Source organism: Cystobacter fuscus, from assembly GCF_044360685.1.
Taxonomy (GTDB): domain Bacteria; phylum Myxococcota; class Myxococcia; order Myxococcales; family Myxococcaceae; genus Cystobacter; species Cystobacter fuscus_C.
In genome coordinates this window covers 114,141-227,756 of record NZ_CP043491.1, presented here as the reverse complement: position 1 = coordinate 227,756, position 113,616 = coordinate 114,141, and the positions used below count along the sequence as shown (strand labels likewise).

Genomic DNA, 113,616 nt, shown 5'->3' with positions numbered 1-113,616 from the left:
GCGAGATGGGGATCTCCTTGTTGATCTCCGTCCACAGCCGCTCGTAGCGCTGGCGGATGCTCGGCGCCGTCTCGTACACGTCGAGCGAGGCGGGCAGCTCCACCTCCTCCATGGCCGCCAGGTCCGCCAGGCCCCCGGTGACGTTCTCCTCCATGATCATCAGATCCAACTCGCGCTGGCCGTCGGACAGCTTCGCGTGCAGCTCGGACGTTTCGGCGTCCACCGCGTAGGCCTGCAGCTCGCCCGCGTCGCGGCGGAAGAGCACGTTGGACAGGGAGCAGTCACCCCAGAAGAAGCCGCCCAGGTGCAGGCGCACGAGCAGGCTGGCCATCGCGTCGAGGAGCCGCTCGCGGTAGCGCTCCAGGCCCTTGTTCATGAAGAGCACGCGGTAGGGCAGCGACGAGCTGAGGTACTGGGTGAAGAGGATGGCCACCTCGTTGCCGGGCTGATCCGGGGCGCGCACGCGCGCGTGGCCCACGGGGGTGACCGAGGGCAGCCGCCGCTCCTCCAGGCCGCGCAGCACGTCGTACTCGCGCTGGCCGATGGGCATGGGCAGTTCCTTGAGCGCGTAGATCTCCGCCCCGTAGCTCACGAAGACGACCGTGTGCCGCGACAGACCGCGCGGCACCTCGACCATCCGCGGACACACCTCGCGGTTCCAGGCCTCCAGCGGCAGGTGCCAGGGCAGGTCCAGGAAGTCCGGGTGGCCCTGGCGCAGGTGGATCGCGTTGAGAGCACGAGCGTGCGTCATGACCCCCATGTTAACGCGAGAACCCACGGGAATCAGACTCCGGGTGTCATGAGACACGTGCACTCCTCCCCCGCGCCGGTAGGATCGGCGGCCATGAATACGCTTCAAGGATGGACAGCCCTGGTGACCGGGGCCACTTCGGGCATTGGTGAAGCCTGCGCCCTCTTGCTCTCCCAGGAAGGCGCGCGCCTCATCCTAGTGGGACGCCGCGAGGAGCGGTTGCATTCCCTCGCCGCACGCCTCCCCACCCCATCCCACTGTCTCGTATTGGACGTCAGTTCGCGCGAAGGGGTCGAGTCCTCGCTCGCCTCCCTGCCGCCGGAGTTCGCCGACGTGGACGTGCTCGTCAACAACGCGGGGCTGGGGCTGGGGCTGTCGCCGGCGCACGAGGCGTCCTTGGACGACTGGGAGTCGATGATCGACACCAACTGCAAGGGGCTGGTGTACGTGACGCGCGCGCTCCTGCCGGGCATGGTGAAGCGCAACCGGGGGCACGTGGTGAACCTGGGCTCGGTGGCGGCCACGTACCCCTACCCGGGCGGCAACGTGTACGGGGCCACCAAGGCGTTCGTGCACCAGTTCTCCCAGAACCTGAAGGCGGACCTGGCGGGCACGCGCGTGCGGGTGACGGACGTGCAGCCCGGCATGGTCGATACGGAGTTCTCGCTGGTGCGCTTCAAGGGAGACGCCGAGCGCGCGGGCAAGGTGTACGAGGGCATGGAGCCGCTCACCGCCGCGGACATCGCCGACGTGGTGAGGTGGTGCGTCACCCGCCCCCCGCACGTGAACATCAACGTCATCGAGGTCATGCCCGCGGACCAGGGCTTCGGCCCCTTCAACGTGAAGCGGCACTGAGCACATGGCCTCGGACGAACAGCGAGCGGGGCGGGAGGCCCCCCAAGGCGAGCGCACGGTGTACTGCGCGGATGCGCTCGCGTGGCTGGAGGCTCAGGAGGTGCTCGCGGGGTGCTCGCTCATCACCTCCATGCCCGACGTGTCCGAGTTCCCCACTCTCACCCTCTCCGAGTGGAAGGACTGGTTCGTGCGCACCGCGGCGCTCGTGCTCTCGCGCTGCCCGGACGAGGGCGTCACCATCTTCTACCAGACGGACATCAAGAAGGACGGGGCGTGGGTGGACAAGGGCTACCTGGTGCAGAAGGCCGCCGAGCAACAGGGACACGCCCTGCTCTGGCACAAGGTGGTGTGCCGCGCCCCGGCGGGACAGACCACCTTCGGCCGCCCCGCGTACTCGCACCTGTTGTGCTTCTCGCGCGGTGTGCGCGCCGACCTCTCGCGCTCCACCCCCGACGTGCTCCCCCAGGCGGGCGAGGTGACCTGGACGCGCGGCATGGGCGTGGAGGCGTGCCTCGCCGCCTGCCGCTACGTGCTGGAGAACACCTCCACGCGCCGTATCGTGGACCCCTTCTGCGGCCATGGCACGGTGCTCGCCGTGGCCAATGATTTGGGGCTGGACGCGGTGGGCGTGGAACTCAGCCGCAAGCGCGCGAAGAAAGCCCGCGCCCTGCGCATGCCCCTGGGTGACTCCGAGCCCGCCGACTCGGGCCCGGACGAGGAGCCCTGAGATGCATTTCTTGGCAAGGCCGCACACCTTGCCATTGGCAGGCAGTACCTCGTGCAGCACCCCACCAACGTTGTCTTCCTCGACACCGTCAGTCTCTACAACATTGTGAGGAGGGCGAGGTTGGGGGACCCGGAGCGGCTCGTCTGGTTCGATCGCGAGTACACGCTGGAGGAGTTGGTGGAGGACATCTACGGCATGACGCTGGAGGCGTGGTGCCCTGGAGGCCCGGCCTCGGTGCGCGAACAGTTGGCACGGACAGTGGAGCGCATGTCTCGTGCGACCCGGGAGGATTGCATGGAGGCCGTGCTCCGGGTGATTCCTGCATTGGTCAAGGTGGACACCGAATTCAAGCACCGCGAGGAACTCAGCGACCTGGGCTTGCTTCGCGAGCGCCTCGGCGCACTCCGCCCAGAGGACTTTGAGGATATCTCCAGTGCTTGGAAATACACGGTGACCATGCAGTTGGCTGCCTGGGACAGAGCGTTGGGGCGGCACTAGAGCACCGATCAGGTTGAAAAGCCCGATGGAGTCCAGAAACGTGGACGAACCGGTGGTGTCCGTGCGGGGAGATGGCGTGAGAGGCCGGGAGACTCCCAGCCAGGAGTCCACGCTCGGAACACGTGAGGGAGATTGTCCGGCCCGACAGTTGCTGGGCGAGCGCCGTGGGGGAGATTGACGAGCGCGGCGGCCCACCTCACGCTGGAAGGCATGGGACGGCGCGCACAGGAGCGTGGAGAGGCCTTCCCCCGGGCGCCCACGCGGGAAGAGTGGGAGGCGATGGGGCCGGAGGAGCGGGCGCGGGTGGTGGAGTCACTTCCCGGAGAGGTGACCTGGGACGAGATGGCCATGCCGGAGGGGGACCGGCACTTCTGGGCCAAGGTGCGCACGTTGGACGTGCTCATGGGCTACTTCCGCCACCAGCGGCGCAAGGTGTACCTGGGAGCGGAGTTGCCCGTGTACTACCCCGGGGAGAGACGCTTCGCGCCAGATCTGCTGGCGGTGCTGGACGTCGAGTCGCACGAGCGCGACAAGTGGGTGGTGAGCCACGAGGGCAAGGGGGTCGACTGGATCCTCGAGGTACACGTGGGCGGCGACCGCAAGAAGGACGCCGAGTACAACGTGGAGCGCTACGCCCGGCTGGGCGTTCCCGAGTACTTCATCTATGACCGGGCGAGGCAGCGGCTGGAGGCGTACCGGCTGCCCACACCCGAGGCGAGGCAGTACACCTCCATGGTACCGGAGCGGGGCCGCTATCGCTCGGAGGTGCTGGGGCTCGAGCTGGAGGTGGCGGAGGGGAAGCTGCGGCTATGGGCGGGAAACGCGCTGCTGCTGGAGTCGGAGGAGCTGCTGGCGCGGATGAGCGAGAAGCTGGAGGAGTTGCGGCAGCGTGTCGAGGAGGAGGCACGGCTGCGTGAAGCCGCGGAGCGGCGTCTGGCCGAACTCCAGGCCGAGGTCGAGCGACTTCGCGGGGGCGCCAGGTGAGCCACAGTCCACGGCCGACACCTCACGGCCTTCCGCGGGCTAGGTTCGGCTCGCGCGGAGGGCCTCGCCCGCGCGCCTCACGAGGGCCTCCTCCGCCGCCGGATCGAAAACAATCTCCCCCGTCGTGAGCGAGGACATCCGGACCAGGGCCGCCTCGGGCGCCGTCTCCGGACGGCCCGCGTTGAACGGGGGCGAGGGGGCGTACTCGAGCAGGAGTTGGATGGCCTGGGCCACCTCCGAGCCCGCCAGCTCCGCCGCGAGCGTCAGCCCGAAGTCGATGCCCGCCGTGACGCCACCGCCCGTCAGGATGTGACCGTCGCGCACCACGCGCCCCGCGTCCGGAATGGCCCCGAGGTGCACCAGATGCTCTCGCATCGCCCAGTGGCTCGCCGCCCGCCGCCCCTTCAACAGCCCCGCCGCGCCCAGGATGAGCGAGCCCGTGCACACCGAGGTGACGAAGCGCGCCGTGGACGCCAGCCGGCGCACGCCCTCCATGAAGACCGGATCCTCCAACGCCCCCCCGAGCGGCCCGCCCGGCACGCACAGCACATCACACCGCTCCACGTCCTCCAGCCGGGTCAGGGGCTGGAGCGTCAGCGCCCCCTCGCGGATGGGCTGTCCGCCCACGGAGGCGAAGATCTGCCGCGCTCCCGGCAGCAGGCCGAACACCGCCTGCGGCCCCATGAAGTCCAGGAACGACACCCCCGGGTAGAGAAGAAAGACAATGTCGAGATTCGTGGCCATGGAATGACTCCCGTGTCTGGTTTGACGGGCCCACTCTCCCCCGTCAGGCGCGTGTCCGAAAGGACGTAATTCCCTCGTTTTCCGCCATGGTCCGAGACATGGGGACGGGTGGTCCACACGCTCACGCTAGACTTTCTTGATATTCATGACTTCACTCCCAGTCGCCCCTCACACCTGGAGCCGTTCCCGATGAAGAACAGTCCTCTGCTGTTGATGTTGGCGGTGCTCCACCTGAGCGGCACGGCCGCCCTGGCCCGGACCGGAATGGCCGACGCCGAATCAGGCCACCGCGAGGGTGCCGGGCTGGCCGCGGCGCAGTGCAGCCCACGCGTTCCGCTGAGCACCCGGGGCCGGTACATCGTCGACCGCTGTGGAGAGCGCTTCAAGCTGAAATCCTTCAACTGGTTCGGCGCGAGTGATCAGCTCGAGGTGGTGGGAGGCCTGGACAAGCAGAAGCTGTCGGACCTGGTCACGGGAATGAAGGCGCTGGGCTTCAACTCCGTCCGGCTGCCGTTCTCCAACAACATGCTGCACCCGGACGACAACAAGCCCGCGGCGCAGCGGTGTCTGGAGAAGCACGGCGTCACGTGTATCGACACCACGAAGAACCCGGAGCTGCAGAACAAGACGGCGCTCGAGGTCTACGACGCCGTCGTGGCGGAACTGACGCGGCAGGGCCTGGTGGTCATCCTGAACAACCACACGACGAAGTCGATGTGGTGCTGCGGCTGGGATGGCAATGGCTTCTGGGACAGCAGCCAGGCCCTGCAGCGATGGCAGGACGACTGGGTGATGCTGGCGACGCGCTACCAGGGCAACAAGTGGGTGGCCGGGGCCGACCTGCGCAACGAGGTGCGTCCGGACGGACTGGACAGCCCCAACTGGGGGATGCGCAACCAGCATGACTGGCACATGGCGGCCCAGACGATGGGCAACCTGCTGCTGCGCACGAACCCGGACTTGCTCATCGTCGTCGAGGCGGTCAACTGGTGGGGACTCCTGGACGGAGCGCGCCCGCAGCTCAAGCCCGTGAGGCAGCGGCCCGTCGCCCTGTTGCGCGGAGACAAGCTCGTCTACGCCGTGCACAACTATGGCTACACCGGGCCGAATCAGTCGGGAGGCTCGCTGGGCAGCGGCCCGAAGTACGGCGACATGGACAAGTCAACGCTCCACGGCACCCTGGATCAGGAGTGGGGCTTCGTGCTCGAGGCGAATCAGGCGTACACCGCGCCGATCTGGATGAGCGAGTTCGGCGTCGGCTACAACGAGCAGGCGGCCAACTCCCGGGCGTGGTTCAGCCACCTCGCGGACTACCTGATCGACAAGGACGTCGACTGGGCCTACTGGGCCATCAACGCGGCGAAGATCCAGAACTCGGTGCAGGGGGAGGAAGAGACCTACGGCCTGTGGAGCTATCCGGACTGGAGTGGCGTGCGCAGCGGGGATTGGCGGCTCGGGACGGGCCCCTTGGGCCGGCTGCTCGGGGCGGACGGGCGGACAGGCGCCGTGGAGGCGACGCGCTTCCTGCCGATGGCCGTCCTCACGAAGGATGGCGACTCCACCTACTACGTGGACAACAACTCGCTGGATTTCGACTGGCACTCGGGCAAGGCGAAGCTCAGCTGTCCGCGGGGCTATCGCGTGGTGGGGGTGAGCGAGAACTTCGCCATCCTCTGCACCAACGCGGGAGCCGTTCCCGCCCAGCAGGGAACGGGGAGCTACCACACGGTCACCCAGGAGGTCTCACCGCTGCGCTACCCGGGTGACTGGGCCAGCCAGAGCATCAAGTTCGAGTGCCCCACGGGCTCCTACGCGGTGGGCGTCTCCACGGCGAACCCGTTCACGATCGAGCTGGCGGGTCTGCTCTGCGAGCAGAACACCGGTGGAATCCCTCTCAACGGCAGGTCGGCGAAGGACTTCTGGGGAGGAGACCAGCGCGCGTCGCAATCGGGAGGCGACTGGAGCGTGGGCAAGCACAAGGGGCAGTGCGCCGACAACCAATACATCATCGGGGTGGCGCATCGCCGGAGCTGGCTCTCGGACTACGCGTCGGTGGTGCTCTGCTCCAACTGAGAGTACTCAGGGCCTGGCGTCCGCCCCATCCATCCCCTTGGGAGCACCATGAAACAGGAGTTGAGCGTCGAAGAGGTGGCCACCCAGCTTCGGACACTGGGCGTGCGCCGGGGGGGCGTGCTGCTCGTGCATACGTCGTTTCGAGCGGTACGCCCGATTCAAGACGGCCCCCTGGGGTTGCTCCGCGCGCTGCGGCTCGCGCTCGGAGCGGAGGGCACTCTGGTCATGCCGACCATGACCGATGGCGAGTCCCTCTTCGACCCCGCGTCGACACCGACGTGCGACATGGGCATCACCGCCGAGCTGTTCTGGAGACAGCCCGGCGTCCGGCGCAGCACGCATCCGGGCGGCTCGTTCGCCGCCGAGGGGCCACTGGCCGAGCGCATCTGCGCACCCCAGCCGCTGTCACCCCCGCACGGCCCAGACAGCCCGGTGGGCCACGTCCATGAGCTCGCCGGACAGGTGCTGCTTCTGGGCGTGAGCCACTCCGAGAACACCACGTTGCACCTGGCGGAGGCCCTCGCGGGCGTCCCCTACTCCGTCGAGCACTCCTGCGTGGTCGAGTTCGATGGCGCCGCACGAACCGTGATGATCGCCGAGACCGATCATTGCTGCCGGCGCTTCCAGCTCCTCGACACGCCCCTGCGCGCGCGGGCATTGCAACACGAAGGTCTCGTGGGCCATGCCCCGGCGCGACTGTGCGACTCGCGCGACGTCGTCTCCGTCGCGCTGGAACTGCTCGCCTCGGAGCCACTCCTGTTTCTCTGTCCTCTCGAGGAGCACTGCGAGGAGTGCGACGCGGCGCGGGCCAGCATCCGCGCCTCGTGAGGTCATGGAGTGTGAATCGCGCCTGTCAGGACTCCATCCTGTTCGAGCCAGATGCGAGTCATTGAATCGACGGCGCGGCGTCCCCCGCGGTCACTGGGGCAGGCGGAGCCCCACGAGCCCATCGATCGTCGCGCGCGAGACCTCGCTCGGAAGCGCGGGCAGGAGGGCGCGGGCCGCGCCGGGGAGGTTGCCCGGGTGGAGGATCATCACCTGCACGACCCGCGACTGCTCGTCGAGGAGGATGGCGAAGTAGCGGTCATCGAGCGGCCGGCGCCATACCGGTGCATAGGCACTCGCCCGGTTGTCCGCGTCGATCACCGCGCCCTGCGCCATGGCCTTGAGCGCCCGCGCGTCGAGGAGATCGGCACTGGCGTCGAACTGCCCGATGCCACAGCCCGCGATGCCGCACACGGACCCGCCGAGGCTGCCGACCTGGAAGGACCTGAGCCCCGTGCTGATGATGTCGCGGTTGCCCCACTGGCTGCCCGACGACTCCGCCACGACCTCGAACACGTTGATCTGTCCGCACCCGTCGCCCACGGCCCCGTTCGTGTTCGCGAAGCAGTGACACGGGTGATAGCCCGACCACCCGTCGCGGTTGAGCTCCGAGGGGCTGAAGCCGATCCACGGTGCGTCCTGCTGGCGCTCGTCCTCTCCGGGCTTGATGCAGCTCAGGGGCTTGAGCGTCGGGTCGTCGGCGTAGGGCATGGAGGCGAGCAGCACCACGAGCTTGGAACCCGGCCAGCCGTCGTAGTCCAGCGCCGAACCGGGGCAGTACGGGTTGCTCCCCGGACCACAGGGGAACTTCCGGTCCTGCATGGCGTAGAACGCGCAGTTGTTCCCGAGGTCACCCGTGAACGGCGTCTTGTCTCCAGGTCCGGAGATGTGGAGGTTCTGGAACGTGGTCGGAGACCGCCGGTCCCAGAACGACTTGATGGCCCACGGGCCCGTCGGATCCGCGACCGGCTGGTAGACGGCGAACTGCTTGACGCGCATCGGCCCCTCGAGGACCATCGTCATCTGCTCGTTGTACGGAGACAGACGGTTGGTTGTCACCTCGTGCCGGGTACGGCAGCAGTACTCCTTACCCCCCCAGGGATAGCTGATCCATCGCGCCTCGACGTTGCAGCGCGGGTCGCCCTCGCTCGCCTCGATCCGGCGGCCCCAATAGCCAGTCGCGCCGATATTTTTAAAGGTCATCGTGCCGCCCCGGGTCACGGGCCCCGTGTTTGACGGCGTGGGGGCCTCGTGCGTGGGCGCGGCGGATGGGCCGCCAGACTCGGAGGGGGCCGCGACGGGGCTGCACGCCGTGCCCACGCTCGCACCTGAAAGCCCCAGGGTGGCCGCGGTGATGAGGAATCGGAGCCGCTGGCCACTCCCACGACGCCTGCTACCTGTGATGACGCTCATGGGCGCCCACTACCATCACCAATCGACTGGCGTAAACGACAAAGCGCCATTCCCAGTATTTTACCACAATCTTGAAATAACAGAATAACCTTGATTTAAACTCTTCTTTCTTAAAGAATCTGCACCCATCCAACCAGACAATCACACGCGCGGAGGATCTCGCGGGGTGACGCTGACCAGGGAAAAGGTGCTCCGGTTGAGGAGCCACCCCCCAGCCGCGACACGATCCGGCTCACCCCCGACGAAGGCATCCATGAGGACAACACTCGTGTGATTCATGACGAGCCATCAACAGCGTGATGACTTTCATGCCGTTTATTTCATTGGGCGTGTCGTGCATCTTGCTGTAACCAGCCCGCGCAGTGAGAAGCCGCGCTTCGGCGGCAAGCCCTCCTACGAGCAGGAGGTCACGTCATGATCGCATCCGCCCCCCCGCCCACCCACCCGTTCATCAAGAACCACGTCACCGCGCCCGACGGCACACGCATCGCCTACCTCGCGGCCGGCGTGGGCCGCCCCATCGTCATGATGCACGGGGCCTTCACCGTCGCCGACGAGTGGCTCGCCGTCGCCGACCAGCTCGCGTGCTCGCGCCGCGTCGTGATCGTCGAGCGCCGGGAGCGCAGCGGCGACGCCCCCTCGCCCCCCCTCTCCGTCGAGGTGCAGGACCTCTCGGCGGTGATCGCCGGTGTGACTGGCGACGAGACCAGCCGTGCGCGCGGGGACGTGGACCTGTTCGGCCACTCCTACGGCGCGACGGTCGTCACGCAGTACGCCATCGACACGGGCTTTCGCGGCTCGCTCGTCCTCTATGACCCCGCCTCGTCGCTCGCCGGCCCGCTCGTCGGCAACCACGCGGTCGCCATGCGTGCCCTCTCCGGCGTGGGCCGAACGAGTGTCGTCCGCACGCCCAACCCGATGCACTCCCGGCTGCGCCAGCACGCGCCGCACTGGGCGCAGATGCTGGCCTCGCTGCCGAGCCCGCCACGCAAGGAGGAGGCCCTCGACGGCTTCGCGCCAACCCCGGAGGATTTCCAGCGGATCCAGGGGCCCACGACCCTTCTGCTCGGGGAGCACTCGGGCCCGATCTTGAGAAGTCTCACCGCGATCTGGGTGGTACGCCAGCCTGGGGTGACCGTACTCCCGCTCCGCGGGCAGGGGCATGTCGGGTATTGCGAGGCGCCAGGGCTCGTGGCGGACCGGATCGAAGCGGCGCTGAAGCTATAGACGACGGCCTGGGCTTGCTCCAGTTACGTGGATCAGGCCCACCACCAACTCAGCAGCCTATTGGCACACATCAGTCCAGGCTGGGTGTCCATCTGTCACTTCCTTGGACTCACTCACTGACGTGCCAAAAAGCTCGTTCAAAGCCTTCATGCTTTCCGTGATGCTCAGTCCAGACTCCCGAAGGGTCTTGACTGTGTCTTCGAGAGAGAGCCCTCCTTGCACTCGTTTCCCCGGATAAGGTGTCAGACGACTCGGAGGGGGCTCCTCACATCGCGGACCGAATCTGTCCGCGAGCCCTCCTACCTTCTCCTGGTCACCGGGGCGAGCCCGAAAGCGCCGCGCCCCCTTTCCAGGAGTCCCACCATGACGACCGCTCCCTCCCCTTCCACCGGTGTCCGGACGTACCGGGGCAGCTGCCAGTGTGGCGCCGTGCGCTTCGAGGCCGACTTCAACCCGAGCGCCGGGACGACCCGGTGCAATTGCACCATCTGCACCAAGACGGCCTGGTGGAGCGTGCACGTGAAGCCGGAGGCCTTCCGCCTCGTGGCCGGCCAGGAGGTGCTGCGTGACTTCTCGCGCCATGAGGCCATCCATGCCCGCTTCTGCGGGGTGTGCGGCATCCGCGTCTTCGGGCACGGGGATATCCCGGAGCTGGGCGGCGCGTTCTACGGGGTGAACCTCAACTGCCTGGATGGCGCGGAGCTCTCGGGCGCCCCGGTGCGCTACCTCGATGGGCTCCACGACACCTGGGCGGAACTCGCCGTGGCGCCCTACGTGAGCCCGTTCTCTCCCGCGGCGCACGCCCGCGCGTAGCTTCGTGACCGAAGGCACGCAGAGGACCACCGAAACGAATTCTTTGACACCTTCCGTGGGGGAAAATCCCCGCTGGCCCGTGTCTTCTTCAGGCGGAGTGGCTCGTTTGTTAGGGTGCCGCCTCCCGATGCCCGCTGGTCCTGACCTGTTCGCCGCTTCCGTCGATGTGAACCGCTTCGCGCCGCTGGCCGAGCGCATGCGTCCGCGCACCCCCGAGGAGTTCATCGGGCAGTCGCACCTGCTCGGCCCTGGCGCGCCCCTGCGCCAGCTCATCGAGCGCAAGGCCATCGTCTCCTGCCTCTTCGGAGGGCCACCGGGCGTGGGGAAGACCACGCTCGCGCGCATGCTGGCGGCCAGCGTCGACGCGGAGTTCGTCATCCTCTCGGCCGTCTCCGATGGCATCCCCCGCATCCGCGAGGTGGTGGCCGAGGCCGAGCGCCTGCGCAACCAGTACCACCGGCGCACCGTCGTCTTCGTGGATGAGATCCACCGCTGGGCCAAGAACGTCCAGGAGCAGGCCCTGCCCCATGTGGAGAGCGGTCTGCTCATCCTCCTGGGGGCGACGACGGAGAACATCAGCTTCGAGGTGAGGCCCGCGCTCGTCAGCCGGTGCCGCGTCTTCCTGCTGCGCGAGCTCACCCCCGCGGACCTGCGGACCGCGCTCCTGCGGGCGCTCTCCGATGAGAAGCGGGGGCTCGGTGCCCGCCGTCTGAGCGTGAGTGACGAGGCGCTCTCCGTCCTGGTGGAGGGGAGCGGAGGGGACGTGCGCAAGGCGCTGGGCGGGCTGGAGCTCGCGGCCCAGCTCACCGCCGACGGGGCGGAGATTTCACGCGAGACGGCCCTCCAGGCCACCGGGACCCGGCTGGCTCGGCACAACAAGGACGGGGACGAGCACTTCGATCTCCTGAGCGCCCTCCAGAAGTCGTGCCGGGGCTCCAATCCCCAGGGGGCCATCTTCTGGGCGGCGCGGCTGCTACAGACGGGCGACTACGTGGCGCTGTGGCGCCGGCTCAAGGTCATCGCCGTGGAGGACGTGGGTCTGGCCATGCCCGAGGCCATCGGCATCGTGCGCGCGTGCGAGGAGGGCTTCCACTCCGTGGGCATGCCCGAGGGGCGCATCTTCGTGGCCCAGGCGACGCTCCTGCTGGCCACGGCGAAGAAGAGCAACCGGGGCTATCAGGCGATGGACGCGGCGCTCGCGGCCGTGGAGGCCCACCCCAACGCGGCCCCGCCGCTCCACCTGCGCAACGCCCCCACCGAGCTCATGAAGGAGCTGGGCTACAAGAAGGGCTACGAAGCGCCTTGGAACCACAAGGACCACTACGTGCCCGGGCAGACGTACCTTCCCGAGCCCCTCGAGCGCTCCGTCTTCTACCGGCCGAGCAAGGAAGGCCACGAGGCGGAGATCCACGAGCGGATGAGCCACTGGTGGCGCGAGGACAAGGCGTCCCGGGGCGAGTGACGAGACACCTCATCATTCCTCCCCGTCCCGCGCCACCGGCGGACAAGCCGTGCAGCCCGCGTCAGGCAGCAACAGGGGCATGTGAGGCGCCGCCGCGTACCTCCGCGATGCGGTCCACCAGGTACTCGGCATCCCGCGCCACGCCGGAGAAGCGTCCGGAGCCCCAGGTGTACAGCCAGGGCAGGCCGAGGAAATACAGACCGGGCGTGGCGGTGACGCCGCGCACGTGGCTCGGCTGGCCACGGCCGTTGAAGACCGGCAGATCGACCCAGGTGAAGTCCGGGCGGAAACCAATGCACCAGATGACCGCGGCGAGGCCATCCACCGGCAAGGTGGTGCGCTCCTCGGACGGCCGCCAGACCGGCTGGTAGACCGAGCCCGGCGGTGCCGGGATGCCACGCTCCTGGATGTACTTGTCGATGCTGGCGTTGATGCGGTTGTAGACGGCGTCGGCGTTGTCCAGGTTGGTGGCCAGGTCCGGCGCGAAACGCAGTGTTCCGCCCTCCAGGTCATCCAGCCGCCCATGGAGCTGCATTCCCCGCAGGGCGAACGCGCGCAGGTCGATGTCGCGCCCGCCGTCCCGCCCGGTCACGTAGTGATTGGTGTTGTCGCGCACCCCCTCGCGCAAGGGGTGCTTGTCCACGCCGATGGCGTAGTAACCCATGTCTTCCAGCCAGGCGACCACGTCCCTGCCCCGGTAGAAGCGCGCACAGCGCGGTGCCTCCCCCACCGCCAGATGCACCTGACGGCCAGCCAGGTGCAGATCCTCGGCGATCTGCGCGCCGGATTGCCCGGAGCCCACCACCAGCACGGGCCCCTCTGGCAGGCTCTGGGGATTGCGGTACTGCGCGGAGTGCAGTTGGTGGATGGACGGCGGCAGCCGCTCGGCGAAGCGCGGGATGATGGGCGTGTGGTAGCCACCCGTGGCGACGATGACCTGATCCGCGCTGAACTCCCCGGCGTTGGTCATCACCTGATAGCCGCCTTCGGCGCGCGCGGAGAGCCGCTGCACCGTGACCCCTTCACGGACCGGTGGCCGCACCGTCGCGATGAAGCCCTCCAGGTAGGCGATGACCTCGTTCTTCTTCATGAAGCCATGCGGCTCGGCACCCCGATAGGGAGCACCGGGTAGCGCGCACTGCCAGTTGGGGGTGACCAGGGTGAAGCTGTCCCAGCGCTGCTCGCGCCAGGTATGGGTGAGGGTGCGGCTCTCCAGGACCAGGTGATGGATGCCTCGCTGCTGGAGGTAATAGCTGGCGGACAGACCGGCCTGCCCGCCACCGATGACGATGACGTTGTGATGGGACATGGGATGAACCTCTGGGCTAAAGCCTCGCGGACAAGTCAGTCCTGATCGGCACCGTGGGTGGACAGGTCGAGCACCTCGACACGGGCGTTCGGGGCTGGGTATTGGCGGGACAGCAAGCGGAGGCCGGCGAGACTGTCCATCGCCGAGCTGCAATAGAATCCGCGGACCTGCTTGACGCGCTCGGATGCCGCGTTGAACGCGGTTTCGGCGCGGGAGAGGAAGTCCGCCAGCGGGTAGCTGTGGCCCGCCTTGAAGTGCTCATGGACAATCGTGGAAGGAGAATAGGTGGTGCTGACCTTGCCATCGGGCCAGCGCAGCTTGATGTTCACGGCGGGCATTTCAGTGCTCCTCGGGTCGGGGCGGGCACGCGAAGCCGGTGAAGGGCCGCTCCCGCAGGTTCCAGAACTCAGCGCGTTGGCCGGCGTGCTCGACCCACAGCCGGGCGCTGGCATCGAGCCGGCCAATGACGGCGCAGGGCACGCCCTCGGCGGCGAAGGTGGCCTCCACGTCTGGCCAATCCGCGGCGTCCAGGGTCATCAGGAAGCCGTAGCTCGGGAAGACTTGCAGCCAGCGCTCCAACGGGGCTCCGGCTGGACATGGCAGGGCATCGAGATCGACCCGGGCACCGCAGCCGGTGGGCTCCAGCAGCATCAGCAAGGTACCGAGGATGCCGGCGTTGCTGATGTCCTTGGCGGCGCGCAGGCGGCCCGCCTCGGCGAGGGCCGGCAGCAGCTCCAGTCTGGCTCGCAGGCGCTCGCCCGGCACCCCTTCGAAAGCCTTCCAGTAGGGCGCGTCGCCATGCCAGCGGCCCTCGAGGTCGACGGCCATCGCCAGCCACTGGCCGGGCGCCGCGTGGAAGGTCGAGAGCAGTGTTCGCGCCCAGCCGGTGATCGCCACCGCGAGGCAGGCCGGATTGCCCGGGGCCTGGTGGGTGTGGCCGCCCGCGAGGCGCACGCCGTAGGCGGCACAGGCCGCTTCCATTCCGGCGAGCAGTTGATCCGCGGCAACCGCGTCGTGGTGCCAGTAGGCATTGACCACCGCCTGGGCACGCCCCCCCATGGCGGCGATGTCGCTGACGTTGGCCATGACCGCGGACCAGCCGGCGAACCAGGGGGCGTGCTCCACGAAGGCGGGCAGCATGCCTTCCATGGCGAGGAGCTGGTATCCATCGCCACAGCGGAACGCGGCGGTATCGTCCCCCGGTCGCGTGTAGCGGTCCTCCCCCTTCGCGGGCGGGCCGGCGAGGCGCCGGGCCGGATGCTGGATGGCCTGTTTGGCGCGCATCGCCGGCGTCTCACGCAGACGCGCCAGCAGCGTGGCGAGCTCAGCCATGACGGTGCTCCTCGCGGGACGGCGGGCCGCTCCACCGGGGCAGGAAGGGGTAGCGCTCCAGCTCCGCCTGCATCAGCACGTGGGGCTGGCCGAGCAGCTCCAGGCGTTCCAGGCTGCGCCAGTGCAAGCGCTGGAACCACGTCTCGTTGGCCGCCTGCACGGTGGCGAGAAAGGTGCGGCAGCCGAGCTCCTTGGCCCGTGCCACCGCTTCGTTCACCAGCGCCTGGCCAATCCGCGCGTGGTGGCGGTAGTCCCGCGCCACGCAGAGCCTGCCGCCGTACCAGAGGCCATCCTTGTCCTCGTAGATGCGCACCGCGCCGACCACCCGGTCCGCCATGCCGCAGGCGTGGGCCACGGCGACGATGGGGATGGCCTGGAAATCCCTCGTGTCACGGTCCTGTTCCAGCAATCGCTGCTCACCGACGAAGACCGCGCGGCGCAGGGCATAGTAATCGGCGCGTTCCCAGGGCTCGCTGACGGGCTTGACCCGCAGGTCGCCGGCGCGCCAGGGCTCGAAGGTGTCCGAGACCAGGGCGAAGGAAGCACGCATCACTCATACCCCTTGAGCGCCGAGCACGCCCCACATCGGGCGCAGCCGGCCTTGATGCTCTCCGAGTGCAACCCGTGACGGCGCAGGCTGACGCCCAGACGTGCGTAGAGCCGCTGCATGAACGCGCTGTCGGGCTTGGGGTGATGGGCGAGCGGTGTGCCATCGATGGGGACGAAGGGCACCACGAAAGGATACACCCCGAGCGCGGCCAGGCGCTCGCCCATGGCGGCGATGGCGTCTTCGCTGTCGCCCAGTCCTGCGAGGATATAGGTGCTCACCTGGCCGCGGCCAAAGACAGCGACGGCGGCGGCGAAGGCATCGAAGTAGCGAGTCAGCGGCACTCCGGCCTTGCCCGGCATGATCCGCTGGCGGACCACATCGGTGACCGCCTCCAGGTGCATGCCGAGCGACACCACGCCACTGTCCGCCAGACGTTGGAACCATGCATTGTCGTCCGGCGGCTCGCATTGGGCCTGGATCGGCAGGTTCACCGCGGCGGTCACCGCGGCGGCGGATTCACAGAGGATGGCGGCGCCGCGATCCGGCGTCTGGGGCGTGCCGGTGGTCATCACCATGTGCTGGACGCCGTCCAGCTCCACCGCCGCCCGGGCCACTTCAGCGAGCTGGGCCGGGCGCTTGCGGGCAATCGTCTTGCCGGCGGCCAGCGACTGGCCGATGGCGCAGAACTGACAGGCGCTGGCGGCCTCGTTCATGCGCACGCAGTGCTGGAGCACCGTGGTGGCCAGCACGTCGCGGCTGTGCAGGGTGGCGATCTTCCAATAGGGCGTGCCGTCCGCGGTGGTGAGTCCGTAGAAGCGCGGGACCCCTGGCAGTTGGACCTCGCCCACGGGAAGGCCCTCGCGGAAGATCCGCGCCCGCGTGCCGCTCTCGTCGGGCACCGCGGCGTAGGGCGAGTCCAGCGAGGCGCGGTTGAGCATCGGCACCATGGCCGTGCGCTCGCCCAGGCTGAGCGCCTTGTGATCCGAAGGCCCGGCGCCCCCCTTTCGAGACAGGCCATCCGCGCCCTGCCAGCGCACACCCTGGCATTGCAGCTCGACGAGCAGGTCATTGGCCGGCAAGGGCACGGCCGGAGGCGTCTCACTGACGGACATGGAGGGCCTCCTCGGGGGGCTCGCGCCGGTCATGGACGTGCGCGGTGGCGCGGCGGTCGATGAGCAGGCTGAGCAACTCCGGACGGCTGTAGTGGCCGACCGAGTCCATCATGCGTTTGCGCTTGTCGATGAGCGCGAGGTCGAGATCGGCGATCACCACCCCCTCACCGCCGCGCAGTGGTTCGCCGAGCAGCTTGCCTTCCGGCGAGACGATGGCGGTGAAGCAGCCACCGGAGATGGGCCCGATCGCGCAGCCGGTGTCCGCCATGAGCTGAGCCTGTTGTTCCGGGCTGAGCCAGGCGGTGGCGTTGACCACGAAGCAGCCGGATTCCAGGGCGTGGTGGCGGATGGTGACCGCGATCTGCTCGGCGAAGATCTCTCCCACCAGCGAGCCGGGGAACATCGCCGCGTGGATCTGCTCGCCATCGGCCATCAGCGCGTAGCGTGCCAGCGGGTTGTAGTGTTCCCAGCAGGCCAGCGAGCCGATCCGGCCGACGCGGCTGTCCACCGCGCACAGGCCCGAGCCATCGCCTTGGCCCCAGACCATGCGCTCATGGTAGGTCGGGGTGATCTTCCGGCGGCGCTGGATGAGCCGGCCATCGGCATCGAACAGCAATTGGGCGTTGTACAGGGTGCCACCGTCACGCTCGTTGACACCCAGTGACACCACCATGCCCGCCTCGCGACAGGCCTCGCCAATGCGCTCGGTGACGGCGGAAGGCACGATCACCGACTCGTTCATCAAGCGCAGGTGTTCCTTGCCCATGGCCACGGGGGCCTGGACGAAGGAGAAATAGGGGTAGTAAGGCACCACGGTTTCGGGAAAGACCGCGAACTGCACGCCGTCGCGGCCCAGTTCGAGGATCTGCGCGCAGATCTTCGCGACGGTGGCTTCGCGGTTGTAGAGCACCGGGCTGAGCTGCACGGCGGCGGCACGAATGCTGGGCATGGCGGGGGTCCTCGCGGGAAATGACGGCACCCCTCCCGCATCGCGAGAGGGGTGGAAGGCCGTTCAGGCCGTCCAGGTGTCGATGATCAGCGCGCCCTCGCGGCGCATCAGCAGGCGCAGGTCCATCACGTCCAGCGGGTTGATCGGACGAATGCCCTCGATCAACGCCTTCTCGGTCTGTCCGTAGAGCGCCTGCAGGGCGAAGCGGCACGCATACACCTCGCCGCCTTCCTTGATGAAAGCCTTGAGCTGGTTGTTCACCGCCATGTGGCCCGGGAAGGCCTCCGCGCCCAGCGTCGGAAAGCCCCGCTGCACGCCCAGTTGCACGCCGGGGCCGTACAGCAGCACCTTGGTCTCGAAGCCCTTGCGCAACAGGCGCTTGGCCTGGAGCATGTTGACCAGGCCGATGGAGCCTTCGAAGGCGATGGTGTGGAAGGTAATCAAGGCTTTCTCACCGGGCTTCGCCTTGACGTCCTCGAAGACCTTCTCCTCGTAGTTGACGAGGAAATCACCATCCTTATAGGCGGGAATATCTACGCTTGGCATTGCACTGTCTCCAGCAATCGCGGCGCGCCGGTCCGGCGCTCCAGGGGGTTCGGTGGAGGTGATTGCGAGGGACATGCCAGAATGACTGGCCGCCTTCCCGCCGGGGAGTATCCTCCTGAAATCACTGGGTTTGTACGTCCGGACGGCGGCTCACGTCCTCGAACCCGGTGCTACGAAAGGCCGTAGTTTCACGAAATTTCGTAGTGGTTCGTACGAACTCCCGTAGGTGTACGAATGGAAGACCCCGATTACATCTCTGGCGTGACCCTGCTCACGTATTCCGCCCGGCACATGGCCTTCGAACATTGCAGCGCGGCCATTGTGTTGCTCGATCCTCTCGCCGACCGCTTCGAGGACCTCAATGTCGCCGCCAGCCATCTGCTCGGCTATACACGCCAGGAATTGCTGACCCTGCCGGCGGCGGGAATCTTCGGTCCCCCATCATCAGACCTGATGGCTTTCACCCAATACGCCATGGAGCACGGCAGCGCCTGGAACGACCGCTTCACCTGCCGGCGGGGGGATGGCGAGGAGCTGCCGGTGGAGATCTCCGCGACCCACCTTCCCTTCAAGGGCCGGTCACACCTGGTGCTGACCCTGAGTGACCGCCGCCGCGAACGTGTCCCCGAGACCCGAACACAGACTGGACAGGCCACGCGCGGTGGACTCATCGAATGGCGCGATGTCCTCAAGCTGTTCCAGGAAAACGAGCGTGGCAATCAACTGCTGCTCAGCGCGGTGGGTGACGGAATCTACAGCATCGACACCCAGGGCCTGGCCACGTTCGTCAACCCGGCCGCGGCGCGCATGTTCGGCTGGAGCGTGGAGGAGATGATCGGCAAGAACGTCCACCGCATCCATCACCACAGCCACGCCGATGGCAGCCCCTATCCCGACGCGACTTGTCCTATCTACCAGGCGGTCCAGGACGGCCTGGTCCACGAGGGCCTCCAGGAGGTGTTCTGGCGCCGCGACGGCACGGCCTTTCCGGTGGAGTTCACCAGTACCCCGGTCATCGCGGACGACCGGATCATCGGCGCGGTGGTGGTGTTCCGCGACATCACCGAGCGGCGCAACACCGAACTGCAACTCCAGAAGGCCCTCGCCGAGCTGCGGACACTCAAGGAGCGGCTGGAGGAGCAGAACGCCTATCTGGAGGAGGAGCTCAGTACCGAGCACCAGTACCGCGACATCGTCGGCCGCAGCGCGCCGATCCTGAAGATCATCAGCCAGATCGACGTGGTGGGTCCCACCGATGCCAACGTCCTGATTCATGGCGAGTCCGGCACCGGCAAGGAGCTGATCGCCCGGGCCATCCATCAGGCCAGCCAGCGCCGCGACCATCCGTTGATCCGGGTGAACTGCGCGGCGATCCCCGCCGAGCTGTTCGAGAGCGAGTTCTTCGGACACCTGCGCGGCGCCTTCACCGGAGCGGTACGCGACCGCATTGGCCGCTTCGAGCTGGCCGACGGGGGCACCCTGTTCCTCGATGAGATCGGCGAGCTTCCCCTGGAGTCGCAGAGCAAGCTGCTGCGGGTGCTCCAGGAAGGTCAGTTCGAGCGGGTGGGCGAAGAACGGACCCGGAGCGTGAACGTGCGCATCATCGCCGCCACCAATCGCGACCTGCGCGCCGAAGTGGCGGCCAGACGTTTCCGCGAGGATTTGTTCTTCCGCCTCAACGTCTTCCCCATCCATTCACCTAGCCTGCGCGAGCGGTGCTCGGACATTCCCTTGCTGGCGGCGCATTTCATCGAGAGCATTGGCGCTCGGCTGAAACTGCCGGGGCGGAGGCTGAGCAAGGGCGACATCGCGCGGCTACAGGGTTACGACTGGCCCGGCAACATTCGCGAGTTGCAGAACGTCATCGAGCGGGCGTTGATCACCTCGCGGGGCAAGGAGCTGAACATCGACCTGCCGCCCGCGAGAGGTGCCCCGGTCCCCCCCCAGGAACCCGCGGAGCCCCGGAGGATCCTCACCGAGGCCCAGTTGCGTGAGCTCGAACGGGACAACCTGCGTGCGGCGCTGGAGGCCTGTGGGGGCAAGCAGTTCGGAAAGGGAGGCGCCGCAGAGCTGCTGGGCATCAAGCCCACCACCCTGGCGTCACGCTTGAAGAAATTGGGCATGCTCAGCTGAACGTTGGATGGAGGCGGCGGGTTCGATTCCCGCCGCTTGCAGTAGAGGTTGCCGGGCGCGGAGACACGACATGGTCGAGAGCCCCACAAGGGGTGCTCAGGCAGAAGGACTCGAAGGCGTCACTCATGCGCGGGCGTTTCTCCTTCGGGACGCTTTCATCCAAGCCCATGAAGACCTCGAGGAACATGTGCATCCGCCAGCGGGGATCGCCCGTGTCGAAGTCGGCCACCGAGTGCATCACCAGCACTTTGCCGGGTGACACCTCTGGGCTAGGTTTCGCACCGTGTGGCCATGGCGCGTGGAGCGCCCTGCCCATCCACAGGAGCTGTCTGGCATGTGTGAATCTCACGGAACTGCGGCGCTGCGGAGCTTGGGGCTCTGCGTTTTCATCGGGTTGCTGGGTGCATGTGCTACGGGGCGGCAGGCCTCGGCACCTCGGGTCAACCAGACTCCGTCGGTGGAGCGCCTCACGGAGGACTGTGCTGGCGGCAATGCAAAGACGTGCCTGGACCTCGGCAGGCGCTACCGGTGGGGCCTCGAAGGCCCCCTGGGCGCCAGTCGCGCCGCCGCGATGTTCCAGAAGGCCTGCGAGGGCCGGAATGCCGAGGGGTGCTACAACCTCGGCGTGAGCTACGAGAAAGGCAGCGGAGTCCCCCAGGACGCGAGTCGTGCCGCCGCGCTGTATCAAGAGTCCTGTGAGGGCGGGGCGTTCCTGGGTTGCAACGACCTGGGTTTGAGCTACGAGAAAGGCAGCGGAGTTCCCCAGGACGATGTCCGCGCTCGCGAGTTGTATACGAAGGCGTGCGATGGTGGAGAGGTTCAGGGTTGCACCAATCTTGGCTGGCTCTACGATCGCGGGAGAGGAGTCCCCGAGAACGAGCGCCTTGCCGCCGCGCTGTATGAGAAGGCCTGCGATGGCGGGAATGCCCAGGGGTGCTACAACCTTGGCTCGGCCTACGAGAACGGCAACGGTGTCCCCAAAGACAAGCGCCGCGCCCTCGCGTTGTATGATAGGGCCTGCGAGCGTGGGCTGGCCGAGAGCTGCTACGCCCTCGGCGCGAAATACGCTCTTGGCTACGAGTACGGAGCCGACGTCGCCAAGGACAAGCGCCGCGCCATCTCGCTGTTCGAGAAGGCTTGTGAGGGCAGGTATGCCAAGAGTTGCAACGGCCTTGCCATAGACTACCTGCTGGGCGATGGAGTTCCCAAGAGCGTGTACAGCGCCGTCTCGCTGTTCGAGAAGGCCTGTGAGTACGGGTATGCCGATAGTTGCAACAGACTCGGCGTATACTATGAGAAGGGCAACGAGGTCCCCCAGGACTTGAGCCGCGCCGCCGCGATGTATGCGAAGGCCTGCGAGGGCCAGCATGCCGAGGGGTGCTACAACCTCGGCATGAGCTACGAGAAAGGCAGCGGAGTCCCCCAGGATGCGGCTCGGGCCGCGGAGCTGAAGCAACAGGCCGCCGCACGTGGATTTCGAGCCAGGTAGTTCCAGCAGTGGCACCGGCGTGACGACGCCCTGATCGACCAGCTCGCCGCCAGGGGTACGGCCTACGTGCCGTACTTCCCACTGGGCGGGTACACGCCGCTGCAGTCGAGCGCGCTGAACGACGTGGCCGCGCGGCTGGGCGCGACACCCATACAGGTTGCGCTGGCCTGGCTCCTGCACCGGTCTCCCAACGTGCTTCTCATCCCAGGCACGTCGTCGGTCACACACCTCAGGGAGAACCTCGCGAGTGCCACGCTGCTGGACCAGGCCATCATCCAGGTGGTGTCTCCGATCGTCGCGAGGTAGTCGCGGCGGTTGGGATTGCACCGCACGGGACCTCCTCATCATGAAACGTCTCGTCATTGGCCTCGCCCTGCTCGTCGGCTGCACCACCACCACCCGCCAGGCCGAGCCGCCCGCGAGGGCGGAGGCGCCACGGGAGCAGGACCGCTGCTATGTGTTCGAGAGCAAGAAGCGGCTCAGTTTCACGCGCCTCGAGCACATAAAGTGCGGGAGAGCCACTAAACTGGGGCAGGCTCAAGGCTACGGCTGGCACACGGGTGAATAGTAGAGGTTGCCGTTGTGGGTGAAGGGGGTCGTGCCCGAGGGCGGCGTGCCCACATAACAGTTCGCGCCATCATACCCGCTCCCGCTCATCGGGCAGGTGGGCACGCGCACGGGAGAGTAGTAGAGGCTGCCGTTGTGGGCGAAGGGGGTCGTGCCCGAGGGCGGCGTGCCCGCGTAGCAATTCGCGCCGTCATACCAGCTCCCGCTCATCGGACACTGATTGCCGGCCACCGGCGAATAATAGAGGTTGCCGTTGTGGGTGAAGGGGGTCGTGCCCGAGGGCGGCGTGCCCACATAACAGTTCGCGCCATCATACCCGCTCCCGCTCATCGGGCAGGTGGGCACCCGCACGGGAGAATAGTAGAGGCTGCCGTTGTGGGCGAAGGGGGTCGTGCCCGAGGGCGGCGTACCCGCGTAGCAATTCGCGCCGTCATACCAGCTCCCACTCATCGGGCAGGGCACGCAGTTCATCTGGCTGTCGATCCACGACACGAAAGAGGAGACGCGCGAGAAAACCGTGTACGTGTTGCAAATGCCACCCCGGCCCCAGCTCACGACCCCCACCAACTGCACCGGGTTGCCCTGGGTGACGAGCGGGCCTCCGCTATCGCCGTGACAACCACCCCGAACGCCATTGAGGAAGCCAGCGCACAGCTCGCTTCCCAGCAGATCACGAGCCAATGGCGCCGCATTACAGCTCGCATTGCCCACGACGGGGAGGGTGGCGGTCATCAGCAGGTTGGACGCCTGATTGGCATTCGCGGAGGTCCAACCCCATCCGCTCACTGTGTGGGAGACATTGTTGGCCGTGGTGCTCTGTAGCGCGATTGTCTGGACGGCTCCATTGAGGGTTGCCGGAGTGTCCAGCTCGACCAGGGCCACGTCATTCACTGGCGCACCGCTCTCATAGTGAAAGCCAGGGTGGAGGATGAAGCGGCGCACGGTGTGAGACTGCTCGGTCGGCTCGGGCAGGTTGATACGACGATCTCCCAGGATGATCCTCGTGCTGCCTGGGGAGATGCCATCGACGCAGTGGCCCGCCGTCAGGACCCATTTGGGGTGGATGAGCGAGCCACCACAGTAGTGACTCCCATTCACGGTCATGCGCGTCTGCCAGGGAAACTGCCCCGCCGCGGCGGCCGTACCCCCAATGATGTCCTGCTCCTGCTGGCCAAGCTCCGGCTGGGGAATTGATTCCAGGTCTTGAGGACTACAGCCCCAGCACAGCACCGAGGCCAACACGGCGGAATACAGACGCTCTCTCATGCTTGTCTCCCAGATGAACGGGCGTGACTTGGATCCATGCGGTGAAAACACACACGTGGACGACGCGTGTTGGATCCGGGGCGTACCTGTGCACCCAACGTGCCAGAACTCGCGGAATGCAACTTTCCCTCGGCAGCCGTCGGGAGGGCGCAGTGGAATGGCTATCGCTGTTGCTCACGAGACCACACCCGAATTGCTCCGTGTTGCGTTGACGGCATCAATCTCCCTTCGGCGTATAGGCGGGCCAGAGGAGGAGAGCCCGTCCTTTGCCGCGAAGGAGGAGGAGCCGAAGACCTTCAATCCTTCCTATGCCCTGGCGCAGCAGCCCGGCCCAATTCCAGGCCGGTGTGAATTTTCTTGATAAGGCGTCAGGTTTGGACCGAGAGCTTCTGCAATCCCCCTCATTTTCCTAATCAACTCTGGGAAGCCTCCAGTAAAAGCATGGACGCCTCATCTTTGATGGATGAGCCCATGCTGACGGTTGTCCAGAGAGAAATTGGAGTGACCATGAAGACGCTTCTATTCGTGATCCCGGTTCTGATGGTTTCGGTGGCCTGTGGAGTGCCTGAGGAGCAAGGCTCCGGCCAGGAGGCCGCAATGAGCGCGGACCTGGCGACGCAGGAGCAGGAGCTCGGCGCTTTGTACACCTGCGGTAGCCAGTGCCCTTCGGGTTACTATGCCGCGAATAGCAACAGCAATCCTGCCTGTTCCGCCTATGGCAATGTGCAGACTTACTGTCTGTCGCTCGCGGGCGGCTCTTATTACCAGTGCGGAACTGTCTGTAGCCCGGGCTACTACGCGACGAACACCACCACCTCCTCGGCGTGCAGTGCGGGCTTTGGTGGAGTGCGGACCTACTGCCTCTCGCTCCCGAGTAGCTCCTACCCCTATGAACAGTGCGGAACCAACTGTGCTCCGGGCTACTATCCGCAGCACACCTATTACAACCCGGCGTGCAGTGCGGGCTTTGGCGGCGACCGGGTCGAATGCCAGCCGCTCCCGAGTGGCACCTCCCCCTATTACCAGTGCGGCACGACTTGCGCCTCGGGCTACTACGCTACGAGCACCACCTATAACCCGTCGTGCAGTACAGGCTTTGGCGGAGTGTGGACCTACTGCTTGCACCTGTAGAGTTAGTACTATAGTCGGACTTCCTGAATAGGCAGGGGGCGAGCAGACGGTTGAGAATCCCAGGCTCCTGGGCGAGGTGCCCCAGGCCCGGCGGCACGGTGTGCGGCGGGCCGGGGGCGGACTCGGGCTACTGGATGGTGACGCCGCAGCGGTACGAGTCGGTAGACAGATCGCCCCAGTCCGTGGCGGTGACGAGGTTGAAGGCCTCACCGAAATAGCCGCGCGAATAGACCGGAACGCCGATGGGTCGATCAGGTTGCCGAGGGCACAGGTGGTGCAGCCACCACTGGTGATGTCGTCCTCGTTGGGCGAGAACCGCGTTGTGATGGCGTTTCAGCCAATCCACCGCACCATCCACGGCTGAATGCTCCTGGGGACGGCGTCCCTGCAACTCCTCGCAATCGAGTCAACTCCTCCATCCAGAGGCTCCACCGAAGGGTCATTCAACATCGCGCGCGGCACGGGCACGTATACACGAAACGTGGTGGACGGGTAGCCCGTGACGAACCGGGAGTTCATCCCGAAGGAGCTGGCGGCAGGCGTGTGGTTGAAGCTCTCAGGCCGGGTGGTGTTGCCGCGGCACCAGGACTCGGGCAGGCCGCGAGCGCCCGGAGGGACGAACATCGTCACCCACCCGCGCGAGTCCCGGGCTTGTCACCCCATTGTGTCATTGTGGATGAAGCAACCCGTCAGGAAGATGGGGCCGCGCGGTTGCCTACCGCGTCGAGGCACGACTCCACCCCCATCAGGAACGTCCCAATGACACAACATCCCCAATGGCTCCCCCGAGCCGTCCAGCACCTGCTCCGGTGCGCGACCACGGCGCTCGCGTTGGCCCTCCTGGCCCTCCCTCCCGGGAGCGCGCACGCGCAGACGGCCTTCTCCCTCTTCGCCCCCAACAGCACGCCCGCCGTGCCCTCGGTGACGAATGACTCCACCCCGGTGGAGCTGGGCGTGAAGTTCAAGTCCGACGTGGCGGGCGACATCGTCGGCCTCCGCTTCTACAAGGGCGGCGGCAACACCGGCACCCACCTGGGCCACCTGTGGAGCGCCACCGGGCAGCTGCTCGCCTCGGCCACCTTCGTCAACGAGACGGCCACCGGCTGGCAACAGGTGACGTTCTCCACCCCGGTGTCCATCGCCGCCGACACGACGTACGTGGCCTCCTACCACGCGCCCAACGGGGCCTATGCCTTCACGGACTCGGGCCTCATCGCGGGTGTGGACAGCCCTCCCCTGCACGCGCTGCCGGGCAGCACCACCAGCGGCGGCAATGGCGTCTTCAAGTACGGCCCCTCCGGCACCTTCCCCACCGACAGCTTCCGCAACTCCAACTACTGGGTGGACGTGGTCTTCCGGCCCGCGGCGCCGGTGAGCATCTGGCCGTCCACCGCCACACCGGTCACCGCCTCGGTGAGCAATGACTCCCGCCCCGTCGAAGTGGGCGTGAAGTTCCGGACCTCCGTGACGGGCAACGTGGTGGGCGTGCGCTTCTACAAGGGCGGGAGCAACACCGGCACCCACGTGGGCCACCTGTGGAGCGCCACCGGGCAGTTGCTCGCCTCGGCCACCTTCGTCAACGAGACGGCCACCGGCTGGCAGCAGGTGACGTTCTCCACCCCGGTGCCCATCGCCGCCGACACGACGTACGTGGCCTCCTACCACGCACCCAACGGAGCCTATGCCTTCGACGACGCGGGCCTCGTCAACGGCGTGAATGCTCCGCCCGTGTCCGCGCTTGCCGGCCCCACCAGCGGCGGCAACGGCGTCTACGCGTATGGGCCCTCGGGCACCTTCCCCACGGGCAGCTACCGCGACTCCAACTACTGGGTGGACGTCCTGTTCCAGGCCACGGGCGCGCCGCCGCCGGAGCCCCCTCCGCCGGGCAACACCTTCAGCCTCTTCCCCTTGAGCGCGACGCCCGGCACCCCCACCGCCCAGGACACGTCCTCCACCGAGGTGGGTGTGAAGTTCCGCTCGGACGTGGACGGCCGGGTGAAGGGCATCCGCTTCTACAAGGGCGGGGGCAACACCGGCACCCACGTGGGCAACTTGTGGAGCGCCTCCGGCCAGCTCCTCGCCAGCGCCACCTTCACGAGCGAGACGGCCACGGGCTGGCAGCAGGTGACGTTCGCCTCGCCGGTGTCCATCACCGCCGGCACCACGTACGTGGCCTCGTACTTCGCGCCGGCTGGCGGCTATTCCGCCGACCTGGGCGGGCTGGCCAACGGCGTGGACGCGCCGCCCCTGCACGCGCTGCCGGGCAGCACCACCAGCGGCGGCAACGGCGTGTATGCCTATGGCGCGGCGTCCAGCTTCCCCACCAGCAGCTACCAGAACGCCAACTACTGGGTGGACGTCCTCTTCGAGTCGAACGGCCCGCCGCCGCGCCCGGGTGTCACCGGCTCCGGCCCGGTGCTGCTGGCCACCGACCCGGCCAACCACTTCACCGACTATCTGAAGGAGATCCTCGAGGCCGAGGGCATCGCCTCGTTCGCCTCCACCGACGCGGGCAACATCGGCACGTCGGTGTCGCTCGAGGACTACCGGGTGCTCATCCTCGGCGAGACGACGCTGAGCGCCGCCCAGGTGACGCTCGTCACCCAGTGGGTGAACGCGGGTGGCAGCCTCATCGCCATGCGGCCCTCCGCCAACCTCGACGCGCTGCTCGGCCTCAACCCGTCCACGGGCACGCTGTCGGAGGGCTACCTCCTGCTCGACACGACCCAGGCGCCGGGCGCGGGCCTCACCGCGGAGACGATGCAGTACCACGGCACCGCGGACCTGCACACGCTGGCCGCCGGCACGCGCGCCATCGCCACGCTCTACTCGAGCGCCACCACGCCCACGTCCTCCGCCGCGGTCAGCCTGCGTCCAGTGGGCAGCGGCACGGCCATCGCCTTCGCGTACGACCTGGCGAAGTCCGTCATCCTCACGCGCCAGGGCAACCCGGCGTGGCAGGGGCAGAACCGTGACGGCTCCAACATCGGCCCGGGAGCGCGCTCCAACGACATGTTCTACGGCAACGCGTCCTTCGACCCGAAGCCGGACTGGGTGGACATGAGCAAGGTGCAGATTCCCCAGGCGGACGAGCAGCAGCGCCTGCTGGCGAACCTGCTCCACCTGACCAGCGCCGTCCCGCTGCCGCGTCTCTGGTACTTCCCCAGCGCGAAGAAGGCCGTGGTGGTGATGACGGGTGACGGGCACCCGGGTGGCGCCACCGTGCAGCGCTGGCAGCAGTACCTCAACGCCAGCCCCGCGAGCTGCAACGTGAATGACTGGGAGTGCGTGCGCGGCACCGTCTATGACTTCATCGGCGGGCTGACGGCGACGCAGGCCGCGGCATACGAAGCGCAGGGCTTCGAGTACGCCCTCCACGTCAACACCGGCTGCGCGGACTACACGGCCGCCACGCTGGACCCGAACTTCTTCACGCCGCAGCTGGCGAACTTCGCCGCGTCGTACCCGGGCATCTCCGCGCCCACCACCAACCGCACGCACTGCATCGCCTTCAGCGACTGGGCCACGCAGCCGAAGGTGTCGCTGCGCCACGGCATCCGGCTGGACACGAACTACTACTACTGGCCGGACTACTGGGTGCAGGACCGCCCGGGCCTGTTCACCGGCTCGGGAATGGCCATGCGCTTCGCGGACGTGGACGGCACGCCCATCGACGTCTACCAACTGGCCACGCAGATGACGGACGAGTCCGGCCAGTCGTACCCGCTGCACATCGACACGCTGCTGGCCAACGCGCTCGGCTCCAAGGGGTACTACGGCGCGTTCAACGCCAACATGCACGTGGACACGGATCCGTCGGCGGGCTCCTCGGGCTCGGCGGCCATCATCGCCTCGGCCCGGCGAGAGGGTGTGTCCGTCATCACCGCGAAGCAGTTGCTCGCCTGGCTCGACGCGCGCGAGGCCACCCGGGTGTCCTCCGTGGCCTTCACCGGCACGGCGCTCTCCTTCACCGTGGCCACCCCGGCGCGCAACCTGTCGCTCATGGTTCCCACGCGGACGGCGACGGGCCGCACGCTCGTGTCCGTGAGCGTCAACGGCACGCCGGTGACGACGGTGCCGCAGACCATCAAGGGCGTGGGCTTCGCGTTCATCAACGGCGCGCAGGCGGGCACGTACACGGCCACGTACAACTGAGTCGCGGTCCGCTCCGTTCTTCGGGGGGGGAACGCGGCGGGGGCTACGGGGTCACTTGGGAAAAGCGCACCTTCTGCACCCCCTCGCTCATCCGCAGGGCGAGGGGCGCGCACGTGTACCCGGAGCGGCGCTGGACGTTCCGCGGCTTCAGGAAGGCTTGCGCGCCATCGTCCGTTTGCCTGTCGCCTTGTTCAGGGCCACCGCCAGGTCCTTGGGGGTGTAGGGCTTCAGCAGCACCACGGCGTCCGACAGGCCCGATTCCGCCCGCCCCGCGTCGTCGCCGCTGGCGAAGATCACCTTCAGCTGCGGCCAGCGGGCGACGGCCTCGCGCGCCAGCTCCGCGCCCGAGCGCCCCGGCAGCCCCACGTCGGTCAGGAGCACGTCCGCCTGGCAGGTGGGCAGCACGGTGAGCGCTCTCTCGGCATCCTGGGCCTCCACCACCACGTGACCCTGATCCACCAGGTGCTCGGCCGTGTTCGAACGGATGAGTTCGTCGTCCTCGACCAGCACGACCGTGAGGCGGCGTGGCACGTCCTCCGCCGCCGGGCTCGGGGCGGAGGCCTCCGTCCGCTGTTGCTTGACCAGCCGATGCTGCGCTTCGTTGCCCAGCACGTGCCGCACCTTCCGGGCCAGGGCCTCGCGCGTGTAGGGCTTGGAGAGCAGCTCCACCCCCGGGTCCAGCCGCCCGTGGTGGACGATGGCGTTCTCGGTGTAGCCCGAGGTGAACAGCACCCCGAGGTGCGGCAGGCGCTCCTTGGCCTTGCGGGCGAGTTCCGGGCTGCGCAGCGGGCCGGGCATCACCACGTCCGTGAACAGGAGATCGATCGGGATTCCGCTCTCGATGACGCTCAGGGCGCTGGCCGCATCGCGGGCCTTGAGCACCCGGTAGCCAAGTTCGGAGAGCAGGCCGACCGCGGTCTCCCGCACGTCGTCGTCGTCCTCGACCACCAGGAGGGTCTCGGTCCCGCCGCGCACCGGCGCCTTGCTGATGTCGGTGAGGACGTCCTCGCTCTGGGCGACGCGCGGCAGGTACAGCTTGATGGTCGTGCCCTCGCCGACCTCGCTGTAGATCTTGATATGGCCGCCGGACTGCTTGACCAGTCCGTGCACCATCGAGAGCCCCAGACCGGTCCCCTTCCCTTCCGGCTTGGTGCTGAAGAAAGGCTCGAACACGCGCTCCAGGATGTCCGGCGGGATCCCGGTGCCGGTGTCGGTGACGGCGATCATCACGTATTGACCGGGCTTCACCTCCTCGTGCTGGCGCGCGTACTCGTCGTCCAGCAGGGCGTTACCCGCCTCGATCGTCAGCCGGCCGCCGTCCCGCATGGCGTCCCGGGCGTTGATCGCCAGGTTGAGGATGGCGTTCTCGATCTGGTTCGGGTCGACCAGGGTGTTCCACAGCCCGCCCGACACCACGGCCTCGATCTCGATGTCCTCGCCCAGCGCCCGCCGCAGCAGATCGTCCATGTTCTTCAGCAGGCGGCCCAGGTTCACCACCTTGGGCTCCAGCGGCTGACGACGGCCGAAGGCCAGCAGCTGCGAGGCCAGCTTCGAGCCTCGCGCCACCCCGGCCATGGCGTTCTGCACGCGGGTCTCGGCCCGGGCGTTGCCGGCGATGTCCTTGGCCAGCAGTTGCAGGTTTCCGCTGATCACCTGCAGGAGGTTGTTGAAGTCGTGGGCGACGCCCCCCGTGAGCTTGCCGAGGGCCTCGATCTTCTGGGCCTGGCGGAGCGCCGCCTCCATCTTCTGCCGCTCGGCCGTCTCCCGCCGCAGGCGCTCGAGCGCGTCCGCCAGCTCGTCCGTGCGAGCCGCGACCCGCTGCTCGAGCGTCTCGTTCAGGTGCTGCAGTTGCTCCTCGGCGCGCTTCTGGTGCGTGACGTCGTAGCCGTCGACGAAGATGCCGGACACCTCGCCGTCCGGCGCCATGATCGGCTGATAGACGAGGTGGACGAAACGCTCCTCCAGCGCACCGCCGCGCGCGCGCTGGATCATCACCGGCATGTTGCGGCCCACGAAGGCCTCGCCCTGGGTATAGACCCCGTCCAGCAGCTCGAAGAAGCCCTGGCCATTGATCTCCGGCAGGGCCTCGCGCACCGGAAGGCCGATCAGGTCCCGGTGGCCGACCAGCTGCAGGTAGGCGTCGTTGACCAGCTCGAACACGTGGTTCGGGCCGGACAGGATGCACATGAAGCTGGGAGCCTGCTGGAACAGCGTGCGGAAACGGTCGCGCTCCTGGGTGCGCAGCTCGACCTCGGAGGACAGCTGCTCATTGGCCTGGCGCAGGACCTCGGCCGCCTTCTGGCGCAGCTCCACGGCCTCCGCCAGCGCCGCGGCCCTCTGGTGCGCGGCTTCGTGCGCCTCGGCGCTGGCCAGGCTGGACGCCACCTGCCCCACCAGGAGCTTCAGGAACGGCACATAGCTCTCGTCCACCGGGCGGTAGGGGTTCAGCCCGACGATCATCGCGCCTCGCGGACGCTCCCCGCCCTGGCCGATCAGCGCAACCACCGCGGCGGTGGTCGGCGGCCTGTCCCAGGCGCCCTTCGGCAGGGCCTCACGGCCGCGGAGGTCCACCGTCACGTTGGCCTCGCCGGCCCAGATGGGACCCAGGTCCCAGATGTCGCCGCTCGGGGCCAGGGCCGCGGGCGCGCAGCCATGGTCGGGCCCCATCCCGATCGCGCAGGCCAGCTGCCCCCGGCCCTCCTCGTCGAACAGATAGGTCAGGCTGAAGGGCAGATCGTGCAGATTGCCGCCGAGCCCCTCCCGGACGGCGTCGATCACCTCGGCCCGGCTCGAGGCCGGAGCGAGCCGGGAGGCCAGCTCGCGCAGCGACGCCAGGCGCCGCTCGCTGATCACCCGGTCCGTCTCTTCCGAGACAGCGCAGAACACCCCTTCCACCTTGCCGCTGTCGCCGATCAACGGGCTATAGGAGAAGGTGTGGTAGGTCTCCTCGGGATAGCCGTTGCGGTGCAGGAGCAGCAGCAGGGCCCGGTCCCAGGTCGACTCTCCCCGCTCGTAGACGGTCCGCAGGCGCTCCTTGATGTCGTCCCAGATCTCGGCCCACAGGATCCGGGTCGGCACCCCGAGCGACTTCGGGTGCTTGACCCCCAGCGTCGGCCGGTAGGCGTCGTTGTAGAAGAAGTGGATGTCGGGGCCCCAGCCCAGCCACATCTCGAACCGCGAGGTGAGCAGCAGCCGGAGGGCCACCTTCAGCGCGTTCGGCCAGCTCTCCGGCGCGCCCAGGGAAGTGGAGGCCCAGTCGTGAGCCCGCATCAGCCTGGCCATCTCGCCGTCACCGACGAAGATGTCGCCGGAGGGTTCCTGCTGCTGCTCCTTCGACGTCACGGGATGCGATCTCAACATGGAGGGAGCACCACTAGCCGCGGAAACGGGCTCCCACCACCCTGAAATGCAAGTTGAACAAGGGCCTTTCGCCGCTTGGTTGGCTGCTGAAAAAGAGGCCGGCCCGGGGCACCCGCCGCGCTGGAACGAATCCACGGCGCGATGGACGGCATCTCCTCAAGGAGAGGGGATTCACCGCGCGCAGCCGGGCGCGGGACCCGGACCCGTGCCCACGAGCCGTGTCGACCACTCCTGGGCCACGGCGAACCATTGGGGCGCGTCCAGGAGGGTGTTGAGCATATGGCCCGCGCCGGGCAGCACCCAGGCCTCGGCACACGGCACCCGCGGGCCGAGCCGGGGCGCCTCGAGGGCGAGCAGCGTCTGGGCGTCCGCGCAGAGGTTGCCGCCGGGGGTGAGGGTGGGGCCGCAGAAGAGCGTGTCCCTGGAGCCGTTGGCGAGCAGCACCGGGACCTGGATGTCCAGCGGACGCGCGAGGACGAGGGGAAAGAGGGAGAACTCGGTGAGCGTCAGCGTGCTCTTGGTCCGCTCGTCGAGGGCGATCACCGCGGGGTCCGCCTTGCCCGGCGCATAGAAGGTGATCTGGCGCGAGGAGGGCACGGTGGTCAGGTACGTCGGGTCATAGCCCTGGCCGAAGAAGGCCGGATCCAGGAAGGCGGGCCTCAGGGGCAGCAGGACATTCAACGGGGCGGTGGGCTGGAAGGTATGGCTCACGCCGCTGAGGATGACGCCATCGACATCCTGGTAGTCGGTCGCCTCGTACCAGGCGGTGAAGGAGCCGTAGGAGTGGCCGACGAGCACCACCTTCTCGAAGCCGATGGCGCCCGTGGGGCCCCGCACCGCGCCCGCGCGCAGCGCCTGGATCACCTGGTGGACGACGTAGGCGTTGGACTCGATGGTGACGAGGGCGCCCAGGGGACGGGAGCTCGCCCCGCCGCCGATGCGATCCATGGCCAGGGTGGCGAAGCCCGCCTCCAGCGCCGCGTTCACGTACGAGTAGCGCGCGGTGCCGCCCGTGGGGTCCGGGAAGTCCCAGTACAGGTGGGTGTAGGTGATGCCGTGCACGAGCACTTGCACCGTGGCGGGCGGCGGGCCCTCGGGCAGACACAGGCGCGTGAACACCTGTTGGTCCTTGTGCAGGCCGGGCGCGAGCGCCACCGCGATGAGATTGTCCTGGCAGTTCCGCCCAGCCGCGAGCACCGGAGTCCCCGGCCCGAGGAGTGCGCCCAGCACGCTCAAACCCAGTGCCAGGTTGGCGAGCCTCCGCCACGTCCACGTCGTCATGTCCATCCCTTCAGGCAGTCAGGTGGATACCCTACCGCCAGCGAGTGGTGTTTCACGAGGCCCCCTCCCCGCAGGGCCACCAGGGTTGTCCGCGAAGACACCTTGACCCCGCGCGTCACCAAGGAGGTGACGGCGAACCCGAGCGAGAACACAAGCTCATGAAGCGCCGTTGAAGGTCCGGTCGATGGGCGCTCCGCCCATCCGTGGAAATCGCTTGTAGCCGCGCAGGAGCGCGTCGATGTGGGTGGGATTACCCAGGTCGAGCGGCATCTCCGTGAGCCGCACCAGCCACCCGCCTGTCGCGGTGCGCCTGGCCCGCGAGAGCAGGTCCGCGTCACGAGAGGGATCCGGAAAACCGAGGGACCGCGCGGCGGCGGCCGACCAGTAGTTCAGCCACCCCAGGTGCCAGGGAATGCCAGGGGAGCGGGTGTCCTCCGAGCGCTCGGGCATGGACCGCCCCGGAGGAGGGACTCGCGGCTCCATCCCCGCCACCATGTCGTTCGGCGTCGCATGCCCCCAGTACGCACGGACCCCCTCCGCCACCCGCTCCAACAACTCCTCCGCCGCCGCGCTGTCGACCGCGCCCAAGGGCCACTTCGCATGGACTTCGAATTGGGCCCGCCCTCCCGGAGAAAGCGCCGCCGGCCGTTCCCACCCAATGAGTGTCACGAGATGGCCCGCGCCTGCGTCGCGCGCGTGCACGGCCTCCTCGCGGAGCCAGGCCTCGCGCTGAGGCGATGGGATGAACCGCCCCTCGTGGGAGACCGACCAGGCCAGACGCAAGCCCGCGGGCGCGTGTCCCGGCCCCGACGCAACGGAGAGAATACGCTCGTCATTGCTCTCGAGCTCTGGGGCGTAGACGCCGAAGATGATGGATTTGCGAGAGGCCGTCATCCTGGAACCAGACCATGGCGATGACACCCAGGCGTAGGGGAATCGACGAAAAGTCCTCGGGTTGGGTGACGAGTCGCTCCGTCCCCTAGAACGCATAGCGCAGGTGACGGATCAGGTGCCGATAGAACGGCAGCCGGCCCATGACTGCGTGCATCGCCCCGGAGAACCTGTTCCTGGACAGCCGTTCGACCAGCCCGGGCATCGTCAGGAACGAGACGTCCTCGGCGAGGTGGAGCTTCGGGACCTGCTTCTCGAGTTCGTGCGGATCGTCGACTCCCCAGACGAGCTCGACCTTCGCGCCGCGCACCGTCGCGAGGCGGGAGACCAGGCGCACCATCGCTCCGCTGTAGCCGTCGAACGCGAGCTGCCCGCTCGGAAACCGCTCGGTGATCCGCCGGAACAACGCCGTCCCGTCCTTCTCGTGCAGGTACATCACCAGTCCCTCGGCGACGACGAGCACGGGCGTGTCTCCGGGGATCGCGTCGAGCCAGGAGGGCTCGGTCACCGAGGCGCCAATCCGCCGGTAGCCCTCGCGCTCCGGATACAACTGCTCGCGCAGGGCGATGACGTCGGGAAGGTCGACGTCGAACCAGCGGACCTTCGGCCCCGGGTCGATCCGGTACACGCGGGTGTCCAGGCCGCAGCCAAGGTGCAGGACCGTCGACTCGGGGTTCGCGGAGAGGAACGCTCGCGTCCACTGGTCGAAGTGCCAGGCCCGCATCGGCAGGGTGATCTCGCCCCCCTTCGGGAGCTTCAACGCCTTGAAGTCGTAGTCGATGCGCGCCGTGGCGTCCGCCGCGAATCGATCGCCGAGGATGGGATTGTCGACCGCGGCATCCATCGCCTTGCCGTACAGCGTGGCGAGGTACGTTTCCTTTTCCCTGCTCAGACGAATCTTCTTCGCTTCCATCGTTGCCTCGAGGACGGAGTGACCCGATTCGTCACCGTCCGCCGAAAAATGTCACTCCCCGCCCCCAGGCCCACCGAAGTGGCCCCTCATTCCGAGGGCCTGGCCGCCCGCCTGCACTGGCATGGCTCGTGCTGAGAGGCCTGGAGCACGAACTCCACCCGCGAAGCGACGCCCTCCTCATTGCCCCCAGAAGGAAACCCATGCACCGTCTCACCGTTCGCAAGCACCGAGGCTTCACGTTCATCGAACTCATGCTCGTGCTGGTCATCATCGGCATCCTCGCCGCCATCGCCCTGCCGAACTTCCTCAAGCGCCAGAGCCTCTCCAAACAGGCGGAGGCCAAGGCCAACCTGAAGACCTGGTTCTCCGCTCAGCGCGCCCACTACCAGGAGTACGGCAAGTACTCGGCGCTCGTGCATGACGTGGGCTTCTCGCCCGAGCGTGGCAACCGCTACGCCTACTACTTCTCACACGTCAATAGCTGCATCATCCGCCAAGCATCGGGCGTCATCGACCCCTGGTACGCGAGCTGCGTCACCGTCGACGGGGCGGAGTTCCCGAACAGCGCCCCGATGCCCGTTCCCATTACACCGACCAGCATCCAGTACGACGGCGAGGGCGCGAACCCGGGCATGCCCGGCCTCGGCGGCTGCACCACGGGCATCGGCTGCAACATCTCCGGACTGGCCGCTGGCGACATCGACGACGGCGACCCCACGGGCACCGACACCTGGTGGATCTCGACCAAGAACGCCGTCTCGATCCAGGCAGTCTGCGGCAACGCGGAGACCGAGAGCGTCGCCGGCGAGCCGTACCTCGCCTACAACGACGTCGACTGCGATACCTGACGCGCAAGGACCCTCGTCACCGCTCGCGGCCCCCCCATGCGCGAGCGCACCAGCTTCTCCAGCGAGGCCGACATGCTGAAGATGAGTCCTGGGAGAGGAAGGCACCCCTACTCCTGATACAAGCGGTATAGATTGTCTAAATCCCTGGGCTTCCAGGGAGCACCCTCGAAGATGGCGCCATCCGCGAAGAATTGAATGTGAACTTCCTGGATTTTGGTGTCGGGGGCGAGATCGGCATAGGCGATCCGGTTCCCGCTCCCATCCACGACATCCGTCTTGAACGAAATGCGTCCATGCGTGATGTGCTTTTTGAGCTTCGAGACCGCGCTCTCCTCTTCGCTAGCGGTTGGACTGGTGATGACCTGCTGCCACAAGGGTTCAATTTTCTTCATGTCGGACATTGAGCTGCAGGAAAGAATGAGCGCGCAAATGGAGAAGAGCACCGTCCAGTTGCGCAGGCCCCACCGGAGAGGCCTGGGCTCAGGTGATTTTCTTGGCCAGAAGCGTCTCATTCAACCATCCCATGTAAACAGCATCGTGACGCGGCATGATGACCTCGCCGCTGTTCATGACCGAGGCATAATCCTTGTTGTGCGGGCTCGAACTCTCGTACTCGTCATCGAGCCCCAGCATATGACCAAACTCGTGAACGACACCCCGCTGCTTGTAGATGGCACCCGTGAGTTTGTCTCGTTGCTTGACAGCAAACGTCAAATCTTCGGAGTCCAGGGAAGTATTACCGCCAACGGAGTTGACGGAGCTGACGTCGAACGAGCCTTTCGGAACCTTCTTGACGGTGAGTTCCCAGTGGTCAAGCATCCAACCTCCGATCTTGGTTTGGAACCGGAAATCAACTCCGACTGACTTTCCAGACTTCAGCGTCTTGATTGTGCGGCCCCCACCCCAGGTCTGCTGTATCGCGGCCCGCCACTGATTGACAAAATCTACTTTTTCAAAAGCCGTCCAGCTCAGCTTCCCGTCATCCTTGAAGAAAAACTGAATCTTCATGAAGGCAACCAGGATGTAATTCCCGGAACGCTGCTGGGCCAGATACAGATCGTAGGCATCATTGACTCCCAACAGGCCTATCGTTCCCGAACGATAGTCCGTCACGTAATCAATCAGCTTCTCATCTGGATTCAGCACGCCCATGGGTCCCCCCCTCTCCGACATGGAGAGATGCACTGGGATGACAATCTACAGTAACTAGCCCCCCAGCGGCTTCGATTCCCGCCGCTCACCGCTCGCGGCCGCCCCCCATGCGCGAGCGCACCAGCTTCTCCAGCAGGCGCCCTCCCTGGGCGATCCGCTCGGGAGACAGCCGCTTGAGCCGCCACAGCCACCGGCCCACCCGCATCGGCACCACGTAGAACTCGTCCTCCTCCACCCCCCGCACACACGCCCGGGCGATCTCGTCCGGCCCCACCGGGGACTTGTCCACCAGGGTCGCCGCCAGCTCCTGCAGCCGCTGGCCCGCCTCGTCCGGCCCCACGAGCCAGGCGGCCGCGATGTTGGTGCGGAAGAACGTGGGACACACCACCGACACGCCAATGCCCACCGGCTTGAGCTCCGCCAGCAGCGTCTCCGACAGCGACACCACCGCCGCCTTGGACACGTTGTAGGGCGCCAGGAAGGGCGCCGACAACAGCCCCGCCGCCGAGGCCACGTTCAGCACGTGCCCCGAGCCCTGCCGGCGCAACAGCGGCACGAAGCTGTGGCAGCCATGGATGACCCCCCACAGGTTCACGTCCAGCACCCGCTTCCACTCCGCCAGCGGCAACTGGCCCACCTCGCCCGCCGCCGCCACCCCCGCGTTGTTCACCACCAGGTCCACCCCGCCCAGCACGCGCTCGCACTCGCGCGCGAGCGCGTCCACCTGCTCGGGCTTCGTCACGTCGCAGGCCACCGCCCACGCCTCCCCCCCCGCCTGCCCCACGCGCCGCGCCGTCTCCCGCGCCTCGGCCTCGTTCACGTCCGACACCAGCACCCGGCCCTGGCGCTGCGCCAACGCGAGGCACAGCGCCCGGCCCAGTCCACTGCCCGCTCCGGTGATGACCGCTCGGGGTCGTTCGGGAAGGCGCATCTCGTCGATTCCTCACAGCGCGGGCCCCTCGCCCGTGCAGACGCAGTATGCCCCGAGCCGCCCGTTCTCCGATGCGCTCCCCCTCCGCCCGCGTTCGCCCGGCGCTGCCTCGTTCCAGCCACCGCCGTCAACCCACCACCCGTCACGAAAAACGTCGTGAAATCAGTATTTTCCGCACCAGGTGTGCTCCTGTACCACCTGGTCGTTCGTGTCGCGAGGAGACGGGCGGCTTCCCTGGATTACTCACTTCCACGTCACCGCCGCATGGTGCATTCTGATCCACCGCGCCGCCCGGCACGAGACTCCCCATCCAGGACCGCTCCATGATTCGTCTTTCCACCCTGGTGACTGTGGTGACCCTGCTGCTGGCCCCCGCGCCCTTGTGGGCGATGGAGGCCCCCCTGGTGCCCAGGGACGCCGAGGCCCTGGCGCGGCGCCTGGGAGAGACGACGTGGGGGATGGAGGAGCTGCTCGCCGGCAAGGTGGAGCAGGTGGTGGTCACCCTGCGCATGGAGGAGCTGAACGGGGAGGGCCAGGTGAAGCACGTCCAGGAGCGGGTGGACCGCTTCCGGCTGAAGGATGGCCAGCAGCACCGGGAAATCCTCCAGGCGAGCAAGGACGGCGAGGACGCCACCGAGGCGCTGCGCAAGGACCTGGAGGAGCGCCAGCGCAAGGGACAGGGGCGCGCGGAGTTCAGCTCGGTGAACCTGCCCTTCGCCTCCGCGTCGCTGGCGCTGCACCGCTTCTCGCTCGCGGGGCCGGATCCGAAGGATCCCCAGCGGGTGCGCCTGCGCTTCGAGCCGCGCAACGACAAGGCGCCCTGGGTGCACAAGGGCGAGGCGCTGGTGAACCCGAGCACCGGCCAGCTCCTGCGGCTGGACTACAGCCCGTCCATCCTCCCGGACATGGCCGAGCGCGTGGACGTGCGCATGGAGTTCCGTCCGCAGCCGGGCGTGGGCCAGGTGCTCGACACGCTGCATGTGGAGGCCGAGGGCGGCTTCCTCTTCTACAAGAAGCGCCTGCGCATCACCGCGCGCTACACCCAGCTGGTGCTGCCCAGTGGGACGACGGCGCTCGTGTCCACCTCGAATTGAGTGAGTCCTCGCGGGTCGTCCCCAGGTACAGGTCTCCGGGTCCGCCCCCACCGTTCCCCTTGGAGACAGTGACGCGGCCGGACAGCCGGTGGGGTGCTCACGGGTTGATACAAACCCTCGAGGGAGGAGACACCCCGCGACACTTCCCGTGGCGGCCACGCTGAATCTCCCCCGAGCGGGCACGGCCTCCCGGCACGGCGGGAGCAGCTGCATTAAGCTGTCCTGCCGCGGGGGGGGAGCGGTTCAGCAGAGCGCCCGCGAGGAGTGACATACATGCCGTCGAGCCTCTGGACTCACGACTTCCTGGACGCGATGCGCACGAGGACGGATCCGCTCGCCGACGGAGTCATCGAGACGCTGTTCGCGGATGGAAAGGTCGGCGCGGTCAATCACTTGATGAGCACCCTGGTGAGCAACGGCGATCTGCCCTCGAACCAGTTGCCTGTGTATGTGATGGAATACCTGCTGCGCACGAAGGCGTGCGTGCCACGGCTGGACACCGGCAAGCTGCGCCAGGGCCAGGAAGTCTTCGAGTGCTACGGCCCCGAGGTGATGATGATCCTCGGCTTCTACTCCCTGCCGGCGGCGTACGCGGCGCGCAAGGGCGTACAGGTGCTCCACCGCACGGGCTCGCTGCGCCACCAGCCCGTGCGCCGCGTCTTCGAGACCGCGCAGATGGTGGTGGATGTGATGAGCCAGGGAGGCCTGGAGCCCGACGGCCGCGGGGTGCGCACCACGCAGAAGGTGCGGCTGGTGCACGCGGCCATCCGCCACATGATCCGCCATGACCGGCGCCAGCCCTGGGACGCGCGGGAGCTGGGCGAGCCCATCAACCAGGAGGACATGGCCGGCACGTTGATGACGTTCGCCCATGTGGTGCTCGAGGGCCTGCGCGCGTTGCGCATCGAACTGGACCCCGCCCAGCAGGAGGCGTGGATCTACGCCTGGAGCGCCGTGGGGCGCATCCTCGGTGTGGACGAGCGGCTGCTGCCCGAGGACGGGGACGAGGCACGCCAGCTCACCCGGCTCGTGCGCGAGCGGCAGATCCAACCCTCCCCCGAGGGCATCACCATGACGGCCGCCCTCATCGAGGGCATGAAGGAGCTGGTGCCCGACTTCCTCGAGGGACTGCCCGCGAGCATGATCCACTTCTTCCTGGATCAGGACCAATGGGGAGGCCTCAACGTGGCGGACATGCTGCACGTGCCCCGGCCCGACTGGACGGCCAGCATCGCCCAGGCCATCCCCTCCATGGAGGGGCTCACGGAGGGGCTGACCGACTGGGTGGGCGATCACACCTTCCTGCCGGCCCGGCTGCTGCGGCTGCTCAGCAAGGACATCGTCGAGGCGATGCTGCGGGCGGAAGCCCGGGGCCAGCGCACCCACTTCCACATTCCGCAGCAACTGCAGGACCGCTGGAACCTCAAGCCGGTGGGCCGGGTGCCGCCCCCGCCTCCGGGGCAGCAGACCCCGACGGACTCCACCCGCCGGGTCGCCTGAGCCCTGGCCCCCCTCGGCTCAGGCCGCGAACGGCAGGCGCCAGGGACGTTCGCGGCGGGAGGGACGCGCCGCGGACATGACGGGCCGCGCCACCGGGCGAGCCGGTCCGGCGAACAGCTCCCAGGACGGACGGATGGGCAGGTAGTCGCACAGGATGCGCCGCGTGTTGTCTTCCCACCCGGAGCCCGGCACGTCCCCCTCCCAGAGCACGAGGAAGGGGTGCTGCGCGTGCACCTGCCGCACCACCGGGTGGGTGCGCCAGGCACGGCACAAGTCCCGGCGCGCCCGGGCCGACAGGCCGCGGAAGGAGCCGTCCTCGTGGAGCGAGTCCCCCAGCAGGAGGATGAAGTCGAGATCCTCCTCGTGCCGCGGCAGGCGCCGGCCGGTGTCATCGCCAGAGCCCAGCAGATCCCGATAGCTGGCCACCACGAAGTGCAAGGGTCTGTCCGAGGCGAGGGCCGGGCCCGTGCGGGTGCGGCCGTGGGGAGAGCCCAGGTAGCGGCCGTTCTTCTCCAGGACGAAGCGGTAGTGGTAGCGCGTGCTCGGCGCCAGGTTCGTCACCCGCACCTTCAGGGTGTGGTCGCGCACGGGCGTGGTGCACAGCCCCGGCACCTCCAGCACCCGGTGCTCGAAGTGCTCGTCCCGGGCCACCTGGAGGGTGAGCACGAGCGGGGTGCCCGGGTGGGAGGGGTCCACCGCGCGCGTCCACAACACCACGCCATCCGCGCCGGGCTCTCCCGACGCCACCGACTGGGGAAAGTACGCGCTCCCGTCCTCCACGGCGCTCGGCGCCCCAGGCGCCCGGAGGCGGCCTTGCGCTGGAGCGACGAGGGTCAGGACATTCGGGTGGGGCGGAAACACGGGCACGGCGACCTCCGCTTCTCGGCCGGGCCTGGAAGACCCGGGGAGCAGAACGACGGTACGCACCGCATCCACATGTCCCTCTACGACCGCGGGGCAGCTTGTCCACCACCCGCCAGCCGCCCACCGCGAAGCATCCACTTCCCGGCAGGAGCCACCGGGCTCACTCCCCGTCCGGCGGCTCCAGCTCGCGCGTCATCTCCACCATGGTGGGGCGCCAGCCGAGCCGCTCGAAGAGCCGCCGCGCGGACTCGTTGCCCACCGCGGCCATCAGCATCACCCGCGGCACGCCCAGGGCGCGCAGCCGCCGCACCACCTCCTCGGCCAGCCGCGCCCCCACCCCGGCGCCCCGCGCGGACTCCTCCACCCACAAGTCATGCAGCTCGCCATGGGCGTCGCGCAGGGCGTTCCAATCCCGAGACTCCGCGGTGCCATAGGCGTAGCCCACCAGCTCGCCCTCCCGCTCGGCCACGAGCACCACGGCGCGTCCGTGCGCGAGCTCCCGGCCGAGCCACCACTGGTAGCCGGACTCCACGTCCCCTCCCGGCAACATGAAGCGCCGGGTGTCCAGGGCGTGGTGCATCCGCACGAGCCGGCCCCCCATGCGGCCGAGGGCCGGGGCGTCCTCGACCCGGGCGGGACGGATGAGCACTTCGGACCCCGCGGCCGCCATCGCGCTACACCGAGGCCGAGGATGACTCGGCGGGAGCCCGGGGCAGCTTCACCCGGAAGGTGGAGCCCTTGCCCGGCGCGCTGTCCACCTCGATGGCGCCCCCCAGCCCCGAGATGATGCCGTAGCAGATGGACAGGCCCAGGCCCGTGCCCGTGCCCGGCGGCTTCGTCGTGAAGAAGGGATCGAAGATGCGGCCCAGGTGCTCGGGCGGAATCCCCACCCCGTTGTCGCGCACCTCCACCAGCACCCAGTCCTCGCGCTGGTGCGCGCTGATGCTCACCTGGGGCTCGGCGCCCTCCTTGATGGCGTAGCCGGCGTTGTTGAGCAGCCCGAGGAAGACCTGCTCCAGGCCCTGCTCGCTGCCCCACACCGGGGGGACGTCCTGGAAGTCGCGGATCACCCGCGCCCGGGGCCCCAGGTTGTAGCTCGCCCCGCTGAGCGCGTGGTCGAGCACGTCGCGCAGGTCCACCTGCTTCTGCGGCTCACCGTCCAGCCGGGAGAAGAGCCGGAAGTCATTGACGATGCGCAGGATGCGCTCGGCGCCGATGAGCGCGTCGGCGCACACGTCGCTCAGCTCGCTCGCGTCCACCGGCCGTCCCCCCTTGGTGGACTCGTCCAGCTCCGAGCGCAAGAAGCCCACGCTCGCCATGATGACGCTCAAGGGGTTGTTGATTTCATGCGCCAGTCCCGCCGTCAGCCGCCCGAGCGCCTCCAGGCGCTGGGCCTGCACCAGCCGGGCCTCGAGCTTGGCGCGATCCTCCATCTCCTTGCGCAGCCGATCATTGGCCACCGCCAGCTCGCGCGTCCACTCCTGCACCTCCTGCTTGAGGTCCTCCATGCGCTTGTGGCTCTGGCGCAGGAGGCTCCACTTCTCGCTGAGGGCGTGCGCGAGCTGACGCACCTCGATGTTGTCGAAGGGCTTGCGCAGGATGAGCAGGCGCTGGCTGATGCCCAGCCGCTGCGTCATCTCCTCCCAGGAGTAGTCGGAGTAGGCCGAGCAGAGCACCACCTGCAGGTCCTCGTCTTCCTTCCACAGACGCAGCGCCGTCTCCACGCCGTCGATGCCCGGGGGCATGCGGATGTCCACGAAGGCCAGCGCGTACGGCTTGCCCTGGGACAGGGCGGCCTTCACCAGCCCCACGCCCTCCTCGCCCTGGTAGGCCGAGTCCACCACGAAGCCCGCGTCCACGGGCGCCGCCGCCACGTCCCCGAAGAGCGCGGCCTCCATGGCGTCCAGCGCGGCGGTGGCCGGCGGAGGGCAGAGAATCTTACGGAAGTCCTGGTGGATGGCCTGGTTGTCGTCCACCACGAGGATACGGCGGTTGGGTGTGATGGTGGGGGCAGTCATGCCCTGCTCTCCTCTCCCGACATGGGCAGATCAATGGTGAAGGTGGCGCCGTGACCCCGGCCCTCGCTCGCGCAGGAGAGGAACGCGTCCATCTCCCGTGCCGCCAGCGCGCTGATGTGGAGGCCGAACCCGTGGCCATCCTTCTTCGTCGTGAACCCCTGGGTGAACAAGCGCGGCGCATCCTCCGGCGCGATGCCTATCCCATTATCCTCCACCGCGATACGGACCCGCTCGGGGGGCACCCGCTCCACCCGGATGGTGAGCAGCTTGTCCGGCCGCCCGCTCTCCATCAGGGCATGGCCCGCGTTGGTCAGCAGGTTGAGGAGGATTTGCAACAGCTTGTGTCGATCCAACCGGACCATCATCGCCTCGGTGTACTCGCGCCGCACCCCGATGCCCTGGCGCTCCAGGGACACGGCGTGCAGCCGCAGCGCGTCATCCAGCAACTCCGTCACGTCCAGGCGCTCCACCACGCCCGAGAAGTGGGCGTGCTCCTGTTGCATGCTCACCACCGACTTGATGTGCTCCACGCTCTTCTGCAGGGTGCATACCTCGTCCAGGAACTCCTCGCGTTCCTCGGCGAGCTGACCAGCGAGCGCCCCAAGATAGCCGGGCAGCTGCCGCCCGCGCGCGTCCTGGGAGAAAAAGGCGCATAAGTCCCCCTCGTGCTCGCGCAAGAGGCCCGTGGCGCGTTGGAGGCCGCCGGGCACGCGCGACTGGTGGAGCCGCTCGGCCAGCAGGTTCACCGACACGTTGACGCTGTTGAGCGCGTTGCCCACGTTGTGCAGCACCCCGGTGGCGATCTCCGCCATGCCCGCCCGCCGGGACACGTCCAGCAGGTTGCGGTGCATCTCCCCCAGGCGCGCCTCGGCCTCCTTGCGGTCGGAGATGTCGCGGCCGAACAAGGTCATTCCCACCACCCGGCCCGCGGCGTCGAGCACCGGGGTGAGCGACAGGTCCAACACGCGCGGGTGTTTGAGCGTGGAGGGCGAGGCCTCGAAGCGCACGCGCCTGCCGGAGAAGACCTTCGCGCAGCACGCCTCCCAGCGCTTGCGCAGCGACTCGGGCGCGCCGGGGGGCAGCAAGGGCTTGCCCGGCTCCGGCTCCTCCCCGAGCAGCTCCCGGTACACCTCCACGAGCGCCGTGTTGGCCGCGATGAGCCGCCCCTGGGCATCCACCGAGCACACGACGTCCTCGGTGTTCTCCAGCAGGCTCGTCAGCTTGCGCTCATGCTCGCGCTGCGCCCGCAGGGCCTGCTCGAGCGCGCGGTTGGCGTGGTCGCGCGCCACGATGAGCAGGCAGCACAGCGCCCACGCCCCGAGCATGAAGAAGGCGGTGAAGAAGTTGCGCACCCCGAGCCCCGGCATCCGCGCGTGCACCAGCGGCACCACCACGGCCGCGTTCAGCCCCCCCACCAGCGTGAAGAACAGGCCCGGACGCGGTCCCAGCAGGTAGACGGACAGCAGGGGGATGAGCATGCAGATGGGATGCGCTCCCTCGGGCGTGTCCTTCACGTTCAGCGCGGCGACCATGACGCCGCCGGTGAGCATCGTGCACACCACCAGCGCCGCGGGACGCGTGGTGGCGCCCCAGCGCAGCGTCAGCAGCGAGAGCCCATACCCCAGGCCGCACACCATCCCCATGGGCACCATGCCCGGGGCTGGCAGCACGGGCACGTAGAAGAGCAGGAACAACACGTCGCACAGCAGCATCACGCTGGTGGTCGCCACCAGCAGCCGACCCCGGTCCAGCTCCTGGCTCGAAGCACAGCGCAGCCGCTCGGACAGCATCGCGTCCAGCACGGCCAGCAGCCGGATCGCGAAGCCCACGCGCGCCCCCTCCCGCGGCCGCGACGTTCCGGCTCCTTGTGCTCCCAACATCCTCGTGGACATGCTCGGCATGGATTCGGGCTGCCCCGGCGCCCGCCGCCGGAGTATGCCCCAAACCCGTCAGGCCTCGCAGACCGGATCAACCGGACTCCATCGCCGAAGCCGGGACCCGCTGAGTCCCCGATTACCCATGTGGGTGGACATCACCTCGTCTCGGGGGCCTCCCACTCCACGAGGAAGCGCGCACCCGGGCCCTCGGAGGACAGGAAGCGGGCGCGCACGTCGCGGCCACCGGCGAGCGCGACGAGGGCCTCGAGCAGGCCCTGGTGGTAGGCCGGCTGCTCCATCACCTCGTTGATCCACACCTCGCACGAGGTGGGGCCGAGCTCCTCGACGCGAGACTCCACGTAGTTGTCCGCGTTGCGCAGGGTGGGATTGAGCCGGCGCAGGAAGCGCAGCGGCCCGAGCAGCGTGGCCACGTTCACCATGGCGTTGCCCACGAGCGTGTGTACCAGGCCGTGGATGACTTCCTGGCCAAGCCGGCGCCAGGACGCCTCGGGCGGCTGGCCCGGGAACAGATCCGCGGCGGCGATGCGCAGGGCGTGCACCCATGTCTCACTGGAGTAGGCGGGCAGCAGCGGCCTGGACAGGTCGATGCCCACCTGGTTCAGCGCCTCGAGCGCCGGGGCCGACAACCGGCTCCCCAACGCGCTCCGGAAGAGTCCCTGCACCGTGTGCTCGAACACCCACCGCTCCCGTGCCACCGGGAGACTCCCCCCGTCCCACGTCCTCTCGAGCCCCTGCATACCCCCACACTCCCCTCAGCTGGATTCCCAGGGAAGCTAGGAACCCTCTTCCGGGGCTCCAGGGCAGCACCCCACCGGGGGACGAGGGGCTGATGACTGGTCAACAGGGAGCAGCACCCCGCGTCCAGGCCCACGTTCACTCGCGGATGGCGAGGGGCCGCGCGGGCTCAGGGCTCCGGCTGGGGTTGGGGCTGAGGCTGGGGCTTGGGCTCCGGCGAGGCGCCATGCTGGTGGGCCCGGCGGTACTCCTCATAGCCCTTGGAGTAGGTGCCACCGAAGAGCTTGTCCAGGTAGGCGAAGAAGCCGGCGTAGTTGCCGAAGAACCGCCGGTGATGGAAGTCGTGGTAGGCCGCGCCCTTGTAGAAGGGCACGAGCAGCCCCGGGTTCCACGGCACGTCGTAGCCGCAGTGGCCATCGGCCGCCTCGAACTGCCGGAAGATGATCCACGCCCACAGCGTCACCACGTGCGCGCCCACGAGCGAGGGCCCGATGAGCACCAGCGTCGAGGTCGCCACGAACTCGACGGCGTGCATGTAATTGCCGGTGAGCGCGAAGGGGATGGTGATGCGGTGGTGTACCGAGTGGACGTGCTTGTACAGCCACGGGGTGTGGAGCGTCCGGTGCATCCAGTAATAGAGGAAGTCGTCCAGGACGATGAAGAAGGCGATCTGCGCCACCATCACGTACCAGGGGGGCAGCGCCCCCATGTGGATGCCCGACAGGTGGCGCATGAGGGGCCAGGCGAGCACCAGCCCGAGGAACGACAGCAGGCTGTTGATGGCCAGGCGGCCCAGCGAGGGCCAGAACCAGTGCTTGATGGGGAAGTCGCGCCCCTGCACCCGGTAGCGTCGCAGGGACTCGGGGTCCTTGTAGGCCACCCACGTCCAGGGCAGCGCGAAGGCGAGGAAAGCACCCACACTCAAGAGCGTCGAACAGACGCCAACGAGGAAGAAGCGCTCGTCTTGGTACATCGCCAAGAAGCTCTTGAGAAAACCCATGGCGCCTTCCATGTCCGCCCTCCCGCGGTGAAGCGTGTATGGAAGGCGTGAATCCACCGCCCCGCCATCTCGCCCCCCGGTTAATTGACCCAGCTTAACCGGGGAATCGGCGGCGAGCGAGCCGGTGACGAGCACGCCCATCCGATGACACGCGGAGCCACGAAGCCCCTGGTTGCCCGGTTGCTGGGCGGCTTCCCGGGAGTCAGAGGTATTCGCCGAAGAGGATCGTCACCCGCTCGGACAAGCGTTTGAAGAGGCCACGGCGGCGCCAGGAATCCCAGCGGACCTCGACGGAATGCTTCAAGTCCTCCTCGAACGCCTGGGCGAGCTGCCCGGCCATCCGCGCGTCATCCACCACCAGTGAGCCCTCCTCGGCGCTCAGCGCGAGCGGATCCAGGTTCGTCGAGCCCACCATGGACAGCTCGTCGTCCACGAGCAGTGTCTTGGAATGCATCATCGACACCTGGTACTCGAAGATGCGCACCCCGTGCTCGAGCAGCCGGTCATAGATGGCGAGCTGCCCCGCGAGCACCGGGCCCACGTCGTGGTGGCGGCCTCCGGGGGTGAGCACCCGCACGTCCACCCCCGCCTTCACCTTGGCGATGAGCATGTCCTGCATGGGGCCGGTGGGGATGAAGTAGGAGTTGGAGATCCACAGCCGCCGCTTCGCCGAGGCGATGGCGAGCAGCGTCATGCGCTCGGCGTTGGTGAGCACGGGAGCACCGGTGTGGGTGACGAAGCCCGCGCGCGCCTGCCCGGCGGAGGGGATGGAGTCGGGAAAGGCCTCGGCGGGCAGCATGCCGCCACCGGCCTCCTGCCAGTTCTGCGCGAAGGCCAGCTGCATGCCGCGCACCGCGGGGCCCTTCACCCAGAGGCTCGCGTCGCGCCACTGCTCGGGCTCGAGCCCCTCGCCGAGCCACGCCTTCCAGATGCCCCAGCCGCCCGTGACGCCGCTCTCTCCGTCGAAGACGGCCACCTTGCGGTGCAGCCGCGACTGGAAGCGCTTGAGGTCCAACGCCGACAGGGTGCCCTGCAGGGGCCGGAAGATGCGCACCTCGCACCCGGCCGCCACCAGGTGCGGCCCCACGGTGTTCTCGAAGCGCATGCTGCCCAGGGGATCCACCAGGATGCGGCACGCCACCCCGGGCCGGCGCTCGCGCAGCGCCTGGATGATGCGATCCGACGGGTCTCCCGCGCGCCAGATGTAGACGAGGATGTGGATGCTCGAGCGCGCCGCGCGGATCTCCCGCTCGAGCACGTCGAACACGTGGCCGTTGTTGACGAGCTCCACCTCATTGCCGGGCTCCAGCTCCACGCCCACCGTCTGGTACCACGCCAGGGAGCGGCCCTCGGGGGTGACGGGGATGTCGTCGCGGATGCGCAGCGCGTGCCGGTGATTGGGCAGCGGACAGCCCGCGAGAAGTACGGCGAGGACGAGCAGCGGCCAACAGGTTTTCACCCGCGAAAGCTAGTCACGGCCCTGGGCCCTGGACCCCGGGACCCCCCGGTGCGTCCACCCGGCGACACATGGGCCCCCGCTTTGTCCGCTGACGGGCGCCGCGCCGCGGGCTCCGGGTGGACGGTGCGCCCACCCGGTCCCATCCCTGCCCCAGGGCCGGAAAGAACATTCACCCAGCGCCTTCACAAAGCATTCACGCCCTCGTCCAGACACCATGAGCCGCCCTGTCTTCACACCTCTCGCCTCGCTGCTCCTGCTGCTGTGCCCGCTCGTCTCGCCGGCGGCGCAGGAGCCCACCCCCGGCACCGGGGACGAGCCCACGCGGCTGGCGCTGATGCCGGAGGGCGGGGACGCCCCGCTGAACATCGAGCCGCCACTGCCCGCCCAGCGGCCCCTCGGGCGCAGGCCGGTGAACGCCTCGCCGCAGATGGCCCTGGATGCCCCGGTGCCCGCGGGCGCCTGGGCGGTGTACGGCGCCTTCACGCTGGTGCCGCTCGGGGGTCTCTATGGAGCGAGCCGGCTGGACGGCGAGCGCCTCTGGGTGACAGCGGCCCAGACGGCGGCGGGCAGCGCGGTGGGGGCACTGCCCGGCTCGCTGCTCTTCCTCCAGCCCCCGGAGGCCGGCGGCCGGTGGGCGGAAGCGGACGTGGCGGCGTTCGGCGCGGGGCTGGTGCTCACCCCTCCCCTGGCGGCCCTGGGTACCTGGGGCGTGGGCGAGCTCGCCGGTGGGGGCGGTCAGGGCCAGGCCTTCCTCGGCGCCCTGGGCGGCGCGGCCGTGGGCATGCTGCTCGGCGTGGCCCTCCATGGCGTGATGGAGGAGGTGGTGGGCAACCGCGACGCGCTCGAGTCCTTCCGAAAGGCCATCGCGCTGGGCTTCATCGGCTCGGGCTCCACCGTGGGCTACCAATGGGCCGCGGGTGGCTCGCGCGCCCGGCGCCGCTGATAGGGTGCGCCCGCTTCTGCTCCACACAGGAAGGTCCCCGTCCATGACGCGTCCGTCCCCCCTGCTCTCCCTCTGTCTCCTGCTCTCCGTGGCCGCGTGCGATACGGGCTCGGGAGACCCCACCAAGGTCACCTACGCACCCGCGCTGGGCGTGGACCTGACCGCCATGAACCGCAGCGAGTCCGGCCTCTACACGCAGGATCAGGAGGTGGGCACCGGCCTCGAGGCCACCAACGGCCGCCGCCTGGAGGTGAACTACTCCGGCTGGCTGCCCGACGGCACGCTCTTCGACACCAGCCAGGATCGCGCCCCCTTCGTCTTCATCCTCGGCCAGGGCCGGGTCATCCGGGGGTGGGACGAGGGCCTGGTAGGCATGAAGGTGGGCGGCAAGCGCCGGCTCGTCATCCCTTCCGACCTGGGCTATGGCGAGCAGGGCAACTACGCCATCCCGCCCAACTCCGTGCTCATCTTCGACGTGGAGCTGCTCTCGGCGCGCTGAGCACTCCCGCCCGACTCAAGCGGGAGGGCCGCCCACGTGGGCCCGGGCGGCGGCCCCCTTCTGCGCCCACGAGGCCCGGAACGTCACGCCCCGGGCGTCGGTGTGAAGGATGCCCACCCGGGGCAGCTCGGCGCCGCCCATGCGCATGCCCGCCATCACCAGGCCCGCGGTGAAGTGGCGCAGCACCTCATCGGTCTCGTTGAACCACAGGTCCATCTCCGTCTCGGAGACGTCGGTGAACTGGACCTCGGTGTAGTTGTTGCCCGAGCGGAAGCTGCGCTTGGCACGCTGCAACATGCGCCGGGGCCCGAGCAGCCGCAGCGAGGCGAACATCGCGCGGCCGATCATCGTCTCCTGATAGCCGTCGATCATCCGCTCGCCCAGCTTGTGCCACGCCACCGACGGCAGCTCGTTCGGGAAGGCCACCGGAGCGCTGAGCGCGACGCACTGGCTCCACGTCTTGATGGGGTAGGCGGGCAACAGAGGCTTGTCCAGGTCCACCCCCGCCGCGCGCAGCTTCTCCTTGAGCGACGCGGGCACACCCTGGGGAAAGGCACGGGAGAACAGTCCCTGAACGGTGTGGTTGAAGACGAAGGAGGTATCCGACATGAGACATCGCTATATCGCGCCCACCTAAGTGGTGGGAAGTCGCTCTTGTCTGCTTGAACGGGGAGCACCCGGCTCCCGTCCACACGGCGGACGGACGGGGCAGCCCATGCTCCAAGCCCGGGTGCGCACCTCCCCCGACATGCCTTGAGCCCCCTAGCCCGAGTGGGGAGAAGGCTCACCAGCGCCCTCCTCCGACAGGCCCGGCAGCTCCAACTGGCTCCGGGGTGGACTCCGGGAGGCCCGCGCCCGGCGGGCGCCGGAGGAGCGCGAGAAGCGGCGGGGCGGCGCATCGGTGGGCAGCAGCTCTCCGGCATCCGCCCACCCCGCCTGGACGAGCTCGTCGAAGGAGGGGCCGGTGGCCACGGCCTCGAGGCGGCGCGCCTGCCGGTCCAGCTCGCGGATGGCCTGGAGCCGCTCGTCATTGCCGAGCCGGGCCGCGTCCACCGCCGCGCGCATCACCCGCAGCGTCTCGTCATAGATGTCCAGCCGCACCGGGAAGGGGTGCCGATCCTTTCCTCCCTGGGCGAGCGAGAAGCGCGCGGGATCCGTGAAGCGCGAGGGCGTGCCGTGGAGGACTTCCGCGACGCTGGCGAGCGCCGCCACCGTGCGGGGGCCCACGCCGGGGGTGAGCAGCAGCTCGGCGAAGTCGCGAGGGCCCTGCTCGGCCGCGGCGGCGAGCGTGCCATGCAGCCGGCGCAGGAGCACATCCTCGTGCGTCACCTCCTCGTGGGCGGGCAGTTGCAGGTGGGGCAGCACCGGCGTCACGGGCCGGGGCGCGGGCTGGGGGAGTTGCCGCCGCAAGGCCCCCGTCACCACGTCCGGCCCCTGGGACACCAGCTCCACCAGCGCGGCGCGCGTGCGCGAGGCGCGCTTGTCCGTGAGGTTGACGATGACGCCCTGGGACGGCCCGTCGATGGCGGCATGGGGCTCTTCCACGAAGCTGGACAGGCCCTCGGACAGCCAGTGGTAGCGCCGGGCCTGCCGCGCCTCCGGGTTCATCCCCTGCTGCACCACCGCCCACGCGTTGTCGTCCGCGAGGATGAGGCTGTGGGAGTACAGCTCGAAGCCATCCTGCACCGCGGCGCTGTCCACGCGGGCGGTGAGGCGGCTGGCGCGCAGGAGCGTGGGGGCGTCGATGCCCACCCGGTCGCCGATGAAGCTCAGCTCGTCGGGCACGCGGCGCGCCTGCACGCCCTTGCCCCCCACGACATACAGCCCGAGCTGGCGCCCGCCCGGGGTGAGCCCCCGCTTGAGCGCGCCGAGCACCGTGGTGGTGACGCCCGAGGAGTGCCAGTCCATGCCCATGACGGCCCCGAGCGACTGGAACCAGAAGGGGTGCGCGAGCCGGCGCAGCACCTCGTGACGGCCATAGTGCAGCACGAGCGCCTCCACGAGCACGCGGCTCATGCGCGCCATGCGCTCGGCGAGCCAGTCCGGCACCCGGCCCGAGTGCAGCGGAAGATCCGCGCTACCGGTGCGAGCCATGGCGGACTCCAAGACAGACATCCAAGAGAACTTCAAAAGTCACATACTCAAGTCAACCTCGTGCCTCGGGTGCTTGTTCTCCGGGGGCCGCGACCCGCCCCTGGGCCGGCCGCTCCCCGGACAGCCCCGCGGACGCCTGTGTTAGAAATGACGGCCGCCATGCCACTCGTCGTGCACCCCCACTTCCACCGGCGCCGCACCGGCGTGACGGCCCATACCGAAGTCGTCGTGTCGGAGCTCGCGCGTGCCTCGGAGACGCGGGCGCTGGGCCGGCACCTGGCGGCGCACGTGCCGCGCATCGCCTGGGGCGAGCTGTGGCGGCGCCTCCGCCAGGAGCCCATCGTCTGGCACGCGCACCGCAACAACGAGATGCTCGTCGGCCTGCTGTTGCGGCTGCTGGGACGCCAGGTGCGGCTCGTCTATACGCGCCATGGCGGCAACAAGCCGGGGCGCCTCACGCGGCTCCTGGCCCGCCGGGCCGAGCGCCTCATCACCCTCAATGCCCAGGGCGCCGAGTGGATGGGCATGCCCTCGGCGCTCATCGGCCACGGGGTGGATCTCGCGCGCTTCGTGCCCCCGGTGGACCGTGACGCCGCCTGGAAGGCACTGGGGCTGGGTGGCCGTCACGGCGTGGGCGTCGTGGGGCGCATCCGTCCCGCCAAGGGACAGGGCGACTTCGTGGAGGCGGTGCGCCCCCTGCTCTCCGAGTTCCCCGAGTGGCGGGCCGTGCTGGTGGGCCAGGCGCGGGGCCGCAAGGATCGGGCGTGGGCGAACGGGTTGCGCGCGTCCACCGCGGACGGCCTGGTGCTGGCGGGCGAGCACGCGGACGTGGTGCCCTGGTACCAGGGGATGGACATCATCGTGCAGCCCTCGCACGCCGAGTCCTTCGGCATGGTGCTGCTGGAGGCCATGGCCAGCGGGTGCTGTCTGGTGGCGACGCGGCTGCCCCACGTGCCCGGCATCGTCGAGCACGGGCGCACGGGTTTTCTCTTCGACCCCGGGGACGTGACGACGCTGCGCGAGCACCTGCGCCTGCTGCTGCGCGAGCCCGAGCGCGCCCGGGCCGTGGGCCGCGCCGCCGCCGAGGAGGCCCGCGCGCGCTTCGGCGTGGCGAACGAGGCCCAGGCGCTCTGGCGCGTGTACCAGGAAGCCCTGGGGCACTGAGCAGCGCTCAGGCCGCGGGCGTCGAGGCGCTCGCCTGGGAGTCCGCGGCCACGGGCAGCGTGACGAAGAAGCACGTGCCGCGTCCGGGCTCGCTCTCCACGCGGATCTCCCCGCCCAGCGAGGTGATGATGCGGTGGCACACCGACAACCCCAGCCCCGTGCCCACGCCCACCGGCTTGGTGGTGAAGAAGGGATCGAAGATGCGCCGCAGGTGCTCGGGGGGAATGCCGGCCCCCGTGTCGCGCACCTCCACGGTGACCTGGCCGGGCCCGGACACGCGCGCCACCACGCGAATCTCGTTCTCCTTCACCCGCCCCGGCTCGATGGCGTGCGCCGCGTTGATGAGCAGGTTGAGGAACACCTGGCCCAGGCGCGCGGCGTTGGCGTGCACCGGGGGCACGCCCTCGCACTCCTCCACCAGGAGCGCCCGGTCGCGCGTCTCGTGCCGCGCCATCTTCACCGCGCTGCGCACCACCTCCGCCACGCTCACCGGGCCGAGCGCCACCTCGTCCGGCCGCGCGAGCGTCCTCAAGTCCTGCACGATGAGGCGCACCCGCTCGGCGCCCTCGTTCGCCTCGGCGAGCGCGGAGACCAACTCCTGGCGCAGCTCCTCGCTCGGCGCGCCGCTCAGCCCGGTCAGCTCCTGGTGCGCGAAGCGCAGGTTGCTGAGGATGAAGGCGAGCGGGTTGTTGATTTCATGGCCCACGCCCGCGGCGAGCCGGCCCACGGAGGCGAGCCGATCGGCGGCCAGGAGCTGCTCCTGGGTGGATTGCAGCTCCTGGAGGCTCTCGCGCAGGCGGGTGTTGGCCTCGGCGAGCTCGGAGGTGCGCGCGCTCACGGTGTCCTCCAGCAGGGCCTGGTAGCGCAGGGCCTCGCGCTCGGAGGACTCGGCCTCGGCGCGGATCATCCGCTGCTTCTCCTCCACGGACTCGCGCAGCTCGCGCGCCATGCGGCCGATGGCGTGCGAGAGCATGCCCAGCTCGTCCGGGGCCACGGCGGAGGTGGCGGCGTCGATGTCGAAGTCCCCCTGGCCGATGCGCCGCGCCACGGCGGTGAGCTCGCGCAGCGAGCGGCGCAAGGGGGCGAGGATGGCGGCGGTGACGAGCCCCATGAGCAGCAGGCCGAAGCTGGGCACGAACACCGCCACCCACCGGGCCTGCCACACGTTGTCGTCCAGCAGCCGCTCGAGTGACGCCGCCTCGGCGCGCTCCTTGTCCTGGGCCGCCACGATGCGCCGGCCCACCGTCTGCTCGAACTCCGAGTACAGCAGCCACTCCACCTGGGGCGCCACGGGCACGGTGGCGGGCAGCTCGCGCACGCGCCGCTCCGCCAGGGCCGCCCAGGTGAGCAGCAGGTAGCGGATCTCCTGCTGCGCCTGCTGCTCCTGCCGCTCCTCCGCCACCTCCGACCAGTCCATGCCGGCCAGCACGCGCCCCTTGAGCTCCAGCGTCTGTCCTTCCAGGAGCCGCGCCGATGCCGCCTCCACCAGGTCGTTCATCTCCCGGAGCACCAGCCCGGTGTCCTCCCGGGTCTGCCGCGCCTGGGCGAGCTGGTTGAGAAAGGGCCAGGCGAATGAATGCAGCCGCTCGAGGCTGTCGATCTGCTTCTGGATGGAAACCAATTGCTGCCGCAGCCGCTGGCCCCGGTTCGCCCCGGAGTAGAGAAGCAGGGCCATGAGGCACACCAGCGTGACCGCCACCCCCGCGACCAGCAGGATCCTGGCGCGAATCGTCATGGCCACACCTCGGAGAGCCCCCGCACGTCCCCCATGCTCTCACGGAGCACCACCGGCAGGCGAGGGGGGGGCTCCCCACGCACCCCGGGCGAACTCACGGACGGGCGGCGCCGACCACCCGCTGCTGCAGGCGCGCATAGAGCTCCAGCACCAGCCGCAACTCCTCCGCGGTGCGCTGCTCGATGGCGCCATGGTCACCGCGCTCGTAGCTCTCCCACACGCCCTTGCTCGAGCCCTTGCGCTCGCGCAGCCCCAGGCGCCCGGCCATCTCCCGCGTCGTCTTCGGATAGAGCACGGGCTCCTCGGGAAACAGGAAGCTCGCCTCGTGGGCGAGGTCGATGGGCCGCGCCTTGAAGAACAGCTCGAACCAGTCGGCCGCGCGGGCGGTGTCGTGCAGGAGCGAGCGGCAGTAGAGGGCGGGCAGGTCGAACTTGGTGATGCCCGCGCCGCAGACGACCAGGTCCACCGCGGGCTTGCCCAGGATGCGCGCTTTCTCCGCGCGCTGCCGCTCCCACTCCTCCTCGAAGCGCCGCTGGATGGCGCCGAGCAGCGCCGCCTCGGAGCCGAAGTGCCACAACCACAACCCATCGATGCGCGGCGCCTCGGGGATGGGGTCCACGAAACGCTTGCTGTAGAAAGCACCCCCCAGCAGCACATGGCCCGGCCGCGCGGGGTTCACGATGAGCGAGCCACGGCTCGCGGTGCGGTCGTCCGGAGGGGCATAGGCCTCCAGGTCGAAGAACAACATTCGGGTCACCTCACCGCGGAGCATCGCATGTGCCTCCCCGCGAACGTTGCCCGCGGCGCGGTGTTCATGAGTGGGACATCGCGTCATCCGGAGGCCACAAGGGGCACCGGGGGCGTGGTGAGATGCGCGGGCTCGGAGGTCCGCCCATGCCGTCGTCCAGACCCACGTGGTGCGCCGCGCTCGCGGCGGGATGCTTCTTCACCGCTCCGCTCGCCGAGGCGCGCTTCGGCCAGTCGGGCGCCTCCACCCCGGAGGACGCCCGCGCCTCGGAGTCCCCGAGCCCGCGCACCCATGCCGCCTCGCCCGTGAGCACGCAGCCGGAGCGCCCGGCACCCGCGCCCCGGGCCGAGCCCCCGGCGATCCGTCCCCGGCGGGGGCTGCTCGTCCCGAGGGCCGGGTGGGTTCCCAGAGCCACCTTCGCCGCCGCCTACCGGAGGCACCGCGACTACCCGGCGCGTCAGGAGCAGTTCGAGGAGGAGGGCTCGGCGCGGCTGGTGCGCCTGGGTGTGGAGGCCCAGTCGGCCCGGCAGGGCAGTGGGCTGGGCTTCCACTTCGGGCTGGAGGAGGAGCGCTGGGGCATCGCCACGCGGCTGGGGGGGCTGTCGTTGAAGGCGGAGGACGACGCGGGAGGGAGGGACCGGCTGTACCAGGCGGACGCCCACGTGACGTACGCCGCGGCCGTGAGCGAGCGGGGCCGGCTGCGAATCGAGACGGGCGTGGCGGCGGTGCGCGCGCCGGACGCCACCTTCGTGGGGCCGAGCCTGGCGCTGTCCTTCGAGCGCTGCCTGCTGGGCGCCCTGGATCTGGAGGGGCGCATCCAATGGGTGCCCCTGCCGCACCTGCAGGTGGACGGACAGATAGGACTCGCGCTGCACCTGGGCGCACTCACCGTGCGGGGGGGCTGGCGAGGGCTGTACCTGGATGATCGCGGGCTGGTGGACCGCGTCGTCCACACGGAGGGACTCGGCGGCCCGTTCGGTGGCGTGGGCTTGAGCTTCTGAGCCGACGGCCTCGCGCCGTGCCGCCCTCGTGGTATCAGGACCCGGCCCCGACGCCCTCTTCCGCGGGGAGTGGACCATCCTCGAGGGCCCTCAATGGGAGACACCGATGACACAGCCCTGGACGCTCGAGGATCTCGTCAAGGACGCGCTCGGCCGCGTGCCGGAGATCGCCGCCGAGGAACTGCACCACGGCACGTCCCGCCAGGAGACGGTCCTGCTGGACGTGCGCGAGGCGGAGGAGACGGCGGGGGGAGCGCTGGAGGGCGCGGTGCACCTGCCGCGGGGCCTGCTGGAGCTGCGGGTGGGGGAGCACGTGGCGCGGCGTGACACGCCGGTGGTCGTCTACTGTGGCGGGGGCAACCGCTCGGCGCTGGCGGCGGACGTGCTCCTGAAGATGGGCTACACGCGGGTGCGCAGCCTGGCGGGAGGCATCGAGCGCTGGCGGCAACTGGGCCTGCCCATCTCCGGGGGCCCCGGGGTGCGACCCCCGCCGGGCAGGAAGCTCGGCTGGGACGAGGTGCGGCGCGAGTTCGCCATCGTGGCGCGCTGCGTACCGGTGCTCGGCGAGGGGGAGCGGGCGTTGGTGTACATGGATCACGCGGCGAGCACCCACGCGCCCGCGTCGGTGCTCGGGGCGTACACCGAGTTCGTGGCGCGCGAGTACGCCAACATCCACCGGGGCACGCACCACCTGTCGCGCAAGGCGACCGAGCGCTTCGAGGAGTGCTACGGCATCATCGCGCGCCACGTGGGCGCCGAGTTGAACCGGGGCACCATCTGCTTCACGGGGAACACCACGCAGGCCATCGACCTGTGCGCGCACGTGATGGCGGAGCGACCGGGCCAGGTCATCACCACGGAGATGGAGCACCACTCCAACGAGCTGCCGCACCGCCGGCGGGGCCCCACGCTGCGCGCCCGGGTGACGGACGAGGGGGAGTTGGACCTGGGGCACCTGGAGGAGCTGCTGCGGGGCAACCGGGTGAAGCTGGTGGCGGTGACGGCGGGCTCCAACGTCACCGGGGTGATGCCGGACCTGCGCCGGGTGGCGCGACTGGCGCACGAGCACGGCGCGCTGGTGCTGGTGGACGCGGCGCAGGCGCTCGCGCGCATGCCCATCGACGTGCGTGACCTGGACCACCCCGAGCACATCGACTTCCTGGCGGGAGCGGGGCACAAGGCCTATGCGCCATTTGGGGCGGGCTTCCTGTATGGACCGCGCGCGCTGATGAGCGAGGTGCCGCCATACATTCCGGGAGGGGGCACGGCCGCGCGGGTGACGGCGAATGGCGTCGAGTACCTTCCCGCGCCGGACCGGCACCATGGAGGAACGCCCAACATCGCGGGGGTGGTGGGCATGGCGAGGGCGCTCGCCTTCCTGCAAGCCATTGGGATGGAGGAGGTGCGGGAGCACGAGGTGCGGCTGATGGAGCGCATGATGAGGGGGCTGCGGGAGCTGGACGGCGTCACGCTGTACGGGCCGCCGGATGCGCACAAGCGCCTGGGGGTGGCGACCTTCAACGTGGACGGGGTGTCGGACCTGCTGGCGGCGGCGGTGCTGTCCGAGGAGGGAGCGATCGCGGTGCGCAATGGACGCTTCTGCTCGCACCTGTACATGGACAAGCTGCTCGCGGCGCGGGCGAAGGCGGCGGGAGGGGAGGTGCCCACGGGGGCGGTGCGCGCGAGCGTGGGCCTGTACAACGACGAGAGCGACGTGGACCGGCTCTTGGAGTACGTGCGGAAGGTGAGGGACCGGCAGTGGCGCGGGCGCTACCAGGTGAAGGGAGACGTGGTGAGCGCCGAGTTCGCTGGCCGGTGCGCGGACAAGTGGATGGAGGCCACGAAGGACTGAGGCTCCCTCAAGGCGCTGGGGGAGAGATCCTCTTGAGCATGTCGACGACGGAGAAGGGGAAGAGGGCCCGGTGCTGGATGTTGCGGTAGTAGACCGCGAGGTAGTGCTCGCCACCAATCTGGATGACGGACTGGAGAGGGGGCACGGTCTGGGCCTTGAACCAGTCCCACGCCTCTTCCCTGGTAGCGAAGTGCGCCACGGCCGGAGGGAGCCCCTCACGCGTCATCTCCGCGATGTGGTAGGCGAGCGTGGCAGATGGCGGGAGGTACCGCTTCTGGCGATCGGCCGAGGACATGACGATGTGGTACTCGTTCGCGATCAGCACATGGGCCATATCGGGCGGAATGGGACGCGCCTTCAACCAGGCCTGAGCTTCCTCCAAGGTGTCGAACGCGGCGATGATCCGGGCAGGAGCATTCGCGCCCTCGTCCTCGTAGTACTCCTCGAACTCGTAGAGCTGCCCGTTGCGCCAGATGAACCAGAGCGCCTCGATGGCCGTGAGGAGCAACTCCTTGTCCTCGGGAGACTGGGCGTTTTCATGAGACAACCCGAGCAACTCCTGCACCCGCAGGATGCGTTTTTGGATGGTCATTGGATGGCCACCAGAGCGCGCGGATCGACCCCGAGGCCCGCGTCGGACAGGAGCACCGCGGGCACGAGGACGAGCAATCCAAGACGAGGAGTGTGCTCCATGCCGAGCACCCTACCCTAGCCGTACCCTCCCGGACACTACTTCCGGAGGAAGCGCGTGTGTCGCCCGATCAACTCCCTCCCCGTGACGCCTTGAGCAGGTAGTCGCCCAGGTCCTCGCGCAGCTTCGTCTTGAGGAACTTGCCGGTGGAGGTGCGGGGAATCTGCGGCAGGAAGACGTAGTCCTCCGGCAGCCACCATTTGGCGAAGTGCGGCTCCAGGTGCGCGATGAGCTGCTCCTTCGTGGCCGACTGGCCGGGCTTGAGCACCACCGCGGCCAGTGGCCGCTCGTCCCACTTGGGGTGGCGCGCGGCGAACACGGCCGCCTCGAGCACCGCCGGGTGCGCCATGAGGGCGTTCTCCAGCGCCACCGAGCTGATCCACTCGCCGCCCGACTTGATGACGTCCTTGGAGCGATCCGTGATGCGCACGTAGCCCTCGGCGTCGATCGTCACGACATCGCCCGTCTTGAACCACCCATCCGCGGTGAACCGGTCCGCGCCCTCGTCGCCGTAATACGAGGAGGCCACCCACGGGCCGCGCGCCTCCAGCTCGCCCATGGTGGTGCCATCCCAGGGCAGCACCTGCCCCGAATCACTCACATGGCGCAGCTCCACGAAGGGCACCGCGTAGCCCTGGGTGGCGAGCAGGGCGAGCCGCTCGGCCTGGGGACGGTGCTCGTGCTGGCGGCGCGGCCGGGCGAGCGTTCCCACGGGATTGAGCTCCGTCATGCCCCAGGCATGCGTGACGACGAGGCCATGGCGGTGGAGGAAGCCCTCGATCATCGCCGGGGGCGCCGCCGCGCCGCCAATCAACATCGCGCGGATGGAGCGCAGGTCCCAGCGCTTGGGCTCCTGATCCAACAGCGCGAGGATGCCCAGCCAGATGGTGGGCACACCCGCGGCGAGCGTGACGCGCTCCTGGGCCATGAGGTCCAACAGGGAGGGGGGATCCAGGTGCGGCCCGGGGAAGACGAGCTTCGCGCCCGTGAAGAAGGAGCTGAAGGGCAGGCCCCAGGCGGCGGCGTGGAACATGGGCACCACGGGCAGCATCGTGTCCGCCTCGCCCACGCCGATGGTGTCGCTCATGCACTCGGCGAGCGAGTGCAGCACGATGGAGCGGTGCGAGTAGAGCACGCCCTTGGGGTGGCCGGTGGTGCCCGAGGTGTAGCAGAGCATCGCCGCGGAGCGCTCCTCGAGCGGGGGGAAGGCGAAGGAGTCCGGCTCGGCCGCGAGCAGCGCCTCGTAGTCGAGCCGGCCCTCGGGCACGGGGCCGTCGTCCGGGATGACGAGGACGTGCTGGATGCTCGGCGCGGTGGCGATGAACTTCTCGAGCAGCGGCAGGAGCGAGCGGTCCACGACGAGCACGCGATCCTCGGCGTGCCGGGCGATATAGCCGAGGTCGTTGGGGTGCAGGCGCAGGTTGAGGGTGTGGAGGACCGCGCCCATGGAGGGGACGGCGAAGTAGAGCTCCAGGTGCTGCTGGTGGTTCCAGCACAGCGAGGCCACCCGGTCCCCCGGCTTCACGCCCAGCCGGGTGAGGGCATGGGCGAGCCGGGCCGCGCGCCGGCAGAAGTCGGCGTAGGTGGAGCGCTGGAGCGACTTGTCGGGCCGCCGGCTGACGATCTCCGAGGAGCCGAAGTAGGTCCGGGCCCGCTCGAGGAAGTGGGTCAGCGTGAGCGGGAAGTCCATCATGCGTCCGGTGAGCATCGGTGCACCTCGCGGCGGAAGGAGGGCCCTCATGCTACCGGGCCCCCGAGCCCCGGAGTACCCACGGGAAGGTGCCCCGGGGGATGACGCACGAAGTCACACGGGCGCGGAGGGCCTCACGCCTCGCGCAGGCGCAGCACCACCTTGCCCGTGGCCTTGCGCGCTTCCAGCTCCCGCAGGCCCTGGGCCGCCTGCTCCAGGGGGAGCACCCGGCCCACCACGGGCTCCACGAAGCCCTTCTCCGCGAGCACCGCCAACGCCTTCGCGATGTCCGCCGAGATGCCGGGCTCCTGCACGAGGAAGCCGCCCCAGGCCACGCCCACCACGTCCACGTTCTTGAGCAGCAGCCGGTTCACCTTCACCTCGGGGATGCGCCCGCCCGCGAAGCCCACCACCAGGAGCCGGCCCTCGGGCGCCAGGCACTTGAGGCTCAGGTCGAACATGTCCCCGCCCACCGGGTCCACCACCACGTCCACGCCCCGTCCCCCCGTCGCCTCCTTCACCTGGGCCACCCAGTCCTGGGTGGAGAGGAAGGCCCGGTCCGCGCCCGCGCTGCGCGCCACTTCCGCCTTCTCCTCGCTGCTCACCACCGCGAGCACCCGCGCGCCCGCGCCCCGCGCCACCTGGAGGCTCGCCGTGCCCACCCCGCCCGCCGCGCCGAGTACCAGCACCGTCTCGCCCTCCTCGAGCCGGCCCCGGCGGTGCAGCGCGAAGTGCGCCGTGTGGTAGTTCATCACCGTCCCCGCCGCCGCCTCGAAGCTCCACCCCTCGGGAATCGGAAACGTCAGCGAGGGGGCCGCCGCCGCCACGTCCGCCCAGCCCCCCAGCATCGTGAAGGCCATCACCCGCTCTCCCACCTTCACCGGCGCCCCCGGCGGAGCGCTGCGCACCACCCCCGCCACCTCCACGCCGGGCACGAAGGGCAGCGCGGGCTTCATCTGGTATTGGCCTCGCGACAGCAGCAGATCCGGAAAGCTCACCCCCGCCGCCACCACGTCGATGAGCACCTGATCTCCCGCCTCGGGCTCGGGCAGCTCCACCAGCTTCAATCCCTCGGGACCGTCCAACCGCTCGAGCTGCAACGCGCGCATGGTGTTTCTCCCCGGCCCGTCACCGCGAGGACCGCGTGGGTGTGGGCCGGCGAGGCTACACGATTCCAATCGCTGACAAGGAACCTCGGAAATGCCAGCGATTCCCGGCGGCACCTCCCACCCGACCACCTCCCCTGACGGATGACCACTTCCTCCGCGTGTGCATGCACATGTGCGTGCGCATGCGCGGGCCTCTCCCCTGGAGAAGCTTGGAACCCATCACATCCCTTCCGTCAAGACCACCCCAGAGGCTCTTTCCGGGTGGGTGGGGTCCGCGCGAGTGCTCGGCTGCCCCAGTGCCGACTTCAGTGGGAGCGGATGAGTTCAGATAGGGTTGACGAGTTTCTGTCCAACCTCTTACCCTGTCGGCAGAAGAAATCTTGGAGCCCGCCGTATCTGAACAGAGAGGGCCCTCCCCGCTTCTGGCGGACGGTGCGATCCTCTATCATCAGGCCGCCTCGATCCCAATTCATGACAGGCTCAGCAATGCGACCCGCCTCACCAGTCGGAGCCCCTTCCAGCGAGCCACGCACGACCGACGCGCCCGCGGGAGCGGACGCTCGTTCCAATGTGGTGGCTTCCGCGGTGGATCCGTTCGCGCCCGGGGCGGGCAGCACGCCCAACCCGCCGGTGCCGCTGTCGGTGGTGCCCCCGCTTCCGGCCACCACGCCCCCCTCGAGCATCGCCCCCGGCTTCACCGCCAAGCTGAACATGGTGACGGACGTGGTGCTCGTGGTGATGGCGCTGCTCACCGCCACGACGCTCATGGGGCATGATCTGCGTCTGGAGCGCACGGACGTGTGGGTGCTGCTCGGCGCGGGCGTCATCTCCTGGCTGGTGGTGGGCACGGGGCTGTGCCTGTACGACGCGCGCTTCGCGGAGCGCGAGCGGCTGGATGATCTCGCGCTCATCTCCATCCAGGTGCTGACCGTCACGGTGGTGCTCTTCCTCACCCGGCTGCTGATGGGCACCGAGTCGTGGATCGTCGCGCTCAGCCTCTTTCCGCCGCTCTTGTGGCCCTCGGTGGCGGTGCTGCGCCTGTTGGTCTTCCGGCGGCTGGCGGTGCGCGAGGAGCCGTTGGACGAGGTGCTCATCCTGGGCGTGGGCGCCATGGGCCGGCTCACCGGGGAGGATCTCCGCCACAAGCACCGCCGCAAGGTGGTCGGCTACCTGAAGTTCAGCGGCGAGGCGGCGGTGGAGACCCCGGCGGCCGTGCTGGGCACGACGAAGGACCTGGAGAGCGTGCTGTGCACGGTGCCGGTGAACGAGGTCTACATCTCCGGCAACATGGTGAAGCACCACACGGAGATGCAGGCGGCGGTGAAGGTGTGTGAGAAGTTCGGCATCCCGTTCGCGCTGCCGGCCTACCAGATGCGCTTCGACCGGGCGCGGCCGGTGGATGACAACGCCATCTCCGACGGCTACCTGCACTTCGTCACCCACGCCTTCCAGCCGCACCAGATGGCGCTCAAGCGGCTGTTCGACATCGTCAGCTCCGCGGCGGCGCTGCTGGTGCTCTCGCCGCTGCTCATCACGGTGGCTCTGGCGGTGAAGCTCACCAGCCGCGGTCCCGTCTTCTTCAAGCAGGAGCGCGTGGGGCTGCACGGCAGGACCTTCGGGATGCTCAAGTTCCGCTCCATGGTGGTCAACGCCGAGGAGCTCAAGGCCAAGCTCGAGGCGCTCAACGAGCAGACGGGCCCCGTCTTCAAGATGAAGAACGACCCGCGCATCACCCGGGTGGGCCGCTTCATCCGCAAGTACTCCATCGACGAGCTGCCGCAGCTCATCAACGTGCTGCGCGGCGAGATGAGCGTGGTGGGACCGCGTCCGCCCATCCCCAAGGAAGTGGCCAAGTACGCCGCCTGGCAGCGCCGCCGTCTGTCGGTGCGCCCGGGCCTCACCTGCATCTGGCAGGTGTCCGGCCGCAACCAGATCTCCTTCGAGAACTGGATGTACCTGGACATGCAGTACATCGACCACTGGAGCCTCAAGAACGACATCAACCTCATCCTCAAGACGGTGCCGGTGGTCCTCACCGGCAGCGGCGCGAGCTAGCGTCCGCCGGGCCGCGAGGAGAGCGTCAGCACGCGCTCCCCCGGCCCGGAAAGAGGGCGCGCTCCCGAGGGAGATGGAGCGGGTGAGGCCGTCCGCCCGCCCCGGATGAAGCGAGCCCGGGCCCGCCCGCCGGCCCTACAGACCTGTAGCCGTTAGTTTGACGAGGGGGCACTGCTGTCGTTCACTGCACGGACTTTCTCATCGAGGAATCCGTCATCGACATGCCTCCCGCGAGCACGGCGCCCACCGGGGCCGGGCCCGTCCCTCCCCAGGTAGATGCCCATACCTCCCTGCGCAACGCCCTGAAGCTGGGCGGGTCGCTGCTGGTGACGTATGGCATCGCGCTGGTGATGCGCATGGTGTTGCCGCGCTACCTGGGGCCCGAGGGTTTTGGCCGCTACAACTGGGCGGACGGCTTCTCCGGGGCGTTCTTCGTGCTCAGCGCGTTGGGGCTGGACGTCTACATCCGCAAGGAGGTGTCCGTCCGGCCCGAGCACGCCAGTGAGTTCTTCGGCGGCACGCTGCTGTTGCAGGTGGGGCTCGCGCTGGGGCTGACGGGGGCCATGTGGTGGGTGATGCGCGCCAGCGGCGAGCCGCCCGAGGTGCAGCACCTGGCCCTGCTGCTCGGCGGCTACCAGTTCTTCTTCCGGCTCAACGCCATCCTCGCCGCGGTGCTGCACGCGCGCGAGCGGGTGGACGGGCTGTCGGTGGCGCACATCGCCATGAAGTGCATCTGGGGCGGCGGGCTGGTGCTGGTGCTGCTGCTGGGGCTGCCCCTGCCCTGGCTCGCCGCGCCCTTCATCGGCGCGGAAGTCTTCAAGGCCGTCTACCTCTTCCAGCTCACGCGCGCGCACGCCGGGCTGAAGCTGCGGCTGGACGTGCGCTCCACCACGGCGGCGCTGCTGGCCGCCCTGCCCTTCTTCCTCAACGACGCGGCGCTGGCCACCAATGGCCGCGTGGACGTGAGCCTGCTGGGCCTCGTGGCCAACAAGACGGAGGTGGGCTACTACGGCGCCGTCTGGGGCATCGCCGGCATGACGATGCTGCTCTCGCCCATCCTCGGCTGGGTGCTCCTGCCGATGATGTCGCGCGCGGCGGCGAGCTCTCCCGAGGAGTCCACCCGCATCCTGCGCCGGGGCCTGGAGGGCATCGTCGTGGTGTCCGTGCCGGTGACGCTGGCGCTCGCGCTGGGCGCGGAGACGTGGGTGCGGTTGATGATCGGCGAGGCCTACCTGCCGGCCGCGCCGGTGCTGCGGCTGCTCGCGCCCATCTTCGTGCTCACCTACGTGGCCACGGTGTGTGGCAGCTGGCTCATGGCCGCGGGCCGCACCTGGACGGTCACGCGAACGTCCATCCTCGCCGCGCTGATGAATCCCGCCCTCAACCTGCTGCTCATCCCCCTGTTGCTCGCGCGGCTCGGACCCACGGGCGGCGCGAGCGCCACCGCCGTGTCGCTCGCCATCTGCGAGGTCATCGTCACGCTCATCCTCGTGGGGGCCATCGGCTCGCGGGCCTTCGACGCCCGGGGGCTCGCCGTGCTGGGCAAGACGCTCGGGGTGTGCGCCGCCGTCACCGCCGTCCATCTGCTGCTGGGCCGCGCGGGGCTGGACGCGCGCGACCTCGGGCGCGGGCTCGCCCGGCTGGTGGTGGATGGCACCGTCTACCTGTCCCTCGTCCTCGTCACCGGCGCGGTGCGCCGGGACGAGGTGCTCGCGCTGGTGCGCCGGGTGAAGGATCGCCGTAAGTCCGCCGCCACCGCGCAGTCCCCCCTCCCGGAGGAGCGCGTCGCATGAAGACCCTTCCGCCCCCCATGAGTCCCACCCGTTCCCGTGTTCCGCGTCTGGCCGCCCTGGCCGCGCTGCTGTTCGTCTCGGCCTGCTACCACCCCGGCCGCTTCGTCTGGGTGGATGACTACCGCGAGCCCCCGCCGTCGCGGCAGGACGACAGCTACCTCATCCGCAATGGGGACTTGCTCGACGTCAACGTGTGGAACCAGGATCGCATCTCCAGCCGGCCGCGCGTGCGCGACGACGGCCGCATCAGCCTGCCGCTCATCAACGACGTGGATGCCGCGGGGCAGACGCCCGCGGCGCTCGCGCGCTCGGTGGAGCAGAAGCTCAAGGAGCTGGTGGCCAACCCCGTCGTCACCGTCATGGTGCAGGAGGCGCAGCTCATCCGCGTGTCCGTGCTGGGCGAGGTGCGCAACGCGGGCCAGAAGCGGCTCGAGTGGGGCGCGGGGCTCCTGCAGGCCATCTCCGAGGCCGGCGGCTTCACCGACTACGCGCGCGAGGACGCCATCTACGTGCTGCGCCGCGAGCCCGGCTACCAGGATCCGGTGCGCATCCGCTTCACCTGGGAGAACCTCAGCCGCAACGAGGGCAGTGCCGCCACCTTCCGCCTGAAGACGGGCGACGTGGTGGTGGTGGAGTAGACGCATGGCGCTGCCCGCCCTGGCGCTCGGCTGGCTGTTGGTGGCCTCTGTTCCGGCCGTCAAATACAAGACGCAGGTGAGTCTCAACTCCGTCGTCCGCACGCCGCTGCTCACCGAGGAGTCCGAGACCGAGGTAGTGACGGACCTGTTGCTCGCCCCGCGCCTGGACAGCGAGCTGTACACCAACCGGCTGGACGTGAAGTTCGTCGTCGAGCCGCAGTTCTTCCTGCGCCAGGTGCCTCTGCGCACCACCTTCGAGTTCCTGCTGTCGACCTACGCGTGGGTGGAATACAAGCTGCGCCGCGACTTCTCGCTGGTGGCCGTCCACACCACCACCTTTGGCACCTTTCCGCTCAGCGACTTCCGGGGCGCCGGGGGCAGCGACCTGCCGGTCGGCCGCGGCGAGTCCCAGGGGTTCCTGCTCAGCAGCTCCTACGTCTACACGGAGACCCTGGCGGGCTTTCAGGGCTCGTTCGGCGTCAAGCGCCTGATGGTGGCGGGCACGCTCGGGTGGATCGTCAACGGATTGTTGGATTACCCGGTGCATCCGCCCAAGCGCGGTGACGCCGCCTACCCCCAGCAGCGCCTGCCCCAGCTGCGCCTGGAGGCCAACTACGGCGCCACCCGCCGCGACTACCTCACCCTGCTGGTGTTCGGCCAGGACGTGTCCTTTTCCACCGCCAACCGGGACGCCGTGCTCCAGGTGGCGCCGGGAATCAAACACTCCTTCACCCCCCTGGTGGATGTGAGTGTCGCGCCGGGCATCGCACTGGGCCGGGTGTACCCACGCCGGCGGGAGCTGGAGCCGTACAATGTGACCATGCCCACCCTGGAGACCACCCTCGATGCCCCGGTGCCCCTGGGCCACCACTGGCCCGTGGCGGCCCGGCTGCGCGCCCGGTACCTGCCGTACATGGATCCGCTCAGTACCCAGCTCATGCCGAGGGCCGAGCTGGGGTTGGATCTCAAATGGGAGGGCCGGCGGGAGGCCAAGGTGACCGGGGGGGTCCGCTATGCCCATCCGCTTACTTCCGGACTGCACCGCGAAGATCAGGAAGTGCGGGCGGAGATGGAGGCGCTGCTGCCCCTGCCGCTCTCCCGCTACCTCTTCATGCAAGCGAAGGGACAATTCAGCTGGCGACACCACGCCGTCCTCTCATTCGAGCCCCGCGAAGGGACGTTCAGTCCAGTAGTCCAATGGTTCACGAGCGTTGGATTGGTCGTGCGCTACGACCGTGGTAGGCTTTGAGACCATCAGGCCATGAAGAAGTTCCTGCTGATGTCCGTGTTGTACGCACTGCTCGTGCTCCCGGGTCTGGCGGCGCGAGAGCCCAACGCGGCGCGCGGCGTAAAACGCGCGGTGGCGATGTTCGTGGCGTACAACTTCTTCTACATCTTCGTCGTCCTGGTCGTCTGGATGTCGATGGAAGGCTGAAAAGGCCAGAGAGACGCGTATGGAGCAGCAGCAAGGAGCAGTTCTCGTCGTCGAGGACTCACCCATGTTCCGCCGGATGGTGAGCGATCTGCTCCAGTCGATGGGCTTCTCACGGGTGCTGGAAGCCGGCAGCGGACAGGCCGCCCTGGAGTTCCTCGCCGAGCACCGCCCGATGCTGGTGTGCCTGGACCTGACGCTGCCGGATATCTCGGGTTACGAGGTGTGCGAGTTCATCCGCTCCACGCCCGTCCTCCAGGACATCCCGGTGTTGATGATCTCCGCGCGCACGCAAACGATGGACAGGGCCCAGGCGGAGGAAGCGGGGGTGAGCGGCTACCTCATCAAGCCCTTCACGCCCGAGGAATTCCGTCACCAGTTGGAGCGGGTGCTGGCGGCCCGTCCCCACAAGGAGGCATGAGCGACATGGCCTCGAATGAAGAAACCCCCGAGCAGGAGCGCGCCCAGTCCCAGCTGTTCGACTGGGAGGCGATGCACGACTACTACAGCTACGTGAAGAACGCCGTGCTGCGCCACAAGCTGCTGGCGCTGGGCACCTTCGTGGTGACGGCGGCGCTGGGGCTGGCGCTCGCCAAGTTCCTGCCGCGCACGTTCTACGCGGAGTCCATCCTGCTGACCAAGCGGACGGCCACCATCGCCGCGCTGGTCAACCCCGAGCGCATCGCCGCGCTGGAGCCCGAGGCGCCCAGCCCCGTGCGCCCTCCCGGGGAAATCGACTCGGTGACGCGCTCGACGGCGCGCGCGGTGATGAAGCGCGAGAACATCGTGTCGCTCATCAAGCGGGTGAACCTGCTGGACCGCTGGGAGGCCACGCGCGCCCCGCTCTTGCGCCTCAAGGACACGCTGGTGCACCTCATCTCCGGCCGTCCCACCGAGGACATCAAGCTGGACGCCATGGTGGGCATGCTGGAGAAGCAGCTGAGCGTGAACACGGACGATGGCCGGGTGAGCCTGTCCGTCACCTGGCCGGATCCCCAGCTCGCCTACGAGCTGGCCGACGCCGCGCAGCAGAACTTCCTCGAGTCGCGCCAGCGTGAGGACATGGCCGCCATCGACGAGGCGCTGGAGATCCTCCAGGGCTACGAGCAGACGGCGCTGGAGAACTACAAGGCCTCGGTGCTCGAGTTCGACAAGGTCTTCGCGCAGATCATGATCGAGCGCCGGCGCGCGGTGGGAGACCCGCGCGTGGGCGGCTTCAACACGAACGAGCGCATGGCGGAGATGCGCTTCCTCATCCGCGCCAAGCGGCGCGCCATCTCCGACGCCGAGGAGAAGCACAACCGGCGCCTGGAGGAGATGCGCGCGCAGATGAAGGCCAACAGCCGGCTGTACGGGGAGAACCACCCGTCCATCGTGGACCTGGAGCAGAGCGTGGCGGCGCTGGCGGCCAACGGCTCGCCGCAGGTGCACGTGTTGCAGAAAGAGGAAGACCAGCTGGCGCGCGAGTACTCGCGCATGGGAGGCGGCTCGGTGCCCTTCCCCGACGAGCCCATGCCGGACCCGTACGGCCTGGAGCGGGTGCTCATGGGCATCCTGCCGGGCATGCTGGAGAATCCCAAGGTGCGCACGGCGATGGACGACGTGCAGGCGCGCACCATCACGCTGCAGCAGGTGCGCAAGCGCATCGACGCGGCGAAGCTCGAGCGCGACATCGCCCGGGCCAACTTCAAGTACCGCTACAGCGTGCTCACCCCGGCCGAGTTCCCCCGCAGCCCCATCAAGCCCAACGCCAAGGTGATCGCCCTGGGGGGCATCCTGGCGGGGCTCTTGCTCGGCGTGTTCGCGGCGATCGCCCGCGACGTGCTCAGCGGCCGGCTGCTCCAGTCCTGGCAGGTCAAGCGTGGGCTGGGTCTGCCCGTGCTGGCGGAGATGGAGACCCTTCCCCTGGAGAGTCAGTCCCGCTAGCGCGGCGCCTCGCCATGCCCCCATTGGAGTTTTCCGCCCCGTGATGTTGCTCGATCTGACGCTCCTCCTCCTGGCCCTGCCGGTCCTCGCCGCCGCGGGGTACCTGTTGCTGCTCACGCTGCTCTCCGGGCAGAAGCCAGCACCGCCCCGGGTGGCCCCGCGGCTCAAGTTCGACATCATCATCCCCGCCCACAACGAAGAGGCGGGGATCGCGCGCACGGTGACCAACCTGTCGCGGCTGGACTGGCCGGAGGCGCTGCGGCGCATCGTCGTGGTGGCGGACAACTGCTCGGACGCCACGGCCGAGCGGGCGCGGGAGGCCGGAGCCACGGTGCTCGTACGGCACAACCAGCAGCTGCGCGGCAAGGGCTATGCCCTGCAGCTCGCCTTCGACAAGAGCCTCGAGGAGGGCTTCGCCGACGCGGTGGTGGTGGTGGACGCGGACACGGAGGTGACGCCCAACCTGCTGCACGCCTTCGCGCTGCGGCTGGAGGCGGGAGCGCACGCGGTGCAGGCGCACTACGGCGTGCTCAACCCCGAGGCCTCGTGGCGCACGCAGCTCATGGCGGTGTCCATGGCGCTCTTCCACAAGGTGCGCTCGCTGGGCCGCGAGCGCCTGGGCGTGTCGTGCGGCCTGCGCGGCAACGGCATGTGCTTCACCCACGCCATCATCCGCCGGGTGCCCCACGAGGCCTTCTCCATCGTGGAGGACCTGGAGTACGGCATCCGCCTGGGCCAGGCGGGCGAGCGCGTGCACTACGCGTGGGAGGCGGAGGCGCTCGGGGAGATGGTGTCCGGGGAGAAGGCCTCGCGCTCGCAGCGCCGCCGGTGGGAAGGCGGCCGCATGGCGATGATGCGCCAGCACGGCCTGCCGCTGCTCGCCGAGGGGCTCGGCAAGAGGGATCGCATCCTCGTGGACCTGGCGATGGACCTGCTGGTGCTGCCGCTCTCGTGGGTGGTGTTGGGGGCGCTCACGCTCACGGGGGCCTCGGTGGCGCTGTCGCTCGTGCAGGGGCACGTGGCCTGGTCGGCGTGGGCGGCGGCCTTCGCGGTGACGAGCCTGGTGCTCTACGTGATGCGCGGCTGGTGGGTGTCCGGCATGGGCCTGCGCGGCCTGCTGGCGCTCGCGCGGGCGCCCTTCTACGTGGGCTGGAAGCTGTGGCTGCTGACGAGCCCCGCGGAGAAGAAGGGCGAGTGGGTGCGCACCACGCGCGAGACACCCAAGACCTGAGGCGGTGACGATGGAGGCCTTCCTCTCGCGCACACCCGTCTTCCTGTCGCTGCTGGCCCTGCTGGTGGCGGCCACGCTGGGGCTCGTCATCTTCGCGCCCAAGGTGGCGGTGCTGCCCATGGTGCTCGCCGCCGCGCTGTGGTGGGTGTGCCAGCAGCCGGTGCGCAAGCTCACCCTCGGCCTGTTCGCCATGGCCGTCACGGTGGACCTCGTGCCGGAGGTGCCCTACGAGGGCGAGTGGAAGTCCCCGCTGTACTTCCCCGGCAAGCTGCTCTTCATCAACCTGAGCAACGTCATCGGCGTGCCCGGCCTGGGCTTTCCCCTGCTGGACATTGCCACCCTGGGCTTCCTCGCGCTCTACGCCTACCGGCGCGCCAACCGCATCAACATCGACGAGTACACGACGCCCCTGCCCAAGCCGCTCGTCATCGGGCTGCTGGTGCTGCCCGCCACCATCCTGTGGATGCAGGTGTTCGGCATCTACATCAACGGGGGCAACTCGCGCGTGGCCACGTGGCAGTGGCACCAGATGGCGGCGATGCCGCTGCTGGTCCTGCTCTTCAACGTCGCGCTGCGTGGGCCCGAGGACTTCCGCACCATCGGCCGGATGATCGTCGTGGGCTGCTGCACCAAGGCGTTCCTGGGCGCCTTCTTCATCGTGACCATCGCCCGGCCAAAGGGCCTGTACTTCGAGTACGCCACCACGCACTCGGACTCGATGCTGTACGTCGCGGGCCTCATGACGGTGATGATGTCGTGGTTCGAGCAGCCCACGCGCAAGCACTTCTGGCGCATGGTCATCGTGAGCGCCATCATCTTCATGGGCATGCATTACAACGACCGGCGCCTGGGCTACGTGAGCCTCGTCTTCTCGCTCATCGCCGCCTTCCTGATTACCCCCCGGAGCCCGCTCAAGGTGAAGTTCCTTCGGGTGGGGCTGGTGCTCCTGCCCTTCTTCCCCTTCTACCTGGCGGTGGGCTGGCAGACGCCCACGGGCATCTTCGGGCCGGTGGGCATCTTCCGCTCGGTGCTCGAGGGAGAGAACCTGGAGAAGGGGCAGATGGACTACCGCGACATCGAGAACCTCGACGTCATCCACACCTGGCAGGCCAACCCCGTGCTCGGCCGCGGGTGGGGCCACGAGTTCGACGAGATCATCCCCCTGCCCGACATCTCCCACGCCTTCGCCGACTACCGCTACCACCCGCACAACTCGGTGCTGGGCATGCTCGCCTTCGGAGGGGTGCTGGGCTTCAGCGGCCTGTGGGGCTGGATTTCCGTCGCCGTCTTCTTGACGGTGCGCACCTACTCCCGCGCCCGGGAACCGCTCCAGCGCGCCGGCACTTTGGTGGCCATGGCCATCATCGTGGCCTATACCAACCAGTGCTTCGGCGACATGGGCACCATCAGCTGGTTGGGCACCATCCTCATGGCCATGGCGGCCGCCTGCATGGGCAAGGTGGCCACCCTGACCGGGGCCTGGCCGAGCCCCAAGGTCGCGAAAACACCTGAATTCGTTCCAGTTGGGGGAACTCGTACCCAAACGGGAAATCTTGTATGATACCGCACCGAAAGCCCAAGCGGCCACGGAAATATGACACTCCGCGCACTGGTCCGGCATCTTCGGGGGTGCCAACCGCCCCGGGACGCGGTAGTATAGTTCCGGCCATGTTCGAGCCTCACGACAAGAAGACGAAGGGTGGCTCGCGCACGGGAGGCCCCACGTCACCCGACATGCGGCGCGTGGTGCAGCCGCTGTCCGTCGTGCGTGGGAGTCGGCCGCAGCCCCCGCCTGCTTCTCCGGAGCGAGAAGTGGAGGCCGAGGGCCCGGTGGCCACGGCAGCGGAGACGGCGCAGCCGCAGTATGCCCCCACGCCCAGCGTGCCGTCGAGCACGCTGTTGCAGCTCTGGGCGATGCTCAACCAGCGTCACCGCTGGTCCTCGCTGGTGGTGGTGCCCTCGCACGCGGGGGGCTCGGGACTGCAGGCCGTCCAGGCCATTCTCGAGGTCGCCAGCCGGCAGAGCAGCACGCCCCTGCACTTCCTGGACGCCGAGGGCCTGGAGCTGGGCGCCTCGCAGCACGTGGTCAGTGAGATGCGGGCGTACGTGGAGCAGGGCGACCGGGTCGTCGTCCTCATCGACTCCGTCGTCGCCAACCCCCTGGGGCTGGAAATCGCGCTGGCGGCCGAGAAGGCGCTCTTGAGCGTGACGCTCGGCACCTCGGATTACACCTCGGCCCGCCGGACGCTGGACCTGATTGGGAAGGAGCGCTTCCTCGGAAGCGTTACCCTCCAGCCCCCGTCCGGAGCCCTGAAGAAATGAACGCAGCTTCCGGCGCCCCTGGCGCCGTTGTTCCTCCTCGGCCCGAGGCCTCGCGCCCGCGGCTGAGTGTGGTCGTTGCCACCTACAACCGCGCGGATCTCATCCAGCGCCTGCTCCACCAGCTCGCCCGGCAGACGCTGCCCCCCTCCGACTTCGAGGTGGTGGTGGTGGATGACGGCTCGCGCGAGCCGGTGGCCCCCGTGCTGGACAAGCTCTCGCTGCCCTACACGCTGCGCGTGGAGACGCAGGCCAACGCCGGCGCGGCGGCCGCCCGCCACCGCGGGGTGCTCGCCGCCCGGGGCGACATCGTCCTCATCACCGACGACGACATGCAGGTGGCCGAGGACTTCCTCGCCCGGCACCTCGCGCGCCACCCCCAGGGCTCGCGCAACGTGGTGCTCGGCGGCATCCGCCCGGACCCCGCCATCTCAGACATGCCGCTGTTCGAGCGCTGGTACGCCTGGCTCAACAACCGCATCGCCGCGAGCATGAGCGGCCCCAAGCGGCGCGCCCACGGCTGGCAGCTCTTCACCGGCAACGTGTCCTTCCGGCGCGCGGACTACGTGGCCGCGGGCGGCTTCGACAAGAGCCTCGGCCAGTCCGAGGACATCGAGCTGGGCGTGCGCCTGGAGAAGGCCGGCTGCCGCTTCGAGTTCTGCGCCGCCGCGCACGTGCTGCACGGCTCGGATCACACCAGCTACGAGAAGTGGCTCAAGCGCGCCCACCGCTATGGTGTCTTCGACTCGCGCGTGGCGGACAAGCACCCGGACGTGCCGCAGGTGGACCCGTGGCGCTTCCTCTTCGAGATGAACCCGCTGGCCCGGCCGCTGCTCGCCGCCGCGGTGGTGGCGCCCGAGGCCACGCGTCCGCTCACGGAGGCGGTGATGGGTGCGGCGCGGCGGGCCGACGAGGCGGGTTACTCGAAGCTGGCCTTCATGGGCACCTCGGTGACGTACGCCATGGAGTACCTGCGCGGGGCGCGCGCCGAGGCGGGCTCGCTGGGCGAGGCGGCGCGGCACGTGGCGCGCTTCGCCCTCACCGCGGGCGGGCCCGGCCAGGTGCGGCGGCTCGTCCAGGCGCTCCAGGAGGACGCGCTGGAGGCGACGCGCTCCGAGCACCACGGCCAGGCGAGCCCCAAGGCCGTGGCCGCCATGGTGCTCACGTCGGACGGCTACCGGGTGCTCGCGCTGCAGCGGCTGCGCGAGGCGGCGCGGAGCCTGGGCATTCCCCTGGGCAACCACGCGCTGCGCGTGGCCCAGACGGCGCTGCTCGGCGTGGAGATTGGCAAGGACGTGCAGCTGGGCACCGGCGTCTACTTCGTCCACAGCCTGGGCACCGTCATCGGCGGCGACGCGAAGATTGGCAACCGCGTGCGCTTCTACGGCAACAACACCGTGGGCACCGCCAAGGATGACGGCTACCCCACCATCGAGGACGACGTGTGGGTGGGCGCCGGCGCGCGCATCCTCGGTCCCATCACCATCGGCGCCCGCTCGCGCATCGGCGCCAACGCGGTGGTGCTCCAGGACGTGCCGCCCGACAGCGTGGCCGTGGGCATCCCCGCCCGCGTCTTCCCGCGCCGCGACGTGGACGGCGAGTGATGCGGCCCGTCTTCTCGTCATGGCGCGGCCGCTGGTCCCGCGTCGCCCTCCTGTCCGGCGTCTGCCTCGGCGCGCCCCTGCTCACCTCGTGCAAGCGCGGCTCCTCCCAGGAGGCCAGTGCTGGCGCGACCGTCTATGACATCCCCGCCATCACCGAGGCCCTCTGGAGCCGGGGCTACTTGATGGAGGGATGGGTCGACGAAGGCTGGTCCGAGCGGGAGCTCAAGCCCCCCGGCCCGGCCCGGCTGCGCATGGACAAGATGGGCGGCTGGATGCTGCGCAAGAAGGGCCTCCAGGGGGAGTTCGGCGGACTCGCGCTGCGCTACCGGGCCCCCGCGGACTTCGGCGACTTCCTCGAGGTGCGGCTGGAGACGGAGGGCGAGACGATCTTCCCCCGCGTGAAGGTGAACGCGAGCCACGTGGCGCGCCGCGACGGGGACCAGGTCCAGCTCTTCATCCCGCTCGAGCAGCTCAATCCCAAGCGGGCCGAGTTCAGCAGTGTCGTGCTGCGCGCCTACAAGAACGTGGGCAAGGACTGGGTGGAGATCGACGAGCTGGGCCTCACCGCGCCCGGCGGCATGACGCCCGCCTCGGACACCGGGAGCCCCTCCCAGGAGTCCCAGGCCAGCGAGGCCCCCTCCGGCGCCGTCGTCGAGCCCATGGACCTGGCCTACGACAACGGCCTGCTCCCGGGCTGGGAAGACCGAGGGTGGGCCCAGCACGAGATGGAGGGTGCATCGCCCGCGAAGCTGCGCCTGCACAAGTTCGGCGGGTGGAGCCTGTCCAAGAAGGAGCTCGGGACCGACTACGGCGGCCTCACGCTGCGCTACCGCGCGCCCAAGAGCTTCGGCGACTTCCTCGAGGTGCGGCTGGACTCCGAGGGCGAGACGCTCTTCCACCGCGTGCGCGTGTCCGAGGCGCACGTCGTCGCCCGCGACGGGGATTGGACGCAGGTGTTCATCCCCATGAGCGAGCTCAACCCGCGCAAGGAGGCCTTCACGCAGCTCGTGCTGCGCGCCTACAAGCCGGTGGGCGAGGACTGGGTGGAGATCAGCCAGCTGGGCCTCGCGCGGCTCGCCGACCGCGCCACCCCGCCGCCCTCCCGGACTCCTCCCGCCGTGGCCCAGGCGGCAAGCCCTCCCCGCCCGCCTCCTTCCTACTCCGCGCCCACTCCCACTCCCGCGCCCGCCGGCACGGGGGGTGGAACCCGCCCGGGCTTCGGCAACACCAAGGGCTCGCGCGTGGTGGTGGATTGCACCGCGCCCGGCCACTCCATCAGCCCGCTCATCTACGGCATCGCCTTCAGCAACCTGCGCGAGCTCAAGGAGTCCCACCAGTGGGAGCTGGGCGCCACCGCGCGCCGCTGGGGAGGCAACGCCAGCTCCCGCTACAACTGGAAGATTGGCAACGTCTGGAACACGGCCAACGACTGGTACTTCCGCAACGTCGTCCTCGGCACCCGCCCCGACTACACCGCCGACAGCTTCCTCCAGGCCAACCTCCAGCACGGGCTCCAGTCCGCCCTCACCGTGCCCCTCATCGGCTGGGTGGCCAAGGACGCCACCTCCACGAGCTTTCCCCGCTCGCTCTTCGGCCCCCAGCAGAAGATGGATCCGGACGTGCCCGAGGCCGGCAATGGGCTCGCGTCCTCGGGCGAAGCCCTGGCCCCGCCCGAGCCCACCCAGACGAGCGTCGAGGCCCCTCCCTCCTTCATCCACGAGTGGGTGCGCTCGCTGCGCGAGAAGGACAAGAAGCGCGGGCGCAGCGTCCAGATGTACATCCTCGACAACGAGCCGATGCTCTGGAACACCACGCACCGCGACGTGCACCCGGAGCCCGTCACCTATGACGAGCTGCTCGAGCGCACCATCGCCTACGGCACCGCCGTGCGCAAAGCCGACCCAGACGCCGTCATCGCCGGCCCGGCCGAGTGGGGCTGGACGAACTACTTCCACTCGGCGGCGGACCTGGCTCCGGGCGGCAACAAGAAGGACATCAAGGCGCACGGCAACCTCGCGCTCCTGCCCTGGTACCTCAAGAAGCTGCGCGAGCACGAGCAGCAGACGGGCACCCGCATCCTCGACGTGGTGGACGTCCACTTCTACCCCCAGGGCAAGGGCATGGGCATGGAGGAGCGGGGCGCCACCGATCCCGACACCTCCGCGCGGCGCATCCGCTCGGTGCGCGCGCTGTGGGATCCCTCGTACGAAGACGAGTCGTGGATCGAAGACACCGTGGAGCTCATCCCCCGCCTCAAGCGATGGATCGCCGAGTACTACCCCAAGCGGGGCATCTCCATCGGGGAGTACAACTTCGGCGCCACCACGCACATGAGCGGCGGGCTCGCCCAGGCCGAGGCGCTCGGACGCTTCGCCGAGCAGGGCATCACCTCGGCCTTCATGTTCACCTATCCGCCCCGCAACAGCCCCGCCTTCTGGGCGTTCCGCGCGTTCCGCAACTTCGATGGCCAGGGCGGCCGATTCCTCGACCACTACGTGCCCTCGCGCTTCGACAAGCCGGCGGACGCCCGGACGACGTCGCTGTTCGCCTCACGCGATGACAGCGGCGAGCACATGGTCTCCGTCGCGCTCAACCTGGACGCGGACGCGGCGCGCACCACCCAGGTGGAGTTCAAGGGGTGCGGCAACGTCGAGAGCGTGCGGGTGTTCGGCTACCGGGGCGGGCCAGCGGGCTTCTCCGAGAACCAGACCTTCCTGACCTCGGGCAACAGCGTGCAGCTGGTATTGCCGCCCTGGTCCATGTCCGTGTTGGACCTGAAGCTCGCGCGGTAGTCGGCCGCCGCGCGCCCGGCGGGAGACAGGCCCCTCGCGAGGCCCCTCCCCGGGTGACTCAGGCCGCGGCGGCGCGCTTGGGCGAGGGCGACACGGCGGTGGACGCGAGCGCTTCCACCTGCTCGTCGCTCAGCACCAGCTTGGCCTCGGACTCGCGCCACACGAAGGGGATGCCCGGCTGGCGGTAGAGATGGGGGGGGATGTCGCGCGCGAGCTGCGCGTGCAGCTCGGGCAGCTTCGACCAGTGCAGGCCGTGCCGCGAGTGGTGCGCGGTGTGGTAGCCCAGGTTGCCCGTCATCAGGTTGTAGCCCCGATGGAGGATGTTGTACGAGGCTTGGTTGTGGTCGTCCGTCTCCAGGCCCACGTGGTGGAAGTAGGTGGCCCACACCGTCACGTAGAGCGACACCGCCATGGGCAGCAGGAAGACGAAGAGCGCGTTGTACCAGTTGTGCCAGAAGAGCACGCCCAGCAGCGCCACCTGCAACGCGGCCATGCCCACGAAGATGCGCAGCGCCTTGCGGTGCTGGGGCTGCTCCAGGCCCACCTGGAAGGCCCGCGGATAGGCCGTGAGCGCCGTCTTGAGCGAGTACTCCACCTCGCCCATCGTCGTCCCGTCATCGCGCTTCCAACGCGACTCGTCCTTCTCCTGGTCCAGGTAGTTCTTGTGGTGGCCCACCACGTGGTGCAGGAACCAGGCGTGCGAGGTGATTCCCGTCTGGAAGCCGAACACCACCTCCAGGAGGCGGTTGGGCAGCGCGTGACGGAACATCGGCAGGTGCTGGTGGTTGTGGTTCCACGAGCAGATCCACCCCTTGGGGATGATGAGCGCGCCGAACCACAGGATGGGCAACCACCAGTTGCTCGCCAGGAAGTACACCGTCAGGTCCAGTGCGAACACGCACAGGAACAGCAGGACGGGGATGCGGTCTTCGCGATACCGGAACAGGGTCATGCGCTTTCCGTGAAGGAGCCGTCCGAACCCCCCTCCAGGAGGAGGAAGGCGCGGCAGCGGCGGGAAATGACGCGGAGCATACAGGAAAGCCCCGCGCTCCCGGGATGGGCAAAGCGACATCCTCCCCAGGTGGCCCGGCGGCCAGGGAAGCACCCCGGGCGAGCCGCTCCGGCTACTTGTCCAACACCATGGTGCGGATGAAGCTCTTGGGGTGGCGCGCGTAGAAGCGCAGGTGCATGGCCACGTCCACCACCCACGGCACCCAGTCCCCGATGTCGATGACGGCGTCCACCGCGCGCTCGCTGTGACGCGCGTACCACTCGCGCCACTGCCGCACCTCCTGCGAGGACAGCCGGCCCGACAGCCCCTGCGCGCGCAGGAGCAGCTCGAAGATGCCCCGGTGGCAGTAGATGTACTGGCCCGTCCCCTTCCACGCGAGCGCCTCGCGCGCCACCTGGGCCAGCCGCTCCTCGTTGCCACCCGCCGCCTCGTAGACGAACAGGGGCAGCGGCATGCCCCGCGCGACGTCGAAGCCCATCTGGCTGAAGAAGCGCGGGTTGAAGTCGATGAGCAGCTGCCGACCCCCCACGCGGATGAACTCCACCTCGAACGTGCCGTAGTAGCCGAGCTTCTTGCACAACTGGCGCACCTTCTCCGCCAGCGCCTCGTCCACCGGCACCTCCTCGAAGCACAGGCCGATGCCCAGCTTGCGCGGCCGCTGCAACACCTTGAGCGCCCCGCGCGCCACGAACAGCTCGCCCGTGCGGTCCACGAAGCCACTCATGCTGAAGATGTTCTGCGCCGCCTCCGTGTAGAAGGCCTGCACCATGGGCCGGTTGGCCCGCGGGTCATACGCGAGCAGCTTGCGCCCGTACTGGTTGCGCTCGAGGAACTCGCGGTAGCGCGGCAGCAGCTCGCTCGCGCGCTCCACCTGCGCGCCCTTCACGTGGCTCTCGAAGAGGATCTGCGTCTGCGGCTTGAGCAGCACCGGGAAGCGCGCCTCGGCCGCCACGCGCTCCACCGCGGCCTCGTTCTCCGGGAACCAGGTGTCCGGCACGTCCAGCCCCACGCCCTCGCACAGGTCGTGCAGCCGCTGCTTGTTGAGCAGCCCGTAGATGGCGCTCACGTCCGGCTGGTACATGAGGAAGTGGCGCGCGAGCTCCTCGCGGTGCAGGGCGAACAGCCACGCCATGTCGTCGCTCGTGGGGTAGAGCACGTGGCCGGGCTCGCGCTCGCCGAAGCGCACCAGCCACTCCATGAAGGCGTCCGAGTCCCCCACGCTCGGGCAGCTCACCCGCCGCGTCACGTAGCGGCTCCAGCGCGCGGGCGCGAGCAGCTTGGACTCGGCCATGGTGATGGGGATGCCGAGCCGGCCCAGGCTGCGCACCGCCGCCAGCGTGCCGTAGTAGTCGGCCATCGTCAGCAGGATGGGTGGCCGAGCGGGTGTCGTCATGATGGAGCTCCTCGTCGAGGGACCCAGGTCCCCCCCGCGGGGAACCTACCCCAACTCGCCTACCCCGGGCTCACCGGCGCATCACTTGCGCAGCGATGACAGACGAACCTCGGCCACGTGGGTGAAATAGACGGGAATGCCCACCACGTAACGGCGGAACAGCCGCCGGGGTTCCACGGCCAGACGGAAGAGCCACTCCATGCCCGTCTGACGCATCACCAGCGGCGCCCGCGGCACCTTGCCCCCGATGTAGTCCAGCACCGCGCCTCCGTTGACGATGAGCACCGGGTGCGACAGGGCCTCGCGCAGCTTCACGGAGATCTCCTCCTGCTTGGGCATGCCCATGGCCATGAGGATGAGGTCCGGCTTGGACTCGGCCGCGAGCCGCAGGTAGGTCTCCGGCGGATCAAAGCCCTCGTGGCAGGCCACCACCTTCAGGCCCCACTCCTCCAGCGTGCGCCGCGCGTTGTCCAACCACGGCGAGCGCGTCCCGAAGAGCGCCACGCTCCGCCCCGCGTACGCCCGGGCGATGCGCGGGATGAAGTCCGTGCCATTCATGTTCAGCCCGTAGCGCCGGTGGAAGGCGCGCAGGCCCAGCTTCACCCCGATGCCATCGCGCAGCAGCACGTCCGAGCGCAGCAGCCCGTCCAACATGCCCGGCTGATCCCACCCCAGGTTCACCGCGTGCGCGTTGACGAAGGAGAGGATGAGGGGACGGTCGACGCGCGTGAGCTCCTCGAGCAACGCCTGTTCCGCCGCCTCGTCCTCGATGATGCGCAGCCGGTCCATCAGCGCCATGAAGTCCCGCGCCCGCGCGGCCCGACGCCCCTGCTGTCTCGCCATGCTTCCTCCTCAGGAGCGGCGAGGATAGTGGACTCGGGGCGGACTTCAATCCACCTCCAGTCCCGGCTCGCCCTCCTCCAGCGCCTCCAGCACCAGGTCCGCCGCCTTGCCCAGCGAATAGCCCGGCGCCAGCTCCCGCGCCGCCACCAGCACCGGATGCAGCCGCTCGGCCAGCTCGCGCGCCCCCAGCGTGTCGCCCCGCATCAGCTCCTCGCCCACGCCCAGCACCAGGTCCAACAGCAGCAGCCGGCGGCGATCCACCCAGCCCTGCGACAACTGGGGACTCGTCTCCTCGGGCCAGGCGGCCCGGGCCCTCGCACGCACCTCGAGGAGCGCCTCCAGCACCTGCTCGCGCCGCTCCGGCTGCATCCGGCCCCGGCGCGAGCCCCGCTGATTCTCGGCCTCGGGATGATCGCTCATGGGTGGGGCGCCGCGGGGGCTTCGGGACGGGGCAGCACGCCGGGCACCTCGGCCAGCACGTAGCTCACCCACGCGAGCGCCGCCGTGCTGTGCGCCAGGTCCTTCGGGTCCACCTTGTCCAGCGTGTCCGCCTCCGAGTGGTGCACGTCGAAGTAGCGGCTGGAGTCCACCCGCACGCCCACGAAGGGCACCCGCGCCGGCATCAGGGGCGAGATGTCCGCACCGCTCGCCTCGCCCGGCAGGAGCACGCCCGCGCCCAGCGCCTCGAGCGGACGCAGCCAGGGCTTCACCAGCGCGTCGCCACCAGGGCCCGCGCGCAGCACCACACCCAGGGGCTTGCCTCCCCCCGAGTCCATCTCCAGCGCGGCCACGTGCTCGCCCAGCTCCGCCGCGTGCGCCTCGGCGTAGGCGCGGCCTCCGCGCAGCCCGTTCTCCTCGTTCATGAAGAGCACCACGCGCACCGTGCGCCGGGGCGCGGGCTTGAGCCGGGCGAGCAGCCGCGCCGTCTCCATCACCATCGTCACGCCGGCCCCGTCATCGTGCGCGCCCGTGCCCACGTCCCACGAGTCCAGGTGCGCGCCGAGCAACACCACCTCGCGCGGCTTCTCGCGGCCCTTCACCTCGGCCACCACGTTGAAGGAGTCCGCGTCCGGCAGCGTCTGGCACGTGAGCTTCAGCTCCACCTTCACCGGGCCCGAGGCCAACAGGCGGTGCAACAGCTCCCCGTCCTCCACCGACACCGCCGCGGCGGGAATGGCCGGCACGCCCTCGTCGTAGCGCAGCGCGCCCGTGTGCGGCGTGCGCAGCGACGCGGTGGCCAGCGAGCGGATGAGCATGCCCACCGCCCCCGCCTTCGCCGCCACCGACGCGCCCCGGGTGCGCAGTCCGGCCGCGGGGCCGTAGTCCTTCGTCTCCGCCATGGAGTGGTTGAAGAAGACCACCTTTCCCTTCACCTTGTCCCCGAGCGCCGCCACCTCCTCGAACGAGCGCACCTCGACGACCTCGGCGGAGAGGCCCTCGGGAGGAGTGGCCACGCTGCCGCCGAGTGCCAGCACGGCGAGCTTCTGCTCGCGCCGGGTGTCCGAGGCGAGCACGCGCGCGGAGCCCTCGCCGCGCACCCAGTGGGGAACCTTCACGGGCTCGAGCCACACCTTCACCCCGTCCGCCTCGAGGCTCCGCTTCGCCCAACGAACCGCGGCGTCCGCGCCCTCCGAGCCGGACAACCGCGGGCCGATGCCGTCGGTGAGCTCGGCGAGACGGGCGTAGGCATGGCCATCGGTGAGCGCCACGCCGATGAGCTGCTCGGCCACCTGGGGGGAGGGGCCCGAGGGCGCGGCGGCCTTGGCCGGGGACCTGGGCGGTGCGGAGAGAAGACAGAGCAAGGCGGCGGAGAGCGGCAGGGCGGCGGGCACGGCGAGACTCCAGCGACGAGAAGAGGGCCCACACTTTCGTCCCCGGAGCGGCGGCTCGCAAGCCCCGCTTCGCCAGGCCGGGCGCCTCAGAACGCCGCGAACAGGTCGACGACGGACTGCGCCAACAACTCCCGCTGCTCGGGCTCCAGGGTGTCGGCGTAGGCCAGGACATCCCGAACCCCGGGTGACGAGCGCGTATAGAAGAGCCCTTGGATCTTGCGGCGGATCTCTCCTCCCTCGGGCATGGCCTGGTTCAAGGTATCCAGGACGGCATCGGCCCCCATCAGTTTGACGTACGCGAAGATGTCGAAGCTGTCCTTGCTGCCCTCGGGACGCAGTTGCAGCTTGGCCCGCGTCTTCATGGCGAGGAATCCCACCGCATCCGGAATCGAGATCCTCAAGGGTGTGCCTTGAATGATCAACGTGATGGGTCGAGCCCGCCGCAGGACCAGCCGCGAGTCCGGAAGAGGCGTCATGGCGGTGGGAAGATCTTCCGGTTCGACTTCTTCGGGAGCGAAGAGATCGAGCTGTACCCACAGACCTTGCAACTTCTTGGACCAGCGAAACTGACGAGCACGTTCATAGCCCCGTTGCTTCAAGACCTCCGGCAACCGGCCCGCCATGAACTCGGTGCCATCCAGATCGAAGAGCAGATCGGGCTCGAAGGTGAACCCCCGGGTGACCTCTTCTCCTGTCTCCGTCTCGACGGCGATGACGCCAGAATGGCCTCGCCGTCTCGACTCCAGGGCGAGCACCTGCCCTCCAATCAGCACGACCGAGGAGGCGAGATCTCCCAGATCGATCATCAATTCTCCGAGTTCCCGGAGAACCGCCTCGAACTGCTCCACTTCATCCATCACGCAGGGCTCTCCGGGAGAAGCGGCAACGCCTCGAGGTAGCGCGCTTGCAAGACCTCCGCCTGCTCCTTTCCTCGTCCCGCGCTGAAGTGGAAGTCGACGATGAGCTGAGGCAGTGCCACTCCGAGGCCGTGCGGCAACTCGCGGGGCATGAAGTAGACGCCTCCCGCTTGCGTGTCGGCCGCAACCTCCGGGCGCATCACCCAGAAGTTGTGTGGAGTCATGCGGCGCAGACCGAAAGCCTGGATGAGGGAGTCCACCGGCCCGGTCGAATAGACGCCATGCGGTAATCCCGAGGCGAAGCGTTCCTCGGGTCGCAGTCCGCTGGCCAGGGTGAAGACCGACCTGATGCCCAGGGCAGTCAGCGCGGAATGTCCCCGCTGGAGCGAGTCGGCGGTCGTGGAGGGCGCGTTGAAGGCGTCGACCACCGCCGCGGTCCGCTTGCCACTGTCGAGCCAGGCGCGAACCAGACCCGCGGGATCCCTCACCCGGAAGCCAGACTTCCTGGAGGCACGCTCCAGATAGCCGTCCCGTTCCAGGCGGGTCAGGACGCCTTGCGCATAGCCGTAGCCCGTCTGGGTCAACTCCTCCAGTTGACGAATGCTCCAGGTCCGCCCCGGCTCACTCAAGAGGACGCGAACCAGGCGGCTCCCCTTGCCGTGGAACACCGGAGCCCGCGGAGTCCGTTGGAAGCGCCCCCGTCCCTGGATACGGATGAAGGCGCCCCCGGAATTGAGCACGAGCGTGCCGCGCAGATCCACGAGCGCGACGTCCTCACGCGCACAGACCTCGATGAGACCCGAACTGGCCACATCGGTGGCGATCATCGGCACGCGTGGCACAGGCAATCCCCGCCCCGCTGACTCCCGCCTCCTCAGTTCCTCATCGAGTCCTCGGAGGCGCTCGCGCAGGCGCGGAACATCCACCGGAAACAGGGGCGCTCGATACGCCATCAGGACGGGAACCCCTCCTTGAGGAAGTCTCACCTGCACGAGGTCATAGACAGCCTGGCCGCCTGGTCCCCGCTGCGGCACCACGAGCGAGTCCTGACGGAGCAACTCCACCCCGCGCGGCAGCGGAAGGGGGTCCTTCCAAAAGGTTTCCTGGAAGCTCACGGGTGGAGAGCCCTCGCTCAATTCTGTCGATTTATAGCGTTCGACGTCGTTGAAGGCCACTTCCCGGAGATTCAGGCCGTTTATCGACAGAATTGGACGTTCCACCGCCAGGGGGAATCCAGCGCGGCTCCCCGTCCTTCGACAGGAGGAGACACTGGGGGCGATACTCCTGCTCCAGCCCGAGGAGGAACGAGAAATGAATCGCATTCATGGGGCCGTGCTGGTCGCGGCGTCCACCCTGGTGAGCTGCGCGCCGTTCGAGGCGTGGGACGACTACGGCGCGATGGATCCAAAGCTGCAATTCATCGGGCGCATGCAGTTCGACGATGACTTCGGCCCCCGGTATGCCTATCCCGGCGCGACCGTGCGCTTGCGCTGCGATTGCACCGGCGTGGACGTGGCCTTCAAGGACGAGGGCACAGGCGGTGACAAGCGCACCAACTTCGTCAATGTCATCGTCGATGGCAAGCAGACCGCCGTGCTCAAGCTCCCGAATACGGACAACGGCGAGCTGCTCAAGGCCGTCCGCGGCCTGAAGCCGGGCGAGCACACCATCGAGTTCGTCAAGCGCACCGGGCCCTACGCGGGCACCATCCAGTTCCGGGGCATCAGCGTGCAGGGCACCCTGCTGGATCCCCCTCCCCTCCCCGAGCGGCGCATCGAGATCATCGGAGAGTCCGTCTCCTGTGGCTACGGCAACGAGGTGAGCATCAAGGCCCCCAACAACACGGAGCCCAACACCGGCTACCACTCCAAGAACGAGGACAACTCCAAGGCCTATGGAGCGCTCCTCGGCCGCCGGTTCGATGCCCAGGTCGTCACCACGTGCATGTGGTACCGGGGCGTGCAACGCAACCCCGACGGCTCCACCGAGGACACCCTCGCCACGCGCTACAAGCGCCTCTTTCCCGACGACGACAGCGAGGAGGCCGTCTGGGACACCCGCGACTACGTCCCCGACGTCATCATCCTCAACCTGGGCGTCAGCGACTTCGCCGTGCGCGATGAAACCAATACACCCAGCGCCCCGGACCCCATGCTCTTCAAGGCGGCCTACGCGAAATTCGTCGAGGAGCTGCGCAGGTACTACCCCTCCGCGAAGATCATCTGCGCCGTCGGTCCGACGATGAGCGACTACTACCCCAAGGACCGCCAGCACTGGACGCTCATCCAGCGGTACGTGAAGGAGATGGTCGAGGAGTTGGCAAACCCCAACGTCTTCTACCTGGCCCATCCGCCCGCCTCGAGCGGCTCCTACGGCGAGGACTGGCACCCCACCGCCGAGGAACACCAGCACATGGCCGAGGCTCTGGGCAATTTCATCCAGACCCAGAGCGGACTCGGGTGGTGACGCGCCGGGAAGCGTCCCAGCGCGCCCACCGCTCCCGCCGGGCTCAGTCCTGGTGGGTGCTCCAGGACGAGGACGGACCCCAGGCGCCCTGCCCCTCGCGCTGGAAGAAGAGGGGCTCACGCTTGCGCGAGGCACCCACCTCGTCGAGCGTCTTCGCGTCATAGAGCCGTCCGCCCACCATGGTGTAGCGGATGGAGGTGCTCTGGCGCAGATCCTCCAGGGGGTTCGTGTCCAGCACCACCAGGTCCGCGAGCTTGCCGGGCTCCAGCGAGCCGATGTCCTTGTCCAGCCCGAGGTAGCGCGCGCCCGAGAGCGTCGCCGCGCGGAGCACCTGCAGGGGCTTCATGCCGCCCTGGGCGAACATCCACATCTCCCAGTGCGCGCCCAGGCCCTCGCGCTGGCCGTGCGCGCCGAGCTGCACGCTCACGCCCCGGTCATTGAGCGCACGGGCCACCTCGGCCGTGTGGACGTGGCCATAGTCCTCGTCGGGCGCGTCCACCCGCCGCCGGCTTCTCGCGTCCACCATGCGCCGGGGAACGAAGGACAGCAGCCGCTCGTCCTCCCACACCTTCGTCTTCGCGTACCAGTAGTTCTCCCCCATGATGCTGCCGTAGGCCACGATGAGCGTGGGGGTGTAGCCCACCTGGGTGCCCGACCAGAGCTGGCGCACGTCCTCGTACGCCTGGGCCACCGGCAGCGAGTGCTCGATGCCCGTGTGTCCATCCACCACCATGCTCATGTTGTGCTGGAAGAGCGAGCCGCCCTCGGGCACCACCATCATCTCCAGCTCGCGCGCCGCCTGGAGCACCTTCTGCCGCTGGTCGCGCCGCGGCTGGTTGTAGCTCTTCACGCTGAAGGCTCCCACCGCCTTCATGCGCCGCAGGTGGCTGCGCGCGTCCTCCAGCGTGTCGATGGGCGCGCGGAACGCTCCCGAGGCGCCGTAGAGGATGGTGCCCGTGGAGAACACGTGCGGCCCCACCATGCCGCCCGAGCGCACCAGCTCGCTCGTGGCGAAGATGGCGCCCGTGTCGTTGGACGGATCGTGGATCGTCGTCACCCCGAAGGCGAGCGAGGACAACAGCTTCCAGTTCTGCTCCGGCAGGATGCCGTCGTCCTCCATGGCGCCGTGCCAGTGCACGTCCACCAGGCCCGGGATGATCGTCTTGCCCTTCACGTCCACCACGCGGGCGCCCGCGGGCACCGCCACCTGGGCCCGGGGACCCACCGCCACGAGCCGGTTGCCCTTCACCACCACCACGCCGTCCTCGATGACCTCGTCCCCCTTGAGGGTGATGACGCGGGCGCCCACCAGCGCCACCGTGCCCTGGGGCGCGTCCGTCTTCGCCTGGAAGGAGATGTTGAGCCCCTTGTCCGCGGGCTCCGGCAACGTCTGGGGCGCGCCCGCCACGAAGCGGAAGCTGTCCTTGAGCTCGCGCGTGTACAGCTCGGGCCCGAGCGCCCAGTGCAATCGCTTGCCGTCTCCGGACCAGTGCAGCCACTCGCCCGCGTCGCGCGACACGCGGCTCACCGGCAGCGCCTTCGTCTCGGGGCTCGCCACCGCGGCCTTCGGTCCGCGCGGCAGCGGCATGATGAACGCGTTGAAGTTCTCCCGGAACGCCACCCACTTCTCGTCCGGGGACACGCGGTACTCCGTCGCCTCGTCGCTCGTCAGGTGCGTGCGCGGCTCGGTGCCGTCCAGGCGGATGCTCTTGAGCGCGCGATCATCGTCCTTCTCGCGCTGCGACACCTCCAGGAAGAACACCCGCTCCGAGCCCACCCCGAAGTGCGGCTGCTCGCCGTCCTCCACCAGCCGGCGCGGCGTGCCCCCGGCGAGCGGCATCACGAACAAACCCCGCTCCCGGCTGTACAGGCCGCTGCGCAGATAGCCTCCACCCAGCGCGCGGTACACGAGTGACTTGCCATCCGGCGACAGCGCGGGCTCCGCGTAGTGCCCCGGTCCCGAGGACACCACCCGCCCCTCGCCGCCCGTCACCGGCACCACCCGGATGGAGCCGAACTTCTCGTCGTCCCACGTCGTGTAGACGATGCTGCGGCCATCGCGGGAGAACGACGGGTAGAGCTCCGCGTGCTCCGTCTGCCGCGTGAGCCGCCGGGGCGTGCCGTTGGGCAGATCCCTCACGTACAGGTGGCCCAGCGCCTGGTACACCACCTTGTCGCCCTTGGGCGACACCTGCACCCAGCGCAACAGCTTCACCGGGAAGGTGTCGGGCGCCACCTGCTGGGGAAAGCGCAGCGCCTCGTAGACGGTGCGCGTGCCCTTCACGTGGAAGGGAATGGGCGTCACCTTCTTCGTCGCCACGTCGATGCGCCGCAGCCCGCCGCCCGCCCAGAACACCAGCGAGCGGTTGTCCGGCGTCCACGCCATCGCCGGGTAGACACCGTGAATGGCCCATGTCTCCTGCATGTCCCGGTCGAGCCCGTCGAACAGGGGGCGCTCGGCGCCGCTCGCCACGTCCGCCACGTACAACACACTCTTGCCCCGCACCCGGCGGATGAAGGCCAATGACTTTCCATCCGGCGACGGCGTGGGCCGGATGGAGCCTCCCGGCCCCGACACGAAGCGCTCCGTCTTGCGCGTGTCCAGGTTCAGCCGTTGGATGACATAGATTTCGCCGCTCGGGTCCTTGTTGTACTCGAACACCGGGCCGGGGGTGATGTCCTGGCTGTAATAGATATACTTGCCGTCCGGGGAGAACGCGGGCTCGCCCACGTCCTTCTGATCATTCGGACGCTCGGTGAGCTGCACGCCCTCTCCCCCCGAGCGGTGGTACATCCAGATCTCCCCCGCGCCCAGCGAGCGCCGCGCCGTGTAGTGCTTGCGCGCGATGAGGAACTGGCCGTCCGGCGACCACGCGGGGCTGTTGAGCAGGCGGAACGACTCCTGCGTCACCGCCGTGGGCTCGCTCCCGTCGCGCTTCATCACGACGAGGTTGTCCCCGCCGCCCCGGTCGCTCGTGAAGGCGATGAACTGCCCGTCCGGGCTGTAGCGCGGCTGCATGTCCCAGGCGGAGCCACTCGTGAGCGCCCGGGCCTCGCCCCCCGCGATGGGCAGCGCGTAGAGGTCGCCCAGCAGGTCGAAGACGAGCTCGTCTCCCTTCGGGCTCACGTCCACGCTCATCCACGTGCCCTCGGTGACGTCGAGCTGCACCTCGTGCGCGGGGAAGCCCGGGGCGTTCACGTCCCAGCGGGACACCTCGGGCTTGCCTGGGAACGGCAGGGGAAGGGGAACGGGGACGGGGGCCGGCGCTTGCGCGCGGGCGGACAACGGCAACGCGCTCGTGAGCAGCAGCGCGAGGCAGGACAGACGGGTTCGAATCACCACGGCTCCTCTAGATGGGTCTGGCGCGGAAGAAGGGGGGCGCAGACTAGATCGCGCGCTCAACAGCGGCCGCACATCCTCACTCCCGGCGCTCCGCGCCCGCCCAGCACTCAGTTGTCCTTCGGGTTGCCATCTCGCTCCCTAAAGTGTTTGGCGAGCGGGCCCATCGACCTCTCATTAGAAGTAGGGTGTGCTGGGGGGCTGTCACCGGGAGTCCATACGCTGGCCACACGCGGGGGATACCTCCTGGGCTCTGAATGTGACGCGCTGTAGAACATTCCTTCCTCCCAGGAGTTGTGTTTCCCGGGCATTTATCTTCCACATTTCCGAAAAAATTCAGTGCAGCCGTCCTCATGGAGGACACCTTCCTTTCCAAGGGAGAGCCGCGTGGAGCGCCTCGAACCGTCACAGCCAGAAGAGCAGGGGGCCCGAGCCGGAGCCGAGAGCCCCGAGCGCCTGGAGGACGTCAAAGGTCATCTCGACAACGCGCTGGACGTGCTGGAACAGGAGCTGGAGCGCGCCCAGAGTGCGATGCGACTGGGGGAAGAAGAGCCCACACGCGTGGTCGGTCCTCCGCAGCCCCTGCCACCGGTGCGCACCGAGCCCGAGCCCCTCCTCCGGGGCACCAGCGTGGGACGCTACCTGGTGCTGGAGCGCCTGGGCGCGGGCGGCATGGGCGAGGTGTACGAGGCGTTCGATCCGCAGCTCAACCGGCGCGTGGCGCTCAAGTTGCTCCTGCCCGGCGGCGAGGGACAGAGCCCCGGCCAGGCCCGGCTGCGGCTGATGCGCGAGGCGCAGTCCATGGCGCGCCTGTCCCACCCCCACGTGCTGCCCGTCTACGACATCGGCGAGCACGGAGATCGCGTCTTCATCGCCCTGGAGCACGTGGAGGGCAGCACCCTGCGGCAGTGGCTCAAGCAAGCCCGGAGGCCCTGGCGCGAGGTGCTGCGGGTGCTCGCCCAGGCCGGCGAGGGGCTCGCCGCCGCCCATGCCGCGGGGCTCGTCCACCGCGACTTCAAGCCGGACAACGTGCTGGTGGGCCGCGACGGGCGCGTGCTCGTCTATGACTTCGGGCTCGCGTGCGAGCAGGGCACGGGCTCGCCCCGCGCCCCCGTGCCGGTGGACCTCGGCGCGCTCCTGGGCACCGAGCCCCCCGTGCCCGACACGGACGCCTTCGCCTGTCTGAACACCCGCGAGCCCCTGGAGACGCCCGTCACGCGCGCCGGCCTCATCATGGGCACCCCGGGCTACATGGCCCCCGAGCAGTACCGCCACGAGCCCCTCACCGGCCACGCGGACCAGTTCAGCTTCTGCGCCACGCTCCACTACGCCCTGTACGGGGAGCACGCCTTCGAGGGCAGCGGCGCCGCCGCGCTCGCGCGCGCCACGCTGGAGGGCCGGCTGCGGCCCGTGCCCCGGGACTCGGACGTGCCGGGCTGGGTGCGGCAGGTGATTCTGCGGGGGTTGAGCCCGCGGCCCGTGGATCGCTACGCCTCCATGGAGGAGCTGCTCGAGGTGATTCAAGGCGAGCCGCGCGTGCGGCGCTGGCGCCAGGTGCTCGCCGCCGTGGCCATGCTCTTCCTCGGCGCGGTGGTGGCCGGAGCCGTGGGCCAGTGGCACCAGGAGCAGAGCGTCTGCCAGGACGTCACCCACCGGATGAACGGCGTGTGGGACGCGCCGCGCCAGGAGGCCGTGCGCCGCGCCCTGCTCGCCACCGGCCAGCCCTACGCGGCCGACGCGTGGACCGGAGTGAAGGGCGCGCTGGACACCTATGCCTCGGCCTGGGTGGAGCAGCAGCGCCGGGCCTGTGAGGCCACGCGTCTGCGCGGCGAGACGAGCGAGGAGCGCTTCGCCGCGCACACCGCCTGCCTCGAGCGCCGGCGCTCCGAGCTCAAGGCCCTCACCGGGCTGCTCGCCGAGGCGGACAGCGCCGTGGTGGAGCACGCCGTGGAGGCCGTGCGCGGCCTGTCCGAGCTTGGCCCCTGCGCGTCGCTGGACGGCGCCCTCGCGCCCGCGCCGCTCCCCCGGGACCCGGGCAGGTCCGCCCACCTGGAGGGGAGCTATGCCCAGCTCGCGCGCGCCCGAGCGCTGCGCCTCTCCGGCCAGTACGTCGCCGGGCTCTCCGCGGCCACCACCCTCGCGGGCGAGGCCCGCGTCCAGGGTGACGCGCCCTTGAAGGCCGAGGCCCTGCTGGAGCTGGGACGGCAGCAGCTCATCGCCGGAGAGGCCCAGGCCGAGCGCTCCCTGCGCGAGGCGGCGTGGACGGCGGACGAGGTGGGCCTGGACGAGGTGCGCGCCGAGGCGCTGGTGACCCTCACCCGGCTCGTCGCCTACGACGCCGCGCGCGCCCAGGATGGGCATGACTTCTACCAGCAGGCGCGCGCCCTGCTCGTGCGCACCCGGCGCCAAGGCCGGCTGCTCGCGGAGCTCGAGAGCGCCCACGGGCTCGTGTACGCCGCCCAGGGGGATCCACTCGCCGCCGAGGCCTCCCAGCTCCAGGCGCTCGCCGAGCTGGAGAAGGCCTCCGCCGTGGAAAGCCCCGAGGGCGCCATCGTGCTGCGCCGGCTGGGGCTCGCGCTCTCGGCCCAGGGGCGCCACGAGGAGGCGCTGGCGGAGAACCTGCGCGCGCACGCGGCCTTCCTCCAGACGCTCGGCGCGGAGCACCCGCGCGTGGGCAGCGCCCTGGTGAGCATCGGGGGCTCCTTGAGCGCCCTGGGCCGCCCCACCGAGGCGCTCACCGCGCTGAGGCAGGGCGTGGACATCGTGGCGCGCACCCTGCCGCCCCAACACCCCTTCCAGGCGACGGTGCTGGACGCACTGGGCGCGGCCCTGTGGCGCGACGGGCAGGGCGAGGAGGCGCGGCGGGTGCTGCGCCGGGCGGTGGAGGCGTCGGAGCGGGCGCGGGGGCCCGAGCACCCCGACACCGCCCAGCCCTGCACCACCCTGGGACGGGTGCTCGTGGACCAGGGACGCCCCGGCGAGGCGCTGACGCTCTTCAGCCGTGCCCTGCGCCTGCGCGAGCGTGCCCTGGGCCCCCAACACCCGGACCTGGCCGCGCCCCTCACCGGCCAGGGCGAGGCGTTGTTGCGGCTGGGCCGCGCCCCCGAGGCCCTCGCGCCCCTCGAGCGCGCCCTCGTGCTGCGCTCCACCCACACCGTGCCCCCCGAGGCCCTCGCCGAGACCCGCTTCGCCCTCGCCCGCGCCCTGTGGGAGACCCATCCGGACTCGGCCCGCGCCCTCCAGCTGGCCCGCGAGGCCGGGCTCTCCCTGGAGCGCTCGGGCACCGAGGCCCTGCGCGCCCAGGTCCAGGCGTGGCTGGCCGAGCGCTCCTCCGACGGGTAGAGGGAGCGCATGACCCAGGAGCGCAACGGACGCGAGGCGTGGCCCCCGGAGCTCACCGAGCTCCTGCGCAAGGTGGACCGGTTGCGGCGCGGCGGCCGGTACGAGGAAGCGCTCGCGCGCATGCGCGCGCTCACCGAGAGCTACCCGCGGCAGGTGCGCGTCCTCTTGGAGATGGGGATGACGCTCGCCATCTGGGGAGGCCAGCCCGCCGAGGCGCTGCCCTGGTACGAGCGGGCGCTGGAGCTGGCTCCGGGCCATGCCTCGGGGCACCTGCACCGCGCGCTCGCCCTGGCGCGGCTCGGCCGCCACGCCGAGGCCGTGGCCGACTTCGACGCGCTGGCGGCGGGGGAGTTCCGCAAGGCGCTCGTGCTGTACATGCGGCGCGCCGAGTCCCTGGAAGTGCTCGGCCGGGACGAGGACGCCGAGCGCGACTGGACGCGCGCGCTCGACGAGGACGCGGGCAACCCGTGGCTCTTGCACCGGCGCGCGCTCGCGCGGGCCCGGCTGGGGCGCACGCGCGAGGCCGTGGAGGACCTCACCCGCGCGCTCGCCGCCGCCGAGGGGGAGCCGGTGGACGCGGAGCTCTTGCGCGACCGGGGGGAGCTGCGCGCGCGCCTGGGGGACGTGGAGGGAGCCCGGGCGGACTTCGAGGCGGGACGGGCCGCGCTGCGCGAGGGGGATCCCGCCGAGCTGGTGGAAGCACTGCGCCGCGGGCTTGGGGAGACGGCCTGACGCGCCTCAGGGGACGGGTGCCCACGCGCCCGGGCTTTTACTTCTCATGACTCTCCGGCCGAGGGCTCCTCGTCCCGCGCGCGCCCGGGCGAGCAGTTCCCCGAGTACCGTCTCCAGCGTGAGCGGCGAGACATGACTCCGGGCCTCCGGCCTCAGGTGAGCGAGGAAGTGGGAGGCGAGGGAGGGGGAGGAAGACATGCGCCGCGACCTGAAAGAATGACGGTGTCGGAAGGAGACGTTTCCGCATTCCTTACAGGGTCCAGAAAGGCGGCTTGAACGGGGAGAAGATAATATTCAGGTGTTCGCAAGTACGAGAGCCCGTCTGATGCCCGACAGCGGACAAACCCGGAGTGCATGATCGAACGAAGAGCGGCTTCGACCCATGTGCCGGGGACAGCGGGCGTCCGGCACAACCTGTGCTTGCTTGGGGTGAGACGTTCGCGGCGGAAGCCGAAGGGGATGGGACGGTGGGCGTGAGGGAATTGAAGGAAGAGGCGTTGGACCTGTATGCCCAGCGGCGGTTCACCGAGTGCGTGCAGACCTATGAGCGGTTGCTGGAGCTCAACCCGAGGGATCCTTCTCTGTATATGGGCCAGGCCGAGGCGTACCGGGGCGCGGGCTCGCGGCGCGAGGCCCTCAACGCGTTCCGGATGGCGGCCGAGCTGCTGTTGGATCAAGGAGACAAGGCCGGGGCACGCACGGCGCTGAAGGCGGCGTTGGAGTTGAATCCCCGGAACAAGGAGGTGTCGCGAGCGCTGGAGGCGCTGCCGCCCGCGGCCGAGGAGGAGACGCGGCCCACCCCGGTGACGGCGCCCGAGGCACTGTTCGAGTATCCCCAGGAGAGGGAGCAGCCGCGCACGTGGCAGAGGAGCGCGCCTCGGAGTGAGCCTCAAAAGGCCGCACCGCCCCAGGCGGAGCTGAGGCGCCTGTCGGACAACGTCCTCGCGGTGCGGGCGGGGCCGGGTATGCCCTGGGTCGTGGTGTCCTCGCAGACGCCCCTGCTCACCTACGAGGTGGATGACCTCGAGCAGGTGGCGGAGCGGAGCTACCCACAAGAGGTGATGCTCCAGCACTGAGGCTGAACCTCGATTCCTGAAGCCAGACATCCCGGCGCGGCTCATGGAGCCGGGGCGGCCTGTGTCTTTTCATCGAAGACACAGGCCTGGCGCCCGCTGGTCCGCAGCCGCGCGCACTTCTCGGCCGGCCCACAGGTGCCCCGCGCGTCTGGCTCACAGGCGCGCACGCAACGCGACAGGTGACAGAAGAAGCCTTCCGGGCAGGACGAGCCATCGCTCGTACATGCAAGCTCGCACCGCATCCAGACCGCTCCCGCCCTTTCCTGCACGGTATGCGTCTCACACACCTGCGACTCGGGACAGGTGGACTGCTGGCAGTTCGTGCCATGGACCACTGAGCAGACCGAACTCCCCTGACGGAAGCGGATGCAGGACTGACCCGAAGGGCAGCCGCGCGCTTCGCAGGTGGGAAGACAGGAGGAGCCCTGGGGGCCACCCTCCGGTGGGCAGAAGAAACCCTCGGGGCAACTCCCTGGCTCCTCGGGATTGCATGGCCGGCCACACCACTCGGCGCAGAGCAATCCCGATGCACAGGCGCTCGCGTATTTTCTCGACAGGGGCTTGCAGCGCTCTCCCTCCTGCCGTTCTCCCTCCAAGACGCACCGATTCAGAACCTCACCGCCCCAGGTCTCCACGCTCCTGCAAACGAACTCCGTCCGACATTGGGAATCAGTCTCGCACTCGCTGTCCGTGCAGTAGAAGCCATGAACGTACGTGTCGAAAAAGCAGACCAGAGGCGAATCACAGTCAGTGCTCTGCCGGCAACCCTGTCGCCAGGTCGGGCGCTCACTGCGCTGCTCCCACGAAAGCATCGGAACCACGGCCCTTGCCTGCACCGCTACGCGCTTCGTGAGGGATCCAAGCCAATGAATGGAGATGACCGCCATGATGGGCGCTGGCAGCAGCACAGCCGCCAGGATGGCGCGAATACCCCCACGGTGCATCGGCGTCTCCAGAGTTGGTCGGCCCGTTCTAGGTCACCTTGGAAGTAACGTCTACTCCAGGTACTCCCCTTTTCCACAGGGCTGCCACGTCCACTTCAGCGCGCCCGCGACTGGAGCAACAGCACCACCGCGCGCTGACCGCCCTCGCCAGGCTCGTGCACGAGCCGCAACTCCTCACCCGAGCGCGTGTACACGCCCGCCTCGTCCCCGCGCTTCCACCCGGCCTTGGCGAGCGCCCCGTCGTAGAACGTCCGCACCTGCTCGCCCGTGAGCGGCACGTGGAAGGTCAGCGTGCGCGAGCCCTCGCCGTTGATGCGCAATACCCCCTCTGCCCCCGGAGGCAACGGCGCGAAGTCCGAGTCCGTGCCCGGCGCGCGAGCCAGCGCATGGTTGGCCTCGCCCAGGTACAGCGTGGTGGTGCCGTCCGGTTGGGGTTGGAGGATGACCGTGTACGTGATGCGGCGGCGGGGATCGACCGCGGTGAGCATGGCCGCGTTGCTCGCGAGCTGCGGCTGCGCCTTGCCGGGCGGCACGTAGAGCCCCCCATCCCGGAAGGCATCCGCGAAACGCTGCACCAGCTCGCGCGCGGACTCCTTCACGTGCACCGCGCGCAGCGCCACCGGCACGCCGCCCGCCTCCACGATCTCGTTGGACTCCACCTGCTCCAACACCTGGAGCTTCGGCCACGCGAAGCGCGCGGGCTCCGGCGTCCCCCCGTCCCCCGCCAGGGCCGGCAGCGACAGCGCCACGAGCAAAGCCCACGCACGCCCCACGGTCCGTGCGGCCCGGCTCAATGCGGCACGCCTCCGAGCCAGCGGTTGTCCCGGTCAACCGTGTAGTTCAGCCCTCCATTCGGAACGCGGAAGGGCGTCACTTCCCAACGCGTCTGGTTGCCCGCGTGCGAGGCACCGATGTCCTGCTCGTAATCGTCCTCCTCGCCCCGGAAGCTCATGAAGAATTGATCCTCGTTGATGCCCGCGCCGGCCCGGGTCGCGGACGCGAGCGCGCTGCCCGCCCTCCCTCCACCCCCGTTGCGCCGGTAAACGCGCTGCACCCAGTCGTGATAGTCGAGGTTCTGGCAGTTCTTGCTGTTGTCGATGTTGAGCGCGCACGAGCGCCCCTCGTCCACCCCGGCCAGTCCCCAGTCATCCAGCAGCAGCGAGAAGCGCCCGCCACAGGTGCCGTCCGAGGCCCGCCCCGCGGCGCACACCGTGAAGAGCGCGCTGGCGCGACGCTGGGACACCTTGAAGAACCCCGGCTCCAGGAAGCGGCCGATGCGCGCGCCCCGCAGCGCGGAGGACGCCGTGCACGACATGCCCGGTGATTGGATATTCATCGCCTGCGCCAGCGCGGTCGAGCCCCCGTTCGCATCCAAGGGCCGGATGCCCGCGATGAGGGGATCCCCTCCGGGCAGCGTCGGCTCACACACCACCTGAGGGGACCTGGCGCGAGCGATGGCCAGTTGAACCGTCATCGCGCCGCCCCCCTCGCTCGAGCGTCCGTCGAAGTCGCGATAGCGCCGGTTGGCCTCCGCTTCCGCCTGCGACACCGCGCCCCGCCGCTGGAATTCCCCCTGCCGGGGATCGTGATGCACGTGGGCCGTGGCCTCCCAGAGCGCGAAGTTGGCCGCCTCCTGCACCTTGAGCGTCAACGCGCCCACCTCGGCGAAGTAGATGCCGAACACGAGGATGGTGACGAACACCATCGCGCCCAGCGCCGTTTCCACCAGCGCCTGTCCCCGCCGAGCCGCCGCGCGCTTCGCCATGGCCGTCAGTACCTCGCGCCCTCGGGGCTGCCGCCCCGGAAACCCACTTTGTCCAGCCGGCGCAGCGCGCCCGCGTGCTCGGTGAAACCCGCCTGCTCCAGACTGTGGGCGGGCTTGTCGTCGACGGCGCCCTCGGGGCTCACCAGCGTGGCGCGCCAGAAGGGATTGAGGAAGTTGGGAGGCTCGCGCCAGCCGCCGCCCTCCGTCGCCGGCCGGGGCCGGTGGTAGTAGGCGAGCCCCGCGGACAGGGCCACCTGGTTGCGCTGCACGTCCCCACGGCCGGCGGAGCGGATGCGCCCCTCGGGGCTGGCGTTGTCGAACTCGACGGTGTCGCCCGCGAAGCGGAAGCGGAAGAACAGGTTCCACGGATCCGGCCGCTTCTGGCGCGAGGGACTCGCGTAGTCGCGCGACAGCACCGTGTAGAGCTTGGGCTGGCCGAAGTCGTTGCGTGCCGCGTTGCCCTGGAGCAGCCCCACGTTGAAACCCACCGAGTACGGCCAGATGCCGGGGCACACGACGCAGGCGCCCAGCGTGTGCCGCTCGTCCACGGTGGTGTCACCCTCCTCGCCCTGGCCGGGCGGGGGCTTGGCGCCGTACACGTGCTGGTCCTGCTTCGACTGCTCCTCGTCGGACATCACCCACGTGTCCGTCGCCTCGATGTCCGGCACGCTGGAGCCATCCGGGCAGATGATGGCCACCGCCCGCCCATGGTCATGCGCCCACGAGTTGCGTCCGGACACGGTGCTGTACGTGGACGAGTCCATCTGGGACGCGGAGCCGTAGCGCTTGAAAGACGGATTGTGCGCGGCGCCACCGGTGCCGAAGCCCGCGCTGCCCGACTCACGGTTGTGCACCCACGTCCAGCCCAGGCTGCCCATGGTGGCGTTCAGGTTGACGCGGCCCTGGTTGCCGCCGGTCGGCAGCACCGCGCCACTGGTGGCCGGCACCGTGCCGTCACGCTCCTGATCCATCAGGTCGTCGTAATCCAGCGAGCCATTGCCCCCATTCACTTCCGCCAGGGACTTGCGGTCGCCCTCGGGCAGGGCGCGCAGCTCCGGGTTGACCTCGCGGGCCATGCGCGCGGCGAGCTGCTGCCCCGCCAGGTGGTTGCCGAGCAGCTTGCCGTACAGCGCCAGCTGGGCCCGGTACATGGCGCCCGCGCGTCCCTGGAGCTGCTGCACCTGGGTGGCCGCGGCCTCGTCGAGGCTGGACCATTCCGCCGTGGGAATGGGGCAGGGGCCGTGCATCATCGCCGCGTATTGCTGGCTGCCGTAGCTGATGAGGGATTGGGTGCCGGCCATCGCCACCATGTGAGCGATCTGCGCGCGGTTCATCACCGCGATGGCGTTGAACGTGCGCGCCACCGACACCGCCTGGCTGTAGGCCGCCGCGTCCGCCGCCATCTGGATTTCCACGCGCTCCTTGGCCCGCATGCCAAAGCCCAGCGTCATGAGCACCATCAGCGTGAGCAAGAGCAGCGTGAGCGCGAACAGGACCATCGCCTGTCCCCGGTCGCGTCTCAGAAGGAGTGCAGGCTGCATGCGGCACCTCCCTGGAAGTTGTTCGCCTTCACCGGCGTCATCATCCGCATGGCCGCGTGCACCTGGATGGGGAACAGGTAGTGGCCCTGCTCGCTCCACTCCACCATCCGGTCACCCAGGTCACCGCCGGGCCAGCCTCCCGATGGGAACGTCACGCCGCCGTCGTCCCAGCCCCCCGCGTTCTTCTGCGCGGGCATCAGCGGATTGGCGGCCGTGTAGCGCTTGAGTTTGAAGTGGGCGAGGAACATGCGGTTCAGCACCCAGTCCGCGAACGGAATGCGCATGTAGTACCAGGCCACCATGCGGATCTCGAGCGTGCGCCGCCGCAGCGCCGCCTCCGAGTCCGTGGGTGCGTCGAACATCAGGTCCTCGCCCCCGGACAGCCCGCGCACCCAGCCCACGTCGGGCGACTCGCGGACGATCTCCACCACGGGCCCCTTGGAGAACAACTTCCCGGACGAGCCGCGCACGTTCAGGTAGTTCTCCCGCCGCTCCCGGAAGGCATCCGCCAGTTGCCCGCCCGACGTGGTGGCCGCCACCGTGGGCAGCATCGTCACCACGGCCGCGTGCGTCATCGCCTTGCAGCTGGCGTGATTGAGGCTGCCCGCGCGCACCGCCCGGTACACCGCCACCTCCGCCAGGATGCGCGCCTGCAACAGCATGAACAGCTGCAGCGTGCCCAGGATGAGGAACACCACCAATGGCAGGCACAAGGCCGCCTCCACCGCGGCCTGACCGGATTCGTGACGCCGTCGTGGGAAGGGGGAAGAAGCCATGGGGGAAAGGCTTCCTCTTAGATTCTTGGCAAATTGGATATCGGTCAACTGGTCGCCGCCCCGCCTGCCCGCGCTCCTTCCAGACGCGATCATCGACGATCGGACGCTCTGGCTCGCACGCTCAGTGAACCGGGGAAGCAGCCGAGCCCCATGCGCGCGGGGACGTACTGGCTGCCCGGGGGAGCCATGCCCACGCTTGTCGCGGAGTGCTCCCCGTACCACTTCGAAAGGAAGGGCTCATGTCATTGGATGTTTCCGTGAGAAGCGTGGCGCTCCGAATCGAGGACACGGAGCTCAAGAAGGCCCTGGGCCATCCGGAGCCCACGAAGTCCGGACTGGTGGTGTTCGATCCCTCGGCGCCCGAGGCAGATGAGGCGGATCCCGTCTCCGAGGAGCCCAACGTGGAGCCCGTGGCCCACCCGTGAGCCCGCGGCGCCGCCGCGCCCCGTCACTCGCCCGTGCTGGCGCGGCAGTACGTCTTCACCACCGCGAGCAGCCGGTCCACGTCGATGGGCTTGGGCACGTAGGCGCAGGCGCCCTCGGGGGGCTTGTGGCTCGCCGACGTCACCACCACCGGAATGTCCGCGAGGTGTCCGTCCGCCCGCATCCCCTTCATGAACGCATAGCCGTCCATGACGGGCATCATCACGTCCAGCAGGATGAGACAGGGCCGCTTCATGTGCTGCAACTGCTCCAAGGCCTCCTGCCCGTTTTGGGAAGTGACCATCTGGTAGCCTTCCAGCTCCAGCAGCTCGGACACCGTGTCGCGAATGTCCGGATCATCCTCGACCAGCAGGATGCTGGAAGTCGGTGCGCTCATGCGGTACGGCCCTTCATGTCGGGTCTGTTCCTCCATGATGGAAGATGGAGGCCCGAGGGTGGGTCGGCAAGGGCTCGGGGGCCCTTTCGCCGCCCGATAGATCAGGAAGACTGCTCAGAGCGTCGCCGTGTCCTCGTGCTCGTGCGCGGCGGTGTCGGGCAGCGTGGAGAGGAAGTCGTCCACCTGCGAGGCGCCGCGCTGGGAGGCGTCGTCCGCCCGCACCATGCCCTCGCAGTGCTCGCTCTGCCGCTTGCTGTGGCAGTGACGCACCCCGTAGACGTGATGGCAACCGCACGAGTCCACACGCTTCTTCGCGCACAGCGAAGGGTTGAACACCGGCGCCGCCTTCACTTCGACCGGACCCGCCTGCACCGCCATCGCCACCACCAACGCTCCGAAAAGCCCCATCTCCCTACCCCCTTGATGCTCCACGCCACCACTCGCGAAATAAGTGGGAATTCTCCCGCCCCGGTGCAACTGGGGCCGGCGTACGGTGCCATGTGGTGCACGCGGGCATGGGACAGGCGCACGGCTGGCCGCCCGCTTTCGTCAGGACTCCTGGACGCTCGCGTCGCTGCCGGGTGTTGAAAAAGGCCCAGGGAGGGAGAACGCCATGAGTTGGACGCAACAGCTGGAGAAGGTCGCGCCGGGGCACTTCGTGCTCCCGAAGACGAAGACGATGCGGGTGGAGGCCCACCTCTTCCTCTCGGACAAGCTCCTGTGGGGCGAGGGCCCCGAGTCGCCCGGACTCGAGGAAGCCGTCTTCAACCAGGTGGTCAATGCCGCCTCCTTCCCGGGCGTCACCCGCGTGGCGGTGACGCCGGACTGCCACGTGGGCTACGGCGTGCCCATCGGCACGGTGGTGGAGACCGAGGGCGTGCTCCTGCCCACCGCGGCCGGCTACGACATCGGCTGCGGCATGGTGCAGTTGCAGACCACCCTCACCGCCGAGGACGTGGCCGACCCCGCCAAGCGCCGCCAGTGGATCGACGAGGTCACCAAGCGCATCGCGGTGGGCGTGGGCGCGTCGCGGGTGCAGAAGCAGCGCCGCATCGACGCGCGCACCTTCGCCGAGGTCGTGCGGCATGGGGCCCAGGCGCTCGGCCGTCACGCGTCCGCCACCGAGCGCGACTTCCTCCCGGTGGAGGATGATCGGGTGGACATCCCCACGCGGGCCTACGAGAAGCGCGAGCAGCTCGGCAGCCTCGGGGGCGGCAACCACTTCACCGAGATGCAGGTGGATGAGTCCGGGCGCGTGTGGGTGATGCTGCACACGGGCAGCCGCGGCTTCGGCTGGAACATCGCCAAGCACTTCTTCGTGGAGGGCGCGGCGGCGCTGGGGCTCGGCAAGCACAGCGAGGACTTCATCTGGCTCGACGCCAGCAGCCGCCTGGGCAAGGACTACTGGAACCTGCACAACATGGCGGCCAACTTCGCGGTGGCCAACCGGCTGCTCATCGGCGAGGCGGTGTGCGGGGCGCTCGAGGACGTGTTCGGTGGCACGGCGAGCATCTATTACGAGATCTCCCACAACCTCATCCAGAAGGAGTCGGGCCGGTTCGTGGCGCGCAAGGGCGCCACGCGCGCCTTCCCCGGCGGGCACCCCGCCCTCACCGGCACGCCCTGGGCCAAGAGCGGCCACCCCATCCTCATCCCCGGCTCCATGGAGACCGGCAGCGCCATCCTCTTCGCCGAGAAGGGGGCCTCGCAGTCCATCTACTCGGTGAACCACGGCGCGGGGCGGCGGCTGTCGCGCGGCGAGGCGCGGCGGGTGTTGGATCAGGACGAGACGGACCTGCGCATGATGGAGGCCGACATCCTCCTCAACACGCGCACCACGCCGCTGGACGAGTCGGGCCCCTGCTACAAGAACCTCGACGACGTGCTGAACACGGTGGAGATGGCGGGCCTGGCCACGGTGGCCCGGCGCCTCAAGCCGGTGGCCTGCATCAAGGGCGCGGACTGACGGGAGCTTGCCCCTCCCGCCCGGTTTGGGGGACGCTCGCGTCCCCTCCCGTGCGCCCTCCCCGCTACTTCGTCCCCCACGCCACCAGCCCCGCCGAGCCCCTCGCGCTCGACCTCTCCGCCGTCGTGCACGCCGTGGACGCGTTCCGCCTCGCCGGGCCCTCGGGCGAGCGGGAGTGGCTCGTGTGCACCGACATCACCGGAGACCTCGTCTGCGTGCCCGCCGAGGAGCGCGAGCACCTGCCGGCCAGCACCCGCGCCCAGTTCACCCACCACGAGCTCGTCTCCGGCCGCACCCCCCGGCGCATCCTCGCCCCCGCCCTCTTCCTGATGTCCGTGGAGCTCGTCGAGCACCCCGCCGATGCCCAGGGCGTGAATGATCCCGTCTACCTCTACGGGCGCCTCGCGGGTCCCCATCCCGGCGCCACGCCCCAGCGCGTCCCCGGCCAGCTCACCGTCACGCGGGGGGACTTGCTCGCCGGACTCGTCCACGGCGCCGCCGATGCCCTGCACTACGCGCATGATCCCGAGAGCCGGCTGCCCCCGCGCGCCTACCACGCGCTGCTGCCCGGCGATCGGCCCGAGCACCTCGCCCAGGGCGAGGGCCTGGTGCTCGCCTATCCCGCGGTACCACTGGACCTGCAGACGCGCCACGCCGGCAATGGCCCCCTCGTCGCGACGCTGCTGCACGAGGTGCTCGAGGCGCTCCAGCGCTCCGCCCGCGCGCACGGCGGCCCCCGGGCCCTCGCGGAGCTGGAGCTGCCCGTGCCCAGCCGCATGCTGGCCATCGCGGAACTGGAGTCGCGTGGCTACGAGGTGAAGGGCGACGTGGCCATCCTGCGCCGCAACCATCCGGGGCTCGTCAACCGGCTCGCCGAGTGGCTCAACCCCGAGAAGCTCCCCGTCCCCCGCGAGGCCGGCACGCCCGAGTTCCTCGACCTGGCGCGTCAGGCCCTGGACGTCCTCCCGGGGTGGCCGAGCGAGACGGAGCGCGCGCTGCGCTCCCGGGAGCGCGCCGGTCCAGTCACCGCCGCGAGTCCCACGCCCCTTGCGCCCGCCGCGCCGCGCCCGCCCCCCGCGCCCCTGCCTCCGCGTGCTCCGCCCGCCCCCGCCCGCCCGAGCGACTGGATGCAGGACTTCCTCGACGCGCATGCCCGCCCAGGTGGCACCCAGGCGCGCATCACCCGCTCGAGAGCGGCCGTCGCCCCCGCCCGGCCCGCGCCGCCACCCAAGCGCCCCTCTCCGGACACCTCCGCGGAGTGGATGAAGGACTTCGCCCCGGCGCCCGCGAAGCCCGCGCCCGCCCCGAAAGCCAAACCCGCCACCTCCGCGCCAGAGCAGGCATCCAAGCCGGAGTGGATGTCTGATTTCGAGGACTGACCCGATTGTGGCCCTCCCCCGCCGGGCGCTAGCGTCCGGGCTTCAAAAGAGGGGACAGATGGGACACGAAAAACCAGTCGAGCCGTTCTCCGATCTCCACTTCGAGGACGGAAAGGTCCACGCGGTGTTGCTGCATGACCCGACGGTGGAGGGCCTGGACATGGCCATCTACATGGATGCCTCGGGCAGCATGAAGGAGGAGTACACGTACACGCGTCCCAAGCGCTCCTTCCTCGAGTGGCTGCAGGACGCTCCGCTCAAGGAGGAGTCCAACCAGGTCGAGCCCCAGGTGCGCTGGATGCTCGAGTACCTGGCCACCAAGGATCGCAACGGACTGCTGCGCGTGGCCTACTGGGCCTGCGGCACCTCGGGCCGGGATGTCGACGTGCTCGGCGAGTACAAGGGCACGGACGTCAAGACGCACAGGTTCCCCGGCCCCCAGCGGCTCGGCAACTACACGTACCTCGAGCCCGCGCTGCGCGACTACGTGAGCTACCTCAAGGAGCAGGTGGGCCAGGGCGCCCGCCGCGGCTGCGCCGTCATCGTCACCGACGGCCGCCTGAACGACGCGGAGGAGGTGAAGAAGTTCTCGGCCAAGGTCGCCAAGGACATCGCCTCCGGCAAGCTGCCCCGCCTCAACTTCGTGCTCGTCGGCGTGGGAGACAACGTCGACGAGGAGCAGCTCGAGGACATCGCCCACCAGGAGTTCCCCGGCGTGGGCCACCTGTGGTGCCACCGCATCGCCGAGGAAATCACCCAGGTGGCCGAGCTCGTCGCGGTGCTCGTGGACGAGAACATGACGGTCGCCGCCGGCGGCACCATCTATGGCGACAAGGGCCAGGTGCTCAAGACGTACGAGGGCCGCCTGCCCGCGGTGCTCGAGTTCGAGGTCCCCGAGGGAACCAAGAGCTTCACCCTCGAGGTCAACGGCCAGCGCTTCACCCAGCCGCTGCCCGACGAGGATGACCACCACGACGAAGACGAAGACGAGGATCACCACTGATGGCCGGCCACGAAGTCATCATGAAGCCGTTCTCGGACGTGCACCGCCTGGGCAACAAGGTGGTGGCCACGCTGCTGCATGACCCGACGGTGGAGGGGCTCGACGTGGCCCTCTACATGGACGGCTCGGCGAGCATGGAGGACGAGTACGGACCGCGGGGCATCCTCGCCAAGCTCGCGCCGGTGAAGAACCTGGTCGAGCCGCAGATGCGCTGGATGCTCGAGTACCTGGCCAACAAGGACCGGGACGGCAAGGTGCGCGTGGCCTACTGGGCCACGGGCGACGGCAGCCAGCTCGAGGAGGTGGGCGAGCTGACCGGCCCCCAGGCCAAGGACTTCCGCTTCCCCGGCCCACGTGCCTACGGCAAGGCCACGGTGATGCTGCCCGTCTTGCGTGACTTCGTGGCCCACATGAAGCAGCAGGTGCAGGTGGGGGCCCGACGGGGCCTGGCCGTCATCATCACCGACTCGCAGATCTCCGACGCGCCCAACGTGACGGCCTACGCCACGCAGGTGGCCAAGGAGATCGCCTCCGGCCGGCTGCCCCGGATGAACTTCGTGTTCGTCGGCGTGGGCGAGCAGGTGGACGAGGAGCAGATGGAGGAGATCTCCCACGAGACCTACCCGGGCGTGGGCCACCTGTGGTGCCACCGCATCGCCGACCGCATGGAGGAGATGGCGGAGCTGGTCGCGGTGCTCGTGGACGAGACCATGACGGTCGCCGCCGGGGGCACCGTGTATGACGAGCAGGGCAACACGCTGAAGGCCTACGAGGGCCGGCTGCCCGCGGTGCTCGAGTTCGACGTGCCCGCCACGTGCAAGGCCTTCACCCTGGAGGTCGCGGGCCAGCGCTTCACCCAGCCCATCCCCGAGGAGCACGAGGAGGATGAGGACCACCACGAAGAGGAACGCGCCCCCGAGCCCGAGCCGGTGAGCGCCCCCGCCGCCCGCAAGAAGCACCGCGGCCACGGCCACTAGGAGCCCCATGTCCGAGCCCAAGAAGAGCGCCCGCTTCAGCAACATCCGGGAGAAGAAGCCGCACGTGCACGGCCCCGATTGCAAGCACGACCATGATCATGACCACGGTCACGGCCATGCCCATGTCCACGAGGCCAAGCCGCACGTGCACGGCCCCGGCTGCAAGCACGACCATGGCCACGACCATGACCATGCCCACGAACACGAGGACAAGCCGCACGTCCACGGCCCGGGCTGCGACCATGATCATGACCACGGCCACCACCACGCGCCCCGGCCGAAGCGGATCCGCCCGCCCGGCAACCGGCCCGCGGAAGGTGGAGGCACGGCGCTCCAATTGGACCTGGAAGGCGCGCTCCCGGGCGAGACCGATGAAGTCGGCCGCTTCGAGAAGCTGGAAGCGGCCCTGAGGTCCCACCACGGTGTCACCGAGGTGCACCTGCGCCGCGACGCGGGCCACGCCGAGGTGTGCATCCACTACCAGCCCGAGGGCGTGGCGCCCCAGCAACTGCTCACGCTCGCCCAGCACACCAGCGCCACCGTGGCCGAGCGCTACCACCAGCACACCTGGTTCGTGCGCGGCATGGACTCGGGCGACGCGGCGGCCATCATCGAGCACGCCGTGAGCCGGATGAACGGCGTCCTCTCGGCGAGCGTGGCCTACGCGAGCGAGCGGCTCGTGGTCGAGTACGACCGGGAGGCACTCACCCTCGAGGACGTCGAGGCCCGGGTGAAGTCGCTCGGCTACGGGCTGGAAGTGCCCACCGCGGGCCACGTCTGCTCGCACCACGCCCATGGCGGCGGCCTCGCGCCCCTGCTCGAGATGCCCCTCGTGGTGAGCGCCGGCGTGCTGCTCGTCGTGGGCTGGCTGCTCGAGCGCTTCGCCCCCGTGCCTCCCCTGGTCCCCACGCTCGTCTGGGCCTGGTCCATGGCCAGCGGCGGCTTCTTCGCCATCAAGGGCTCGGTGCAGTCGCTGCTCCAGCGGCGCATCGACATCGAGACCATGATGGTGGTGGCGGCCATCGGCGCGGCGGTGCTCGGCGCCTGGTTCGAGGGCGCCTTCCTGCTCTTCCTCTTCAGCGCGGGCCATGCGCTCGAGCACCGGGCGATGGACAAGGCGCGCCGGTCCATCGAGTCACTCAGCGCCCTGCGTCCCGAGGTGGCGCGCGTGCGCCGGGGCGAGGAGCTCGTCGAGGTTCCCGTGGAAGAGGTGGCCCAGGGCGCGCGCATCGTCGTGCGCCCCGGCGACCGCGTGCCCCTGGACGGCATCATCCGCGAGGGCAAGAGCTCGCTGGACCAGGCCGCCATCACCGGCGAGTCCATCCCCGTGGCCAAGCAGCCCGGCGACGAGGTGTTCAGCGGCACCATCAACTGCGAGACCCTGCTCGAGGTGGAGGTAACGCGGCCCGCCTCGGAGTCGGTGCTCGCGCGGGTGGTGGACATGGTCGCCCAGGCCGAGGCCCAGAAGGGCCCCAACCAGCGCTTCGCCCAGCGTCTGGAGCGCACGTTCGCCCCCCTGGTGATGATCGCCGCGCTCGTCTTCCCGGTGGTGCTCATCCTGCTCGGCACCCCGCTCAAGGAGGCCGTGCTGCGCGCGGTGGCGCTGCTCGTGGCGGCCTCGCCCTGCGCGCTCGCCATCTCCACGCCCTCGGCGGTGCTGTCCGCGGTGGCGGCGGCGGCGCGCGGCGGCGTGCTCGTCAAGGGCGGCATCTACCTGGAGCTGCTCGCGGGCGTGCGCGCCATCGCCTTCGACAAGACGGGCACCCTCACCGTGGGCCGGCCCCAGCTCCTCACCGCCTCGCCCTCCCCGGGCGTGTCCCGCGAGGAGCTGCTCGGCACCGCCGCGGCCGTCGAGTCGCTCTCCGCCCATCCGCTCGCGCACGCCGTGGTGCAGGCCGCCTCGCGCGAGGGCCTCACCCTGCCCCCGGGCGCGAGAGATCTCGAGGCCATCCACGGCCAGGGCATCCGCGCGAAGCTTGGCGAGGAGCCCGTGGAGGTGGGCAGCCTCGCGCTCTTCGCGGGCCAGCCGCTTCCCCCCGAGCTCACCCCCGAGGTGAACCGGTTGGAGGAGGCGGGACAGACCACCATGGTGGTGCGGCGCGGGGAGCGCTTCCTCGGCGTGCTCGGGGTGGCGGACACGCTGCGCTCGGGCGCGCAGCGCACCGTCCAGGAGCTCAAGCAGGCGGGCATCGAGCGCACGGTGATGCTCTCCGGTGACAACGCGCGCGTCGCCCGCTCCATCGCCTCGCGGGTGGGGCTCGACGAGGCGCGCGCCCCGCTGATGCCCGCCGACAAGGTCACCGCCGTGCGCGAGCTGGGCAAGGAGCGCCCGGTGGCCATGGTGGGCGATGGGGTGAACGACGCGCCCGCGCTCGCCGCCGCCGCGGTGGGTGTGGCCATGGGCGGCGCCGGCTCGGACGCGGCGCTGGAGACCGCCGACGTGGTGCTCATGAGCGATGACCTCTCCCGGCTGCCCTTCGCGCTGGGGCTCGCCCGCGCCGCCACGTCGGTGATGCGGCAGAACCTGATGATCGCCCTGGGAGTCAGTGGCGTGCTCATCGTCGCCGCCATCCTCGGGCTCACGCGGATCAGCGAGGCGGTGGTGCTCCACGAGGGCAGCACGCTCCTGGTGGTCGCCAACGGCCTGCGCCTGCTCGGCTACAAGTCCTCGGGTCCGCGCGACGCGTCCGAGGCGCCCGCCGTCGGTCAGCCCACGGCGGGCTAGGAATGGGGCGCGGGCCTGGCTCCTCCACCGGAGCCGGGTCCCCTCTTTCCCTGCTGCTCTCCGGCCCGCCCGCCAGGCGGGCTACACCCGGGGACGCTGGTCCTGTCGGGGAGTCCTCCCCACCTTCTCGTGCGTACACGGGAAGGGGCCCGTCCGGGTCCCCCCCCACAGAGAGAGAGTCGCGGGATGCGCATCCATCATCTGAATTGCGTGACCATGTGTCCCCCTGGCGGGGCGTTGATGGATGGCCGGCAGCGGCCCAGGGGAGTCCCGGCGGCGCTGGTGTGCCACTGCCTGCTGGTGGAGAGCGAGCAGGGGCTGGTGCTGGTGGACACGGGCTTTGGCCTGCAGGACGTGCTGCACCCGAGGCCCCGGCTGAGCTCCTTCTTCCTCGGGCTCAACCGGCCGCAGCTCCACGAGGGCATGACGGCGGTGCGGCAGCTCGAGCGCCTGGGTTTCAAGGCCAGCGACGTGCGGCACATCGTGCTCACGCACCTGGACTTCGACCATGCGGGGGGACTGGATGACTTCCCGATGGCGCGGGTGCACGTGATGAACGCAGAGGTGGAGGCCGCGGCGGCGCAGCGCACGTGGCTGGACCGCGAGCGCTTCCGGCCGAGGCAGTGGAGGACGCAGCCGCACTGGGTGACGTACGCGATGCCGCGCGGGGGCGAGCGCTGGTTCGGCTTCGAGTGCGTGCGCGAGCTGTCGGGCCTGCCACCGGAGATCCTCCTGGTGCCGCTGGTGGGGCACACGCTGGGACACGCGGGCGTGGCCATCCAACAGCCGGACGGCTGGCTGCTGCACGCCGGGGACGCGTACTTCCACCATCAGGAGATGAATCCGGATCGCCCCACGTGCACGCCGGGACTCCTCATGTACCAGGAGCTGATGCAGAAGGATGGGCGGATGCGCCGGCTCAACCAGGAGCGGCTGCGCTCGCTGGTGCGCCACCACGACCGGGACGTGAAGGTGTTCTGCGCGCATGACGCCGTGGAGTTCGAGCGCATGGAAGAAGAGGCGCGCTCCCACGAAGAACACGCGCTGCGTGGGCTGGGCTCGGTGCGGCCCGAGCTGGGCATGACGGAGCCCTCCCTGCCCACTTGAGGACATTGACACGGTTCAACCCGGCGTTTCGCGCACTTCCAGAGTACCCAGGAAAGACGGATTGTATGTCTTTACGCCCGGGGGATTCAGCGGACGGCGCCTCGCATGCAATGATGGACAGTCAATCCATCACTCGCCTGGGAGGGGCCTGTGACCGCGACTTCGACCATCTTTTCGGATTTCCATGATCTCGACCAGGCCACGGCCTCGAAAGAGGCCGTGCGCTTCCTGGATGCGCTGAACACATCTCAGCAAGTGCAGGAGATGCAGCAGCTCACGCACCGCATGCTGGGAGTGGCGCCCGGCCAGCGCATCCTGGACGCGGGCTGCGGCGTGGGTGATGTCACCCGGGAGCTGGCCACGCTGGTGGGCCCCAAGGGCCACGTGGTGGGAGTGGACCTGAGCGAGGCGCTGTTGGCCGAGGCCCGCGCGCGCACGCGGGGCACGGGGCTGTCCGTGGAGTACCGCAAGGGCGACCTGCACACCCTGGACCTTCCCTCGGAGAGCTTCGATCGCTGCCGCTCCTCGCGCGTCTTCATCTATCTGGATGACCCACGCAAGGCGCTGAGCGAGCTGCTCCGGCTCACCCGTCCGGGCGGGGCGGTGGTGATCTTCGAACCCGAGTTCGACACCTGGGCGTTGGACGGGCCGGATCGCGGGGTGGTGCGCGCGCTGATCCACTTCTGGACGGATCAGCTGCGCAACCCCTGGATTGGCCGGCAGCTGCCGCGGATGTTCCACTCGCTGGGGGTGAACCAGGTGGCGATGCGGCCCGTGGTGGGCACGTGGGTGCCGAGCATGCTGGAGACGTTCGGCATGTACCCGGTGCTGGAGAAGGCCATCACCGAGAAGGTAGTGACGCGCGAGCAGGTGGACGCCTGGCTCCAGTTCCTCAAGGAAGGTGAGAGGAATGACAGCTTCTACGGCTGCATGGCCGGCATGGTGGTGCGCGGCATCAAACCGGGTCCCTGAGGCCCCCGGGGGTGCCTAGGATGGGCGCATGGCGATTGCGCATGAGGAAGGGTTCTTCGAGAGCACACAGGGGGTGAGGCTGCACGGCCAGGCCTGGCGGCCCCCGGGAGAGCCGCGCTCGGTGGTGGGAATCATCCACGGGGTGGGCGAGCACGGCGGCCGGTTCACGAACGTGGTGGAAGCGCTCGTCTCGCGGGGCCATGCGGTCCATGCGGTCGATCTCCGGGGGTATGGCCGTTCGTCGGGGCAGCGCGGCCACGTGATGTCCTGGTCCGAGTACCAGGACGACATGCGCGCCTTCCTGAAGCAGCTCTCCACGCGCGAGCCCGGCAAGCCCGTCTTCCTGTACGGCCACAGCATGGGAGGGCTGGTGGTGCTGGACTACGTGCTGCGCCACCCCGAGGGGCTCGCGGGCATCATCATCAGCGGCGCGGCGCTGGAGTCGGTGGGGGTGGCGAAGCCGTGGCTGGTGAACTCGGCGCGGATCTTCTCGCGACTCGTGCCCCGGCTGCCGCTCCCGGTGCCGCTGGAAGCCGAGGCGCTGAGCAGCGATCCGGCCTGGGTGAAGCGCTACCGGGAGGATCCGCTGGTACACCGCAAGGGCACGGCGCGCTGGGCGGTGGAGGCCATCGACGCCAACGAGTGGATCAAAGCCCACGCCGCGGAGCTGCGTGTGCCCCTGTTGATGCTGCATGGTGCCGAGGACCGCATCAACACCGTGGAGGGCTCCCGGCGCTTCTTCGACGCGGTGACGCTGACGGACAAGAAGCTGCACCTGGTGCCGGGCGGCTATCACGAGCCCCACAACGACCCCGGCAAGGAGCAGGTCTTCGAGCTGGTGGAGGACTTCCTGAGCGCCCACCTGCCCCGGTGAGCCGCGCGTTCCGGCGGGCGTTTCTATTCACGTTCCCTGGTGCCCGAGCAGAGGAACCTTTAGATTCCAAGGGGTTGGAGAACCAGCAAGGCGCTGGTTTCTATTCACCTTTCTATTCATGGGTTCGCTCGAACGGATGCTGGGAGTGCTGTCCCGTCTGCGGGTGGCGCGGGCGAAGGACCTGGCGAGCGAACTGGGCGTGTCCCAGCCCACGGTGTCGCGCCTCATCCAGGAAGCGGGCGAGCGGGTGTGCCGGATGGGCCAGACACGAGCCACCCGTTACGCACGCACGCGCTCACTGCCCGGCCTCGGAACCCGGCTTCCCCTCCACCGGATCAGCGAGGCGGGGAAGGTGGAACGGTTCGGGGAAGTGCAGCTGCTGGAGGGAAGGCGCTACTGGTTCACGCCAGCGGAACGAGATTCCTGGCTCCACCTGCCCGAGGGCACCAGCTACCTGTGCCTTTCATCGTCGACATGTGTCCTCAGGGGTACGTGGGGCGGACATTCAGCAGGCAGCACCCCGAGTTGGGACTGCCGCTCCGCCTTGTGGGCCTGTTCTGGAACCAAGTCATCGAGCACGAGGCGATCAGTGACGATTTCAGGGCCCTCGCCAAACAATGTAGGGAGTCGATAGAAAGAAGCACTCCGGGAGCAGGTGCCACTCTGAACATCGTGCTCGGGAGCAAGGAGCCCTGAACACCGGCCAGGGAGGAGAGGGCCAACCCAGTAGAACGGGCGGGAGATAGCCGGTGTTTCACACTCTGTCCCCTGCTGATACGCCCTGGCTTACTCGCCTATAGCCTCGGGGGTATGGAAAGCCTGAATCATACCCGTTGCATTGAAGGGGTTGTGTTGTGGGGTGTGCTCGTGTTGGGGTGCTCGGCTGGAACTGCTGCTGTGGGACTGAGCGACTGCGGAAACAACACGATGACCTGTTGCATCCAAAAGCACCCATACGACCCGGTGGGAGCCTGCGGAGCAACTGCTGCGGACATAGAGGAGGCGATAGGGGTTGGGGTGGCGATAGGAGCCGGAGCAATAATGGAGAACGCTTTACAACGAAGGGCGGATGACGACGTTGGGGAAGGAGACGACGAGGAGGCAGGAGACCCCGATGAGGGATGGCGGGAGCACTGCCGTAACACCTACGTCCAGTGTAGGAGTCAGATGAATCCGCGTTGGAAAGGCGACTGCTATGACTGCTTTCGGCTGTGCGAGGGCCAGCGCCAATGGCCTTTTCACCTGTGTAGACCTCGAATGTGACGCATGAGCGAAGAAACAGACTGGGAAGAGCTGCGAGCGTTGGCGGAACAGCTCGAAAGAGGCCAACCACTCGAACTCACCGCGGCAGTATGCGAGCTGTTGCGACGTACGGTCCGGCAAGTGGCGCTGTCCGATGATGACGCCGCACAAGGCCTCCGCTCCCCTTCGGACGCCGCCACCCTCGTGGCGAAGATTTCCCGGAGAATCCGCGTGGGCTCGCGGCGCTTGTCCCGCGCCATCGTGGACGCCAGCCGTCTTCAGGAGGCCGGAGATACACAGGGCGCGCGGAAGTTGTTCGAGGATCTGCTGGCCGTAGAAGTCGTGCCGCTGTACCGGGAGATCGCCCAGACGCAATTGAATGCGTTGGAGCAATAGAAAAGGCCAGACGCCCGAAGTGCGCCTGGCCTTTCCATCAACCCCGCCTCCCGCTCACAGCGGGA

General features: G+C 69.1%; 97 protein-coding genes (2 of these 97 running past the window's edge). 49 read left to right on the top strand and 48 right to left on the bottom strand.

Annotated features, from left to right (window positions below):
* Positions 1–751, bottom strand: partial view of a DUF4032 domain-containing protein gene (locus tag F0U63_RS00960; protein WP_395842738.1) — the 5' portion only. The gene continues 545 nt to the left of window position 1, outside the view; only the first 751 of its 1,296 coding nucleotides appear in the window; it begins with the start codon at positions 749–751; its stop codon lies off the left edge, out of view.
* A 93-nt stretch (positions 752–844) separates the two neighbouring features.
* On the opposite strand from F0U63_RS00960, the gene F0U63_RS00955 reads away from it, so the two are divergent.
* From F0U63_RS00955 to F0U63_RS00940, 4 genes are all read left to right on the top strand, one after another.
* Positions 845–1,606, top strand: coding sequence for an SDR family oxidoreductase (locus F0U63_RS00955; protein ID WP_395842736.1), 762 nt, complete (start codon positions 845–847; stop codon positions 1,604–1,606).
* A gap of 4 nt (positions 1,607–1,610) precedes the next feature.
* On the top strand, positions 1,611–2,333 hold the full coding sequence (locus tag F0U63_RS00950; RefSeq protein ID WP_395842735.1) for an SAM-dependent methyltransferase: 723 nt from the start codon (positions 1,611–1,613) through the stop codon (positions 2,331–2,333).
* A 51-nt stretch (positions 2,334–2,384) separates the two neighbouring features.
* On the top strand, positions 2,385–2,831 hold the full coding sequence (locus F0U63_RS00945; RefSeq protein WP_395842734.1) for a hypothetical protein: 447 nt from the start codon (positions 2,385–2,387) through the stop codon (positions 2,829–2,831).
* A gap of 210 nt (positions 2,832–3,041) precedes the next feature.
* Positions 3,042–3,815, top strand: coding sequence for a Uma2 family endonuclease (locus F0U63_RS00940; protein ID WP_395842732.1), 774 nt, complete (start codon positions 3,042–3,044; stop codon positions 3,813–3,815).
* A 39-nt stretch (positions 3,816–3,854) separates the two neighbouring features.
* Here F0U63_RS00940 and F0U63_RS00935 read toward each other — a convergent pair whose 3' ends face one another.
* Positions 3,855–4,559 carry a DJ-1/PfpI family protein gene (locus F0U63_RS00935; RefSeq protein ID WP_395842730.1) on the bottom strand — a complete coding sequence of 235 codons (705 nt, stop codon included), beginning with the start codon at positions 4,557–4,559 and terminating at the stop codon, positions 3,855–3,857.
* A 189-nt stretch (positions 4,560–4,748) separates the two neighbouring features.
* Here F0U63_RS00935 and F0U63_RS00930 point away from each other — a divergent pair, with 189 nt between their 5' ends.
* Positions 4,749–6,632: a glycoside hydrolase family 5 protein gene (locus F0U63_RS00930; RefSeq protein WP_395842728.1), complete on the top strand. Its 1,884-nt coding sequence runs from the start codon at positions 4,749–4,751 to the stop codon at positions 6,630–6,632.
* Positions 6,633–6,680: 48 nt separating this feature from the next.
* Positions 6,681–7,460 (top strand): AAC(3) family N-acetyltransferase, encoded by a 780-nt coding sequence (locus F0U63_RS00925; RefSeq protein WP_395842726.1) that lies wholly within the window; start codon positions 6,681–6,683, stop codon positions 7,458–7,460.
* 90 nt (positions 7,461–7,550) lie between these two features.
* On the opposite strand, the gene F0U63_RS00920 is transcribed toward F0U63_RS00925, so the two are convergent.
* Entirely contained in the window at positions 7,551–8,870 is a 1,320-nt protein-coding gene (locus F0U63_RS00920; protein ID WP_395842724.1) for a cell wall protein YJL171C/Tos1 domain-containing protein, read from the bottom strand.
* A 414-nt stretch (positions 8,871–9,284) separates the two neighbouring features.
* Between F0U63_RS00920 and F0U63_RS00915 the strand changes: the two genes are divergently transcribed.
* From F0U63_RS00915 to F0U63_RS00905, 3 genes are all read left to right on the top strand, one after another.
* Positions 9,285–10,097, top strand: a complete 813-nt coding sequence (locus F0U63_RS00915) for an alpha/beta fold hydrolase (protein ID WP_395842722.1) — start codon at positions 9,285–9,287, stop codon at positions 10,095–10,097.
* Positions 10,098–10,460: 363 nt separating this feature from the next.
* The gene (locus F0U63_RS00910; RefSeq protein ID WP_395842720.1) at positions 10,461–10,910 is read left to right on the top strand and encodes a GFA family protein; all 450 of its coding nucleotides are present in this window, start codon (positions 10,461–10,463) and stop codon (positions 10,908–10,910) included.
* Between the two features lie 127 nt (positions 10,911–11,037).
* On the top strand, positions 11,038–12,372 hold the full coding sequence (locus F0U63_RS00905; RefSeq protein WP_395842718.1) for a replication-associated recombination protein A: 1,335 nt from the start codon (positions 11,038–11,040) through the stop codon (positions 12,370–12,372).
* Between the two features lie 61 nt (positions 12,373–12,433).
* On the opposite strand, the gene F0U63_RS00900 is transcribed toward F0U63_RS00905, so the two are convergent.
* The 7 genes from F0U63_RS00900 to F0U63_RS00870 all read right to left on the bottom strand — a co-directional run bounded on the left by F0U63_RS00900 (position 12,434) and on the right by F0U63_RS00870 (position 18,170).
* Entirely contained in the window at positions 12,434–13,681 is a 1,248-nt protein-coding gene (locus F0U63_RS00900; protein ID WP_395842716.1) for an MSMEG_0569 family flavin-dependent oxidoreductase, read from the bottom strand.
* A 35-nt stretch (positions 13,682–13,716) separates the two neighbouring features.
* Entirely contained in the window at positions 13,717–14,019 is a 303-nt protein-coding gene (locus F0U63_RS00895) for an MSMEG_0570 family nitrogen starvation response protein (protein ID WP_395842714.1), read from the bottom strand.
* Between the two features lies 1 nt (position 14,020).
* Positions 14,021–15,013, bottom strand: a complete 993-nt coding sequence (locus F0U63_RS00890) for a sll0787 family AIR synthase-like protein (RefSeq protein WP_395842712.1) — start codon at positions 15,011–15,013, stop codon at positions 14,021–14,023.
* Complete coding sequence (locus F0U63_RS00885) at positions 15,006–15,563, bottom strand: MSMEG_0567/Sll0786 family nitrogen starvation N-acetyltransferase (protein ID WP_395842710.1); 558 nt, start codon at positions 15,561–15,563, stop codon at positions 15,006–15,008. The genes F0U63_RS00890 and F0U63_RS00885 overlap by 8 nt, the downstream gene beginning before the upstream one ends.
* Complete coding sequence (locus tag F0U63_RS00880) at positions 15,563–16,675, bottom strand: MSMEG_0568 family radical SAM protein (RefSeq protein WP_395842708.1); 1,113 nt, start codon at positions 16,673–16,675, stop codon at positions 15,563–15,565. Before F0U63_RS00880 ends, F0U63_RS00885 begins: the two co-directional genes overlap by 1 nt.
* Entirely contained in the window at positions 16,662–17,624 is a 963-nt protein-coding gene (locus tag F0U63_RS00875; protein WP_395842706.1) for a Nit6803 family nitrilase, read from the bottom strand. The genes F0U63_RS00880 and F0U63_RS00875 overlap by 14 nt, the downstream gene beginning before the upstream one ends.
* Positions 17,625–17,687: 63 nt before the next feature.
* Positions 17,688–18,170: an MSMEG_0572/Sll0783 family nitrogen starvation response protein gene (locus F0U63_RS00870; protein ID WP_095983476.1), complete on the bottom strand. Its 483-nt coding sequence runs from the start codon at positions 18,168–18,170 to the stop codon at positions 17,688–17,690.
* 234 nt (positions 18,171–18,404) lie between these two features.
* Here F0U63_RS00870 and F0U63_RS00865 point away from each other — a divergent pair, with 234 nt between their 5' ends.
* The 4 genes from F0U63_RS00865 to F0U63_RS00850 all read left to right on the top strand — a co-directional run bounded on the left by F0U63_RS00865 (position 18,405) and on the right by F0U63_RS00850 (position 22,360).
* Positions 18,405–20,303, top strand: coding sequence for a sigma 54-interacting transcriptional regulator (locus tag F0U63_RS00865; RefSeq protein WP_395842705.1), 1,899 nt, complete (start codon positions 18,405–18,407; stop codon positions 20,301–20,303).
* A gap of 571 nt (positions 20,304–20,874) precedes the next feature.
* Positions 20,875–21,792 (top strand): tetratricopeptide repeat protein, encoded by a 918-nt coding sequence (locus F0U63_RS00860; RefSeq protein ID WP_395842703.1) that lies wholly within the window; start codon positions 20,875–20,877, stop codon positions 21,790–21,792.
* Positions 21,793–21,858: 66 nt separating this feature from the next.
* A complete protein-coding gene (locus F0U63_RS00855; RefSeq protein WP_395842702.1) occupies positions 21,859–22,098 on the top strand; it encodes an aldo/keto reductase in 240 nt (79 codons plus the stop codon).
* A gap of 40 nt (positions 22,099–22,138) precedes the next feature.
* Positions 22,139–22,360, top strand: coding sequence for a hypothetical protein (locus F0U63_RS00850; protein ID WP_395842700.1), 222 nt, complete (start codon positions 22,139–22,141; stop codon positions 22,358–22,360).
* Here the strand turns inward: F0U63_RS00850 and F0U63_RS00845 are convergent.
* Positions 22,336–23,625 (bottom strand): serine protease, encoded by a 1,290-nt coding sequence (locus tag F0U63_RS00845; protein ID WP_395842699.1) that lies wholly within the window; start codon positions 23,623–23,625, stop codon positions 22,336–22,338. The genes F0U63_RS00850 and F0U63_RS00845 overlap by 25 nt on opposite strands.
* A gap of 723 nt (positions 23,626–24,348) precedes the next feature.
* Here F0U63_RS00845 and F0U63_RS00840 point away from each other — a divergent pair.
* Positions 24,349–24,756, top strand: a complete 408-nt coding sequence (locus F0U63_RS00840) for a hypothetical protein (protein ID WP_395842697.1) — start codon at positions 24,349–24,351, stop codon at positions 24,754–24,756.
* A gap of 127 nt (positions 24,757–24,883) precedes the next feature.
* Here the strand turns inward: F0U63_RS00840 and F0U63_RS00835 are convergent, their stop codons facing one another.
* The gene (locus F0U63_RS00835; RefSeq protein WP_395842696.1) at positions 24,884–25,114 is read right to left on the bottom strand and encodes a hypothetical protein; all 231 of its coding nucleotides are present in this window, start codon (positions 25,112–25,114) and stop codon (positions 24,884–24,886) included.
* Positions 25,115–25,515: 401 nt separating this feature from the next.
* Here F0U63_RS00835 and F0U63_RS00830 point away from each other — a divergent pair, with 401 nt between their 5' ends.
* Entirely contained in the window at positions 25,516–28,911 is a 3,396-nt protein-coding gene (locus F0U63_RS00830; RefSeq protein WP_395842694.1) for a DUF4082 domain-containing protein, read from the top strand.
* A gap of 147 nt (positions 28,912–29,058) precedes the next feature.
* On the opposite strand, the gene F0U63_RS00825 is transcribed toward F0U63_RS00830, so the two are convergent.
* The 4 genes from F0U63_RS00825 to F0U63_RS00810 all read right to left on the bottom strand — a co-directional run bounded on the left by F0U63_RS00825 (position 29,059) and on the right by F0U63_RS00810 (position 35,356).
* Positions 29,059–32,271 (bottom strand): response regulator, encoded by a 3,213-nt coding sequence (locus F0U63_RS00825; protein ID WP_395842692.1) that lies wholly within the window; start codon positions 32,269–32,271, stop codon positions 29,059–29,061.
* A 171-nt stretch (positions 32,272–32,442) separates the two neighbouring features.
* A complete protein-coding gene (locus F0U63_RS00820; RefSeq protein ID WP_395842690.1) occupies positions 32,443–33,552 on the bottom strand; it encodes an alpha/beta hydrolase in 1,110 nt (369 codons plus the stop codon).
* Between the two features lie 156 nt (positions 33,553–33,708).
* On the bottom strand, positions 33,709–34,446 hold the full coding sequence (locus F0U63_RS00815; protein ID WP_395842688.1) for a DUF5953 family protein: 738 nt from the start codon (positions 34,444–34,446) through the stop codon (positions 33,709–33,711).
* A gap of 85 nt (positions 34,447–34,531) precedes the next feature.
* Positions 34,532–35,356 (bottom strand): class I SAM-dependent methyltransferase, encoded by an 825-nt coding sequence (locus F0U63_RS00810; RefSeq protein ID WP_395842686.1) that lies wholly within the window; start codon positions 35,354–35,356, stop codon positions 34,532–34,534.
* A 200-nt stretch (positions 35,357–35,556) separates the two neighbouring features.
* On the opposite strand from F0U63_RS00810, the gene F0U63_RS00805 reads away from it, so the two are divergent.
* Positions 35,557–36,204, top strand: a complete 648-nt coding sequence (locus F0U63_RS00805; protein ID WP_395842684.1) for a type IV pilin protein — start codon at positions 35,557–35,559, stop codon at positions 36,202–36,204.
* A gap of 107 nt (positions 36,205–36,311) precedes the next feature.
* Here the strand turns inward: F0U63_RS00805 and F0U63_RS00800 are convergent, their stop codons facing one another.
* The 3 genes from F0U63_RS00800 to F0U63_RS00790 form a co-directional block, all read right to left on the bottom strand.
* A complete protein-coding gene (locus F0U63_RS00800) occupies positions 36,312–36,596 on the bottom strand; it encodes a hypothetical protein (protein ID WP_395842682.1) in 285 nt (94 codons plus the stop codon).
* Positions 36,597–36,684: 88 nt separating this feature from the next.
* Positions 36,685–37,356, bottom strand: a complete 672-nt coding sequence (locus F0U63_RS00795; protein WP_395842680.1) for a hypothetical protein — start codon at positions 37,354–37,356, stop codon at positions 36,685–36,687.
* An 85-nt stretch (positions 37,357–37,441) separates the two neighbouring features.
* Entirely contained in the window at positions 37,442–38,287 is an 846-nt protein-coding gene (locus F0U63_RS00790; protein ID WP_395842677.1) for an SDR family NAD(P)-dependent oxidoreductase, read from the bottom strand.
* Positions 38,288–38,610: 323 nt separating this feature from the next.
* Between F0U63_RS00790 and F0U63_RS00785 the strand changes: the two genes are divergently transcribed.
* Entirely contained in the window at positions 38,611–39,381 is a 771-nt protein-coding gene (locus F0U63_RS00785) for a hypothetical protein (protein WP_395842676.1), read from the top strand.
* A gap of 273 nt (positions 39,382–39,654) precedes the next feature.
* The gene (locus F0U63_RS00780) at positions 39,655–40,881 is read left to right on the top strand and encodes an oxygenase MpaB family protein (protein ID WP_395842674.1); all 1,227 of its coding nucleotides are present in this window, start codon (positions 39,655–39,657) and stop codon (positions 40,879–40,881) included.
* A gap of 18 nt (positions 40,882–40,899) precedes the next feature.
* On the opposite strand, the gene F0U63_RS00775 is transcribed toward F0U63_RS00780, so the two are convergent.
* The 7 genes from F0U63_RS00775 to F0U63_RS00745 form a co-directional block, all read right to left on the bottom strand.
* A complete protein-coding gene (locus tag F0U63_RS00775) occupies positions 40,900–41,748 on the bottom strand; it encodes a PhoD-like phosphatase N-terminal domain-containing protein (RefSeq protein ID WP_395842672.1) in 849 nt (282 codons plus the stop codon).
* 157 nt (positions 41,749–41,905) lie between these two features.
* Positions 41,906–42,415: a GNAT family N-acetyltransferase gene (locus F0U63_RS00770; protein ID WP_395842670.1), complete on the bottom strand. Its 510-nt coding sequence runs from the start codon at positions 42,413–42,415 to the stop codon at positions 41,906–41,908.
* Positions 42,416–42,419: 4 nt separating this feature from the next.
* Complete coding sequence (locus tag F0U63_RS00765; RefSeq protein ID WP_395842668.1) at positions 42,420–43,763, bottom strand: ATP-binding protein; 1,344 nt, start codon at positions 43,761–43,763, stop codon at positions 42,420–42,422.
* On the bottom strand, positions 43,760–45,592 hold the full coding sequence (locus F0U63_RS00760) for an ATP-binding protein (protein ID WP_395842666.1): 1,833 nt from the start codon (positions 45,590–45,592) through the stop codon (positions 43,760–43,762). The genes F0U63_RS00765 and F0U63_RS00760 overlap by 4 nt, the downstream gene beginning before the upstream one ends.
* Before the next feature lie 203 nt (positions 45,593–45,795).
* Positions 45,796–46,356 carry a DUF2378 family protein gene (locus F0U63_RS00755; RefSeq protein ID WP_395842665.1) on the bottom strand — a complete coding sequence of 187 codons (561 nt, stop codon included), beginning with the start codon at positions 46,354–46,356 and terminating at the stop codon, positions 45,796–45,798.
* A 209-nt stretch (positions 46,357–46,565) separates the two neighbouring features.
* Positions 46,566–47,396 (bottom strand): sterol desaturase family protein, encoded by an 831-nt coding sequence (locus F0U63_RS00750; protein WP_395842663.1) that lies wholly within the window; start codon positions 47,394–47,396, stop codon positions 46,566–46,568.
* Between the two features lie 202 nt (positions 47,397–47,598).
* Positions 47,599–48,855 carry a phosphatidylserine/phosphatidylglycerophosphate/cardiolipin synthase family protein gene (locus F0U63_RS00745; protein WP_395842661.1) on the bottom strand — a complete coding sequence of 419 codons (1,257 nt, stop codon included), beginning with the start codon at positions 48,853–48,855 and terminating at the stop codon, positions 47,599–47,601.
* 214 nt (positions 48,856–49,069) lie between these two features.
* Here F0U63_RS00745 and F0U63_RS00740 point away from each other — a divergent pair, with 214 nt between their 5' ends.
* Both F0U63_RS00740 and F0U63_RS00735 read left to right on the top strand, forming a co-directional pair.
* The gene (locus F0U63_RS00740) at positions 49,070–49,798 is read left to right on the top strand and encodes a hypothetical protein (RefSeq protein ID WP_395842660.1); all 729 of its coding nucleotides are present in this window, start codon (positions 49,070–49,072) and stop codon (positions 49,796–49,798) included.
* 43 nt (positions 49,799–49,841) lie between these two features.
* Positions 49,842–50,297 carry an FKBP-type peptidyl-prolyl cis-trans isomerase gene (locus F0U63_RS00735; protein WP_395842658.1) on the top strand — a complete coding sequence of 152 codons (456 nt, stop codon included), beginning with the start codon at positions 49,842–49,844 and terminating at the stop codon, positions 50,295–50,297.
* A gap of 15 nt (positions 50,298–50,312) precedes the next feature.
* Here F0U63_RS00735 and F0U63_RS00730 read toward each other — a convergent pair whose 3' ends face one another.
* Positions 50,313–50,906, bottom strand: a complete 594-nt coding sequence (locus F0U63_RS00730) for a DUF2378 family protein (protein WP_395842657.1) — start codon at positions 50,904–50,906, stop codon at positions 50,313–50,315.
* A gap of 153 nt (positions 50,907–51,059) precedes the next feature.
* Positions 51,060–52,391, bottom strand: coding sequence for a DUF763 domain-containing protein (locus F0U63_RS00725; protein ID WP_395842655.1), 1,332 nt, complete (start codon positions 52,389–52,391; stop codon positions 51,060–51,062).
* A 159-nt stretch (positions 52,392–52,550) separates the two neighbouring features.
* On the opposite strand from F0U63_RS00725, the gene F0U63_RS00720 reads away from it, so the two are divergent.
* Entirely contained in the window at positions 52,551–53,555 is a 1,005-nt protein-coding gene (locus tag F0U63_RS00720) for a glycosyltransferase family 4 protein (RefSeq protein WP_395842653.1), read from the top strand.
* 7 nt (positions 53,556–53,562) lie between these two features.
* Here the strand turns inward: F0U63_RS00720 and F0U63_RS00715 are convergent, their stop codons facing one another.
* Both F0U63_RS00715 and F0U63_RS00710 read right to left on the bottom strand, forming a co-directional pair.
* Positions 53,563–55,290, bottom strand: coding sequence for an ATP-binding protein (locus F0U63_RS00715; protein ID WP_395842651.1), 1,728 nt, complete (start codon positions 55,288–55,290; stop codon positions 53,563–53,565).
* A gap of 94 nt (positions 55,291–55,384) precedes the next feature.
* A complete protein-coding gene (locus F0U63_RS00710) occupies positions 55,385–56,038 on the bottom strand; it encodes a hypothetical protein (RefSeq protein ID WP_395842649.1) in 654 nt (217 codons plus the stop codon).
* A gap of 146 nt (positions 56,039–56,184) precedes the next feature.
* Here F0U63_RS00710 and F0U63_RS00705 point away from each other — a divergent pair, with 146 nt between their 5' ends.
* Positions 56,185–57,039 (top strand): hypothetical protein, encoded by an 855-nt coding sequence (locus tag F0U63_RS00705; protein WP_395842648.1) that lies wholly within the window; start codon positions 56,185–56,187, stop codon positions 57,037–57,039.
* A gap of 106 nt (positions 57,040–57,145) precedes the next feature.
* Entirely contained in the window at positions 57,146–58,891 is a 1,746-nt protein-coding gene (locus F0U63_RS00700) for an aminotransferase class V-fold PLP-dependent enzyme (protein ID WP_395842646.1), read from the top strand.
* Positions 58,892–58,898: 7 nt separating this feature from the next.
* Here F0U63_RS00700 and F0U63_RS00695 read toward each other — a convergent pair whose 3' ends face one another.
* The 3 genes from F0U63_RS00695 to F0U63_RS00685 all read right to left on the bottom strand — a co-directional run bounded on the left by F0U63_RS00695 (position 58,899) and on the right by F0U63_RS00685 (position 62,381).
* Positions 58,899–59,483 carry a head protein gene (locus F0U63_RS00695; RefSeq protein WP_395842644.1) on the bottom strand — a complete coding sequence of 195 codons (585 nt, stop codon included), beginning with the start codon at positions 59,481–59,483 and terminating at the stop codon, positions 58,899–58,901.
* A gap of 169 nt (positions 59,484–59,652) precedes the next feature.
* Positions 59,653–61,290: a long-chain fatty acid--CoA ligase gene (locus tag F0U63_RS00690; protein ID WP_395842642.1), complete on the bottom strand. Its 1,638-nt coding sequence runs from the start codon at positions 61,288–61,290 to the stop codon at positions 59,653–59,655.
* A 116-nt stretch (positions 61,291–61,406) separates the two neighbouring features.
* The gene (locus F0U63_RS00685; protein WP_395842640.1) at positions 61,407–62,381 is read right to left on the bottom strand and encodes an NADPH:quinone oxidoreductase family protein; all 975 of its coding nucleotides are present in this window, start codon (positions 62,379–62,381) and stop codon (positions 61,407–61,409) included.
* A 585-nt stretch (positions 62,382–62,966) separates the two neighbouring features.
* Between F0U63_RS00685 and epsZ the strand changes: the two genes are divergently transcribed.
* The 12 genes from epsZ to F0U63_RS00625 all read left to right on the top strand — a co-directional run bounded on the left by epsZ (position 62,967) and on the right by F0U63_RS00625 (position 78,171).
* Entirely contained in the window at positions 62,967–64,436 is a 1,470-nt protein-coding gene (gene epsZ, locus F0U63_RS00680; protein WP_395842638.1) for an exopolysaccharide biosynthesis polyisoprenyl-phosphate hexose-1-phosphate transferase EpsZ, read from the top strand.
* Between the two features lie 221 nt (positions 64,437–64,657).
* Complete coding sequence (locus F0U63_RS00675; RefSeq protein WP_395842636.1) at positions 64,658–66,229, top strand: flippase; 1,572 nt, start codon at positions 64,658–64,660, stop codon at positions 66,227–66,229.
* Complete coding sequence (gene epsY, locus F0U63_RS00670; RefSeq protein ID WP_395842634.1) at positions 66,226–66,867, top strand: exopolysaccharide export protein EpsY; 642 nt, start codon at positions 66,226–66,228, stop codon at positions 66,865–66,867. The genes F0U63_RS00675 and epsY overlap by 4 nt, the downstream gene beginning before the upstream one ends.
* Positions 66,868–66,871: 4 nt before the next feature.
* Positions 66,872–68,116 carry a hypothetical protein gene (locus F0U63_RS00665; RefSeq protein ID WP_395842632.1) on the top strand — a complete coding sequence of 415 codons (1,245 nt, stop codon included), beginning with the start codon at positions 66,872–66,874 and terminating at the stop codon, positions 68,114–68,116.
* Positions 68,117–68,128: 12 nt separating this feature from the next.
* Positions 68,129–68,302 carry a hypothetical protein gene (locus F0U63_RS00660; RefSeq protein ID WP_187345343.1) on the top strand — a complete coding sequence of 58 codons (174 nt, stop codon included), beginning with the start codon at positions 68,129–68,131 and terminating at the stop codon, positions 68,300–68,302.
* Positions 68,303–68,321: 19 nt separating this feature from the next.
* Entirely contained in the window at positions 68,322–68,720 is a 399-nt protein-coding gene (locus F0U63_RS00655; RefSeq protein ID WP_395842630.1) for a response regulator, read from the top strand.
* Between the two features lie 5 nt (positions 68,721–68,725).
* Positions 68,726–70,225 (top strand): chain-length determining protein, encoded by a 1,500-nt coding sequence (locus F0U63_RS00650; RefSeq protein ID WP_395842629.1) that lies wholly within the window; start codon positions 68,726–68,728, stop codon positions 70,223–70,225.
* 43 nt (positions 70,226–70,268) lie between these two features.
* Positions 70,269–71,456, top strand: a complete 1,188-nt coding sequence (epsU, locus tag F0U63_RS00645; protein ID WP_395848551.1) for an exopolysaccharide biosynthesis GT2 family glycosyltransferase EpsU — start codon at positions 70,269–70,271, stop codon at positions 71,454–71,456.
* Between the two features lie 10 nt (positions 71,457–71,466).
* Positions 71,467–73,017: an exopolysaccharide repeat unit polymerase gene (wzy, locus tag F0U63_RS00640; protein ID WP_395842627.1), complete on the top strand. Its 1,551-nt coding sequence runs from the start codon at positions 71,467–71,469 to the stop codon at positions 73,015–73,017.
* 107 nt (positions 73,018–73,124) lie between these two features.
* Positions 73,125–73,778: a hypothetical protein gene (locus tag F0U63_RS00635; RefSeq protein ID WP_395842626.1), complete on the top strand. Its 654-nt coding sequence runs from the start codon at positions 73,125–73,127 to the stop codon at positions 73,776–73,778.
* A complete protein-coding gene (gene epsD / locus F0U63_RS00630; protein WP_395842624.1) occupies positions 73,775–75,379 on the top strand; it encodes an exopolysaccharide biosynthesis glycosyltransferase EpsD in 1,605 nt (534 codons plus the stop codon). The genes F0U63_RS00635 and epsD overlap by 4 nt, the downstream gene beginning before the upstream one ends.
* Positions 75,379–78,171 (top strand): glycoside hydrolase family 44 protein, encoded by a 2,793-nt coding sequence (locus tag F0U63_RS00625; protein ID WP_395842623.1) that lies wholly within the window; start codon positions 75,379–75,381, stop codon positions 78,169–78,171. The genes epsD and F0U63_RS00625 overlap by 1 nt, the downstream gene beginning before the upstream one ends.
* A gap of 58 nt (positions 78,172–78,229) precedes the next feature.
* Here F0U63_RS00625 and F0U63_RS00620 read toward each other — a convergent pair whose 3' ends face one another.
* The 7 genes from F0U63_RS00620 to F0U63_RS00590 form a co-directional block, all read right to left on the bottom strand.
* The gene (locus tag F0U63_RS00620) at positions 78,230–79,123 is read right to left on the bottom strand and encodes a fatty acid desaturase family protein (RefSeq protein ID WP_395842621.1); all 894 of its coding nucleotides are present in this window, start codon (positions 79,121–79,123) and stop codon (positions 78,230–78,232) included.
* A gap of 172 nt (positions 79,124–79,295) precedes the next feature.
* Positions 79,296–80,576: a carbamoyl-phosphate synthase gene (locus tag F0U63_RS00615; protein ID WP_395842620.1), complete on the bottom strand. Its 1,281-nt coding sequence runs from the start codon at positions 80,574–80,576 to the stop codon at positions 79,296–79,298.
* A gap of 81 nt (positions 80,577–80,657) precedes the next feature.
* On the bottom strand, positions 80,658–81,419 hold the full coding sequence (locus tag F0U63_RS00610; protein WP_395842618.1) for a WecB/TagA/CpsF family glycosyltransferase: 762 nt from the start codon (positions 81,417–81,419) through the stop codon (positions 80,658–80,660).
* Positions 81,420–81,464: 45 nt separating this feature from the next.
* A complete protein-coding gene (locus F0U63_RS00605; RefSeq protein WP_395842616.1) occupies positions 81,465–81,839 on the bottom strand; it encodes a hypothetical protein in 375 nt (124 codons plus the stop codon).
* On the bottom strand, positions 81,836–83,251 hold the full coding sequence (locus tag F0U63_RS00600) for a M20/M25/M40 family metallo-hydrolase (protein WP_395842614.1): 1,416 nt from the start codon (positions 83,249–83,251) through the stop codon (positions 81,836–81,838). Before F0U63_RS00600 ends, F0U63_RS00605 begins: the two co-directional genes overlap by 4 nt.
* A gap of 86 nt (positions 83,252–83,337) precedes the next feature.
* Positions 83,338–84,108, bottom strand: a complete 771-nt coding sequence (locus F0U63_RS00595) for a hypothetical protein (protein WP_395848550.1) — start codon at positions 84,106–84,108, stop codon at positions 83,338–83,340.
* The gene (locus F0U63_RS00590) at positions 84,108–84,935 is read right to left on the bottom strand and encodes a hypothetical protein (protein WP_395842612.1); all 828 of its coding nucleotides are present in this window, start codon (positions 84,933–84,935) and stop codon (positions 84,108–84,110) included. Before F0U63_RS00590 ends, F0U63_RS00595 begins: the two co-directional genes overlap by 1 nt.
* Positions 84,936–85,419: 484 nt before the next feature.
* Between F0U63_RS00590 and F0U63_RS00585 the strand changes: the two genes are divergently transcribed.
* The gene (locus F0U63_RS00585) at positions 85,420–86,574 is read left to right on the top strand and encodes an SGNH/GDSL hydrolase family protein (protein ID WP_395842610.1); all 1,155 of its coding nucleotides are present in this window, start codon (positions 85,420–85,422) and stop codon (positions 86,572–86,574) included.
* Between the two features lie 43 nt (positions 86,575–86,617).
* On the opposite strand, the gene F0U63_RS00580 is transcribed toward F0U63_RS00585, so the two are convergent.
* On the bottom strand, positions 86,618–89,914 hold the full coding sequence (locus tag F0U63_RS00580; RefSeq protein ID WP_395842608.1) for an amidohydrolase family protein: 3,297 nt from the start codon (positions 89,912–89,914) through the stop codon (positions 86,618–86,620).
* A gap of 387 nt (positions 89,915–90,301) precedes the next feature.
* Here F0U63_RS00580 and F0U63_RS00575 point away from each other — a divergent pair, with 387 nt between their 5' ends.
* The 3 genes from F0U63_RS00575 to F0U63_RS00565 all read left to right on the top strand — a co-directional run bounded on the left by F0U63_RS00575 (position 90,302) and on the right by F0U63_RS00565 (position 95,064).
* On the top strand, positions 90,302–93,256 hold the full coding sequence (locus F0U63_RS00575; protein WP_395842606.1) for a tetratricopeptide repeat protein: 2,955 nt from the start codon (positions 90,302–90,304) through the stop codon (positions 93,254–93,256).
* Positions 93,257–93,265: 9 nt separating this feature from the next.
* Entirely contained in the window at positions 93,266–93,988 is a 723-nt protein-coding gene (locus F0U63_RS00570) for a tetratricopeptide repeat protein (protein WP_395842604.1), read from the top strand.
* 473 nt (positions 93,989–94,461) lie between these two features.
* Positions 94,462–95,064 carry a tetratricopeptide repeat protein gene (locus F0U63_RS00565; RefSeq protein WP_395842602.1) on the top strand — a complete coding sequence of 201 codons (603 nt, stop codon included), beginning with the start codon at positions 94,462–94,464 and terminating at the stop codon, positions 95,062–95,064.
* 1,039 nt (positions 95,065–96,103) lie between these two features.
* On the opposite strand, the gene F0U63_RS00560 is transcribed toward F0U63_RS00565, so the two are convergent.
* The 4 genes from F0U63_RS00560 to F0U63_RS00545 are packed head-to-tail and all read right to left on the bottom strand — an operon-like array spanning position 96,104 to position 100,090.
* Positions 96,104–96,802, bottom strand: a complete 699-nt coding sequence (locus tag F0U63_RS00560) for a hypothetical protein (RefSeq protein ID WP_395842600.1) — start codon at positions 96,800–96,802, stop codon at positions 96,104–96,106.
* Complete coding sequence (locus tag F0U63_RS00555; RefSeq protein ID WP_395842598.1) at positions 96,799–97,773, bottom strand: hypothetical protein; 975 nt, start codon at positions 97,771–97,773, stop codon at positions 96,799–96,801. The genes F0U63_RS00560 and F0U63_RS00555 overlap by 4 nt, the downstream gene beginning before the upstream one ends.
* Before the next feature lie 5 nt (positions 97,774–97,778).
* The gene (locus F0U63_RS00550) at positions 97,779–99,314 is read right to left on the bottom strand and encodes a pilus assembly protein (RefSeq protein ID WP_395842596.1); all 1,536 of its coding nucleotides are present in this window, start codon (positions 99,312–99,314) and stop codon (positions 97,779–97,781) included.
* Positions 99,293–100,090 (bottom strand): TadE/TadG family type IV pilus assembly protein, encoded by a 798-nt coding sequence (locus F0U63_RS00545; protein WP_395842594.1) that lies wholly within the window; start codon positions 100,088–100,090, stop codon positions 99,293–99,295. The genes F0U63_RS00550 and F0U63_RS00545 overlap by 22 nt, the downstream gene beginning before the upstream one ends.
* A 239-nt stretch (positions 100,091–100,329) precedes the next feature.
* On the opposite strand from F0U63_RS00545, the gene F0U63_RS00540 reads away from it, so the two are divergent.
* Positions 100,330–100,515: a hypothetical protein gene (locus F0U63_RS00540; protein WP_395842592.1), complete on the top strand. Its 186-nt coding sequence runs from the start codon at positions 100,330–100,332 to the stop codon at positions 100,513–100,515.
* 23 nt (positions 100,516–100,538) lie between these two features.
* On the opposite strand, the gene F0U63_RS00535 is transcribed toward F0U63_RS00540, so the two are convergent.
* Together F0U63_RS00535 and F0U63_RS00530 are read right to left on the bottom strand one after the other, a co-directional pair.
* Positions 100,539–100,910, bottom strand: coding sequence for a response regulator (locus F0U63_RS00535; RefSeq protein ID WP_395842590.1), 372 nt, complete (start codon positions 100,908–100,910; stop codon positions 100,539–100,541).
* Between the two features lie 114 nt (positions 100,911–101,024).
* Positions 101,025–101,318 carry a hypothetical protein gene (locus tag F0U63_RS00530; RefSeq protein ID WP_395842588.1) on the bottom strand — a complete coding sequence of 98 codons (294 nt, stop codon included), beginning with the start codon at positions 101,316–101,318 and terminating at the stop codon, positions 101,025–101,027.
* Positions 101,319–101,523: 205 nt separating this feature from the next.
* Between F0U63_RS00530 and F0U63_RS00525 the strand changes: the two genes are divergently transcribed.
* The 9 genes from F0U63_RS00525 (at position 101,524) to F0U63_RS00485 (ending at position 113,551) form a co-directional block, all read left to right on the top strand.
* A complete protein-coding gene (locus F0U63_RS00525; protein ID WP_395842586.1) occupies positions 101,524–102,876 on the top strand; it encodes an RtcB family protein in 1,353 nt (450 codons plus the stop codon).
* Positions 102,877–102,926: 50 nt separating this feature from the next.
* Positions 102,927–104,255: a hypothetical protein gene (locus tag F0U63_RS00520; protein WP_395842584.1), complete on the top strand. Its 1,329-nt coding sequence runs from the start codon at positions 102,927–102,929 to the stop codon at positions 104,253–104,255.
* Between the two features lie 58 nt (positions 104,256–104,313).
* Positions 104,314–105,258, top strand: a complete 945-nt coding sequence (locus tag F0U63_RS00515; RefSeq protein ID WP_395842583.1) for a vWA domain-containing protein — start codon at positions 104,314–104,316, stop codon at positions 105,256–105,258.
* Positions 105,258–106,235, top strand: coding sequence for a VWA domain-containing protein (locus tag F0U63_RS00510; RefSeq protein ID WP_002631029.1), 978 nt, complete (start codon positions 105,258–105,260; stop codon positions 106,233–106,235). Before F0U63_RS00515 ends, F0U63_RS00510 begins: the two co-directional genes overlap by 1 nt.
* Positions 106,236–106,242: 7 nt before the next feature.
* Complete coding sequence (locus F0U63_RS00505) at positions 106,243–108,960, top strand: heavy metal translocating P-type ATPase (protein ID WP_395842581.1); 2,718 nt, start codon at positions 106,243–106,245, stop codon at positions 108,958–108,960.
* A 186-nt stretch (positions 108,961–109,146) separates the two neighbouring features.
* On the top strand, positions 109,147–110,067 hold the full coding sequence (locus tag F0U63_RS00500) for an MBL fold metallo-hydrolase (protein ID WP_395842579.1): 921 nt from the start codon (positions 109,147–109,149) through the stop codon (positions 110,065–110,067).
* Between the two features lie 150 nt (positions 110,068–110,217).
* The gene (locus F0U63_RS00495) at positions 110,218–111,039 is read left to right on the top strand and encodes a methyltransferase domain-containing protein (protein WP_395842577.1); all 822 of its coding nucleotides are present in this window, start codon (positions 110,218–110,220) and stop codon (positions 111,037–111,039) included.
* Positions 111,040–111,067: 28 nt separating this feature from the next.
* On the top strand, positions 111,068–111,913 hold the full coding sequence (locus F0U63_RS00490) for a lysophospholipase (protein ID WP_395842574.1): 846 nt from the start codon (positions 111,068–111,070) through the stop codon (positions 111,911–111,913).
* Between the two features lie 1,266 nt (positions 111,914–113,179).
* Entirely contained in the window at positions 113,180–113,551 is a 372-nt protein-coding gene (locus tag F0U63_RS00485; protein ID WP_395842571.1) for a DUSAM domain-containing protein, read from the top strand.
* Between the two features lie 54 nt (positions 113,552–113,605).
* On the opposite strand, the gene F0U63_RS00480 is transcribed toward F0U63_RS00485, so the two are convergent.
* Positions 113,606–113,616, bottom strand: partial view of a hypothetical protein gene (locus F0U63_RS00480; protein ID WP_395842568.1) — the end only. Its footprint extends 751 nt past the window's final position; 11 of the gene's 762 nt are visible here — the last part of the coding sequence; its start codon lies off the right edge, out of view; it ends in the stop codon at positions 113,606–113,608.

Excerpts from the sequence above, each read along its gene's own strand:
- F0U63_RS00790 (WP_395842677.1), bottom strand. The coding sequence starts at position 38,287 with ATGCGCCTTCCCGAACGACCCCGAGCGGTCATCACCGGAGCGGGCAGT.
- F0U63_RS00605 (WP_395842616.1), bottom strand. The coding sequence starts at position 81,839 with ATGAGCGATCATCCCGAGGCCGAGAATCAGCGGGGCTCGCGCCGGGGC.
- F0U63_RS00870 (WP_095983476.1), bottom strand. The coding sequence starts at position 18,170 with ATGCCAAGCGTAGATATTCCCGCCTATAAGGATGGTGATTTCCTCGTC.
- F0U63_RS00650 (WP_395842629.1), top strand. The coding sequence starts at position 68,726 with ATGGCCTCGAATGAAGAAACCCCCGAGCAGGAGCGCGCCCAGTCCCAG.
- F0U63_RS00615 (WP_395842620.1), bottom strand. The coding sequence starts at position 80,576 with ATGACGACACCCGCTCGGCCACCCATCCTGCTGACGATGGCCGACTAC.
- F0U63_RS00610 (WP_395842618.1), bottom strand. The coding sequence starts at position 81,419 with ATGGCGAGACAGCAGGGGCGTCGGGCCGCGCGGGCGCGGGACTTCATG.
- F0U63_RS00820 (WP_395842690.1), bottom strand. The coding sequence starts at position 33,552 with ATGACGACGTGGACGTGGCGGAGGCTCGCCAACCTGGCACTGGGTTTG.
- F0U63_RS00570 (WP_395842604.1), top strand. The coding sequence starts at position 93,266 with ATGACCCAGGAGCGCAACGGACGCGAGGCGTGGCCCCCGGAGCTCACC.
- F0U63_RS00765 (WP_395842668.1), bottom strand. The coding sequence starts at position 43,763 with ATGACTGCCCCCACCATCACACCCAACCGCCGTATCCTCGTGGTGGAC.
- F0U63_RS00655 (WP_395842630.1), top strand. The coding sequence starts at position 68,322 with ATGGAGCAGCAGCAAGGAGCAGTTCTCGTCGTCGAGGACTCACCCATG.
- F0U63_RS00780 (WP_395842674.1), top strand. The coding sequence starts at position 39,655 with ATGCCGTCGAGCCTCTGGACTCACGACTTCCTGGACGCGATGCGCACG.
- F0U63_RS00825 (WP_395842692.1), bottom strand. The coding sequence starts at position 32,271 with ATGTTGAGATCGCATCCCGTGACGTCGAAGGAGCAGCAGCAGGAACCC.
- F0U63_RS00805 (WP_395842684.1), top strand. The coding sequence starts at position 35,557 with ATGCACCGTCTCACCGTTCGCAAGCACCGAGGCTTCACGTTCATCGAA.
- F0U63_RS00885 (WP_395842710.1), bottom strand. The coding sequence starts at position 15,563 with ATGCGTGCTTCCTTCGCCCTGGTCTCGGACACCTTCGAGCCCTGGCGC.
- F0U63_RS00620 (WP_395842621.1), bottom strand. The coding sequence starts at position 79,123 with ATGACCCTGTTCCGGTATCGCGAAGACCGCATCCCCGTCCTGCTGTTC.
- F0U63_RS00785 (WP_395842676.1), top strand. The coding sequence starts at position 38,611 with ATGATTCGTCTTTCCACCCTGGTGACTGTGGTGACCCTGCTGCTGGCC.
- F0U63_RS00675 (WP_395842636.1), top strand. The coding sequence starts at position 64,658 with ATGCCTCCCGCGAGCACGGCGCCCACCGGGGCCGGGCCCGTCCCTCCC.
- F0U63_RS00665 (WP_395842632.1), top strand. The coding sequence starts at position 66,872 with ATGGCGCTGCCCGCCCTGGCGCTCGGCTGGCTGTTGGTGGCCTCTGTT.
- F0U63_RS00910 (WP_395842720.1), top strand. The coding sequence starts at position 10,461 with ATGACGACCGCTCCCTCCCCTTCCACCGGTGTCCGGACGTACCGGGGC.
- F0U63_RS00535 (WP_395842590.1), bottom strand. The coding sequence starts at position 100,910 with ATGAGCGCACCGACTTCCAGCATCCTGCTGGTCGAGGATGATCCGGAC.
- F0U63_RS00720 (WP_395842653.1), top strand. The coding sequence starts at position 52,551 with ATGCCACTCGTCGTGCACCCCCACTTCCACCGGCGCCGCACCGGCGTG.
- F0U63_RS00800 (WP_395842682.1), bottom strand. The coding sequence starts at position 36,596 with ATGAAGAAAATTGAACCCTTGTGGCAGCAGGTCATCACCAGTCCAACC.
- F0U63_RS00660 (WP_187345343.1), top strand. The coding sequence starts at position 68,129 with ATGAAGAAGTTCCTGCTGATGTCCGTGTTGTACGCACTGCTCGTGCTC.
- F0U63_RS00740 (WP_395842660.1), top strand. The coding sequence starts at position 49,070 with ATGAGCCGCCCTGTCTTCACACCTCTCGCCTCGCTGCTCCTGCTGCTG.
- F0U63_RS00750 (WP_395842663.1), bottom strand. The coding sequence starts at position 47,396 with ATGGGTTTTCTCAAGAGCTTCTTGGCGATGTACCAAGACGAGCGCTTC.
- F0U63_RS00830 (WP_395842694.1), top strand. The coding sequence starts at position 25,516 with ATGACACAACATCCCCAATGGCTCCCCCGAGCCGTCCAGCACCTGCTC.
- F0U63_RS00880 (WP_395842708.1), bottom strand. The coding sequence starts at position 16,675 with ATGTCCGTCAGTGAGACGCCTCCGGCCGTGCCCTTGCCGGCCAATGAC.
- F0U63_RS00705 (WP_395842648.1), top strand. The coding sequence starts at position 56,185 with ATGCCGTCGTCCAGACCCACGTGGTGCGCCGCGCTCGCGGCGGGATGC.
- F0U63_RS00490 (WP_395842574.1), top strand. The coding sequence starts at position 111,068 with ATGGCGATTGCGCATGAGGAAGGGTTCTTCGAGAGCACACAGGGGGTG.
- F0U63_RS00710 (WP_395842649.1), bottom strand. The coding sequence starts at position 56,038 with ATGTTGTTCTTCGACCTGGAGGCCTATGCCCCTCCGGACGACCGCACC.
- F0U63_RS00865 (WP_395842705.1), top strand. The coding sequence starts at position 18,405 with ATGGAAGACCCCGATTACATCTCTGGCGTGACCCTGCTCACGTATTCC.
- F0U63_RS00955 (WP_395842736.1), top strand. The coding sequence starts at position 845 with ATGAATACGCTTCAAGGATGGACAGCCCTGGTGACCGGGGCCACTTCG.
- F0U63_RS00915 (WP_395842722.1), top strand. The coding sequence starts at position 9,285 with ATGATCGCATCCGCCCCCCCGCCCACCCACCCGTTCATCAAGAACCAC.
- F0U63_RS00940 (WP_395842732.1), top strand. The coding sequence starts at position 3,042 with ATGGGACGGCGCGCACAGGAGCGTGGAGAGGCCTTCCCCCGGGCGCCC.
- F0U63_RS00585 (WP_395842610.1), top strand. The coding sequence starts at position 85,420 with ATGAATCGCATTCATGGGGCCGTGCTGGTCGCGGCGTCCACCCTGGTG.
- F0U63_RS00920 (WP_395842724.1), bottom strand. The coding sequence starts at position 8,870 with ATGAGCGTCATCACAGGTAGCAGGCGTCGTGGGAGTGGCCAGCGGCTC.
- F0U63_RS00500 (WP_395842579.1), top strand. The coding sequence starts at position 109,147 with ATGCGCATCCATCATCTGAATTGCGTGACCATGTGTCCCCCTGGCGGG.
- F0U63_RS00635 (WP_395842626.1), top strand. The coding sequence starts at position 73,125 with ATGTTCGAGCCTCACGACAAGAAGACGAAGGGTGGCTCGCGCACGGGA.
- F0U63_RS00895 (WP_395842714.1), bottom strand. The coding sequence starts at position 14,019 with ATGCCCGCCGTGAACATCAAGCTGCGCTGGCCCGATGGCAAGGTCAGC.
- F0U63_RS00900 (WP_395842716.1), bottom strand. The coding sequence starts at position 13,681 with ATGTCCCATCACAACGTCATCGTCATCGGTGGCGGGCAGGCCGGTCTG.
- F0U63_RS00595 (WP_395848550.1), bottom strand. The coding sequence starts at position 84,108 with ATGGATGAAGTGGAGCAGTTCGAGGCGGTTCTCCGGGAACTCGGAGAA.
- F0U63_RS00905 (WP_395842718.1), top strand. The coding sequence starts at position 11,038 with ATGCCCGCTGGTCCTGACCTGTTCGCCGCTTCCGTCGATGTGAACCGC.
- epsU (WP_395848551.1), top strand. The coding sequence starts at position 70,269 with ATGTTGCTCGATCTGACGCTCCTCCTCCTGGCCCTGCCGGTCCTCGCC.
- F0U63_RS00700 (WP_395842646.1), top strand. The coding sequence starts at position 57,146 with ATGACACAGCCCTGGACGCTCGAGGATCTCGTCAAGGACGCGCTCGGC.
- F0U63_RS00555 (WP_395842598.1), bottom strand. The coding sequence starts at position 97,773 with ATGGCGAAGCGCGCGGCGGCTCGGCGGGGACAGGCGCTGGTGGAAACG.
- F0U63_RS00850 (WP_395842700.1), top strand. The coding sequence starts at position 22,139 with ATGAAACGTCTCGTCATTGGCCTCGCCCTGCTCGTCGGCTGCACCACC.
- F0U63_RS00725 (WP_395842655.1), bottom strand. The coding sequence starts at position 52,391 with ATGGCTCGCACCGGTAGCGCGGATCTTCCGCTGCACTCGGGCCGGGTG.
- F0U63_RS00695 (WP_395842644.1), bottom strand. The coding sequence starts at position 59,483 with ATGACCATCCAAAAACGCATCCTGCGGGTGCAGGAGTTGCTCGGGTTG.
- F0U63_RS00590 (WP_395842612.1), bottom strand. The coding sequence starts at position 84,935 with ATGATCGCCACCGATGTGGCCAGTTCGGGTCTCATCGAGGTCTGTGCG.
- F0U63_RS00890 (WP_395842712.1), bottom strand. The coding sequence starts at position 15,013 with ATGGCTGAGCTCGCCACGCTGCTGGCGCGTCTGCGTGAGACGCCGGCG.
- F0U63_RS00540 (WP_395842592.1), top strand. The coding sequence starts at position 100,330 with ATGTCATTGGATGTTTCCGTGAGAAGCGTGGCGCTCCGAATCGAGGAC.
- F0U63_RS00795 (WP_395842680.1), bottom strand. The coding sequence starts at position 37,356 with ATGGGCGTGCTGAATCCAGATGAGAAGCTGATTGATTACGTGACGGAC.
- F0U63_RS00735 (WP_395842658.1), top strand. The coding sequence starts at position 49,842 with ATGACGCGTCCGTCCCCCCTGCTCTCCCTCTGTCTCCTGCTCTCCGTG.
- F0U63_RS00685 (WP_395842640.1), bottom strand. The coding sequence starts at position 62,381 with ATGCGCGCGTTGCAGCTCGAGCGGTTGGACGGTCCCGAGGGATTGAAG.
- F0U63_RS00845 (WP_395842699.1), bottom strand. The coding sequence starts at position 23,625 with ATGAGAGAGCGTCTGTATTCCGCCGTGTTGGCCTCGGTGCTGTGCTGG.
- F0U63_RS00485 (WP_395842571.1), top strand. The coding sequence starts at position 113,180 with ATGAGCGAAGAAACAGACTGGGAAGAGCTGCGAGCGTTGGCGGAACAG.
- F0U63_RS00530 (WP_395842588.1), bottom strand. The coding sequence starts at position 101,318 with ATGGGGCTTTTCGGAGCGTTGGTGGTGGCGATGGCGGTGCAGGCGGGT.
- epsY (WP_395842634.1), top strand. The coding sequence starts at position 66,226 with ATGAAGACCCTTCCGCCCCCCATGAGTCCCACCCGTTCCCGTGTTCCG.
- F0U63_RS00730 (WP_395842657.1), bottom strand. The coding sequence starts at position 50,906 with ATGTCGGATACCTCCTTCGTCTTCAACCACACCGTTCAGGGACTGTTC.
- wzy (WP_395842627.1), top strand. The coding sequence starts at position 71,467 with ATGGAGGCCTTCCTCTCGCGCACACCCGTCTTCCTGTCGCTGCTGGCC.
- F0U63_RS00935 (WP_395842730.1), bottom strand. The coding sequence starts at position 4,559 with ATGGCCACGAATCTCGACATTGTCTTTCTTCTCTACCCGGGGGTGTCG.
- F0U63_RS00815 (WP_395842688.1), bottom strand. The coding sequence starts at position 34,446 with ATGACGGCCTCTCGCAAATCCATCATCTTCGGCGTCTACGCCCCAGAG.
- F0U63_RS00625 (WP_395842623.1), top strand. The coding sequence starts at position 75,379 with ATGCGGCCCGTCTTCTCGTCATGGCGCGGCCGCTGGTCCCGCGTCGCC.
- F0U63_RS00810 (WP_395842686.1), bottom strand. The coding sequence starts at position 35,356 with ATGGAAGCGAAGAAGATTCGTCTGAGCAGGGAAAAGGAAACGTACCTC.
- F0U63_RS00505 (WP_395842581.1), top strand. The coding sequence starts at position 106,243 with ATGTCCGAGCCCAAGAAGAGCGCCCGCTTCAGCAACATCCGGGAGAAG.
- F0U63_RS00930 (WP_395842728.1), top strand. The coding sequence starts at position 4,749 with ATGAAGAACAGTCCTCTGCTGTTGATGTTGGCGGTGCTCCACCTGAGC.
- epsD (WP_395842624.1), top strand. The coding sequence starts at position 73,775 with ATGAACGCAGCTTCCGGCGCCCCTGGCGCCGTTGTTCCTCCTCGGCCC.
- F0U63_RS00770 (WP_395842670.1), bottom strand. The coding sequence starts at position 42,415 with ATGGCGGCCGCGGGGTCCGAAGTGCTCATCCGTCCCGCCCGGGTCGAG.
- F0U63_RS00690 (WP_395842642.1), bottom strand. The coding sequence starts at position 61,290 with ATGCTCACCGGACGCATGATGGACTTCCCGCTCACGCTGACCCACTTC.
- F0U63_RS00545 (WP_395842594.1), bottom strand. The coding sequence starts at position 100,090 with ATGGCTTCTTCCCCCTTCCCACGACGGCGTCACGAATCCGGTCAGGCC.
- F0U63_RS00515 (WP_395842583.1), top strand. The coding sequence starts at position 104,314 with ATGGGACACGAAAAACCAGTCGAGCCGTTCTCCGATCTCCACTTCGAG.
- F0U63_RS00860 (WP_395842703.1), top strand. The coding sequence starts at position 20,875 with ATGTTCCAGAAGGCCTGCGAGGGCCGGAATGCCGAGGGGTGCTACAAC.
- F0U63_RS00510 (WP_002631029.1), top strand. The coding sequence starts at position 105,258 with ATGGCCGGCCACGAAGTCATCATGAAGCCGTTCTCGGACGTGCACCGC.
- F0U63_RS00950 (WP_395842735.1), top strand. The coding sequence starts at position 1,611 with ATGGCCTCGGACGAACAGCGAGCGGGGCGGGAGGCCCCCCAAGGCGAG.
- F0U63_RS00875 (WP_395842706.1), bottom strand. The coding sequence starts at position 17,624 with ATGCCCAGCATTCGTGCCGCCGCCGTGCAGCTCAGCCCGGTGCTCTAC.
- F0U63_RS00925 (WP_395842726.1), top strand. The coding sequence starts at position 6,681 with ATGAAACAGGAGTTGAGCGTCGAAGAGGTGGCCACCCAGCTTCGGACA.
- F0U63_RS00715 (WP_395842651.1), bottom strand. The coding sequence starts at position 55,290 with ATGACGATTCGCGCCAGGATCCTGCTGGTCGCGGGGGTGGCGGTCACG.
- F0U63_RS00525 (WP_395842586.1), top strand. The coding sequence starts at position 101,524 with ATGAGTTGGACGCAACAGCTGGAGAAGGTCGCGCCGGGGCACTTCGTG.
- F0U63_RS00550 (WP_395842596.1), bottom strand. The coding sequence starts at position 99,314 with ATGCAGCCTGCACTCCTTCTGAGACGCGACCGGGGACAGGCGATGGTC.